Origin of the sequence: Knoellia sinensis KCTC 19936 (genome assembly GCF_000768705.1) — a bacterium.
In the GTDB taxonomy this organism is placed as follows: Bacteria; Actinomycetota; Actinomycetes; order Actinomycetales; family Dermatophilaceae; genus Knoellia; species Knoellia sinensis.
In genome coordinates, this window is the sequence record NZ_AVPJ01000010.1 from 1 (window position 1) to 113251 (window position 113251).

Genomic DNA, 113251 nt, shown 5'->3' on the forward strand with positions numbered 1-113251 from the left:
ATCTGTTGCGTATGTCCTGAGACTCGACACCTCCGCCTCCGCGCATGGAACTGCCCCGGGAGCTTGCGACCGGGGCTTTTTCATGCCCGGAGGCCGGTGGATGCTGGGAGCGATGCGACCAGGGCCTTTCCGTTCGCGAGTCCGTTTCACGGGTCGGGGGTTGTGTGGCGGGTCGGGATCTCTGGCTGCACCTCCCGACCCGTCACACGACCCCCGACTGACGAACCTCGGCACCGGTTCGCCCGCCATGTGCTCACACGTGTCGGCCCCATCGCGTTGAATGGGCATGATGACGACGAACCAGACGAAGCCGTCGACGCCATCGGCGCGCGCACCACGTCGCCACACCACGCTGGCGACCGAGCTGGGCGACCTCATGGCCGTCGCCGAGGGTGAGGCCCTTGCCGGGCTCTATTTCCCGGGCCACTGGCACCCGCCGGCGGTGGGCTCGATCGGTGCACCCGTTGCGGTGAGTGGGGATGGCCTGTTCGAGTCCACACGGCGCGAACTCAGCGAGTACTTCCGTGGCGAGCGGACGGCATTCACCGTCCCGACCGCGACGCATGGCGACGCGTTCTCCGAGAAGGTCTGGGACCTGCTGGCAGCGATCCCCTACGGCACCACGACCACCTACGGCGCGATCGCGCGCGAGCTGGGCAACGTCAACCTCGCCCAGCGCGTCGGGCAGGCAGTTGGCCATAATCCGGTGAGCATCCTCATCCCGTGCCATCGCGTCATCGGTTCCGATGGTTCCTTGACGGGGTATGCCGGTGGGCTCGATCGCAAGGCACGTCTCCTTGGGCTCGAGGAGCCTCCAGAAGTCGCCGAGTCGCGGCTCTTCTGAGCGCGGTCGGCGCCAGCGACACCTGAGCTCAGGAGTTCAGGAGCTCAGGAGCAGAGGTCCTGGTCCGCCTTGCGCGTCTCGATCCCACCGACCGAAGGGGTCGTGGTGACGGTCGGCTTGGGGAGGGGTTCGTCGCCGAGCCTGTTGGGCACCTCGGCCACAGCGGGGGCGCCCTTGCCGAGGATGACGCGGACGCGCTCGCCCATGTCTGACACCGGCTTGAGGGTCGCGCCCGGGAAGGCAGCGGCCACCGTCCTTGCGGAGTCGGCCTTGTCGGGCGAGTGCTCGATCACGACACCGTCGCTGAAGCCAGTGCCGTTGCTCGAGGTCGGGTCGACGAAACCCTGGACCCGCAGCCCCTCGAGGGCCTGCTTGGCCAACCCCACGACACCGGAGTTGTTCACGACCTCGACCCGGATCTCGTCGGGAGACACGGTGAGCGGGGTGGTGTCCGAGTGGCTGGGCTTCGGCGCCGGCTTGGAGATGTCCTGGTCGGTGCGAATTGCCTCCCAGAGCTGGTCGGCGGCAGGGGCCCACTGGACCCGGTTGTCGTCCTCGGGGTACGCCTCGGTCGGGACGGTGACGAACTGGATCTTGTCGACGCCGATGCCCTTGACGCTCTCGGCGATGGTCTTCATCGGCCCCAGGCCGAAGTCCTCGTCCATCTGGAGCGAACTCGTGGCCGCACCGAGGAAGCGGAGGAGCTTGTCCGGTCGCAACAGCAGCTTGGAGTCCGTGGCCTGCTGCGCCACCGAGGAGAGGAAGGCCTGCTGGCGCTTGATGCGCCCGATGTCCGATCCGTCACCCACGGATTTGCGGGTGCGGACGTAGCCGAGCGCCTGCTCACCGTTGAGGGTGTGCCGACCCGCCGCGAGGGTGAACTCCGCCTGGGGATCGTCGATGGCCACGGGCGTGCAGACGGGGACGCCACCCAGCGCGTCGACCATGCCCTTGAAGCCACTGAAGTCCACGACGGCGAAATGGTTGATGAAAATGTCGGTGTTGCCCTCAAGGGTGCGGATGACGCAGCCCGGTCCGCCCAGGTTGAAGTTCTTGTTCCACTGGCGGACCTCCCACTGCTCCTCGGGGATGTCGCCGTTGCAGCCTTCGCCGCCAGATTCCGGCGGGGACGGGACCATCGAGTCGCGCGGAATCGACACCATCGTCACGGACTCCCGGTCACCCGAGATGTGCATGAGGATGTTGGTGTCGGAGTGCTGCCCCGGCTCCCAGTCCCCGCTGCCGTACTCCTCGTTGCCCGCGCCCTGACGGACGTCAGAGCCCATGAGCAGGATGTTGAGGGGTCCGCTGTCGACGTTGCCCGACGGGGTGGGCCGGTCCTTGCCGACCCACGCGGAGATGTCGAGCCGGTCGATGTTGCCGTTGAGCTTGGCGTAGGTCCCAGCCATTCCGAAGACGAGGAGCGCGACCATGAAGCTTGAGACCACGCCCGTACGCCTGCGCTTGCGGCGTCGGGCGGCATCGCGAACTACGCGCTGCTGCGCGCGGGTCGCGGCAGGCCGTCCTGCCTCAGGCTCGTCGTACACACATTCCTCAACGTCCGGGGTTCCGAATCAGTTGCGCGCCACCCCAAATGGGCAACGCGCCCGGACGAGTGTAGGGGTGCCACCTGAGTGAATGCTGGCACCCCTGCGCCCGCCTGAAAAGCGTTTGAAAACGCAATCAAGAAGCGGCCTGAGCATGCGACGAGGCCCCCTCCGCGGTGGTGGAGAGGGCCTCGCTCAAAGACTGTGGTGAGTCCTCGATCAGAGGGGGCGGACCTGCTCGGCCTGCGGACCCTTCGGACCCTGGGTGACCTCGAACTCGACCTGCTGGTTCTCGTCGAGGCTGCGGTAGCCCTGGGTGTCGATGGCGGAGTAGTGAACGAACACATCCGGGCCGCCGCCGTCCTGGGCGATGAAACCAAAGCCCTTTTCAGCGTTGAACCACTTCACGGTGCCCTGTGCCATGTGGGGTAACTCTTTCCTGTGTGTAGCACTAGGACGCAGCAGAATCGCGGCGCCCATCGGCTGCACGCAACCAAACCCCAAACCGAGTCGGATGACCGGCTCTGACACATCAACGCCCGCCTTCTGTGGAAGCCAGACGGGCGCGTACTGCGACCTGCGAGGAACTGCTGTTGTGCAACCGGTCACGAACTTACCAGCAAACTCCCATGGTGTGCCTGCTCTACGAACTCGCGTCGCGAAGTGTTCACGGACTGAGAACGGACCCTGCCACGCCTCGACTGATTGCCCCGCGCTGCACGGCGAGCGCAGCGAGCGCGTGCAGCGCGGGGCAATCAGTCGAGGGGCACTTGGGCGGCGGGTGTGGGATTTGAACCCACGAGAGCTCTCACTCTGGTCGCTTTCAAGGCGACTGCACTAGGCCACTATGCGAACCCGCCCGGCTCACCGACGGCGTCGGTGACCGAACCACAGGGTATGCCGTCCGCTCCCCTGACACAGAACCCGGACTGACGCTTCCCGGCAGGTAGGGTCGGAAGCCAGAACCGAAGGGACCCCTCCCCATGCCCAAGATGAGCTTCATGGTCGGCCTTGCTGCCGGCTACGTCCTCGGCGCCCGCGCCGGCAAGCAGCGCTATGCCCAGATCAAGAAGGTCTCGGGCAAGGTGTGGCAGAGCAAGCCCGTGCAGAAGCAGGTCGCTGCCGCCAAGGAGAGCGCCCGCACCAAGGCCGCGCCCGTCGTGGCCGACTTCGTCGCCGACACCGCCCGTGCGACGGGCGAGCGCCTCCGCGCGTCCCGGACCGTCCCCTCGCAGGTCTCCGACGGCCGCGACCGCACCACCGGTGGTGACCCCTGGGTGGCATCGGGAGTCGCGTCAGCCGCGACCCGCGAAACCGACGACCCCTGGGCTCAGGCCACCCGACGCTGACGGGTCCGTCAGGGAGTCGACCGACGCCGAAGGCCCGGACCGAACGCCTCCCATCCCCAGCAGGACGAGCGACGGCACCATGCCGGGCAGGGCGAGGTCAGCGAGCAGCATCGCCGTCCCGGCGACTCCGTTGAGGAGCGACACGTCACCGTCGGCCCCCTCCAGGCCACACGCCCACTCCTCCGGATCGGCCGAGCCCGAGCGCAGGGTGAGCGCAGCCGCTGCGACGGCCTGATCGCGGTGCTCGGCCACGTCGAACACGTCGGACGCGAGGGCGATCACCCCCGCCGGGCCACCGGCCCCGTGGCACAGGGTCCAGCCTGCGTGCGCAGCCTCGGCCCCCTGTTCGGCCGCCACCTGGGCTGCGACGGTCATCGCATGACCACACCGCTGTACGGCAGCCTCTGCCTCCGCTCGAGTCGTGTCGACCGACCACGGCACCTCGAGTCCGGCATCGGCGAGTTCGAGCAGCCGCAGCCGCACTGCTCCCGCACCGGCCGAGCCGTGGCACCAGAGGTCGGGCCAGGTGATGTCGCCTTCTCGCAGGTCGGGCCAGCCACCGCGCGCCTGATCACTCCAAGAGGCTTCCCAAGCCAAGGCATCCGCCGCCAGGGGCAGTGCCTCCGAGCCCAGCCGGGGCCACACGGCTGCCGCCTCGGCGAGGGCCCACGCCACTCCCGACGCTCCGTGCGAGAGTCCGCACAACGGCCTCCCGCCGTCACCGGAGAGCCGGACATCGGGCCAACTCCGGCCCCACTGCTCGGCGACGGAGCGGTGGCGCAGTTCCGCGACAATCGCCACCGCGTGGTCCTCGTGGCGACGGCTTCGGGCCAGAGTCAGCAAGATCCCGGCGAGGCCGTCGGTCAGGTCGCTCCCCTCGGACCAGCGCCGCTCGACCATGGAGCCCACCCTGCCCAGGAGGTCGAGACCGGCCTCGCCCACGAGAAGGCCTGCAGGCACGTCCGGGCCGGTCGGGCGTGCCTGCAGGAGTGTGGTGGCGCCGGACGCCGCGAGTTCGGCAGCGTCCGGGCGGTTCAGGGCGGTGCCGAGGTGGGTCAGCGCCCACACCACCCCGGCATCGCCGTCATAGAGGGAGCGCCGACCGGCGACAATGCCAACTGGCCGCCCGTCGCTGCCGATCTCCCAGGACGGCCAGGTCGGCCCGGCGCGGTCGAGGACCGCCGTCCGTACGAGCAGGTCGACGCAGGAGTGAGCCGCATCCAGGACGCGCGCGCGGTCGTCGTTGTCGAGCCGGCCCACTGGCATGACGTCCAACTCCTGCTCGTTCGAGACGGCGCTCATGTCGCCACCTCTGCCTCACGAGTGGTTCGGTGCGGGGACCTCGGTTGGATTGCCCTCCGCCGAAATTCTTGCGCGACCTCATCGAGCCACTCGTCCGCGGAAACGGCGTCCGAGGGTGCGCGGGCGGACAGAACTCGCTCATATGCCGCCGCGATCGCCGCGCACCGCACCTCTCCGAAGCTTTCGCCCGTTCCGGGATCCTCGGCCCAGCCGACGCCATCGGCAACGGTCTCGGTGAGGGGTGGCGGCGATCCTTGCGTCAGGCCGGTCACGCGGTCGGCGACCATGGCCCGCACGCGTTCCCGGTCCGCCCCCGCCACATACAGGACGCAGCCATCCGCCCGGGTGAGCTCGTCCGGGATCGCAGCCACCTTGAGCAGCCAAGCACACGACCGCGAATTCGCGTGTCCGAGAGCCGAAGTCACGACGTTGACGAGCGAAGCCGTCTTCCCCGCTCTGACACGCAGATAGACCCTGTCCAACTCGTCAGGGACGTTGCGCCGGTCCCAACCCTCGCCCCACGTCCGCCACCACCCGTCCTGGGCACTGGCACCCAGTCGGCGCAGTGCACGGACACGATCGCCCACGCGCGGCGGGAAGCCGGGCCGACCGCTGGTCGTCACGTACTCGCCACGGCACAGGGCTCGGCGTCCTCCCGGCATGGCGACGACCACGACGCCTGCGACACCGGTTGCGACGACCACCGAGTCGGCGTCCGCCCAGTCGCTCGCGGATCCGTGTGCCGCCCGGGCCACGGCACTGATCGGCGCGTCCCACGGACGGAAGGGGATCGCGGCTGGCGAGCGGACGGCATACCACTGGCGGTAGAGGACCTCCGCGGGCGGCTCGCCGTCCGCGGAACGACGAAGAACGGTGTATGCCGTGAGCAGCTGGGCGGCGTGCTCGGGTCGCCAGGCGCTCATGGCCGGGTCTCCTGCGCAGCGGCTGTGGCGCGCGCGAGGAGGCGGTTGACGTCCGCCGACCCCTCGTCGCCGTGGCTGAGGGCGACCTGCCAGGCAGTGAGAAGCGCACGGACACAGCGCCATTCAGCGGTGAACGATGCCGGGCCGCAGGCGGTCCAATAGGCGTCGAGGCACAGTGCCGCAAGGTCGAGACCGGGACGCGAGAGATCGGTGAGCATCGCTGCGGCAGAGGCGAGATCATGCGCCGGGCCCCCCAGGCCACCGAGCTCGAAGTCGATCAGTCCGACCTTCACGTCTCCAGCCGGGGTGGTGCTGACGAGGACGTTTCCGGCCGCGATGTCGCCGTGGACGAGGTGCGTCGGTCGCCATTGCGCGCGGGCGACGTCGAGGGCTCGGCGGACGTCGGCGTCCTCGAGCCGGTCGAGAATCGCCTTCGTGTCAACGCGTCCGTGACCACCCTCCATGGACGGCGGAAGTCCATCGAGCAAGGGCCACGGGGTCGGCGCCACGGGAAGGTCCGCGCCCGCGACGGGGTGACGGTGCAAGCGGGACAGCGCCCTCCCCAGGTCGACCGCCGCCGGGCGCAGGATCGCGTCGCCACTGACGTGACCCAGTTCCGTGCCGGGCAGTGCTGCGAGCCACACCGACCCCGATCCCCCCTGTCGGATCAGGGTCGGTGTGAGCCCGAGGGGCGCAATGGCGCCCAGGATGCGCGTCTCGGTGTCGACGATGTCGTCACCGTCGAGACGCGCGGCAGCCCCAACCTGCTTGACGTAGGCCACCGCCACGCCGTCGCGTTCGACGACGTGGACGGGGTTGCTGCGCGAGACCGGCCGCACTCGGACCAGTCCGGCACGGACGTCCGCCACGGGAACGAGCCCGTGTCGGACGGCTGCGCCAAGCAGGCTGGGGGACGAAGCCACGGTTCAGGCCCCTCCGCCTGAGCCGGAGCCAGTCGTGCCGGAGGCGTCGGCATCGAGACCGTCGACCTCCTCGAGCGCGGCGAGATAGCCGCTCCAGTAGGCCTCTTTCGGAGCGACCGCGTGATCGGAGATGCCATCACCCCAACCGGACTGGCCGTAGTCGGAGATGCCGTCACCCCAACCGGACTGGCCGTAGTCGGAGATGCCGTCGCCCCAACCGGCCTGGCCGTAGTCGGAGATGCCGTCGCCCCAACCGGAGGGGCCGTAGGGCGACGCACCCCTCGGACCCGGCCGCTTCCCTTCGTCACTGAAGCAGAGCGGGATACGGGTGGGGCGGCAAATCGGGGGACGCGTGACCTGGTCGCAGATGTACTTCCTGGTCACAAGGCAGTCGACGGGGAACCGCGTGCGCGGCGGCGGACACGCGACGTATGGGCGCGTGATGAGGCAACTCGTCAGACGGGTCTTGAAGCAGGTGTTGATGGGTCGGGTGACGAGCGGCTTCGCCACGAGCAGGTCGACCGAGAGCTCGTCAAGCGCTGCCTGGATCGGGTTGGCGAAGGTCATCGAGCCGTCGGTGGCACCGGCGAAGAGCAGCCCGACGACGTTGCGAGACATGTCCTGGACGACCGAACCGGAGTCTCCGGAGTTCGAGAACCGCGGGTTGCGCGAGGTGTCGGTGTCGATGCGGATCTGGTGCCGCAGGGTCCGCGGGCCGACGTCGCTGCCGTAGTCGACCGAGACGGTGAAGTCGGTGGACTGCACCGTGCCGAACGTGTGCTCCGTGGTGCGCCCGCGCTTCTGAACGGCCATGCCGACCGTGGCCATCGCGCTCCCCGCCACGGCCCCAATGCCCGTGACCGAGGCGGTCCATGGCTCCGACGCATCGACGGTGATGACCGCGCCGTCGATGTTCTCCGAGATTGCGGCACGCGTGAGCGAGCCGAACTCGCCGGTCGGCGCGCCGCCATCGACGAGGGACGGCTGGACCATGCGGTCACCGACGCTCCACGTGTTGTTGACGCACGCGACATGGAAGTTCGTCAGCGCCATCGTCGCTCCGGTCGCCCGGTCTCGGACCATGGCGCCGAGGGTGCCGACGAAGACATAGTTCCCGGGAGCGTCCACGTCGGGAGGCGAGAGGAAGACACTCCGGCGCGGGCCGATGCTGATGCCGCCTGCGAGCGTCGGGTAGTCGGCCGGATCGACGAACAGTTCCGTGCCGTCGACCAACTTGTAGGCCGGCTGGAGTTCGATGACGAGTTCTTGGACGTCGGTCTTGATGCCGTTGATCTCCGCCGGGATGGCTGCCCCCTTGCCCAGCTTGGACTTCGGCTTCTTCTTCTCGACGAAGACGACGATGCTTTGCTCCCCGGTCTTCTTGCCGTCGGTCTCCTTCTCCGCGATGTCCACGGCGACGACTCCGGCCTTGGCGAGGAGCTCGTCCTCGACCGATTCCTTCACGGGTCTGATGGCGGCGCGCTGTGCGGCCTGTTCGGGCTGAGTTGCCATGACCTGCTCCTTGAGTGAGCGGGGCCGCCCCTGCACAGCCCCGACATCACCACAGGAGTAGCGAACTCCCCGTCAGATACATCCGCACCAAAGGTCGCCCCTGCCGCCCCGGAACCAGGGCCCCACGCGAATGTGCAGAAAAAGTTGTGCGAGAACGTATCTGGGCGCGGTCTGCGAACTCCTTCCCTGTGACACAGCCAATGCCTAGGCTGAACTCGGGGCACTTGCCACCGGGTTCGGTCGAATGTGCACGGAAGGCAGACATGAGCAACGACAAAGACGCCGCACGTCCCGGTCGTATCCCTCCCACACGGATACCGGGGACAGGCGCCCGCCGACTGGGCGCTCGAGTCGTCGACCCGGGCGGCGCCCACCGCGGTCAAGGACGCCGCGCCCCGGAGCCAACGGCGTACGTCGGTGACGTCCTCCTGATCCCGGGGCTACGGGGACTCTCGGCGGATCCCGCCATCGAGGAACTGCGCTCCATGGCAGAGGCCAAGGGCTACACCTTGGACTTCGTGCCGGAGGACAACTCGATCGCCTTCGCACGGAAGAAGGGCCTCGCGAAGGAGGTCGACGCCATCGCGCACACTGCGGTTCACCTTGTTCCGATGGATGAGGACGGAGACGCGGCTGATGCCTGGCCCATGGTCGAGCAGGTTCGCGCTCGCAGGGACCGACGACGCGAAGAGACCCGCAACAAGCGCGCAGCCGAGAAGCAGGGGAGCAAGCCCACCTCCGACGAGTCGAGCGGCAGACAGGAGCCCGCGCTCCCGAAGGATGTTCTCGATGGCGTGGGCCTCGCGCATGTGATGACCGCCAGTGGCTGGGGTGACGGCATCGGTTGGGGTGACGGCATCGGCTGGGGCGATGGCATCGGCTGGGGTGACGGCATCGGCTGGGGCGATGGCATCGGCTGGGGTGACGGCATCAGCGGACCGCGGGGCCGTGTCCCCGTCGTGTGGTCCGCTGACCCGCCCGAACCCACCTCCGAAGACGGACCCGTCGTGGCAACCCTCGACACCGGCCTCGGAACACACAAGTGGTTCCCCGAAGGCCCTCGGGCGGAACGACACCCGAAGAAGTCGACGGGCCTGCCTCTCGGGGTGACCTTCCCGCCTGGGAGTGACCCTGAGGGAACGGGCGTCACCCTCGACAAGGTCAACGGACGACTGGACCCCCTCGCCGGACACGGCACTTTCATCGCCGGCATCGTGCGCCAGCACTGCCCGAACGCCCGCATCCTGTCCGTACCCGTCATGTGGGGAGACGGAGTCGCGGACGAGCTGGACGTCGTGCGCGCCTTGACTGGGCTGTATGTCCGGCAGCTCAGTGCGACCCAACCCAGTGGCGACCCCACGCAGGTCATCGACGTGCTCACGCTGTCTCTCGGGTACCGCCACGAGACGCCTGGCCAGTTCGACGACGAAGAGGCCCTGTTCCGGGTCCTGCGCGGACTCGCCCGCCTGGGCGTGACGATCGTCGCAGCAGTCGGCAACAACGCGAGCGACGTCGAGTTCTTCCCCGCCGCCTATGCGTCGAAGGTCGCAGCAGATTCCTCGAACGCCACCGATGTTGCTCCCATGATGAGCGTCGGCGCCCTGAACCCCGACCGTCGCACCGTGTCGATCTACTCCAATACCGGTGGGTGGGTCCAGTACTACCGGGCCGCCACTTCGGTGGTGAGCACCATGCCCACGAGCTTCAATGCCTCCTCCCGGGGAGCGCTCCTCCAGCAGTCGGCGCCGGGCGTCGTGGCACCTGCCATCCCCACCCGCGGTGCCGTCGATTCGGATGACTTCAGCGGCGGTTTCGGGCTCTGGAGTGGGACGTCGTTCGCAGCCCCCGCGTTGGCCGGTGACATCGCCGCCGGCCTCCACAAGGCGGACCCGGCCCCCAAGGACGTCAGCGCGCGCAGCGCGCGGGCCCACGCGGCCCTCGCCGAGGCACTGAAGCCAGCCAAGGTGGGCTCATGAACTCCGGGCTCGCCGCGGCAGCGGCGAACGCATTCAGCCTGCACCGCTCTGGGGACTCCAGCGCCATGGGTGCCCTCGTCGACCAGGTGACGCCCCTTCTCTGGCACACGGCCAGAGCCCAAGGCGCAGATCCCGCCACTGCGGAGGACGTCGTCCAGACCACCTGGCTCCGCTTGGTCGAGCATGCCGCTGAGATCAGCGATCCGCAGGCTGTCCTCCAATGGCTTCTCATGACGACGAAGCGTGAGTCCTGGAATGCCGTGCGGCGAGGGCGGCGCACCATACCGCGTGAGTCATGGGATGAGCCGACAACATCGGACACCCCTCCCCCCACTTCGGGCGTTGACCCGGCCCTCGCTTCCGAAGAGCGAGAACTCGCAAGGGCCATCTGGCAGCACGTGGAGCGGCTCCCCGAGCGATGTCAGCAGTTGCTCCGGCTCGTGGCATTCGTCGACCGTCCGGACTACTCGGCAGTCAGTGAGGCCCTCGGCATTCCGGTCGGCAGCATCGGACCGACCAGAGGTCGCTGCCTCGCGAAGCTCCGGCTGGCGCTCACCGCCGACCCGGCGTGGGAGGTGACGGCATGAACACCCCCAATCACAGCGAGGACCTCCTTGCCGGGCAGCCGATCGACGCAGCCGACGAGCGCGCCCTGGCGCTGGTTCGCACACACCTGAGCACCACCGACCCCGTGCCGAGTGGACTCACCGAACGCGTGAAGTTCGCCATGACCGTGGCCAGTCTCGAGGCAGAGGTCGCTCACCTCATCAGCGAGGGATCCCTGGCCACCAACGTCCGGACGACCGAATACGACCGAGCGACGACCGTGACCTTCGAGAGCGATGGCCTGAGCATCATGGTCTCCCTCGAGGAGGCAGATCGCGGCGTCACGACCTTGCGCGGTTGGGTCACGGCTCCCGCTGCTGAGATCGAGTTGCGCGAGCGGACCCGCACGAGCACCACGACGGCTGACGACGACGGCCGGTTCGTTTTCGAGGGTGTGGAACGCGGGACCGTGCACCTCGTCATCCGCCAGTCCGATCAACCTCACACCCGACCCGTCATCACTCCTGGAATCGAGATCTGAGAGGCCGAGGCCTGACCTTAGAGACGGCGCGCACCCTCCACGCGAAGGGGCAGAGCGAGAACTCGGCGGGACACTACCGCCGGGGCGATGCTGCGCTGTCCCGTGCACTCATGGAGCTCGAGGCCCACGCGCCCGAGCACGACGGCGCGGCGGAGGTCGCCAGGCTCCGCGGCCGGATCCTCATCACTCGAGCAATCTCGCGGCTGGCGATCGACGGCCCAGAAGCGGCCCTCGCACTCCTTGAGGATGTGCGAGCGCTCGCCCGGGAGCAGTCCGCCCCGTTGCTCGAGGTCCAGGCACACCTGCAGGCGGGGGCGATTCACGTGATGTGCTCGAACTGGCGGGACGCCCTCGACGAGCTGGGGCTCGTGGAGCCGCATCTCGACGAACTCGTCCCTCGCGAACGCTGTGCCGCCCTCCTCAACCGCGGTCTGGCCGAGGTCTCCCTGTTGGACCACGATGCCGGACGGCGAGACCTGATGCGAGCGCTGGACGTCGCGGTCGAGCACGGCTTCGCTGCACAGGAGTACAAGGCGCGGCACAACCTCGGCTGCCTCGCCTATCTCTCCGGAGACATCCCGACCGCGCTGCGCCTGATGCGCGAGGCCATGGACGTCGACGTCGACATCACGAATGCCCGTGGCCTCCTCGACCACGGCAAGGTGCTCTTGGACGCGGGGCTCATCGACGAGGCCGAGGATGTGCTCGAACGCGCACTCGATGCGGCGCGCCACGACCGCCAGCCCGTGGAACGTGGCGACATCGAACTCGACCTGGCACGGGCTGCCCTGTTGCGGGGCGATCTGGCCAGGGCACGCTCGTGGGCGGGTCGCGCCGCGCGCACGTTCGAGGCGCTGCACGCGACCGAACGCGTGGACGAGGTCGAGTTGCTCGGCGCAGCCGTCGACCTCGGCGTCGGGCGAGGACTGGCGCGCGCAGAGAAGGTCGCGGCGCGTTGGGACACCACCGAACCCGTGCTTCCGGCCGAACGGTTGGCCACTCGCATCAAGGCGGAGGTGGCCCTGGCCCGACGTGACCTCGACACCGCACGCGACGAACTTGCGCGCCTCGACAACGGCCATCCCGTCGCGCTCGGGGTCCTCCTGCACGAGCACCTTCTCCTGTCTCGGCTCGCGGCTGCTGAAGGCGACCTCCCCCGCGCCACTGCCGTCATGCGGGTCGCGGCAGAACGCCTTGCTCGAGACCAGGGCAGCGTGCACAGCCTTGAGGTCCGGGCCGGACTGGCATTCCACGCGGCTCGAATCCGTGACGCAGACGTGGGTGCAGCATCCGATTCGGGCTCTCCTGATGAGCTCTTCGACAGTGTTGAGCGGTGGCGCGCGGCATCGCACCGGACCCCACCCCTGCGCCCTTCGGACGATGCACAGACCCTCGAACTCGTCGGCCGGCTGCGCCGACTGCGCCGCGAGTCCGGCGATGCTGCGGGACAGCACAACCACGAAGTGACCGCGCTGCAGGAGGCCATCACGACGCGGCTTCGCACCGTGAAGGGCGACCGCGCCAACGAGGGTCTGAGACCCACCACTGCGTCAGCCGCTAGGCAGCTCTCGACTCATCGCGGGGCGACGGTCGTGACCTTCCACGAAATGCGCGGGGCCATCGTGCGTCTCGTCGTGAACGGGTCCCGCATCCGTCAGAGCGTCGTGGGTGCAGCCAAGGACGTAGCAACTGCCGCCACCCGCGCCACAGCCGACGCGCGCGCCGCCGCACTTGCTCGGCCCTCCATGGCAGCCTTCCTGGACCGGGCACGCATGCGCTCGTTGCGCGACGTCGACGACATGCTGCTCAGCGGAGTCGAGTTCGCCGGAACGGTCGTCATCGTCCCGACCGCTGGTCTCGCCGCACTTCCGTGGCGCACGCTGCCCTCACTGCGCAACCACCCAGTCCTCGCTGCCCCTTCCGTCACGGCATGGGCTCGGCGCGCCGACGCCGCGGCTGCCCCCGTCGCGGTGGCGGCACTCGCGGGCCCCGGACTACCCCGGTCCCGCCAGGAGGTGGGCGCGGTCGCAGAGGTGTGGGGACGGCATACGGAATCGTCTTCGCCCCTCACCCCGAACGCCTATGCCGCGTCCTCGGACGTTCGGGCCGCGCTGTCCTCTGCGTCGGTCGTGCACCTCGCGGCGCACGGGCACCACGTCGACCAGAGCCCGCTGTTCTCCAGCCTCGACATGGTGGACGGCCCGGTGTTCGCCCATGAGCTCACGGCGCCCCTGGCCGCCGAACTCGTCGTGTTGTCGGCGTGCGATGTCGGTCGGAGCCGCGGGCGGCCGGGCGACGAGCCACTCGGACTGGCCGCCGCCCTGCTCAGCCTCGGCGTCCAGTGCGTCGTTGCTGCGACGAACCCCGTGCACGATGACGTGGCAGCGTCGGCGATGGCACGCCTGCACGAACACCTGGTTGCGGGGATCGACGTCGCAACAGCGCTACGGGACACCGCTGTCGAGGTCGAAGGTGCCGAGGCATTCTGCGCCTACGGCAGCACCTGGTCCCGTCCCCAACTCACCCAATAGGACGGTTGAGGACGGAGACGTTTCAACGTTCCCAACCGTCCAATTGGGTGAGCTGGGGACACCTCAGATGAAGAGGGCTGGCTCGCGGAAGAGGGCTTCGTAGGGGTCCTCGCCCGGGTGGTTCGGATAGCGCAAGGTCGCGGGCACTCCAGTGGCGATCGCGCCGGACGGAACGTCCTTCACGACAACCGAATTCGCGCCGATCTGCACGTCGTTGCCGATCCCGATCGGGCCGAGGATGCGCGCACCCGCACCGATGGTGACGCGACTCCCCACCGTGGGGTGACGCTTGACCTTGGCCAGTGAACGCCCACCCAGCGTCACCCCGTGATAGAGCATCACGTCGTCGCCGACCTCCGCGGTCTCACCGATGACGACACCCATGCCGTGGTCGATGAAGAAGCGCTTGCCGATCGTCGCGCCGGGGTGGATCTCGACGCCGGTCACCGCACGGGTCGCCGTGGACAACACTCGAGCAGCCGGCTTGAGGTGCGGTCGGAGCCAGAGTTTGTGCGCAACGCGGTAGGACCAGATCGCGTGCAGCCCAGGCGAGTTCAGCACCAGGTCCGAGCGCGACGCAGCGGCCGGATCACGAGCGATCGCGGCATCGACGTCTTCGCGAACGCTCGCCGCGGCCCGCTGGAGGCGGGACCGCAGGCGAGCGAACGGCATACCCGAAGGTGGTGAGGTGAGCACGGTGTGTGTTCGGCTCGTCAGTCGACGAGACCCTCGAAGAGGATCGTCGAGAGGTAGCGCTCGCCGAAGCTCGGGAGGACCACGACGATCGTCTTGCCGGCGTTCTCGGGACGGGTCGCGACCTGGTTGGCGGCGGCGAGCGCGGCGCCGGAGGAGATGCCGACGAGCAGGCCTTCCTGGGTCGCGGCCTTGCGGGCCCACTCCACGGACGTGCCGGCGTTGATGTCGATGACCTCGTCATAGATCTCGGTGTTGAGGATCTCGGGGACGAAGTTGGCGCCGAGGCCCTGGATCTTGTGCGGGCCGGGAGCGCCGCCGTTGAGGATCGGGGACTCCTCGGGCTCGACGGCGATGATCTGGACCTCGGGCTTGCGCTCCTTGAGGACCTCGCCGACGCCGGTGATGGTGCCGCCGGTGCCGATGCCGGAGATGACGATGTCGACCTTGCCGTCGGTGTCGCGCCAGATCTCCTCGGCGGTGGTCTTGCGGTGGATCTCGGGGTTCGCGGCGTTGGCGAACTGGCGGGCGAGCACGGCGCCCTCGCGCTCGGCGACGATCTCTTCGGACTTCGCGACCGCACCCTTCATGCCCAGGGCAGGGTCGGTGAGGACGAGCTCGGCGCCGTAGCCGCGCAGGAGCGCACGACGCTCCTTGGACATCGACTCGGGCATCGCCAGGACGACCTTGTAGCCGCGGGCGGCACCGACCATCGCGAGCGCGATGCCGGTGTTGCCCGAGGTGGCCTCGACGATCGTGCCGCCCTTGGGGAGCTCACCGGAGGCCTCGGCAGCGTCGATGATGGCGACGCCGATGCGGTCCTTGACCGAACTGGCCGGGCTGTAGAACTCGAGCTTCGCGGCGACCGTCGTGCCCTCGGGGGCGTCAATGATTCGGTTGATGCGAACGAGCGGCGTGTTGCCGACGGCCTGGGTGACGTCGTCGAGGATGGGCACTGGGATCTCCGTTGCTCTCGTGGCGCGCTCGGTGGCGCGCGATGGATCGGATGGCGCCAAGTCTGCCAGAGCGCCAACACGCGTTATGCATATAACAACATTGAGTTATATCGACACAAGGCCGTCTCGTATTCCCGCACAGGCAAGCGGCCTGACGAAGTCTCGGCAACCAGAAACCCTGGCGACGATCGCGCGCGAGCCGCACTACGGCATACGGGAAGGTCGGGACGGGATGGGAGCGGACGGTGACCGGCACAACTCCCGCCTCGTGAGTCCTGACACAACTGCTGTGAGTGCCCTCTCGGAGGGGTATGCGAGCGCTTAGACGTCCGTAGACTCCCCAGCATGTCCGCGCTCCAGATCGTCGCCGCCGCCATCTGCTTCCCGCTGATGCTCGTCGGGTTCGCCCTCCTCTTCCGTCAGATCGGGCGATTCGTCGCCCTCTACAAGATGGGACAGGCCGACCCGCGTCGCACCAACGACCCGGGAGCGCGCACCTGGACGCTGCTCAAGGAGTTCCTCGGCCACACCCGCATGTCGCGGCTTCCGATCGTCGCGATCGCGCACTGGTTCACGGCGCTGTCGTTCCTCCTGCTCATCGGCACCCTCGTCAACGCCTTCGGCCAGCTCATCGAGCCGTCGTGGATCGTGCCGATCATCGGGCACTTCCCGCCCTATGAGTGGATGGTCGAGTTCTTTGCGTGGACCGGCCTCATCGGCATCGTCGTGCTCATCGCGATCCGCCAGCTGAAGCACCCGCGCTCGGCGGCCGGCACTCAAGGGCGCCGCTCGCGCTTCTTCGGGTCGACATGGTGGCAGGCCTACTACGTCGAGTTCACGATCTTCGGCGTGACGACCTGCATCCTGCTGCTGCGCACCCTCGAGGCTGCGCTCACCAAGATCGCCCACCCCGAGGAGAACCTGGCCCTCCACTTCCCCCTGACCAACTGGCTGTCGGGCATCTGGTCGGGCCTCTCGCTGGACGGCATCGAGCAGGCGATCGTCGTCGTCGCGTTCATCAAGATCCTGATCTCGTTCGCCTGGATGATCACCATCTCGCTCACGCCGACGATGGGTGTCGCGTGGCACCGCTTCCTGGCCTTCCCGAACATCTGGTTCAAGCGCGAGTCCTCCGGTGGCACCGCGCTCGGCAACCTCAAGCCGATGACGATGGGCGACGGCACGCCGTTCTCGATGGAGGCCATGGAGGCCCTTGAGGAGGTCGAGGACGCTCCCGAGCCCGTCCTCGGCGTCGGCAAGGTCGAGGACTTCACCTGGAAGGGCCTGCTCGACTTCTCCACCTGCACCGAATGCGGCCGCTGCCAGTCGCAGTGCCCCGCGTGGAACACCGAGAAGCCGCTCTCCCCCAAGCTGCTCATGATGACGCTGCGCGACCACGTCGACGCGAAGTCGCCGTGGATCCAGGCCTCCGAAGAGGCTCGCGCGTCCATGCCCTCGGCGCTGACGCAGTTCGCCGATATGCCGCTCATCGGCGGGACCGGCTACGACATCGACAGCCCGTTCACGGCCTACAACCCGCACGGCCCCGAGGCCGTCATCGACGAGGACGTCCTCTGGTCCTGCACCACCTGCGGCGCCTGCGTCGAGCAGTGCCCCGTCGACATCGAGCACGTCGACCACATCGTCGACATGCGTCGCTACCAGACGCTCATCGAGTCGGCGTTCCCGTCCGAGCTCGGTGGCCTCTTCAAGAACCTCGAGTCCAAGGGCAACCCCTGGGGCATGGGTGCACGCGCCCGCCTCGACTGGGCGAAGGACCTGCCGTTCGAGGTCAAGATCCTCGGCAAGGACCTCGAGTCCGCCGAAGAGGTCGACTACCTCTTCTGGGTCGGCTGCGCCGGCGCCTATGAGGACCGCGCCAAGAAGACGACCCGCGCCGTGGCCGAACTGCTCGACACCGCTGGTGTGTCGTTCGCGGTCCTGGGCGACGGCGAAACCTGCACCGGTGACTCCGCACGCCGCGCAGGCAACGAGATCCTCTTCTCGATGCTCGCCCAGCAGAACATCGAGACGATGGGTGAGCTCGGCGTCCAGAAGATCGTCGTCACCTGCGCCCACTGCTTCAACACGATCAAGAACGAGTACCCCGACCTGGGCGGCAAGTTCGAGGTCGTCCACCACACGCAGCTCCTCAACCGCCTCGTGCGCGACAAGAAGCTCGTGCCGGTGGCGCGTCCCGCGGATGCCCCGGGCATGTCCTCGGCCAAGAACGCCGCGTCGACTGCTGCGACAGTGACCTATCACGACCCGTGCTACCTCGGTCGCCACAACAACGTGTATGCCCCGCCGCGTGAGCTCATCGGCGCCCTCCCGGGTGTCGAGCTGCGCGAGATGGAGCGCTCCAAGGAGAAGTCCTTCTGCTGTGGCGCCGGTGGTGCCCGCATGTGGATGGAGGAGAAGCTCGGTTCGCGCATCAACATGAACCGCACCGAGGAGGCTCTCGCCACCGGTGCCGAGCGCATCGCCATCGGTTGCCCGTTCTGCCGCGTGATGATCTCGGATGGCCTGACGGCCAAGCAGTCCGAAGGTGTCGGCGAGGACGTCGAGGTCGTCGACGTCGCGCAGATGCTGCTGGCTGCGGTGCGTCGCGGTCAGGACTCCGAGGTTGTCGAGGCTGGGTCCGTGGACGAGCCGGCTGCCGCTGCGGTCGCCGCCGAGTCCGCCTCGTATGCCGGTCAGTCCGGTTCCGCTCTGACCGCCGGTGCCGCTGTGGCTGGCGCTACTGCTGGCGCTGCGGGGGCTGGTACGGCAAGCGAGGCCTCAACAGGTAGCGCCCAGGAGAGTGCCTTTGCTCCCGCTGGTGAAGCAAAGGCGCCTGCCCCGGCCGCTGCTGAGGCCGACCCCTGGGACGAGCCGGCCGCTGCCGCCCCGGCCGCTGCCGCTCCGGCTGCTGCTGAGGCAGACCCGTGGGACGAGCCCGCCGCCGCCCCGGCTGCTCCAGCTGCTCCGGCTGCTGCCGAGGCAGACCCGTGGGACGAGCCGGCCGCTGCCGCTCCGGCTGCTGCTGAGGCAGACCCGTGGGACGAGCCCGCCGCCGCCCCGGCTGCTCCAGCTGCTCCGGCTGCTGCCGAGGCAGACCCGTGGGACGAGCCGGCCGCTGCCGCTCCGGCTGCTGCTGAGGCAGACCCGTGGGACGAGCCCGCCGCCGCCCCGGCTGCTCCAGCTGCTCCGGCTGCTGCCGAGGCAGACCCGTGGGACGAGCCGGCCGCTGCCGCTCCGGCTGCTGCTGAGGCAGACCCGTGGGACGAGCCCGCCGCCGCCCCGGCTGCTCCAGCTGCTCCGGCTGCTGCCGAGGCAGACCCGTGGGACGAGCCGGCCGCTGCGGCTCCGGCTGCCACCGAGGCGGACCCGTGGGACGAGCCCGCCGCTGCCGCACCGGCCGCGAAGACCGAGGCGCCCGCTGCTCCGGCTGAGGCCGACCCCTGGGACGAGCCCGCCGACGCTGCTCCGGCTGCTGCTGAACCTGCTGCCGCTGCTCCGGCAGCCAGCGACGACGTCGACCCCTGGGACGAGCCCGCCAACGCTGCTCCGGCCGTATCCGAAGCAAAGACCACGAACGTGGAGACCGAAGCACCTGCCGCTCCTGCGGCCAGCGACGACGTCGACCCCTGGGACGAACCCGCCACGGTGACCGAGAAGGCTGCTGCATCCGAAGGTGCGCCGAGCCCGGAGAAACTCGAGGACGCCGCCGCCGCTTCGACGGATGACGTCGCCACGTCAGCTGAGACCGCCACCCCCTCGGCGACGGCCGTCCAGGACGACCTCTTCTCGGCCCCGGACCCGTGGGACGACGCCAGCGCGCCCACCGAGCCCGCCACGGCGACGACCGACGGGACGCCTGAGGCTGCAACCGACGAGGCTTCAACTGAGGTTTCGGACACCGCGCCCGCGGAGGTGCCCGAGCCCGTCGAGGCGATCGAGACCGAAGCCGCTGCCGAGGTCGAAGCCGACGTCGACGCCGAGTCCACGTCCGTCGCTGACGCTGAGGCCGACGCCCACGATGAGGCGAAGACGAAGGCCAAGGCTGAGGAGCCGGCTGCACCCGTTGCCAACGCGGACGACCTGCTCAACGCGCCCGACCCCTGGGACTGATCGAATCCAGCCGCAGATGGCCCCGCCGACCTCACGTCGGCGGGGCCATCTGCTTTCCTGGCGTGCACCGACTCAAGGCCCGTGCACCGTGAGCGGCAAAGTCGGTGTCTCCCGCCGCGACCCCGCCACCCACGCTCGAACCAGGCGTTTGCCGCACTGTGCCCGCATCCCCGCCAGCCAGCGAATCCCGTCGAGCAAAGATGGGGTCAGGCGCGCAACATACTGCGCGTCTGGCCCCATCTGAGCCCCACGAAATCAGACCGAACCCTGCTCCCCGCGATCCCACTCGGCCAACAGCGACCGTGCCACCAGCTCCGGCTCAGCGGCATCCATCACCTCGCGCACGACCGCGACCCCAGCTACCCCCGTGCCTGCGAGCTCGGCGACATCTGCCCGCCGCACGTCGCCGATCGCCACGACGGGCAGGGACGTGAGAGCTGCAAGAGCGACATATCCATCGAGCCCGACGGGCGGACGACCGACACTCTTGGTCGGCGTCGGGCGGAACGGCCCCGCGCCCAGGTAGTCGGGCCTCGACGGCCCCCGCCGCGACTCAGCCTCGCGCACGAAGTTCGCAGTCCCTGCAGTGAGCCCGACCAGCGCATCAGCACCGAGCATCGCCCGGGCGTCCCGGACCGCCACGTCGCGCTGGCCGAGGTGCACGCCATGAACCCGGGCGCCCATGCGTCGGGCCGCCCAGGCCACGTCGACCCGGTCGTTGACGATGACCCGTGTCGAGGGCGCAGCCGAAGCAACGGAGTCGGCCACACGGCATACGAGATCGAGCAGGTCGGCCGCGAGCAGGTCCTTCGCGCGCACCTGAACGATCCCGGCACCCGCCCGCGCGGCGGCAGCAGCCGCCGCCACGGTGTCAGCACCCGACCCCGACGTCACGAGGTGCAGCCGCCAGTCGATCATTCGCATGTCAACCGCGCCCGGAGGGCGACCTCCCCGGAGCTGACAGCGTTGAGCTCGTCGAGCAACCGGATCCTGAACGACCCCGGCCCGGCCGCATTCGCCGCCGCTCGCTCGGACGCCACCGTGAGCAGAGCCGTGGCGGCAACCACGGCTACGACGCCTGCCACATCGTCCAAGCCGACCATGGCCGCGGAGAGCGCTCCGAGGAGGCATCCGGTTCCGCTGACCTGGGTGAGCAAGGGGTGCCCGTTGGCGACGCGCACCTCCTGCCGCCCATCGGTCACCAGGTCGACGGCACCAGAGACAGCCACGACACAGCCGTGCGCTCTGGAGATGTCCCGTGCCGCCACGACAGCAGCATCGGGCGTGATCGTCGAGTCCGCCCCACGTCCGACATGACCTCCCCCGGCGCCGAGCGCCAGGGTGAGAACTTCCGACGCATTGCCGCGCACCGCGGTGGGAGCCAACGCAACAAGTTCCCGCGCCAACGGAGTGCGCACCGGCGCCAGCCCAATGGCCGTCGGATCGAGAACCCACGGTATGCCGTGTGCCACTGCCGCTTCGACGCTCGGCTTGATCGCCTCCCGCGCGTCGTTGTTGAGCGAACCAAGGTTCACGAGAAGGGCATTCGCGATCGGAACCAGAGTGGGCGCCTCGGCGCGCGTGGACGTGAGCATGGGACGAGCGCCCGCGGCGAGGAGTCCGTCGGCGACGAGACCTTGGGTCGCCGTTCCGGTGATGCCGTGGACGAGGGGCGCGCGGTCGCGGAGACTCGCGACCGCGCGCTCGATCCCGTCCCGAAGGGCTTCAGTCACGGGCCGTTGCGATCACAGGAGTCTCTGCCGCCGGCACGGATGGCTCGGGGTCCTGAGCCACGGCACCGACGCTGCGGTCGAGGTCCGCCGGCGACAATCGCGGCCCCCGAGCGCCCCAAGCAGCAACGAGGAGCCCACCGGTGGCGATGACGAGGACGACGGAGGCGTTGCGCCCCACGAGGGCTTCGAGGTGCGGCAGCCACCACGGCCAGAGGGCAGGACCGACGATCGAGAGTGAGTAGGCCGTGCCGTAGCCCGTTGCGCGCACATGGGCAGGCAGTCGCTCGCACAGATAGGCGCCCACCGGCCCGTATCCGCAGACGGTCACGACCTGGAGCAGGGCAATCCCGACCACGGCGGGAATCACCTGAGCGGACATCGTGCCGATCCAGAGGAGCGGGGCCACGACGGCCGCGAACACACCCCAGCCAACGAAGAACCGGCGCCGCCCCACGAGCGACGAAAGGTGACCCGTCATGGCCATGACGACCGCCTGCGTCACCGACGCCACTCCCACGACGACTGCTACCTCGCTGCCCGAGAGCTCGAGGTCCGTGGCGAGACGGCCGGCCATGACGATGACAACCATGTTGGTCATGAGCCAGAGCCCGGTCATGAGGCCGAACATCTGCCAGAACACACCGGCATACGCGCCTCCGAGGACTGCCCTCAACCCGAGCGACGCGGGAGTCTTCGCGGCATCGGCCGCCTCGCGCTCACGGGTCACGTGGGGAGCGTCGGCCACTCGGGCTGAGTAGTAGGCCAACAACGCCAGACTCGCCAAACCGCCTGCAATGAACGGGAATCGCCACCCCCACTCGGCATAACTTCCCGAGCCGAGGAGTGCGATGAGGCCAGCGGTCGCGAACGCGATCGTCGACTGCGCCGCCGGGGACATCGACATGATCAGACCGGACACCAGGCCACGACGTCGCGGCTTCGACCATTCCATCGCGAGCGGGATCGCGGAGGTGTACTCGCCCGCAAGGAACGCCCCGCCGACGAACCTCAACGCCACCACCAGCGTGATGGCCCAGGCCCCGATCACGGCGTGGCCTGGCACCGCCGCGATCAGCAGGCTCGACACCGCGGTCCCGGCGATGGCGACCTTGGTCGTCGCAGTGCGTCCGATGCGGTCGGCGATCCGCCCGAAGACCATCGACCCGATCGGGCGACCGAGCAGGGTGGCGACGATGACGAGCGCACCCTTGGTGACTCCGGCGTTCGGTCCGGCAAGAGTCGCGAGAGCCGGAGCCAGAGCCACCACCGGCAGGAAGATGTTGATCTGGTCGACATAGTTGCCGATCACTCCGGCGCGAACGGCGGCACGGCCGGCACGCGGCATACCGGATTCTTCGTCGGCTTGGTCGTGACCGGACGCGGCCACCTCCACCACGTCCGTGGCTGCCACGGATTCGGCGCGGCTCATCGGGCCACCTCCGCGATCTCGTCGCTGACGTAGACACTCGAGCCGAGTTCGACGAACTGGCGCGACTTCGCCGCCAGCCCGGCCTCGATCGCATCTCGTTGCTCCTGCGCCGAGCCGAAGGCGTCGCGGATGTCCTGACTGATCCGCATCGAGCAGAACTTCGGGCCACACATCGAGCAGAAGTGGGCGGTCTTCGCCGGTTCGGCGGGCAAGGTCTCGTCGTGGAAGGCCATCGCCGTCTCGGGGTCGAGCGAGAGCGCGAACTGGTCGTGCCACCGGAACTCGAACCGCGCCTTGCTCAATGCGTCATCACGGACGCGCGCCCCTGGGTGACCCTTGGCGAGGTCCGCCGCGTGGGCGGCGATCTTGTAGGTGATGACACCGGTCTTGACGTCGTCGCGGTTCGGCAGGCCGAGGTGCTCCTTGGGCGTGACGTAGCAGAGCATCGCCGTGCCGTGCTGCGCGATCGTCGCCGCACCGATCGCCGACGTGATGTGGTCGTAGCCGGGCGCGATGTCGGTGACGAGCGGCCCGAGCGTGTAGAACGGCGCGCCGTGGCACCAGTCCTGCTCGAGGTCGACGTTCTCCTTCACGAGGTGGAGCGGGACGTGCCCCGGCCCCTCGACCATGACCTGGACGTCGTGCGCCCAGGCCCGTTGGGTCAGCTCCCCGAGCGTCTTCAATTCCGCCAGCTGCGCCTCGTCGTTGGCGTCGGCGATCGACCCGGGCCGCAACCCGTCGCCGAGGCTGAACGCGACGTCGTAGCGCGCGAAGATCTCGCACAGTTCGTCGAAGTGGGTGTAGAGGAAGGACTCCTCGTGGTGGGCCAGGCACCAACCGGCCATGATCGACCCACCGCGCGACACGATCCCGGTCACCCGGTTCGCGGTCATCGGCACGAACGCCAGCCGCACACCTGCGTGGATCGTCATGTAGTCGACGCCTTGCTCGCACTGCTCGATCACGGTGTCGCGGAACACTTCCCACGTCAGGGCAGCTGCATCGCCGTCGACCTTCTCGAGCGCCTGATAGATCGGCACCGTCCCGATGGGTACTGGGCTGTTGCGCAGGATCCACTCGCGAGTCGTGTGGATGTCATCGCCGGTGGAGAGGTCCATGACCGTGTCGGCACCCCAACGAGTGGCCCAGGTGAGCTTCTCGACCTCCTCGGCGATCGACGACGTCACGGCGGAGTTGCCGATGTTCGCGTTGATCTTGGTGAGGAAAGCCCGACCGATGATCATGGGCTCGGACTCGGGGTGGTTGACGTTGGCCGGGATGATCGCGCGCCCCGCCGCCACCTCGTCGCGCACGAGCTCGGGCGAGCACCCCTCGCGCAGCGCGACGAACCGCATCTCGGGCGTGATCTCACCGCGACGGGCGTAGTGCATCTGGGTCACCGTGGCGCCCTCGGCAGAGCGAAGCGGCGGTCGCGACTCGCCGCGCCACGACTGGCTCGCCTTCCCTCGACGGACCGCCGAGCGGCCGTCGTCGGCAAGCTCGGGTGCGCGGCCGGCATACGTCTCGACGTCGCCGCGGCCGGCGATCCACTCGGAACGCAGCGGCGGCAGACCCATCTCGGGATCGCTTCCCGGACCGGCGGTGCGATAGAGGAGGACGTCGTCGTTCGGGCTTCCGTCCAGGCTGTCAGCGAGGCTGATCGCCGTCACGGGCACCGAGATATCGCCGTCGGTGATGGCGTTCAGGCGGTGCTGGGGATGGACTTCTTGCAGGGCATGGGTACGCACGAGTGCGCCTCCTCTTCCTTCGCCGGCATGATCCGGACAGGTTCAGACGGTCCGGACAGCGTCAGTCCGATCTCAGCCCGTGCATCGGGCTCCCGTGGGGTGTGCCCACCGTAGCGGCCCGTTAGGTTGTCGTTCATGCCACCCCCTCCGGTCACCTCCCGGTCACTTCCTTCGTATGCCGTGAGTTCCGTTGCAGGACAAGGGAACCGAGCGCAGGTGGTGGGCTTGTCCATCGCGGGAAGCGACCCTTCGGGGGGTGCCGGGATCCAGGCTGACCTCAAGACGTTTGCCGCCCTTGGGGCCTACGGCACGACGGTCGTCACCGCGCTCACTGCACAGTCGACGACCGGCGTGACGGGGGTCCATCCGGTGCCCGCGCAGTTCGTCCGCGAGCAGCTCGAGACCCTGCTCGACGACGTTCCCGTCGACGCCGTGAAGGTTGGCATGCTCGGTTCGGCCGAGGTCGTCGACGTGGTGGCGTCAGTGTTGGGTGAGCACCCTGCGTTGGTCGCGGTGGTCGACGGGGCGGGCGTGCAGGTGCCGATCGTGCTCGATCCCGTGATGGTCTCCACGTCGGGGTCGCGGCTGCTGGAGCCCGAAGCCGAGGACGCGCTGCGGCGCCTTCTGCGAATCGCCGACGTCGTGACGCCGAATCTGCCCGAGGCTGCGGTGCTCCTGGGGGCCGAGTCGGCCCGGGACCTTGCGGAGATGCGAGCCCAAGCCGCCGCACTCCACGATCTGGGCGCGCGACGGGTGCTCCTCAAGGGCGGCCACCTCGACGGGCCGGAGTCGGTCGACGTGTGGAGCGACGCGGAGAGCGGCGAGGTCGTGGAACTCACGAGCCGCCGCGTCCGCACCGCCAACACCCACGGGACAGGCTGCACGCTCAGCTCGGCGATCGCCGCCCTGCGCCCACGACACGACGAGTGGCTGCCTGCGGTGCGAGCCGCGAAGGACTACCTCACCGGCGCCCTCGAGCACGCCGACGACCTCACCATCGGCGCGGGGCCAGGCCCCGTGAACCACGCCTGGCTCATCGACTGACCCACCGCGCGACTGAACCCCCGACTTTGTGCCCCAATGGGACACGCTTCGTCGGCCGAAGGCCTCCTTCAGCGTGTCCCATTGGGGCACAAAGTCGAACTGTGGGTGAAGTCAGCCGAGGTTGTTGTCCTTGAGGAACTGGGCCGCGACGTCCTTGGCGTCCTTCTTGTCGACGACCGTCTGCTTGAGCAGACCCGAGACGATCTCGGTCGTCAGAGCCTTCGAGACCGGGTCGAGCGCCGGCGCGAACTGCTCGGCGTTGTCCTTGGCGACGAGCGGCACGATGTTCTGCGACCCGAAGAGCTTCTGGGGGTCCTCGAGGGAGACGAACCCGTTCTCGGCGATCGACGGGTCTGTCGTGAAGATGTTGGCCGCGTCGACCTGACCGTTCTTGAGCGCCTGGACGAGCGCCTGGCCCGTGAGCGGGCGGAAGGACCCGAAGGTCACGCCATAGGTCGCCGTGAGACCGGGGATGCCCTGCGGTCGCTTCTCGAACTCCGGCGGAGCCCCGAGGGACAGGTCACCCGCGTGGGCCTTGAGGTCGCCGATGGCCTTGAGCTGGTGCTCATCGGCCGTCGCCTTGGTCACGACGATCGAGTCGTTGTCCTCTGCTGCCGACTTCTCGAGCAGCGCGAACTCAGCGGGGATGAGCCCCTGCACCGCCGTGTAGACCTTCTCGGGGTCGGTCTCCTTGAAGTTCTTGTCATAGAAGAAGCCGAGGGCTCCCGTGTACTCCGGGATGGCCTGGATCGAGCCGTCCTCAAGGGCCTTGAGATAGATCTCGCGGGAGCCGATGCGGGGCTTGGTGGTGGCGTTGATGCCCTTGGCCTTGAGTGCGCCGGCATAGATCTCGGCGAGCAACTCGGACTCGGGGAAGTCTGCGGAACCGATGACGACCTCGGCACCGGTTGCGGCGCCGCTACCCGTGGGCGAAGGCGAGTCGGTCGACAGCGGGTCGCCGCCACCGCCGCACGCCGACAGGCCCAGGATGGCTGCAGTGGAGAGAGCGAGAACGGTGGTCATGCGCTTCATGAGGGGATCCTTCGATTGGTTTCGGGCAGGACAGGCTCAGAGCGGGAAGGCTCGCCATTCGATGCAACCTCAGCATCGACCGCTGACATTCCGCGTCGACGGGACCGAGTTCGGCTGGCGCGAGTGGAGTCCACGGTGAGGCCAGGACTCACGACGGCTCGCTGCACGAGGGCGAGGAGTCCGTCGACGAGGAGTGCGAGCACCGAGACGACGACCGCCCCGCCTGCCGTGGAGACGTAGTCGCCGGTCTTGATCCCGTCGATGAGGTAGCGCCCGAGTCCGCCGAGTCCGATGTAGGCCGCGACCGTCGCCGTGGCGATGACCTGGAGGAAGGCGGAACGGAGCCCCGACAGGATGAGTGGCAGGGCGTTGGGGATCTCGACCTGCCGCACCACCTCGAGGCCTCGCATCCCCATCCCGCGGGCAGCGTCACGGGTGGCGGGATCGACAGCCTCGACGCCGGCATACACGCCGGAAAGGATCGGCGGGATCACGAGGATGACGAGAACGATGATGCTGGGGATGAGGAACGCGAGGTCCGACTGGATCTTCGGCCCGAGCCACAGGGCCATGGCGAAGAGCAGACCCAGCGTCGGGACGGCTCGCAGGGAGTTCGCCACGGAGACGAGCCATCGGGCGCGCCCGGTGTGACCGACCCACAGCCCCAAGGGAATCGCGATGAGGCTGGCGAGAGCGACGGCGAGCAGGGAATACCAGAGGTGCTCGATGATCCGAGCCCCAAGCCCGCTGTCCCCAGACCATGTGTCCGACGACCTGAGCCACTCGAGGATGGCGGCGATCATGACCGCGCCCCCGCCGCTCCGCGCACCCGAAGCCACGGTGTGAGGAGGCGCTGGCCCAGCAGGATCAGCCCGTCGAAGACCAGGGCAAGCACGACGCAGGCCACGATGCCGGCGACGATCTCCGCCGTGATGAACCGGTCGTAGCCGTCGGTGAGCAGGTTGCCGAGCTGCGCGACACCGATGAGCGAGGCCACCGACACGATGCTGACGTTGCTCACGGCGGCGACGCGCAGGCCGGCTGCGATGACCGGCACGGCCAGCGGCAACTCGACCCCGAAGAATCGTCGGAACCCGCGATAACCCATGGCTCGCGCCGCCTGGAGCACGTGGTCGGGCACCGAACTCAACCCATCGGCCACCGTCCGCACGAGCAGAGCCACCGTGTAGACGGTCATCGCGACGACGACGTTGACCGGATCGAGCACCTTCGTGCCGAGGATGATCGGCATCAGCACGAACAGCGCCAGGCTGGGGATCGTGTAGAGCAGGCCCGACGCCGAGATGAGCACGGGATAGAGCCGGGACCAGCGCCGTGCCGCCCAGCCGAGCGGCAGTGCGATGAGCAGCCCCAGGACGAGTGGGATCCCGGCCAACCACACGTGGCTGCGGGCGAGCGTGAAGATGTCGCCCCAGTGGTCGTTGACCCAGGTCACGACGAGTCCTCGCGCCTGCCGTCTGACCCGGCCTCGGCGAAGCTGTCGGCGAGGTCCTCGTCCGGCCGGTCGGCGGATTCGATGAGTTCAAGAACCTGATGCGCCCGGACCGTTCCGACGAGCTCGCCCGAGTCGTCGACGATGACGCCACGCCGCGACGGGGAGGACAGCGCCGCGTCCAAGGCCCCGCGCAGCGAACCCGATGCCCGAGCCACAGTCCCGCCTCGGTGCAGGTCCTCGGGCGCGACCGCGCCAGAGAGTCGCGACGGCTCGACCCAGCCCAGCGGACGGTGCTGGTCATCGACGACGAGAACCCACGGCGCCCCGATCCCGTCGACCGTCTCACCGACGACGACGGTCCGCTCGGATGCCAGTGGCAACCGCGGGGTCGGCTGGAACTGCAACGACCGATAGCCGCGGTCCTTCCCGACGAAGTCCGCGACGAAGTCGTCGACCGGGTGCGCCAGCAGGTAGGCCGGGTCAGAGATCTGGGCGAGAATGCCGCCCACACGCAGCACCGCCACCTGGTCGCCGAGCTTGATCGCCTCGTCGATGTCGTGCGTGACGAAGACGATCGTCTTGCCGAGTTCCCCCTGGAGCTCGAGGAACGCGTCCTGGAGTTGCTCGCGCACCACCGGATCCACCGCACTGAACGGCTCGTCCATGAGCATCACCGGCGGGTCCGCGGCCAGCGCCCGGGCCACCCCGACGCGCTGCTGTTGCCCACCGGACAGCTGCGACGGGTAGCGGTCGGCGAGCTCGGGAGCGAGACCCACCCGCGACAGCAGTTCACGAGAACGCTCGGCGATCTTCTTCTTGTCCCAGCCGAGGAGACGTGGGACCGTGCCGACGTTGTCGAGGACGGTGCGGTGGGGGAACAGACCCGCGTGCTGGATGACGTAGCCGATGCCGCGCCGCAGGTCGGCCTCGTTCATGCGGGAGGTGTCCTGGCCGTCGAGGCTGATCGTGCCCTTCGTCGGCTCGATCATGCGGTTGATCATCCGCAGCGACGTCGTCTTGCCACATCCCGAAGGCCCGACCAGCACCGTGATCTTGCCGGTGGGCGCGGTGAAGGTGAGGTCATCGACGGCGACCGTGCCGCCGGGGTACTGCTTCGTCACGCCGTCGAACCGGATCATCGCCATCCCTCGCGTTCGCGTTGGGTCATGCACCTGCCGTCGCGTATGCCGTGCGGTCCGGCACCGCTGCCCCCAAACTAACCGGCACGAGCGGCAAACATGCAGTTCAGAGCACGCGAAACGCTTGTGTCCACGGATCGGTCCACGCTGCGGGAGGGGCGCGCTCCAGGCGAGCGGACGGCATACCCACGTCCTCTCGATCCTGACGACCCACGGATCGGAGAAAAGACACAAAGGTGACGTCCACTTGGGCAGAAAAGTGAACGGATCCGGCCTAGCATGACGCCGACCACCCACAACGGCGAGGGACGGGGACCACGACGTGACGACGGCGTCCAGTGACACGGTGCTCGACGAGGTCACCGACAGTGCACCGCGTGAGGCTCCGCCCACCACGGCCGCGGGCGGGGAGGCGCGCCGCGAGCGCTGGGTCGCGATCGGCTACCTCCTGCCGGCGCTGGTGGTCTTCGGGCTCTTCGTCTTCTGGCCGCTCGCGAAGTCGATCCTGCTCTCCGTCCAGGGCACCGACATCCTCGGCAACCCGAGCGGCTTCGTCGGAGGTGCCCACTACACGCGGCTGTTCGGCGACCCGGACTTCCTCCAGGTGCTGTGGGTGACGTTCGCGTTCACGATCCTCACCGTCATCCCGAGCATCGCCATCGCTCTCCTCATCGCGTTGCTCCTGCAGTCGCGGATTCGCGGGGTTCGGTTCTTCCGCACCGCCTTTGCGCTGCCGTTCGCGTTCTCGGTCGCGACGGCATCGGTGATCTTCGGTGTCCTCTTCAACCCGGCCTCGGGCGTGCTCAACGGCATCCTCAGCCACCTCGGCGTCGACAAGGTCCAGTGGCTGACCAACCCCGACCTCGCGCTCTGGTCGGTCTCCGGCGCGACCGTGTGGATGCAGATCGGCTACAACCTGCTCGTCCTGTCTGCCGGGCTCGGCGCCCTGCCCGAGGACGTGCTCGAGGCGGCCCGACTCGACGGCGCCAGCGGGTTGCGGCTCCAGCGCAGCATCATCATGCCGCTGCTCACCCCGCAACTGTTCTTCCTCGTCGTCGTCGGCACGATCCACTCGTTGCAGAGCTTCGGCCAGATCAAGATCCTCACGGTCGGTGGGCCCGAGGACCGGACCACCACCCTCGTGTACTCGATCTATGAGCAGGCGTTCGCCAACAACAACAGCAACTACGGCTATGCCTCAGCGCAGGCGATGGTGCTCCTCGTCATCGTCCTCATCATCACGGCGTTGCAGTTCGGGGTGCTCGAGCGGAAGGTGTTCTACCGGTGAAGTCCCGCAAGTTCGGCAATGTCGGGACCTACCTCATCCTCGGCGTGCTCTTCCTCATCGTGCTGTTCCCCGTCTACTACGGCCTCGTGGGCTCGTTCATGGGTGAGCGCGACACCAACAGCTTCCCGCCGGCCCTGTGGCCCAAGAACGGGCTGCACCCCGAGAACTACTCCAACGCGCTGGGCATCATCCCGCTCGGCAACCAGTACCTCACGAGCGTCCTGCAGACCCTCGCCATCACGCTGGGGCAGCTCATCACGAGTGCGCTCGCGGCCTACGCGTTCGTCTTCCTCAACCTGCGCTGGCGGGCGTTCTGGTTCGGCGTCTTCCTCTCGACGATGATGATCCCGTTCGAGTCGATCATCATCCCGAACTACCTGCTGATCTCGCAGTGGGGACTCAAGGACACGATCGCCGGGCTCGCATTGCCCTTCCTCGCAACGGGATTCGGCACGTTCCTGCTGCGGCAGTCCTTCCTGTCGTTCCCCATGGAGCTCCGTGACGCGGCGCGGGTCGACGGGGCCGGGCACTTCCGCTTCCTCTTCTCGATCCTGCTGCCGCTCAGCCGTCCCAGCCTCGCCGCGCTTGGGATCTGGTCGGCACTCTCGGCCTGGAACATGTATTTCTGGCCGCTCCTCGCCACCGAGGACCCGCGGCATCAGACGATCCAGATCGGCATCAGCCAGCTGCAGACCTCGGACTCCGACTCCCCCGGCATGGTGCTGGCCGGCGTGATGCTCGCGCTCTTCCCCACCCTTCTGCTCGTGATCTTCGGGCAGCGCTTCATCGTTCGCGGGCTCACCGCGGGCGCCGTCAAGTAGGTCCAACCAGGTCCAGGTCACCGAACAAAGGAGTTTGCGTGAAAACCACGACTTCCAGCCCATCGAGGCCCAGACGTCTTCGGTATGCCGTGCCGGCCGTTGCGCTGTCGGCGAGCCTCGCGCTCGCCGCCTGTGGCAGCGACTCCGGCTCCGGTGACGGGGGCGGCGGCGACGGGGGCAGCGGAGGAGCTCCCGCAGCCGACGTCCTCGACAAGGCCACCGGCGTCACCACGGTGTCCTTCTGGCACGCGATGGACGGCACCAACGCCGAGGCGCTCGACAAGCTCGTCGCCGACTTCAACGCGGCCAACACCGGCAAGATCGAGGTGAAGTCGACCTATGCGGGCAAGTACGACGACGTCATCACGAAATACAAGGCCGCCATTCAGAGCAAGTCGACGCCCGACGTCATCCAGATCTATGACATCGGCAGCCGCTTCATGATCGACGCGAAGCAGACCATCCCGATGCAGGCGTTCATTGACCGCGACAAGCTCGACGTGTCGGACCTGCAGCCCAACATCGCGGGCTACTACAGCATCGACGACAAGCTGAACTCGATGCCGTTCAACACCTCGATGCCGGTGCTCTACTACAACAAGACGCTCTTCAAGGAGGCCGGCCTCGACCCCGAGAACCCGCCGCAGGACCTCGCGGCCATCCGCGCCGCGGCCGAGAAGCTGTCCAAGAAGGGCGGCGGTCCTGCTGACTACGGCTTCGGCGCGGCGATCTATGGCTGGCTCCTCGAGCAGTTCATCGCCACCGACGGCAAGGAGTACTGCGACCAGGGCAACGGCCGCGACGGCAAGGCGACCAAGGTGCTGTTCGACCAGCCGGAGGCCGTCGAGGTCGTGAAGTGGTGGCAGACGATGGTCAAGGACGGCCTCGCCGCCAACACCGGCCGCGACACCAAGGCTGCCCAGGCAGCCTTCAAGTCCGGCCAGGCCGCGATCACGCTCGAGTCGACCGGCCAGCTCGGCGGCTTCAGCAAGGCCGCCAAGGAGGGTGGTTGGGAGCTCGGCGCCGCGAACTACCCGCACATCAAGGCCGGCACCGAGGGTGGGCCGATCATCGGCGGTGCGTCCCTGTGGATCAACAGCGCGAACCACGAGGACGTCCAGCAGGAAGCCGCGTGGCGCTTCGTGAAGTTCGCCGCTGACAAGAAGAGCCAGGCCGAGTGGCACATCGGCACCGGCTACTTCCCCATCAGCAAGGGCGCGCTGAACGAACCGGCCGACGTGGAGTACCGCAAGGCCAACCCGCTCTTCGACGTCGCCGTCAAGCAGCTCGAGGGCACGAAACTGAGCAAGGCCACGCAGGGCTGCCTCCTCGGGGTCATGCCCCAGGCACGCAAGGCGTCCGAGGACGGGCTCGAGGCCGCACTCAACGGCACCGACGCCCAGGAGGCCATGACCAAGGCGGCCGAGTCCCTGAGCGGCCAGATCAGCCAGTACAACAGCTCCGTCGAGTGACCTGACCTGTTCCGGTGGGTCAGGTCAGTCCTGAGCCGCCAGCGAAGCGAAGGGTGACGCCTCCTCGAGATCGAACGCGATCTCGAGGAGGCGTCGGTCTTCCCCGAGCCGGGCGGACAGCATGACTCCGACGGGTCGCCCGTCGGTCGTCTCGCCGAGCGGCAGCGAGATCGCAGGGGCACCGGTCGCGTTGGCCAGCGGGGTGAAGCCGGCGTAGCGCACGAGCTTCTCGAAGTGCTCCTCGAACGTCTGGTCCGCGTTGAGGTGGCCGATCTTCGGCGGCGTGTGAGTCAGGACCGGCGACAGGACGAGGTCGACGTCGCCGAAGCGCCTCTGCTGCACCGCTCCTGAGGCCGCCAGCCGGGCGATGAAGAGCGGCGCCCGGTGGGCCCGACGGCGGAAGCGCTTGGCCAACCCCAGGGTCAGCGGGTCCAGCTGGGAGGCGTCGAAATCGGAGCCGAACATGCCACCGCGATTGGACGACACGGCATACGCAAGAAGTGACCAGTAGTCCTCGAAGTCGGCCTTGAAGAACTTCGGGATGGGCGCGTCGTACTCAACGACACTGTGCCCCAACGATTCCAGGAGCTTTCCGGTGCGCTCGACGGCCGCACGAGTGTCCGTGTCCGACGGCGGCGTGAAGGGCGAGTCGACCATGACGCCGATCCGCAGCGGGCGCGCCGGGCCGTCCGCGACCTGTCCGATCGGCTGGAGCCGCGGGTTGCGATAGCTGCGCTCGGCCGCCTCGAAGAACCGCGCGGTGTCACGGACGCTGCGAGTCAGCACCCCGTCGACGACGACCTTGACCGGCATGGTCGCGTTCCCCTCGTCCAGACGCAGGCGCCCGCGGGACGGCTTGAGACCGACGAGTCCGCACGCGGCGGCCGGGATGCGGATCGAACCGCCACCGTCGTTGCCGTGGGCGAACGGCAACGCGCCGCTCGCGACGAGGGCGGCCGAGCCGCCCGACGAACCACCGGTGCTGTATGCCGTGTCCCACGGGTTCCGGGTCACGTCACCACCGACGCGTTCCGTCGTCGCGGTCCACCCGAACTCCGGCATCGTCGTCGAGCAGACCGGGATGGCGCCGGTGTCGAGGAACTGCTTGGTGAAGGCCCCGTCGAAGGTGCCCGGCTGGGACGGGATGGCCCGCGAACCCATGCCGGTGGGCATGCCCGCGACGTGGATGTTGTCCTTCGTGGCCGTGGGCACCCCGGCAAAGGCGCCACGCACCCGACCCGTCGACGCGCGGCGGCGGGCGCGGTCGTGGTCGGTGGCGGCCACGGCATTGAGGGCCCCGTTGACCGCCGCGACGCGGGCGATGGCCGCATCAACGGCCTCTGCGGCGGAGATCTCCCCACCGGCGATGCGTTCCGCGACTCCGGTCGCGTCGTCGGTGCCCAGCACGTCGTCGGTGAAGGCGCTGACGCGCCCCGTTGCAACAGTCATGGCCCATTCCTACCCGACGGTAGGGAGTCAGAATGGGTCGTGTGACCGAATTCCTCGCTCGAGAGACCACACGCGGCCGCGTCACGCTCACCGCCGTCACCCTCGGATCGGGCATCGCGATCCTCGACGGGTCGGTCGTCAACGTCGCTCTCCGGACGATCGGCACCGAACTCGATGCCTCACTGGAGCAGCTCCAGTGGGTCATCAACGGCTACATGCTCGCCCTGGCCTCCCTCGTGCTCGTCGGCGGCGCCCTGGGCGATCGGCTCGGTCGGCGTCGGATCTATCTCATCGGCATGACGTGGTTCCTCGTCGCGAGCGCCCTGTGCGCGGTGGCCCAGACGCCCGGGCAGCTCATCGCCATGCGCGTGCTCCAGGGCATCGGGGCTGCCCTGCTCACGCCGGGCGGACTCGCAATCATCCAGAGCGTGTTCCGGCGCGAGGACCGGGCCGCAGCCATCGGCACCTGGGCGGGCATGTCCGGGATCGCCGCGGCGATCGGGCCCTTTGTCGGGGGCTGGCTCGTCGACAGCGGCGGGTGGCGGTGGATCTTCGGGATCAACATCCCTCTGTGTCTGGCCGTCATCGCGATGACCCTGTGGGCGACGCCGGAGACCCGCGACACGGAGGCCACCGGGCGAGGGTTCGACGGGCTCGGGGCCGGGCTCACCGTCATCGCCCTTGGCGGCCTGACCTATGCGCTGACCGCTTCGGCGTCGATGAGCCGGAGCCTGTTCGTCGCGCTGCTCGCGGTGTCCATGGTGGCGATGGTGGGGTTCGTGGTGGCCGAACGCCGCGCGCGCACACCGCTCGTGCAGCTCTCGCTCTTCGGCGATCGGGTCTTCTCGGCCGCGAACGCGATGACCTTCGTCGTCTATGGCGCTTTGGGGGTCGTCTTCTTCATCCTCGTCCTGCACCTCCAGGTGTCAGCGGGTTGGTCGGCGCTGGCAGCTGGCCTCACCGGGCTCCCCACCACGATCGCCCTGATGCTCCTGTCCTCTCGGGCGGCCCAGCTGTCGGACCGCATCGGACCCCGCATCCCCATGGCTCTCGGGCCGGTCATCTGCGCGGTCGGGGTGCTGTTGGTGATGCCGGCAGGACGCGGGGCGACGTGGTGGACGGTGCTGCCGGGGCTCGTGGTCTTCTCGCTGGGGCTGGCGCTCCTCGTCTCGCCGCTCACCGCGACCGTGCTGGCTGCCGCCCCCGACCGGTTTGCCGGGGTCGCCAGTGGCGTCAACAACGCGGTGGCCCGGGCGGGCTCGTTGCTGGCGGTGGCCGCGCTGCCTGCCTTGGTCGGGCTGTCCGGCGACGACTACCAGGACCCGTCCGCGATGACGTCGGGCTTCCGGGCCTCGATGGTCATCTGCGCCGTGCTGCTCACGATCGGCGGAGTGGTCAGCTGGTTCGGCCTCGCCGGGACCTCACCAACCCCCCGTACCGAACCCGCCCAATTGGACGCTTAGCGACCTTCAACGTTCACCCTGCAACGTCCCCAACTCACCGAATTCCTCGGTTCGGGACATCAAGGTTTCAACGTCCCGAACTCACCCGATTGGACGCTTGCGCACATTGATGGTTCACCGTGCAGAACCGTCCTATTGGGTGAGTTCGGGACGTAGGAGTGAGGCGACCACGAAGTCGGCGACGTCGCGGTGCCACATCCGAGCGTGCCGCAGCATCCCGTGGATCTCACCCTCGATGGGCCGCCACGTCACGTCGGCCCCCTGTGCCCGCAACTCTTCCGCCAGGCGCTCAGTGTGCTGCGGATCGGTCGTCCGGTCCTTCACCCCGTGCATGAGCAGCACGTTCAGCCCGGGCCGGCCCCACCGCAGGTCCCCTTCGACGACCCACGGCGCCAGCCCGACGATCGTCGTCACCCCGGGCTCCCCGGCCAGGTGGGTGGCGACACGACCACCCATGGAGTGGCCGATCAGCGCGATGGGCAGGCCGGCATACCGGGCACGGATCTGGTCCAACGCCCACCGGGCATCGACGAGCGGCGTCTGCTCCTCACCGTTCCAGCCGTGATAGCGGTTCTTCAGGCGTACGACCGCGAGCCGGTCGCCGGCAGCGCGCTCGATCGCCGTGGCGAACGGCTTCATCCGCAGCACCGGACCCGCAGACCAAGGCATCGGGCCGTAGCCCTTCGCGCCGCCGCCGTGCAGCACGAGCGCCACCCCTTCCGCACTGGGCGGCATCGACCCACGCAGGTCGTGGGCGACGAGCCTCCCCAGCGGGTCCTTCACGAACCGCCGCCCTGGCTGACCTCGGCGACGAGCCACGCGGCATACGCGGCACTGGCCTCGACGATCGGGACGGCGATGATCTCGGGGGTTTCGTACGGGTGGACCTCCCCGACCCGCTCGAGGATTGCGTCGAACCGTGACCGGTGCGTCTTCGCGAGGACCAGGTCCTCGTCTGCGGTCGTGACCTCACCGTCCCAGCGGAACGTCGAGGTCATGCCCGGCAGCACCTGGGTGCAGGCCGCCAACCGCTCCTCGACGAGGAGGCGGGCGATGCGTGGGGCGTCGGCTGCCGGGGCCGCAATACGGACTTCGAGTAGTCCGTTGCCACTGCCCACGCCCGGCACGCCCGCCATGGTCACACCTGCGTGCGGTGGAAGTTCTTGAACGAGCGGCTCGCGGTCGGGCCGCGCTGGCCCTGGTAGTGCGAGCCGTATTTGGCCGACCCATAGGGGTTCTCGACCGGGCTCGACACCCGGAAGAAGCACAGCTGCCCGACCTTCATGCCGGGCCACAGCTTGATCGGCAGCGTCGCGACATTGCTCAGCTCGAGGGTCACGTGACCACTGAACCCCGGGTCGACGAATCCGGCGGTCGCGTGGGTGAGGAGGCCGAGACGCCCGAGGCTGGACTTGCCCTCGACCCGTGCGGCGACGTCGTCGGGCAGCGTCACGGTCTCGTAGATCGACCCCAGCACGAACTCGCCGGGGTGGAGCACGAACGCTTCGTCCGGCTCCACCTCGACGAGTCGCGTGAGGTCCGGCTGGTCCTCGCGGGGGTCGATGTAGGGGTACTTGTGGTTGTCGAAGAGCCTGAAATACCGATCCAGGCGCACGTCGATGCTGCTCGGTTGGATCATCTCGGGATCCCACGGGTCGAGGACCACGCGGCCCTTGTCGATCTCGGCCTTGATGTCTCTGTCGCTCAGCAGCACCCGGCCAATTTAGCCGTGATCAGCGAACCTGTGGGCGTCGGCCGGAATGAGGCGGGTTGCCAGCGCGACGACACTCAGGAGCGCGATCGACACAAGCAGAACAACGATGTATGCCGGCCGCAACAGTTCCAGGGGCAGCTGCGCCTTCTGCGCTGCGGCCACTTCGAAGAACAGGGTTCCCAGTGCGGCGGCTCCGACGGCGTTGGCGAGCTGGGTCGTCGTGTTCATCAGACCCGAGGCGGAGCCGGCGTGACGCCCCTCGACCTTGCCCAGGCCCAGCGGCATGATCGACGAGACCATGAACCCGAACCCCAAGCCGACGACCGCGAACGCGGGGACGAATGCCCAGAAGCTCGTCGTCGTGGTGGCGTCGCCGACGACGAGGGCGAGGAAGCCGACGCCTGCAGCCATGATCACGGCGCCCATGAGGAGAACCTGACGACCGATCTTCGGCATGAGGACGGCCGCACCGGACCCCGCGCCGATCGTCGCGGTGATGGCGAACGGGATGTTCACGAGCCCTGCCTTGAGGACCGACCAGCCGAGCCCCATCTGGAGGTAGAGCGTCGTCGAGAGGAAGTAGCCGGCGCACAGGACGAAGAGAACGGAACCGACGATCGTGGCGCCCCGGAATCCGCGACCGGAGCGGCCGGCATACAGGGACGTCGTCACGAGAGGGTCGCCACCGCGGTTCTCGTCGTTGCGCTGGGAGCGGAGGAAGGCAACGAGTCCGACGAGACCGACGGCCATGAGCGCGAACGACCACGTCGGCCAGCCCAGCTCGTGGCCCATGGTGAGCGGGTAGAGGATCGCGAGGAGACCGGCGGCGAGGGCGAAGACGGAGCGCGACTTGATCGTGACGGGGTGCTCGGAGCGGGACTCGGGGATGAACTTCAGGGCTGCGACGAGGGCGATGATGCCGACGGGGATGTTGACGAGGAAGACCGCACGCCAGCCGCTGAGGTCGGTGAGAACTGCGCCGAGGATCGGGCCCATGACGCTCGCGAGACCGGCGAGCCCGGAGAAGATGCCCATGGCGGTGCCGCGCTCGTGCGGGGCATACATGACCTGGATGCTCGTGAGGACCTGAGGAACCATCGCGGCTGCTGCGACGCCCTGAAGGGCGCGGAAGGCGACGAGGAACTCGACGCTGGGGGCGTAGCCACACGCGGCCGAGGCGACCGTGAAGCCGACGAGGCCCGCGATGAAGAGCCGCTTGCGTCCGAAGCGGTCACCGAGTCGGGCCCCCGCGATGAGGGCGATGCCGAAGGTGAGCGGGTACGCCGCGACGACCCACTGGAGCATTGACGCGCTGGCGCCGAGTGACCGCTCGATCGTCGGGAGGGCGACGTTGACGATCGTGATGTCGATGAGTTCCATCATCGACGCGAGGAGGAGGCTGACGAGCGCGAGGGTTCTGGTGCGGCCGCTGATCCTGGTCGGGGCGCTCTGGATGAGAGCTTCTGGTGCTGTCGCTTCTGTTGCAGTCGTTGTGGTCATGGTTCGACGCTAGAAGTCATTCCGGTCACTTTCTGACCGCTATGTTTGGCAATCTGGATTCATGGCCAACACGAGTTCACGAACCCTGCGACTGCTGTCGCTGCTCCAGACGCACCGGTTCTGGCCGGGCGGGGAGCTGGCGTCCCGGTTGGAGGTGTCTGAGCGGACCTTGCGGCGTGATGTGGAGCGGTTGCGTGAGTTGGGGTATCCCGTGTCGTCCTCGCGAGGGGTGGAGGGCGGCTATCAGTTGGGAGCCGGCGGGTCGATGCCGCCGCTGGTCGTCGACGAGGACGAGGCCATCGCGATGGTCGTGGCGTTGGGGCAGACGGCGTCGGCGCAGTCAGGGGCATTGGCGGACTCGACGCTGTCGGCGTTGTCCAAGGTCGTGCAGGTGCTGCCGGCGCGGCTGCGGCGTCGGGCGGAGTCGTTGCGGTTGGCGACGGTGGACTCGCCGTTTGCTGCTGCGCCTGAAGTCGAGGCGTCGGTGTTGGGTGCGATTGCCCAGGCGATCCGTGACACGGAGCGAATTCGGTTCTCCTACACCGCTCGTGGTGGGGCTCGTGCTGGGGAGTCGGCTGAGCGGCACGTGGAGCCGCACCAGTTGGTGACGGTGGGGCGGCGCTGGTACCTGCTGGCCTTTGACCTGGAGCGGGCCGACTGGCGCTCGTTCCGCCTGGACCGTCTGGGCGAGCCTCGTGGGACGAAGTCGCTGTTCCGTCGGCGAGAGATCCCGGGTGGTGACGCGGCGGCATACGTGCGTTCTGGTTTGTCGGGTCACGCAGTGGGGCATCGGCTGGTGGCGGTGGTGTCGGCACCTGCGGCCGAGGTGGAGCCGCGGATCGGTCGTTGGACGGCGGTTGACGACCTCGGGGACGGAAGGTGCCGGGTCACGGCGGAGGCACGCGACATCTCATGGATGCTGCTGGCGATGGGCATGGCGGAGGCGCCGTTCGAGGTGGAGTCGGCGAGTGACGAGGTTCGGGCGGTGCTCGCGTCGTGGGCGACGCGGTTCTCGACTGCGGCCGAGGGCTCGGCGTCGGCGGGGCGCGTCGGAACGGGTTCTGAATGAGCGGCGAGAACCCGGCTTCGACGGTGGGTTAAACTCTCGTCCGCGCCCTCTCGTGGGGGCGCTTGCCGGTGTAGCTCAATGGTAGAGCGCCAGCTTCCCAAGCTGGACACGCGGGTTCGATTCCCGTCACCGGCTCCACATTTCCGCAGGTCAGAGACTTGCATCGGTGGTTTCAGGGTGAGCGAAACTCCCTGCGTGCAATAGCGAGCCACAACGAGCCACCAAACTGCGTCCAGTTTGTTCTTTCGCCACGACCACGCCGGCCTGTCGAGTTCTCGCGTCCCCGGCGATTCCGCCACTGTCCGGTCTGCGCAGATCCGGAAGACCAGAAGCCTGTCAGACTCCAGGCGTGGGCTATTGGGACAACCGGAAGTTGCGGGCTCTGCACCGACGGGTGCAGGCCGTTGATCCGCCCATGCCTTCCGACGACGCCTCGGACGGCGAGTGGGATGCGTGGGCGGACCTGCAGGACTTGCAGGCCACCCTGACCGGGTTGGCAAGCAGCCAGGGATCGCACCGCCCTTCAGCGGCAGACCGGTCGGAATGGCGCGAAACCGTCTCCGCTCACTTGGCCAAGCCTTCCGTCGTTGCGCTGCTCGGCGACGCGGCCGACGACGCGCGAAGCCTCGCCGCGGCCTTGGGTGCGTTGGGTACAGGCTGAGCTTCGGACCCTCGTTGATCAGCGGCATTAGAGGGGCGAATCACTTCTGCGAAGGTTGCTCAGGCGTACGCGGCATACCGCCGCTTGAAGGGGCGTGCTCTCCATGGCCTCGGCGGCTGCCTCGTGATCGCGGAGCACGCGATGCCGGTACATCCAACTCCCTTCTCTCGTCTTGCCTCGCTTCGGCCTGATTTTCGGCCCCTTCGGTAGGCCGCTAGGGCAAGAGGTCCAGGTACTTCTTGCGGGCGGGCATGGCGTGGATGACCATCTCCTCGCCACTCTCAAAGAGCAGAACGATGGTCTCCAACAGGCGAACTTGGGTGTCGAACCCCAAGCGCAGTTCCTCTTCGGCCAGTCGTCCTCGTCGAGCGGTTCGACCCAGAGCGACCACTCAGCCGCTTGAATCGCGTCATCGGCGTTGACGCCGTGCTTCAACGCGCCCGGATGGACCTTCACGCAGCGAAGTGGGCCAGCGCGGCCCGGATGGCCTCGGACCGGCTCATGTGGCCCTTGGCTGCCGCCGCGTCGAGAGCGTCGAGTTCCTCGACGGTCAATCGGACCGCGACGACCTGCATCGGCTCTGCCCCGCGTCCAGGTCGCCCACGCCCCCGACGCTTCAGTTCCTCGACGTCGTAGCCGACTTCGGCCTCATCGGCCCACTTCTGGATCTGCTCCTCGCTCACCATGCCCATATCGTATAACGAAAAGGTGTCCTGCTCCGGAGATGGGCGATTGGCGGACCATATGCCGGTACATCCAACTCATCCTTCGGTGCTCATCGTTCAACCGCGCGGCTTTCTGAGCAGCTCGATGGTGCAGGTGGGGCCGGTGGCATGGGCAAGCCGCTTGTCGCCCGTGAGCAGCGTGGTGTCCAGCGCCTCTGCCAGCGCGACGTAGGCGGCGTCGTAGGTGGTCAGGTTGTCCCGCAGCTCCCAGCAGCGCGGCAGCAGCGCAAGGTGCCCGGCGCGGTTCATCGGGAGAGCCCGCAGATCGGTCATGGCCAGCTCCGCCCGCCGGTTGTCGAGCAGGCCCACGCGGTTCTGACGACGCAGCACCGAGGCGACCTCGAGGTCGACCAGTTCTGGCGCGGCCAACGTCTCTCCGCGCAGCCGGGTGCGAGCGGCATCTCCGTCCGAGCCGTCATCGGCCAACGCGACCGCAAGGACGCTGGCGTCAACGACGAGCACGTTCCCCCTGCAGGGTCTTTACCGCGTGCGCGAGCGAGACCGACCCCCCGGATCGCCCGCCCGCCCGATCCAGGACCTCCTCCAACGTGGGCTGGCTGGCCTCGTCGATCAGCCGGGAGCGCAGGTACTCCTGCAGTGATTGGTGCGCGGCTGCTGCCCGTTGCCGCAACACTGCATGCGTGCTCTCCGGGACATCCTTGATCTGAACACTGGGCATAGCGCCATTTTGGCGCCAACGGCGCCGGAGCGCAACCGTACGCACCAGCATGGCTGGTGCGACTCGGGTCTGCGCCGGGCCACGAGCGGGCCATAGGTGGCGGCATGTACGGGTCGGCAGCGGGCATAGAGGGCAGTCGATTGAGCCTGTGAAGCGTGCGTGTGCGGGGGTTGGTGAGATTCCCAAGCTGGACGCAGATTCCCAAGCTGGGACACGCGGCTTCGATTTCCGTCACCGGCTCCGACTTTTACCGTCGGTCCAAGGTGCCTGCCGGCCAAGTTCTGGAGCGTGGAAGAGGTCAGGCTCCTTCAGCCGTGTCGCCGCGCGCCGGCGGGTAGGGCGTGAACATCCCGTCCGGTAGCCCGGCAACCACAGGGCTGACGGCGGACGCGGCCCCATCGACCAGATGTGCGGGGACCGTCCCGGCGGGCAGGCGCAATGCCTCGGCGAAGGCCGCGGCGTCTGCTGGGCGCTGCTCGGGCAGTTTGGCCAGACCGGCCAGCACCGTCGTGCGCAGAGGCTCGGGCACGGTCTCCGGCAACTGCGGCGCAGGCTGCCCCACGTGCGCGAGGGCGGTCGCAACCATCGACTCCCCCACGAAGGGTCGGGCGCCGCTGATCATCTCGAACCCGACGACCGCGAGCGAGTAGATATCGCTGGCGGGAGTGGCGGGGCGGCCCTGGACCTGCTCGGGGGAGAGGTAGTGGGCAGTGCCCAGCATCTCTCCGGTCTGGGTCAGGCCGGAGCCGGCCATCGCCTTGGAGATACCGAAGTCCGTCAGGCGCGCGTAGCCGTCCGCGTCCACCACGATGTTCGCCGGCTTCACGTCGCGGTGGACGACCCCGGCGTCGTGGGCCGCCTGAAGCGCCGACGCCGCTTGGTGGAGGATCTCCGTGACCTCGTCGGCGGGCAGCGGACCCCGCTCGCCGATGACGGCCGACAGCGGCTGGCCTTCGATCAGCTCCATCACGAGGAACGCCGATTCGTCGCCTTCGCCGAAATCGTGCACCGTGACGATGTTTGGGTGCTGGAGCGCGGCGGAGTTCACGGCCTCGACGCGGAACCGCTCGACGAACGACTCGTCGCCGCCGGAGTCGGGCCGGAGGACCTTGACGGCGACGGGTCGCTGCAGCGTCTCGTCCGTGGCGCGCCAGACCTGACCCATTCCGCCCTCGGCGATGAGCTCCTCGAGGCGGTATCGGTCGGTCAGCAGGAGACCGGGTGCAAAGTTCACGGGCGGAGCCCGCAAGCACGTGCGGCCGGGGATGCGCCGTGCGTCGGGAGACATGGTCGAACTGTGGTCACGAGAGTCCTGAGCGGGTGGGGTCCCTCCCATCGGAGGGAAGACAGGACAGCAGTGTCGCAGGTCGCAGACCTTCCATGGACATCGTGAGCGCGAGGCGTGACCGGTACCTGTCCGGGGACCCACCACCCCAGGCTCTGCCGAGTTCCCGGTCTAATGGCCCCCATCACCCCGCTTGGGAGGCCCGTCCAAGGCGCTCGACCCGCTCGCGGGCGACGTCATACGCTTCGTCGAGTCCTTGGTGGAGCAGGGTGATGAGGTCGGGCACTTCGTCGGCTGCGAGCCGGAAGGTGCTGACGCAGACGTTGTTGCGCCAGATCGAGAGGACGACGACCTGCTGCTCTTGGTGCCAGGTCGCGCGAAGCGAGCGGCCATCACCGCGGAGGTCGGTGAAGGCCGTCCCTGTGCGGGAGATGCGCTGCTGGGCCATGTGCCATTGTGACCCCGGCCCGGAAGGATCCACCAGACCCGTTCCTGCCTGCCTGTGCTCGGAGGTTCGCGAAGGGCCGACTCACTCGATTGAGTCGGCCCTTCGCGGCAGGCGCGATCGGTTCACCTGGTGACGGGTCGACGCGCCCCAGTCGCCTCAGTTCAGAGTTCGCGGATGACCTTCGCGGGTGAACCCACGGCCACGACGCCGGACGGCAGGTCTCGAGTCACGACTGACCCCGCACCGACGACCGTGTCGGCGCCGATGGTGACGCCGGGGCACACGATGACGCCTCCACCGAGCCAGACGTTGTCGCCAATCACGATGGGCTCTGCGGCCTCCCACTTGTCCCGCCGGGGATCGGGCTCGAGGGGGTGGGTCGCGGTCAGGAATTGGACGTTCGGGCCGATCTGCACATCGTCACCGATGGTCACCGTGGCGACGTCGAGGAAGATCACGCCCCAGTTGACGAAGGAGCGGGCGCCGATCGTCGTCTGGCAGCCGTAGTCGCACTGGAGCGGTGGTCGGATCTCGCTGCCCTCACCGAACGCTCCCAGCAACTCCACGAGCAGGTCACGGCGCCCGTCATGGTCGTTCGGGTCCATCGTGTTGATCTGATGCGTCAACCGCTGGGCGCGTTGTGACTCCTCGGCCAGCACAGGGTCGTCGGCAATGTACAACTCACCGGCCAGCATCCGTTCGCGCATGGTCTTCTCAGTCACCCTGCCAACGTACCGAAGCCGTCACGTGAGGCAGCCCGCTCAGAAGGCGAGGACGACCCTGCCCACCAGAGCGTCGACGGCGATGGACCCATAAGAGCGTGAGTCGATCGAGTCGGCGCGGTTGTCTCCGAGCACGAACACGGAGTCGGCCGGCACCGTCACGGGCCCGAAGTACGTCGAGTCGATCCGCGAGAGGTCGATCCCTGCTTCGTGCCGGGCAACGCCATCGACCATGAGCACCGCGTCCTCCAGCCCCACGGTCTGCCCACCCAGAGCCACCACCCGCTTAACGACGAGCTCCCCACCGTCCGGCTCACGGAACACGACCAGCTCACCCGCTCGAGGGGAGTCGAAGCGGAGCGTCACCTTGTCCACCACGACCCGGTCCCCGACCTCGAGCGCCGGCGACATGCTTCCGGACGCCACCCTCAACGGCTCGACCGCGGCGAAGAGAGCCACGAGCAAGAGGGCGGCAAGGACCAAGAGCACCACCCGCCCTCGTCGCCTGTGTGGCGACTCGGGACGAGCGGTCGTCACCTCGACGGCCGGATTCGCCTCACTCACGAGAACACGCCGCTGAGCCGAACTCCCCAGAGCAGCAGGGCGACACCGAGGAGGACGTTGACGGCGACCTTGCGCTCGCGACCGGGGAGGAGCGTGGCGAGGAGGCAGACGACGAGGAGTTCGCTCGACGTGGCCGCGAGGTCGGGCAGCCCCACCGCCTCCACCCGTTCACCGTCGCTGATGCGTTGACCCAGCATGGGTCCCTGGCCGTGCCCGCCGCCATGCCCGGAACCTTCAACCCCGGAACCTTCCACCCCGGAGCCTCCTGCCGCGGGACTGCCACGCGATGCTCCGAGCGGGATCCCCACAGTGCGTGTCATCAGATAGATGAGAACGACCATCAGATTGGTCGTGATCCCCACGACCACGAGCGGCACGGAGACCCGTCGCAGGATCACCTCCGCGAACCCCACCTGGAACAACCCCAGGACGATGAAGAAGACACCGAACACCCACCACTCCCGGTAGTAGGCCGGGGCGACCCCGAGGTGGATGGCGCCCGCCAGGGTCGAGGCGAGCGCGATCGACCACCGCGTCCAGGTCCCGGCCCGAGCCGAGCCGACCCGGGCAGCGGCCGGCTCCGACGCCTCCACCCCGGTCACGGACGTCATGGCCATCAGAGGGGCGGCGCGGGCAGGGGCTGCGACGGCGCCGTCGTCATGGGGTTGGCGCCGCCGGTCCCCACCTCGATCTGGCCCATCATGTCGTGGTCCTCGTGCACCAGGTTGTGGCAGTGGACCATGTAGCGGCCGACCTGGGGGCCGAACTTGGTGATGACCCGGACGCGCTCGTTCTCACCGATGTGAATGACGTCCTTGGGGCCCTCCTCGTAGTGCTCTGCCGGCACCAGGACCCCGTCGATGTCGATCTCGCGACTGAGGACCTTGACGTCGACGAGGTGGATGTGGAGCGGGTGGTGCCAGCCGCCGGAGTCGTTCTGGATCTCCCAGACCTCCACGTCATTGAGTCCGGGGTTGGCCAGCACCTGGGTGAACTGAGTGTCGACCACGTCCTGCCAGGTCAACTCGTTGATGGTCCATTCGCCGCCCTGTCGATCCAGGGAGATCGTCCGTCTGGTCATTTCGGGAGTCGGTTCCAGCGCCATAACCGCACAGTCGGGGTTGAGGACGTCGGGGATCGAGTTGTTGGTGTTCGCCCGCTTGACACTTCGCGCCACTTCGAACGCCATGATCTTGTCAGTGTGGGTGTAGCGGACGTTGTTCCTCGGGTTGACGTTCTCGAGGACGATCCGCTCGCCGCGCCGATACTTGGCGAAGTCGATGATGACCTCGTAGCGCTCCCCGCCGCTGAGGATCAGGCTGTCGACGGACTTCGGATGATCCGTGAATCCCCCATCGGTGGCAATCACGACCAGCGGCTCGCCACTGTCCAGTCGGAGGCGATACGACCGTGAGACCGACGCATTGAGCAGCCGGAAGCGGTACTTGCGAGGCTGCACCTTCATCAGCGGCCAGGGTCGCCCGTTGACGAGGATGACGTCGCCGAACAGACCCGACTGGTCGCCATCGTCGAAGAGCAGCTGGCCCTCGGTGTCGAACAGGGCGTCGCTGATGATGAGCGGCACGTCGTAGATCCCCTGCGGCAGCGGCAGCGACCTGCCGAGCGGGTCGAACACGCGATACATCCCCGCGAGACCCATGTAGACGTTCGGCGCCGTGTGGTGCACGCCGTGGTCGTGGTACCAGAGCGTCCGCCCGTCCTGGATGTTCGGGTAGCGGTAGTCCTTCCACGCACCGGGACGCGTGATGTCGTTCGCATAACCGTCGAACTGCGGCAGAGACGCCGAGCCGTGCAGATGCACGGACGTGGTGGGTGTGTAGCCCAGGTGCGCATGCGTCGCCGGGAGCTGGTTGATGTGTCGTGCATAGACCTCGCGGCCCTGCTGGACGTCGATCGTGGGACCGGGGAAGGAGCCGTTGTAGCCCCAGATCCGCGTCCGGAAGCCAGGGATGATCTGGGTGCTCTGTTCCCGCATCGTCATCGAATAGAAGTCGGTGTTCCCCGCGATCCTCACCGGCTTGGCCGTGGGCGGCACCGCGAACGGCGCCGTGAACGGTGCGGGGAGTGCGCTCTCCGCGAGGCGACTCTGTGCCGCAGCCTGCACACTCCGCTCGAGCGGGAGCAGCAGTGCACCCCCTGTCAAGGCGCCGAATGCCAGCGCCTCTCGTCGCGACAACTGCATGACTCCACCTTCCACCGCTTCCAGGTGGGGCTGGGGCCGGCTCTCGCCCAGTGCATCCGGAGGACGGGACACTCACGGCGGACGTCAGGCGGCGACCGCCAACTTGCACGATGGACGACAGGTGCCGCCATCCACTGCAGCGGGGGCCGGTGTCGTCGACGGCAGGTTCGAGGGCGCGCTTGCGCACCCACCCCTGCAGCCCTCGTCTTCACCCCTGCGTGCAGCCTGCCGCAACTCTTTCGTAGCGACCGGTGCAAGTCCATAGGCTTCTGGATGTGCCCCCCTCGGCGCAGTCCAACGCCCCAAGATGACCCGTTCCGACTACTCGACGACCACCCGACCGGCATCCAGGCCGCTCAGCGGACCCTCTCGGCGACGACACCGTGCTTGCGCACGCGCCCGCTCCGCAGCCAGTCTCCCCACAGGCGATGGCTGACCACCAGATCTTCTGCCTCGGCGTCCCCCACGGCCTCGGCGAGTTCCCCGACGTTTCGTTCGTACGCCACGGCCAGGCGATCGACAACGGCCAAGTGCGCAGGAGTGGTTTCCTCGCGCCACGTCACCTCCAGGCCCGCTTCGCTCAGGTCGCGTTCCAGATCCGGAAGCGGCTGGAGCCACACCGTTCCCCCACCTGGCATCGCGCCGCGTTCGCCTTCGGTGAGCGGGTCGCCAGCCTCGACCGTGAGCGCGAGACGGCCCCCGACCGGCAGGGCCCGCGCAATCGCACCGAGCAGCGCCCCCTTGTCCGGGAAAGCCAGCAGCGTCTCGATCAGCAGGACGACGTCGAAGGAGCCGGGCGGCAGGGGCGGCACCGCCGCCACCAAGAACTCGACCGCGCCCCCGACCGCGTCCCCCAACTCCGCAGCGCGGGCACGCGCCACCTCGATCGATCGCGGATTCTCGTCCACCCCGAGGTAGTCGCAGCCCGATTCGCGTGCGACCAGCAACCCCGGCCCCGCGATGCCGCAGCACAGGTCGAGGACGGAGCTGCCTGCCACGACCCCCGCACCAGCGGCCAGTTCGAGAACCTCGCTGGCGGTCACGAAACTCTCCTGACCCACGAAATCGCCTGTCGGGAAACCGGATTCGCGTGCCTCCCAGAGGATCCGCTCATTCCCCTCGAGACCCCCGGCAATCATCCGGCCCCCCGGGCGCCGGAGCGCGTGCTGAAGGCCGCGATGAACCGGTCGCGGAAGTCCGCCATGGGCCACACCGGGGCTGCTGCCTCGGGCCGCAAGCCGTCCGTCCATGCCCACTCCGACACAGCGTCCAGGACCGCCGGGTCCTTGGCGATGACACTCACGGGCACGTCTCGGTTGCCACCGAAGCCGGTGATGATCGTCGCGGGCTGGTGGTCGCCGAGCATGACCACGACCAGATCGTCATCGTGCCGACTCGCGACGAAGTCGAGCGCGCTCGTCAACGAATACGCGATGGAAGCCCGGTATGCCGGCGGCACGTCTTCGCGGTCACGCCACAGTTCCGCTGCAGTCACCGCTCGGTCGTGAACCTCGCGAAAGCCGGAGCCGTCACCGAGCTCTGCGGGATCGACGAACGTCGGGACCGGCGCCCAGGGGCCATGGCTCGAGGTGAGCTGGATCTGGGCCATCACCGGATCCCGCTGCGACACACCGATTTCCAGACGCTCGAACGCAGCGAGTGCAAACTGGTCCGGCACGTCTGAGAAGCCGAACTTCGGCCCGGCATACCCGAGACCGGCCGAGCCATGGATCGCGTCGAATCCATAGAAGTCCTCACCTTCGGGCCACTGGTCGCGGATCGAGGGCAACACGCCCACGGTCCGCCACCCAGCGTCGGAAAAGGCCGACGCGAGTGTCGTCCGGTCGCTGGCAAGGAGACGGTCGTAGCGATCCTGGTTGCTCACCTCGAGTCCGGACTGGAGTGTGGCGTGCGCGAGCCAACTGCTGCCACCGAACGTCGGCGATGTGAGATAGCCGCTCGCGGCCCGGAAGCCCAGGCCCCCCAGTCGATCGGCCCCCGAGTCGAGCACCTCCCGCACCTTCTCGGGTTCGGACCCCTCGAGTGACACCCGGCCATAGCTCTCGATGAAGATGAACAGCACATCCTTGCCCGCGAGCGCACTGAGGTCCCGCGAACCCTGCTGGGAGAAGTCGTCTGCGCCCAAAGCCCCCCGGAACTCCTCGCGGTCGGCCAGTGCTTCCGTCGACGCGCGCGCCTTGCCCACCAGATAGGGGCCCGTTCCGGCCACGGTCACCGGCACCCCCGCCGCCACCTGCGCCCCGGTCGCCGCTCCGACCAACCAGGCCGCAGTCAACACGGCAACGACCCGTATGCCGTGGCGCCGGTTCCGCGCCACCGTCTCCGTCACCCGCCCCACGGCCCAGGGCATCCCGACCACGGCGACACCGACGATGACGACCAACGCCACGGCGGACAGCCACGCGGCCCAGGTCCCGAACGAGTCGCGGACGAAGGCCAGACTCGACCCGATCAGGCTGGTGTCTGTCACGACGGTGAAGGGGCGGTTCAGGACGACGAAGGCGGCGATGTCCAGGAGCTTGAGGAGGGCCACGCCCGCCAGGACCAGTCCTCCACCGGTGACGACGACGCGGCGCGCCGCCGCAGGCAGCAGGAGCGCCAGAGCGGCCAGGATCACGATCTCGACCGGCAGTCGCAGCAGGGAGCCGGCGGTCACCCGGTCGGGTTGGTTCGGCAGCACGAGGGCGAACCACAGGAGCGCGACGGCCGCGACCCCAACCACGACCCGGCGACCGAGCGCCCGAGCCGGCGGAACCCGCCCACTCTCCTCGCCCACCCCGCCCACCCCGCCCACCTCAGCGGCCCGCACCTGAGATCGGTTGCGCCACAACGACCACACGTCGCGACCGAACGACTCCGCCAGGAGCGCGACCGCCACCACGACGACACCGATCGTGGCGACCCTCGGGAGCACGTCGGCCACCGCCACGACCAGCGCCACACCGACCACGGCCGTCACGACCTTGCGCCAGTAGCGATACGCGAGGTCGCCCCGCATCCACGGCAGCACAAGGCCCGCGGCTCCGAACACGTACCGCGCCAGCCCGGCCGCCACCACCCACCAGCCGACGACCGGTGCCGCCGCGACGCTCAGCACGAGGATGAGGAAGGCATCGACCTCGCCGTCGAAGCGCCCCCCGAATGCCGACGCAGTCCCGGTGTGCCGGGCGACGTAGCCGTCCACGGCATCGCCGGCGAGCGCCGGAATCGCAAGTCCGAGAACGGCATACGGCAAGGATTCGTCACCGACGGAGGACGCGACGAGCCCCGCGACGACGCACGCCATCAGCCCACGCCCGTACGTGATGTAGTCCGCCGGGCCCATGCGACCGGTGTCCGCACTCCGCACGCCACGGACGAGGAACGCCGTCAGGAGCAGGCCACATCCAAGTGTGACGCCCCACCCCAGCAGGCCGTCCACGGCGTCACAGGCCGAAGACCGAGGCCGGCTCGAAGGTGTGAGCGCCGCGGGTCGCCTTCGTCGCGAGGTAGCGCGCGTTCGTCGGACTCCAGTGGACCTCGGTCGGAACCCGTGAGCTGACCGTCACCCCGAGACGGCCCAGTTGTTCGGCCTTGTCGGGGTTGTTGCTCAGCAGCGCCACACGCGGCAGCTCGAGGGCGTGGATCATCTGGGCAGCCGCCGTGTAGTCGCGCTCGTCGGCGTCGTACCCCAGGGCGACGTTGGCCTCGTAGGTGTCGAGTCCGGCGTCCTGGAGCGCATAGGCGTCGACCTTCGCGTAGAGCCCGATGCCCCGGCCCTCCTGCCTCAGGTAGAGCAGGTAGCCACCCACCTCCGCGATCCGCTCGACCGCCTCACGCATCTGCGGGCCGCAGTCGCAGCGCTGGCTCCCGAACACGTCCCCGGTGAGGCATTCGCTGTGGAGCCGCACGAGGGGTTCAGCCGCGGAGCGGGCCTCACCGAGCCCCACGGCGATGTGCTCGAGTCCGTCCACGAGACCCTTGAAGGTGATGACTCGCGCCGGAGTGGTGAACCCGTCGGGGAAGCGCATCGGCACCATGACCTCGGTGCGGATGGCCGCAGTGGGTGGGCGCTTCACGACACCACCTCCGCCAGGACGTCGCGTGCTTCTCGGGCGAACCTGGTCGTGAGCGCGTAGCGCAGCAGGACGACGTCGCCGATCCGGCGCACGTCCGCGAGCTCGGCCCGGTGATCGCGATTCCAGGGCAGGGGGCCGTCGCCGACGACGCGATGCGCCCGCGAGTCGCCGACGAAGAGGGGCGCCACGACGACGTGCAGTTCGTCGGCCAGCCCCGCGCGGAGGAACTGGGTGTGCACCGTCTGGCCGCCCTCGACGAGGAGCCGCCCCACTCCCCTGCCGGCGAGGTCCTCACTCACCGCGCGCATGCCCGGCTCAGCCCCGGCGTCCACGACGACAGCCGCGGAACCGAGCCGGGCCCGGGTCGCCTTGGTGGTGGCGCTGGAGCAGTAGACGAGTTTGTCCGTGCCGTCGTCGGCGAAGAACGCGGCCTCCGCATCCAGACGATTCGTATGCCGTGTCAGCGTCACCTTCGTGGGTGACGCCGGCTTCCCCTCCGCGACCCGGCACAGACGGCGGCGCTCCGACCGCACGAGGAGCCGCGGGTTGTCGGCGCGGACGGTCCCGGCGCCGACGAGGATGGCGTCGCTGTCAGCCCGCACGGCGTCGACCCGGTCGAGGTCGGCCTCGTTGGACAGGATGAGCCGCCGACCCGAGGCGTCGTCGAGGTAGCCGTCGAGGGAGATGGCGCAGCTGAGCACGGTGTAGGGCCGATCAGCCATGGGCCGACACCTCCACGGTCGCCGGGGACGGCAGTCCCGCGATGCGTGATCGCCGGGCCTGAAGGAGCAGGACGACGGCCCCGGGAAGGTTGGCGACCGTCACGATGACGCCGTAGGCGACGGCCACCGCCAGGCCTTGGCTCGCCGTGGCCCCTGTCGCCGCGAAGGCCCATGCTGCCGCGCCTTCACGCGGACCCCATCCCGCGAGGCTCAGGGGCAGGCCCGCCAGGAGGAGCACCACCAGCGCCAGAGGGACCAGCCGGCCCGGCTCGACGCTGACGCCCACGGTTCGGGCGGCGATCAGGAACGTCGCGACGTGGCCGACGACGACCACGACCGAGGCGACGAGCACCCGCGCCAGCGGGGCCGAAAGGTCGTGGCGCACGGCCCAGGCACCACCGATCAGCAGCAGCACGATGCCAACTGCCACCAGCCCGACCTTCGCCGCAGGCCCGGTCACGTCGAAGGGGTCGGCGACGACGAGTGCCGCGACGGCGAAGGCGGCCAGGACAACCTGGTTGGAGACGCGCTCCCACACGACAGCCCGCACGGCCCGACCCATGGCGTCGACCCGGCGACCGTGGCGCAGCCCGCGCTCGACGTCGCCGACGACACCTCCGGGCAGGGTGAGGTTGAGGAACTGCGAGCGGTAGCAGGCGGCCGTGGCCGACGACAACGGCAGACCCACGCGCAGGTGCTCGGCAACGACCTTCCATCGCCAGGCCGCACCCACCGTCGTGACCGCAGCGAGAGCGGTCCCCAGCACGAGTGCCCCGGGCTCGATGGCGTGCAGGGCCTCGATGACCGCTGCCCCTCCCAACTGGGCGACGAGGGCAGCGAGGATCGCGGCGCCGCCCAGCGGTCGCACCCATCGAGTCCAGGTCCTGTCGATCCTCGCCTCCCATCCAGGACGGCGCCCGCCCGGCTCCGGGCGCCACAGCCTGCCAACCCAACTCACGGACGACGAGCCGCTCTGGTTCACCCGGAGGGTGCGCCGTGGGTCCAGCCTGCCCGCTCACCACCCGGCAGCGCCAGCACATCGACGTGGTCGACGCGGACCCGGAGCCGACCCTCGGCGAGTTCGACGCGGCGCATGGCGAGGTAGGCATCGGCCTCCCGGCGAAGCTCCGGTCGCTGCTCCACGGCGGCCCCCACCCATCCCGTGAGCCACTGGCCGATCAGGGGTCCGTGGTGGGCGTCGAGCTCCCACGGGCTGCGTTCGACCAGGACCCGGCTCCCGAATCCTGCGAACAACCCGCTGGCGGCGGCACCCGCGTCCGGCCCCAGCAGCGTGCGACCCCCCACGGTGCGGCGTTGGTGGTCGTTGAACGCGTCACCCAGTTCGTCATCCAACGGGTGGGGCGGCGAGAGTTCCACGTGTCCCAGGACCGTGAGGCTGAAGAGGGTCGGGCAGTCGGCCGACACGCAGGTGCGGACGACTCGCTCCAGTTCATCGGCGGTGAGCATGTCGAGCAACGCGGACGCGGTGATGAGGGAGGCTCCTGCCACGTCGTCCGGCGAGAGGCGCGTGAGGTCGTCCCGCCTCGCTTCCACCGTCACCGGAAGCTCGTCGCGGGAGTCCGGAGGCACGTCATGGCGAGCAACCCACAGCAGGTCCTCGTCCCGGTCGTGGAGGACCCAGTGCTGCGGCCCCGGCAGCCTCGGTGCGATCCAGCGCCCCAACGAACCACTACCGGCGCCGAGGTCGTGGATGACCTGAGTTCGGTTGTGGGACAAGGCTTCTGCCACCTCACGCACGAGCACACGAGATCTCGCCGCGGCATCGGCCTCCTCCCGCAGCCGCAGCCACGAGACACTCACGCGCACCTCGACGTCGCTGACGTCGCTCATGCGGCCACCTCCGCCACGTGCGTCAGAACGTGTGACATCGCATCCGCCGTCTCCGACCAGTCGTGCAGGTCGGCCCGACGCTCCCGGGCCGCTCTCCGGAGGTCACTCCGCAGGGCGCCGTCCGTGAGCCACCGCCGCAGTGCCGCTGCGAGCGACTCGGCATCCTCGGGCGGCACGAGAATCCCGGGCCGATGCCCGCTCGGCGCGCGCCCCAGTGCCTCCGGCAGTCCCCCCACGTCGGAGCCGATGACCGGCACACCCCGCGCAAGGGCCTCGGTGACGACGAGGCCGTAGGTCTCGGTCCGAGAAGGGGCGACCACGAGATCAGCCGTCGCGTACACGGCATACAGATCAGCACCGACCCTCGCGCCGGGGAAGGTGACGCGGTCCCCGAGGTCCGTCGAGCTGACACTCGCTCGCAGCCGATCGGCGAACTCCGGCTCCACGGTCAGGGAACCGACGCAACGACACCCCCACTCCAGGTCGACGATCTCGCGCAGTGCGTCGACGAGGACGTCCTGCCCCTTGATCGGCGTGACCGCACCCACGCAGAGAAGCCTGCTGCCGTCCGCACTCGCGGCGGTCACGGCGGCGGCGGCGACGCCGGGGAGCACCACCTGGACCCGGCTCGCGTCGAGGTCGTAGTTCGTGAGCAGCCACTCCCTCGTCCACCGGCTCGTCACCACGACGGCCCGCGCGGCATCGAGGGCTGCCTGCTCGCGCGCTCGGACGGCTCCGGCCGCGGCGACTCCGAGTGGAAGGTGGACCAGGATCACGATCCGGAGCCGGTGCGCCTCGGGTGCGAGCACGTCCGGCGCGGACGAGGCGATGAGTCCGTCGACGACGACAAGACCCTTGTCCGGTATGCCGGCCAGCTCCGCTCCCAGCGCGGCTCTCGCCACGCTGTCCGCATCTGGCCACGTGCCCGCCATGGCGTACTGGTGGACGACCCAGCCGTGGCGGCGCAGGCCCGTGCCCACCTGCACGTCATAGGTGTTGCCGCCACTGGGAGAGCGCGGGTCGTCCACCGTGTCGGGGACGATGACATGGACGGCGCTCATGGCGCGCGCTCGTACGACGCCCACGCGATGTGGGACTCGTGGAGGGTCACGGCGATGGTCGAGATCTGCTCCGCGCTGGCGCCGAGCTCCCCTGCGCGGAGGCGAGCGGCCAGTCGGTCGGCAACGACCTCGGCCAGCCGTTCCGTTGTCGTGGTGACGCCCTCGAGGGTGGGGTCATCGTCGAGGTTGCGATAGGTCAGCTCGCCGAGGACCCCGCCGAGCGCCTCGGACGCCCGGCCGATGTCGACGACCAGTCCGTCATCGTCCAAGGCCTGCGCGCGGAAGGTCGCGTCCACGAGGTAGGTCGCGCCATGGAGCTTCTGGGCCGGTCCGAAAACCTCACCCGGCAGGCTGTGGGCGATCATCATGTGGTCGCGGACGGTGACGCTGTACATACGCCTAGTCCTCGTCGTAGCTGATGGTGTGGCACAGGGCGTGGAGCTCGCCGGACGCCAGGTCGCGCATGACGCGCGGCAGATCCGCGAAGGGCGACGTCCCGGTGATGAGGACGTCGAACGCCGGGTCGCGCAGGAGGTCGAGCGCCAGTCGCAACCGGTCCCGCGTGGTGCGCCGGCTCCGCCGAGACCGTGACACCACACCCACCTGGCTGGCCCGGATCGCCAGTCGACCGGAGTGGAAGGCGCCGCCGAGCCGCAGCCCGACTTCCAGGTCGCCGTACCAACTGAGGTCGATCACCTCGCCCTCCGGGCCGAGCAGGTCGAGTGAGAGCTGGAGTCCGGATCCCGTGGCGCTCGTATGGACGACGAGGTCGCGACCGGAGGGCGCGTCGGCGGGGAGGGCGAAATCCGCACCCAGTGCCAGCGCTGCAGGCGCGTGCCGCTCGTCGACGTCGACCACCGTCACCTCGGTGCCCTCGATGCCGACGAGCAGGCGGGCGACGCACAGGCCCACCATCCCCCCGCCCACGACCGCGATCCGGTCGCCGATGAGTGGCTTGGCGTCCCACACGGCGTTGATCGCGGTCTCGACCGTCCCCGCGAGCACCGCCCGCTCGGCCGGAACCCTGTCGGGCACGAGGATGACCGCGTCAGCCGGGACGACGTATGCCGTCTGGTGCGGGTGCAGACAGAAGACCGTCTGCCCCAACAGGTCACGCGATCCGTCGTCGCCGACCTGGTCCACGACGCCGACGTTGAGGTAGCCGTATTTCACCGGACCGGGGAAGTCGCCCTCTTGGAACGGCGCTCGCATCGCGGCGTACTGGTCCTCTGGGACACCGCCACGGAAGACCAACGTCTCGGTGCCCCTGCTCACCCCCGAGTGCACCGTCCGCACCCGCACCTCACCGACGTCGGGGTCGCGGATCTCGACGGGTCTGATCTCTCCAGCGCCGGGTGCGCGCACCCAGAAGGCGCGAGCCACCGCCGTCACCGGGCCACCTCGCGCGTTCGTCGCACGATGGACACACGGACGCGACGCGCAGCCGGTTCAACTGAACCGCGCGGGATCGGCAGCCGTGAGCAAGGACGACGGGTGATGCAGCGCTTCGGCGCCACGACGGCATACCTCTGTCGTCAGGTTCGCATCCACTCGGATCGGATCCGACGGGCTCGGATCGGATGGGAGACACACCATGTGGATTCGGCTCGTGACGGCGCTGGCGGCCCTCGTGTCCGCGGCGGTGCACTTCATTCTGTGGTGGTTCCAGGACTACAAGGACATCGACGTCATCGGCCCGGCGTTCCTGCTCAACGCGGTCGCGGGCGTGGTGATCGCGGTCCTGCTGCTGCGCTGGCACCACTGGATCCCCGCGTTCCTCGTCGTCGGGTTCGGCGCGAGCACATTGGGCGCGTTCATCCTCTCGACGACCGTCGGGCTCTTCGGGGTGAACGAGGAGTGGAGCGGCGGGTGGCAGTTGACGGCGGCCGCGTCCGAGGTCATCTGCATCCTGGGCGGGCTGTTCCTGCTCCGGGAGGGTTTTGCCCTGGGGCGCAAGGACCACGTCTCGAAAGAGCACGCCCACCTGCCCTGAGCCGACCCCTCTCGTACCGAACTCACCCAATTGGACGGATGCGTACCGAACCCACCCAATTGGACGGATGCGTACCGAACCCACCCAATTGGACGGATGCGTACCGAACCCACCCAATTGGACGGATGCGTACCGAACCCACCCAATTGGACGGATGCGTACCGAACCCACCCAATTGGACGGATGCGTACCGAACCCACCCAATTGGACGGATGCGTACCGAACCCACCCAATTGGACGGATGCGTACCGAACCCACCCAATTGGACGGATGCGTACCGAACCCACCCAATTGGACGGATGCGTACCGAACCCACCCAATTGGACGGATGCGTACCGAACCCACCCAATTGGACGGATGCGTACCGAACCCACCCAATTGGACGGATGCGTACCGAACCCACCCAATTGGACGGATGCGTACCGAACCCACCCAATTGGACGGATGCGTACCGAACCCACCCAATTGGACGGATGCGTACCGAACTCACCCAATTGGACGCATGCGTACCGAAGTCACCTCGGAATCAGACGCCGACGCGCAGGACCACAGCTCCGTCCGACGAGCGCATCTCCACCTCGGCGATATCACTGCGTTCCGTCGCCGTCGCCGCGGACACACGCATCGTGCGCCCGGGAAGGCCGCGCCACGTGGCGACTTCCTCCGTTTCGCCGGACTTGGTGCGGATGACGAGTGCGTACTCACCGGCGGGTGAGGCTGTGCCGTACTCCTCGTGGGCCCCGGAAGTCTCGTCACCCGAGTCGTAGGAGCACGTGAGCTCGAGCCGGGTACCCCACGAAACCCCGGCAACGCGGACATCGGCCCGGACGGGGGTCGGCCCCACCGCGACCATGGCCTGGGTGGGGACGGTGCTGGAGGGGCTGGGTGAGGAGGTGGCGCTGGGCGCGGCAGCCGGCGCGGCGCCTCCAGACTCGCGACCGCCGGAGAGAACTCCGGAGACGGCGAGCGCACCCACCGCGATCGCTGCCACCGACGCGGCGACCGCGGCCGTGAGGGCCGTCCGGCGACGCTCGGCGCGCCGAGTCTGAGCGAGCACCCTCGGCAGGAGTGACGGCGGGACCGGCGGCAGCTCCGGGTCCTCGAGGTCGGCGAGGTTCACCTGAGCCAGGAGCCCCGGCAGGCCGGCGAGTTCGCGGACCCTGCGGCTGCAGTCCTCGCATCCCGCGAGGTGGTGTTCGAACTCGAGGCGCTCGCTGGGGGACAACGACCCGAGCACGTAGGCGCCGTCGTCACGGACGAAGTCGCACGTCATGCCCCCACCCCCATCTCTTGGAGGGTGAGACGCAGGGCCCGGAGCGCATAGTGCGTCCGCGACTTCACCGTGCCGTCGGGGATCCCGAGCCGGCGAGCGGCTTCGGCGACCGATGACCCACGGAAGTAGCACTCCACGAGCACGGCCCGGTGATCGGGCGAGAGCCGGAGCAGTGCGTCGGCGACCACCCAGCGCAGCAACATCTGGTCCGTGTGGTCGCTGCCCTCGCGCGCCTCGGGCACGTCCGCGACGGGCAGTTCATGGCGGGCCCGCGACGTGCGCCACTCGTCGATGACGATGTTGCGGGCGACGGTGAACAGCCAGGCGCGCACGGATCCGTGGCTCTCGTCGAGCCGTTCGCCGTTGCGCCAGGCGCGCATGAGCGTCTCCTGGACGACATCCTCCGCACGCGCGTGGTCGCGTCCGGTGAGGGTCAGGCAATAGCCCCAGAGGGCAGCGGCGTGCTCGTCGTGCAGCTGCTGCATGAGCACTGCGCCACTGTCAGCCATGGGACCTCCCACAGAGGCCATACGCAGCCCGTGCGGCCACGGTTCAGCAGCAGCACGGGACGACGTGCCTGTGACTGGAACGTTCCTCCCGCACTCGCTCTCCTGTCAACGACCTTGGCGACTGCACGGACCTTGGGCGATTGCGCCGACCCTGATCGCTTCAGCAGGCGACGCTGCTCGGTGAGATCGCGGTTGCTCCCCGGTTGCGGCACACCGACAGGCCACGGTTGGCCAGCCCGGACTTCATCTGCGACAGGGCCGTGCTGTTGAAACCTCGCCACTGCATGTGCATGAGCACCGTGCTGCCGGCGCGCGAGTTGTTCACGACGTAGGACACGACGGACGCCTGGGACTTGCCCCTGTAGTCGGTCGTGTCGACGGTCCACATCCAGACCCGCATGCTCTTGGACGCGTAGGCGTTGAGCACCGTGTTGTTGTAGGCGCCGTAGGGCGGCCGGCCATACGACGTCACCACGCCCGGAGCGCTGAGCTGCGCTCGGACGTTGGTGTAGCTGAGGTTCCTCAGGTCGGGGTGCGAGACGGAGTGGTTGAAGACGTAGTGGCCGTGCGCCCTCGCGTACGACGGACTGAACCGTCCTGCGGTGATGCAGTTGCCCGTCGGGAAGAGGGCGAGGGCGATGCCCAGCCGTTCGGCGCCGAGCACGGCGCTCTGGAAGGAGGAGTAGCTCGACGGGCAGTCGTCGAAGCTGAGGACGACCCGGCTCGTGCTGTTGGGCCCCCTCGTGCGGGAGTACAGCGTGGCGCCATTGACCAGCGCACCCCACGTCGCCGGCCCCACCACGGCATCGATGCGCAGCCCGACGCGGTCGGACTGGAACCGGCGCACGGCCAGTGCCGTCGCCGAACCGAAGGAACCAGTGGCACCCGAACTCCCGACCGAGTAGCCCTTGGCGATGAGGGCGCGCTGGAGGACGGTGACACAACTTCCCGTGTCCCCTTGGCGGAGTTCGGGCCGGGAGGCCACGGCAGTGCTCGACGAGCACGATCGGACCGCGGCCTGGGCCGACGAGGCCAGACTGGTCGAGGCCACGGCCGGCACGGTGACGAGTCCGAGCGACAGCGCGAGAACGGAGGCGAGCTTCGAGAGGCGCGAGCGGCGCCCCGCTGGTGACGTGGTCATGGGATGCTCCGGGTGCGCCGGCGATCCCCTGGTGGGCACGGGCCCCGGAGCGTCAGCCGAGCGTCCACAGTCACCCACCCCCACGGTGGAGACCTGACCAGTCTCGGGGTGGCACTCAGGGCGCAACAGGGACAAATCCGGCCATCAGCGGGTGATCAGCTCATCATGACCGGCTAGTGCAAACGGGTCAGATCGCGCCCTGACGGGACGGCTCGCGATCAGGTGCCGGGGACCATCCAGCGCAGGATCTGCACCAGTCCCACCACCGCGCACACCACGACGAACGCCGCGATGATCCACGCGATGATCTGGGCCGCGTCGAGGCCGCCCGACGAGCCATTCGCACTCGCCGGGCGAGACGACTTCACGCCAGCCCCGGGGCCTGCGACCGACGCGGCGGCATCCGTGGCGTCCCGCGCCTCGAGCGCCTTGGCCCGCAGGGCCTCGACCTTCTTCGAGCGGGGCTCCTGGCGCACCGACCTGGGCAGCGAGCGCCACATCGCACCGAAGTCGTCGCCGTGCGCATCACGCCAGGCCTCGACCGCCGCCTCGACCTCGGGACCCTTGACCCCGGCGCCGAACCACACCGCGCCCGCAGCGGGGAGATCGCCCATGCCGTGGTGGACCTCGCCGAGCAACCGGAGGGCCTCGACGTCACGTTCCTCGCGCAGGTGCGCCGCCAACACGTCACGCGCCACCCAGAGCCGCCCGGCGTCGATGGCCTCGTGGGCTTCCCGCACGACAGCGACGGACTCCTCGGGCTCCTCCACCCCGTCGACCTCGACCGCCTCACCCGTCTCGACCGTCTCGACCGTCGGGTCCTTCGTGTCGGACGTGGTCGTGGGCTCGCTCGTGGAGGGCTTGCGGGGCGCGTCGGGCATGAAATCCAGCGAACCACACCGCCGCGCCCGAGAACGGGATCGGCACACACGGCATACCCATGCCTTTGGGAAAAACGCACGACTCCGTATGCCGTCCGTCCGGTAGCGTGACCCACACCACTAAGCGTGCGCTTAGTCACAAACTCAACCTTCACCTTGCTCGGCCCTACTCGCCGGTAGCACCATGGGCGAAGGACTTCTGGGCCCACGCTGCCCAGCCACATGCACCCCGCGAAAGGCACACACCCTCATGGGCCACTACAAGAGCAATCTGCGCGACATCGAGTTCAACCTCTTCGAGGTGCTCGGTCGCGGCGACGTCCTGGGCTCTGGCCCCTACGAGGACATGGACGCCGACACCGCCCGCGAGATGCTCAAGGAGATGACGCGTCTCGCCGAGAACGAGATCGCCGAGTCGTTCCAGGACGCGGACCGCAACCCGCCCGTCTACGACCCGGAGACCCAGGTCGTCACGATGCCGGAGTCGTTCAAGAAGTCCTACAACGCCTACCGCGAGAGCGGCTTCTGGGGCATCGACCTCCCGGCCGAGCTCGATGGCACCGTCGCCCCGCCGAGCCTGCGCTGGGCCATGAACGAGCTCGTCCTCGGCGCGAACCCGGCCATCTCGATGTTCAACGCCTCCTACGGCTTCGCCAAGCTCCTCCACATCCTCGGCACCGAGGACCAGAAGAAGCTCGCGCGCTGGATCGTCGAGAAGGACTGGCACTGCACGATGGTCCTCACCGAGCCCGACGCGGGTTCGGACGTCGGCGCCGGCCGCACCAAGGCGACGCAGAACGAGGACGGCACCTGGGACATCACCGGTGTCAAGCGCTTCATCACGAGCGCCGAGTCCGACATGGTCGACAACGTCGTCCACTTCGTCCTCGCCCGCCCCGAGGGCGCTGGCCCCGGCACCAAGGGCCTCTCGCTCTTCATCCTCACGAAGTACGACGTCGACCTCGAGACCGGTGAGCTCGGCGAGCGCAACGGCGTCTACGTCACCAACGTCGAGAAGAAGATGGGCCTCAAGGTCTCCACGACCTGCGAGCTCACGTTCGGTGGCGAGCAGCCCGCGACGGGAACGCTGTTCGGCGACGTGCACGACGGCATCGCCCAGATGTTCCGCGTCATCGAGAACGCCCGCATGCTCGTCGGCACCAAGGCCATCGCGACCCTGTCGACCGGCTACCTCAACGCGCTCGAGTACGCCAAGGAGCGCGTCCAGGGCGCCGACCTCACGCAGCAGACCGACAAGTCCGCGCCGCGCGTGACGATCACGAACCACCCCGACGTGCGTCGCAGCCTCATGCTGCAGAAGTCCTACGCCGAGGGCCTGCGCGCACTCGTCCTCTACACCGCTGCGCAGCAGGACATCGTCGACGCCGCCCAGCTCGAGACCGGCGCCGAGGAGCTCGAGAAGGGCACGCCCGCCGAGCTGGCCAACCGCGTCAACGACCTCCTCCTCCCGATCGTCAAGGGCCTCGGCTCCGAGCGCGCCTGGGTGCTGCTGGGCACCGAGTCGCTCCAGACGTTCGGTGGCTCGGGCTTCCTCCAGGAGTACCCGATCGAGCAGTACGTCCGTGACGCCAAGATCGACACCCTCTATGAGGGCACGACCGCGATCCAGGGCCTCGACTTCTTCTTCCGCAAGATCATCAAGGACCAGGCCCAGGCCCTGACGACGATCGCCAGCCAGATCCAGGAGTTCGCCAAGGACCTCGGCGGCCACGACGCCAAGCTCGACCGCGAGCGCGAGCTCCTCGGCGAGGGCCTCGAGAACGTCCAGGGCATCCTCGGCTTCATGGTCGGCGAGCTCATGAAGTCCGACGTCCGCAACGGTGGCGACATCACCAACCTCTACAAGGTCGGCCAGAACACCACGCGCCTCCTCCTCGGCGCCGGTGACCTCGTCGTCGGTTGGCTGCTCCTGCGCCAGGCCGACGTCGCCCTCACCGCTCTGGCTGGTGAGGTCTCGGAGAAGGACAAGGACTTCTACACCGGCAAGGTTGCGGCCGCGCAGTTCTTCGCCCGCCAGGTCCTCCCGCGTCTCGCTGCCGAGCGTGCGATGGCCGAGGCCACGGACAACGAGCTCATGGACGTCCCGGAGTCCGCTTTCTGAGCCACTCCGTGACGGGCTGAGTCCCGACCACGAACGATCCGGTATGCCGGCCGCGCACCTTGCGCGGCCGGCATACCGGCTTCTTGGGTCGGGAACTCGGCCCTCGCCTGCCGGCTGGACGCAGTTTGCGGTTGCCGCGCAGCGATGTCACATTGCATGCGGAACGACGGCAACCGCAGCACACAGGAGCACCGATGACCGACACACTGCCCGAGATTCGCCTGGAAGACAGTGGCTCAAAGGGGCGCTACGTCCTGCGGTCGGCCGCCGGAGACGAAGCCGAGATGACCTTCAGCCGGGCCGGCGAACACACGATCATCATCGACCACACCGAGGTTCCCGATGCGTTCCGCGGGCAGGGCGCAGGGCTCCGGCTCGTCACCCGCGCCGTCGAGGAAATGCGCGCCGCGGGCAAGAAGATCATCCCGCTCTGCCCCTTCGCCGCGGCGCAGTTCCGCAAGCACCCAGAATGGGCGGACGTCCTGAAGTCCTAGCGCGACACCGGCGTTCGGGACAGGTCCAGGACGCGGAAATCGTGAGCTGTCGCGGCTATTTCCGCGTCATCCCACGATTGCCGCGTCATCGAGGTGATCAGTTCTGCCAGACGGGGGCGACCTCTCGGTGGTAGCTGCGACCGAACCCCTTGCTGAGGATGAACCTCACCGGCGCCGGCACGGTGTCCGCGAGCGCGTCGAGAACCACCGGATCTCCACCGTCCTGGAGCCAGGCGAAGAGCTCACCGGCGAAGAATGGGCTGCCCTTGCGGAGCTGGCGTTCGACGGCCTTCCACTCCGGCGTCTCCATGCGTTCGGTGATGACGGGCATGACGTCGTTTTCCTCGTGGTCGAGGTGGCTGACCGTCACTCGCGTCGTCTCAGCGACGGCATCGGCGCCGGCCAGCGCCACCGCTGACGTGGGATCGGCCACGAGTGCGTCCAGGGCAGACGTCGCGGCGTCGAGGCCCGCGGCCATCGCCTGATGCTCACTCTCCATGGCGTCGAGCAGCGCCGGGTCGGCGACCCCGAGGCTGCGCACGTAGGGCCAGACGTAGGCGTCCTCGGTCCGGTGATGGTGATGCAGTTGCCGGTCGATCGTGGCCCAGGCTCGCCGCAACTGACGAGCGCGGGCCCCGTCACCGTCCGGGAACGAGCGGAGGGCGGACTCGAAGCGTCCGAAGTCGCGACGAACCGCGGCATGGATGATCTCATTCATGTTCATCTGAGCCACGCTCCGACCGTAGACCTCTGCTCCGCCCCCGCGCTCGGGGTTTGCAGATCGCTCACTCAGGCGCGGCCGACGTGCAGGGCGCCCAACAGCTTCGGCAGGCTGTCGCGCAGCTCCCGCTCCCAATAGCCCCAGCCGTGGCCCCCTGCCCCGTAGAAGTCGGTGGTCACGTCTCCGCCGACGGCCTCGATGGCCGCAGCCACCTGCAGGTTCTGGTGGAGGAAGTCGCGTTCCAAGGCGCTGAAGGGGGCACCGGCCGGATCGAGGGGTCCCGCGTTGCCGTCGCCACTGGAGAGGTGGACGGGGATGTTCCGCAACTCCTTCGCCAGGTGGAACGGGTCATGCTGCTCCCAGATCTCACGCTGCCCCACCGGGTCGCCCCACAGCCGATCCGGGTCGTGGCCATAGGTCGTCATGAAGTGCCGAGACCACCGGATGCCGCTCTCGGAGAGGGGATGCACCATCCCGGAGTACGACGCCGCCGCGCGGAACATCCCAGGGTTGCGGCCGGCATACAGAAGGGCTCCGAGACCACCCATCGAGAGGCCCGCGACGACGCGCTGCGTGCCGGCGCCGTAGCTCTGCTCCAGCAGCGGACGCAGCTCCTGCAGGTGGAAGGTCTCCCAAGCGGGAGAGCCGCCCTGACCGCTGTTCCACCAGTCGCTGTACCACCCACTGTCACCACCTTCGGGCATGACGACGAGCACGTCGCGCAGGGCCGGAATCTCGGCGACGTCGGTCATCGCCGTCCAACTCGTGTAGTCGCCGCAGCAGCCGTGCAGGAGATAGAGCACGGGCCACCGATCCCGTCGGTCCCGGACCTCCCAGCCGTCCGGGGTGAGGAGCCGGACGTTGACCGTCCCACCGCCCAGCGAGGCAGAGCGGACCGCGAGATCAACCTGTCGATCGGCCACGTGTGATTCGCTGACCACCACCGCCTTCATGTCCGGTGCAGCCTGGACCGTGACGGCTCCCGGGCTCCCGGCAGCCAGCGTCATGAGGAGCGCCAGCACCAGCAGTGCGGTGCGTCGAACAGAGGTGAACATCGTCGATCCCGTGGTCGTCCAGGTGGGTCCGTGCGTTCAACGTAGGACCGTCCACCGGCACCGGCAACCACTTTCGGACGATGGGTCCGGGCACGACAGGTGAATTGCGCAAGGCCCCGGTGACCGTGTGGTCACCGGGGCCTTCGACGTATGCCGTGTAGTCGCCTCAGTAGCGCGAGTCCGGGTCGATCCGGGTCTCGTCCACCCGCGAGCCGCTGGCGGGGTCCACCTGCGAGGAGCGCGTCGCCGTGTAGCCGGCCGGGCGGGAGCGGCCGCGCATGGCGAAGGACAGGATGATCGCGAGCAGACCGGCGCCGATGAGGATCCAGCCGAGCATGTCGTCGTCGATGAAGGGAAGGTCCACCTGCAGGACGAATGCGAGGATCGCCCCGAGGACGATGAGGACGATTCCGAGTCCGATGTACATGGTCACTCCTTGTGGCCGTTGTCCGGGTCAAGGGACGCCCGGTTGCATCCTCAACGTTATCTCCGCATCGGGCCTGACCTGCGGATGCGCGCAGGGTCAATGGGCCGAGTCGTCATGAACGCGCAGCGAGCACGGCTCCGGGGTTGAGGATCCCCTGCGGGTCGAGCGCATCCTTGACGCGCTGGTTGAGCTCCATGACGTCCGGCCCGAGCATCGCTGGCAGCGCGTCACGCTTGAGCCGGCCCACCCCGTGCTCGCCGGTGATCGTGCCGCCCAGCTCGATGGCCGCGGTGAGGATGTCCTCGAAGGCGGCCCGTGCCCGCGCCGTCGAGTCCGCGTTGGCGGCGTCGTACATGACGATCGGGTGGGTGTTGCCGTCTCCCGCGTGGGCGACGCAGACGACGTCGACACCGCGGTCCGCCCCGACCTGCTCAATCCGCGCCACGAGTTCGGGCAACAGCGGCACCTCCACTCCGACGTCCTCGAGGAGCAACGCCCCGGCAGCTTCGGCAGCCGGGAAGGCCAGGCGGCGCGCCTGCACGAACGACGCCCCCTCGGCCGGATCGTGCGTCACGAAGACATCGGCGGCCCCGGCATCGCGGCACGCCTTCTCGATGACGGCCATCTCGCCCTCGCGAGCACCTTCGGGCGCATCCGACTGCACGAGGAGGAGTGCCCGATCGCGATCGAGCCCCATCGGTTGGAAGTCCTCGACCTGGTTCACTGTCGGCTTGTCCATGAGCTCGACCATCGACGCGCGGACGAGACGTCCCATGGCCACGACCGCGTCGGCGGCGGCACGCACCGAGTCGAACGTCGCGACGAGTGTCGACGGGGCCAGCTGAGCAGGCACGAGACGCAGCGTCGCCCGCGTGACGATGCCGAGCGTCCCCTCGCTCCCGACGAAGAGCTTGAGCAGCGAGAGCCCCGCGACGTCCTTGATCTGCTTGCCGCCCAACGTGATCAGGCGCCCGTCCGCGAGGACGACGTCGAGACCGAGGACGTAGTCGGTCGTCACGCCATATTTCACGCAGCACAGCCCACCGGCATTGGTGGCGACGTTGCCACCGATCGAGCAGATCTCGAACGAGGACGGGTCCGGCGGATACCAGAGGCCGTGCTCGGCGGCAGCCTTCTTGACATCGGCGTTGAAGGCACCCGGCTCAACGATGGCGCAGCGCGCGGCCGGGTCGATCTCGATCGTGGTCATCCGCTCGAGGCTGATGACGAGTCCCGCGTCGATCGCCGACGCTCCTCCACTCAGTCCCGTTCCCGCTCCGCGGGGAACGACAGGTATGCCGTGACTCGCCGCCCAGCGGACGGCGACCTGGACGTGTTCGGGACTTTGGGCGCGGACTGCAGCACACGGCATACCGGCGTCTGGGTCTTTCGCCCAGTCCATCCGGTACTTCTCCAGTGACTCCGGGGAGGTCGCCACAACCCCCTCGGGGAGGGAGGCGACGAGTTCTGCGACGGCGGCGCTGCGATCGGTCACCCCAGCATCCTAGGAAACGGCTCGCCCGCTCAGCCGGCCCCGAAGGGGGGTGGTCAGGCCGAGACTCCTGCGGGACAGTGGAACGGTCCGACGCCCAGGATCCCTGTCGAAGGAGCACTCCCGTGAAGCGCACCATCTGCCTCGTGGCGGCCGGCCTCGCCGTCGCCCCGCTCGTCGTGACCACCCCGGCCCACGCGGGCGGCGGTCCGCGACCCTCCATCTACCAACTGACCGGTGACCCCGTGGTGGGAGCGACCGGAGGCTCGAAGTTCGAGGGCATCGGCGCAGACGGGCGACGCGGCACGTTCTATGTCAGCGAGGTGACCGGCGGCGAGATCCATCGCGGCATGGTGCGCAAGGCCCAGACGCAGGAGTGGCTCGGCGGGGACGGCACGGACGGTCGGTTCACGGCACGTGGCATCACCGTCGACAAGGCGGGCCGGGTCTATATCGCGGGTGGCCCCAACGGCATCGCGGCCGACGGGACCGACAACGGGCGTCCGGACCTGTGGGTCTACTCCCCTGACGGCGAGCTGCTGGCGGCCCTGCGTGCACCGGGTGAGAACGCCTTCCTCAATGACGTGTGGATCGGTCCCGATGGGGCGGCCTACTTCACGAACTCCAATGCGCCCCAGATCTTCCGGGTCGCCCGCGAACAGGGTGAGTGGAACGTCGAGTTGTGGGCCGACGCGAGCGGCACCATCGACCAGCTGGCGGGCTTCAACCTCGGCGGGATCGTCCTGTCGCCCGACCGGAGCGCGTTCGTCGTCGCCCAGGGCAACGTGGGGCGCCTGTGGCGTTTCGACGTCGAGGACGGGAGCGTCACCGAGGTGGACACCGGTGGCGCGGACCTCGTCGGGGCCGACGGCCTGGTCCGGCAGGGCTCTCGCCTCACGGTCGTGCGCAACTTCCAGCGCATGGTCGCCACCCTGCGTCTGTCCGCTGATGGCTCCTCGGCGCGGCTCGTCGAGCAGCGGGCGACGGACCCGAGCCGTGTCCTCACGACGGCCAAGGTGCTGCGTGGTCGGATGTTCTTCGTCGACAGCAAGTTCGAGGAGAACCCGGTCGGGCTGCCGCCCTATGAGGTGGTGACGGACCCGTTCACGTTCTGAAGCGACCGGGGCGGGTCGTGGCGGTGATCGTCGCCGTTGCCTGCCTGGTTGCGGCCTGCACATCGGCCGACCCCGAACCTGACCCGGGTCCGGCGCCGAACCAGTCCGAGCTCGACGAGGCGTTGCGCCAGGCCGCATGGGACAACGACGTGGCTGAGGCCGCAGGGCTCATCGACCGGGGCGCCGACGTCAACGCGAAGGACTCGACGCAGCAGTCGGCCTACCTCATCGCCACGAGCGAGGGCTACCTCGAATTGCTCCGACTCACCCTCGCGAACGGCGCCGAGGTCAATGACAAGGACAGCTGGAACGGCACCGGACTCATCCGCGCCGCCGAGCGCGGCCATGGGCTGGTCGTCGGGGAACTGCTTCAGGCCGACATCGACAAGGACCACGTCAATCGCATTGGATACCAAGCGGTTCACGAGGCGGTGTGGCTGGGAGAGGACACCACGGCATACGAGGACACGATGCGGATCCTCGTGGCCGGTGGTGTGCAGCTCGACAAACCGTCGGGGACAGAACGACTCACACCTTTGCAGATGGCGCGCGAGCGCGGATATGGCAGGTTGGTGCCCGTGCTCGAGAAGGCGAACGACGGTGCGGCGGTTCAGGATCCGGTGGCCGAGCTGCTCGCGGCCGCCGAGGCCGGGGACGCCGATCGCCTGGCGCTGGCGCTGCGCGCGGGCGCCGACATCGAGGCGCGTGACGACAAGAAGCGGACGGCACTACTCCTCGCCGTGACCGGCGACCACGTGGCCGCGGCCCGGTTGCTCATCGCTCTCGGCGCGTCCCCCGACGCCCTCGATGATCGGCACGACACCCCGTGGCTCGTCACGGGGGTGACGGGCAGCGTGGCGATGCTCGAGGCGCTGCTGCCCGGCGAGCCCGACCTGACGATCCGCAACCGCTTCGGTGGCCTCTCGGTCATCCCCGCGAGCGAGCGCGGTCACGTGGACTACGTCCGTCGGGTCGTGGAGACCGACATCGACGTCAACCACGTCAACGACCTCGGCTGGACTGCCCTGCTGGAGGCGGTGATCCTCGGCGACGGCGGCTCGCGGCACCAGGAGATCGTGAAGATCCTCCTCGGCGCCGGAGCCGACCGCTCCATCGCCGACAAGGACGGGGTCACGGCGTTGGAGCACGCCCGCACCCGCGGCTACGGCGAGATCGTCCAGCTGCTCGAGGACTGAGCGCGGGGCCGCAGGCGAAATGCGGTTGATCCGGTGTCGGCACCTCGGGGGAGGATGGGGCATATGGCCACGATCGTGTTCCTCCACGCCCACCCCGACGACGAAGCCTCCGGCACCTCGGGCACCATGACCCGCCTCTCCCGGGAGGGCCATCGCGTGGTCGTGGTCTATGGCACGGGCGGAGAGCACGGCACCCCGCCCGAGGACCTCCCGGTGGGCGCGACGGTTGCCGACTTCCGGCGCGGGGAGGCCGAAGCGTCGGCGCGGGTGACGGGCACGGAGCGCGTGGAGTGGCTCGGCTACACCGACTCCGGGATGCACGGCTGGGAGCAGAACGGCCACGACGGCTCGTTCCACGGCGCTGACCTCGATGAGGCTGCCGGGCGCCTGGTCGAGATCCTCGACGAGGAGGACGCCGACGTCCTGGTGACCTATGACTGGCACGGCGGCTACGGCCATCCCGACCACGTCAAGGTGCACCACGTCGCCTACCGCGCCGCCGACCTCGCGGCGCAACGTCCACGCCTGCTCGAGCAGACGATGAACCGCGACGCGATGCGGCGGGCCTATGAGGAGGCGCTGGCGGCCGGGGACAGTGACAAGGCCTGGGACCCGGACCAGCCGATGGAGGACGGCGAGCCGCTGGGGACGCCCGAGGCTGACCTCCACTGGAAGGTCGACGTGTCCGGCGACATCGAGTCCAAGCGCGCGTCGCTCGCCTGTCACGCGAGCCAGACGAGCGACGTGGGGATGATGCTCCAGATGCCCGAGGACCTGTTCGTCGCGTGGTTCGGCACGGAGTACTACAGCGAGCCGGGCCGCGCGGCGGGCATGGTGGAGGGCTGGCCCTTCGCCGACCTCGACGCCGGCTGAGGGACCGGGGCGCCCGGCCCAGAGCCCGAACGGTCGGGATCTGGGGCCCATGCGCCGGGACACTGCGAGCGGCCAGCCTTGGGCCATGAACCAGAACCCCCTTCCGCGGAACGCCCTCGTCCCGGCCGCCCTTCTCGCCGGTCTGTGCCCCCTGGTCGCCAACACGATCCATGAGGAGCCGACCAGCAGCGGCGCAGACATCATCGCGGCGGCTTCCGCTGCTCAGTCCAGCAAAGAACTCCTCTCGACGGGCATCTTCCTCGTCGGCTTCATCGCGCTGATCGCCGTGTTGGGCATGTTGGCTGCTGCCATCGCCCCACGAACTCCGGCGCTGTCGGGCATCGCCGCCATCGGAGGCGCGGCTGCGGTCGCGGTCAAGGTGGCCGAGGCCCAGACCGGAATCGCGTTGCGCCAGACCGCTGCCGGGCTTGATCCCACCACGGCCGAAGCTCTGGTCGCCATGGATGAGGCGGGTTTTGCCGTCCACGGGCTGCTGCTCTCGGTGGCCTTCGGAGCCGTGGGCATGGGGCTCCTCGCGGCCGGTCTGGTGCCCCGATGGCTCGCGTGGTGGGCGACCGTGATGGGCGGCCTCGGCGTCGTCACGGCCCTGGTCGGTGTCATGGCCCCTGCCGCCTACGTACCGATCCCCTTCCTGTTCCTGTTGGTCTGGCTCACCGTGCTGGGGATCGTCGGCGCCCGACGCCCCTTCGCCCATTCCGCCGTGCCGGCGCATGTTGCCGCCGCACAATGAAGGTGTGACCGAGACCAGTCGCGGCGTCACGGCCGCTGCTTGGTGGCCGTGGCTCCTCCTGCCCGCCATCGCGAGCGCGTTGGTCGCGAGCGGGCTGGTCCTGGGCGCGGCCACCGACCTGCGGTTCGGTGAGGACGTCGAGTCCTTCGTGAACGTGCCGCTCGCGCTGGGTTTCAGCACGGTGGCAGCAGGTATCTGGGCGACCCGCCCCGACACACGTGGGCTGAAGAGGCTGGGTTTGCTCTACACAGTCGTCGGACTTGCATCGGCAGTGGTGTTCCCTGCCCATGCGTGGGCCAACGCTGGGAGGGACCTCCTCGGCGCCGACTTCGCCGGCTGGCTTGGCGAGTGGGTGTGGGCGCTGGGCGCCGCCCCCCTGATGGGTATTGGCCTCGTGCTGTACCCGGATGGGGAAGTCCCGGGTCGGCGCTGGTGGCCAGTCCCGGTGGGTGGAGTGCTGGCAGTGGTCCTGCTCGCTGGCACCAACGCCCTCATGGCCTTCGAGCCGACGCGAGCCCCCGCTTGGGAGCCGATCGCGTTCGCCGCGTTCGTCCTCCTACTCGCCTGCGCTGGTGCCGGATTGGTGGCACTGTGCCTCCGCTTCGTCCGGGCTGCACCGGGCAGCGATCTCCGGGGGCAGGTTGGCGCCTTCCTCATTGCAGGGTTCCTCGTGGTCGGATTCGCCGCCTTGCCGGACGGCAACACGCCCGCCCACCTCGTCATCGCGCTGATGATGGGCGCGGCTCTCCCCGCCACCGTCGCCAGTGCGGTGGTGCGACATCGCCTCCTGGATCAACAGGCACTAGCCGCCCGCTTGGAGACGGTCAGCGCGTCCCGGCAAGCGTTGGTGACCGAGCGAGAGGACGAGCGCCTGCGTCTGCGCCGCGATCTGCACGACGGTCTCGGGCCCTCACTCGCCGCCATCGGTCTCGGGTTGCGGCAACTGCAACGCGACGTGCCCGACACACAGCACGTCGTCGTCACCGCTCTCGCTGATGAGGTGCAACGAGCCGTCGTGGAAGTGCGGCGCCTGTGTGACGGGCTGAGCCCCGATGCCCTTCAGGACCTGGGACTCAGCACTGCCCTCGCGGAAGTCGCCGATCGTCTCGGCGCCTTGGGCGGCCCCGAGGTCGTGGTCACGGCCGGGCCCCTCCCTCCGCTACCCGCAGCCCACGAGGTGGTCGCCTATCGGGTTCTGATGGAGGCGACGACGAACGCCGTTCGGCATTCGGGGGCCAGTCGGGTCACCGTCGGGCTGCACTGGGCGGACGGGCTCCACGGCTGCGTCGAGGACGACGGTGCCGGGATCCCTGCGGGGGCTCGGGCTGGTGTGGGTCTGAGGGCGATGACCGAACGCGCAGACGAACTCGGTGGTCGCACCACTGTCGGCCCCAGTGACACCGGTGGCACGCGCGTGAGCCTCTGGCTTCCTGGAGTTCACCCATGACGCGGGTCACCGTGGTGGAGGATCACCCCCTGTATCGCGCCGCCGTCGTCTCCCTCATCGACGAGATGGTGGACTGCCAGGTTGTCGGGTGTCATTCGGATGCCGAGTCGGCACTCGCCGCTGCGACGGACGAGCAGCCCGATGTCGTGGTGCTCGACCTGGGGCTCCCGGGAACGGACGGCATCACCGCGCTCAGCCGTTTCCGCGCGATGGACTCGCCGCCGGCGGTTCTTGTCCTGACGATGAGCGAGGATCCCTCAGTCCTCGCCGCCACTCTGCGCGCGGGCGCCCATGGCTATGTGGTCAAGGGGTCGGAGCCGGAGGACATCGCGCGGGCGGTCGAAGCCGTGGCTCACGGGCAGGTCGTGTTTGGCGCACAGGTCGCCTCGGCCGTCCTTGCGCAGGCCTCGGGACGCGCGGCGAGCGGACCGGCCGCCGCTTTTCCCGGCCTCACGCACCGCGAGCACGAGGTTCTGGAGTTGCTGGCCCGGGGTCGGAGCAACGACGACATCGCGGCCCTGCTCTTCCTCAGCCCCAAGACAGCGCGCAATCACGTGTCGAGCATCGTCGGGAAGCTGGCCGCGGGCTCCCGCGCCGAACTGGTGGCCAAGGCCCGGGACGCGGGTTTCGGCTCCAGCTGACGACGGGTCGCGTGCGACCGGAGGGGAACTGGTGGGAGCGGAGGGCAATGTTCCGTCCGCTCGCCTCAGGTTCCCTCATGGGGAGCAAAAGTTGGGGCGGGGTCAGAGGCGGCGGTCGGCGAGGACGGGGAAGTTCGCCCGAGTGCTCTTCACCAGCGCCGGGTCGAAGTCGACGACGAGCACCTCTTCGTCGGTCCCTGCCTCGGCGAGCACCTCCCCTGTCGGGGCGATGACCTGGCTGTGCCCACCCATCTCGGTGCGCGCGTGCGTGCCGGCGGTGTTGCACTGCACGACGAACGCCTGGTCCTCGACGGCCCGAGCGCGGCCGAGCAGGGTCCAGTGCGCGACGCGAGCAGCCGGCCAGGCCGCCGGGACGACGAAGACCTCGGCGCCGGCATCGACCTGCTGGCGATAGAGCTCGGGGAAGCGCAGGTCGTAGCACGTCGACAGCCCGACGGCCACGGATTCGCCCGCGCGAGAACGCACTTCGGCAGTGACGACGTCGGTCCCCGCTTCGAGGAGCTTCGGCTCACCCGACCCGAAGCCGAACCGATGAATCTTCCGGTATGCCGTCCGCCCACCCTCCGCAGTCACGACCAGCGACGTGTTGGCGAGCGTGCGACCGTCGGGGCCGGGGGCAGCCAGGCGTTCGATGAAGGAGCCGGCGTGCAGGGTCGCGCCCAGCTCGGTGGCGAGCGCCGTCATCGCCGCGGCCCAAGGGCCGTCGAGCGGTTCGGCGGCCTCCTCCCAGCGGTGGTAGTCGAACCCGGTCGGTGCCCACAGTTCCGGCAGGACCACGAGGTCGGGACGGCTCTCGTCAACAACATCCCGAACGAACGCCGAGACGCGCTCCACCCTGTCGGTGACGGTCTCGTCGTCGCCGTAGGCCACTTGGATCACCGCAAGTCGCATCAGGCCTCCTTCTCCCTGCCTTCGTCGCCGAGCCGCTTGAGTCGGTCGTTGTAGGCGCGCAGTGCGGCATCGTCGTCGCGATCGGCCTGTCGGTCGAGGCGCACCGTCTCCTGCCGGTCTCGCTTGAACCACTGCAGCGCGACGAGGATGGCCAGGATGAGCGTCGGCGCCTCGCCGAACCCCCAGGCGATCTCGCCGGCCTTCTCCTGGTCGTCCAAGAGCTGCGGACCCCACGGCAGGTTGATCTGCTCGAAGAAGCCCGGCGCGAGGACGAACTGCGCCCCGGTGAGGGCGACACCGAAGAACGCGTGGAACGAGATCGTGGCGAAGAGGATGAGCAGGAGCATGGGCGGCGACCACTTCACCGGCCCGGGATCGATGCCGATGAGCACCCACGTGAACATGTAGCCCGTGAGGAAGAAGTGGGCGATCATCAGCAGGTGGCCCGTGTGGGTCGACAGGGAGAGCTCGAACAGGGGCGACCAATAGAACGCGGCCAGGCTGCCGAAGAAGAGGACGGCCGCGACGACCGGGTTGGCCAGCACCTTCATCGCGCGTGACTGCACGACCTGCAGGATGAGTTCGCGCGGCCCCCACGTGCGGTCGGGACGAGCCGTCAGGGCCCGCAGCGCGAGCGTGATGGGCGCGGCCGGCACGAGCAGCAGCGGCACGACCATGGCGACGATCATGTGCATGACCATGTGCACCGAGAAGAGCACGCGCCCCCAGATGTCCGGGGCCCCACTGGTCGCCCAGATGAACGCCAGCCAGCCGAGCGTCCACAGCACGGTGCGATGGACTGGCCACGAGTCCCCGCGCCGACCCAGGCGGATGACGCCGGCGGCATAGAGGCCGATGGCCACGACGGCGATGCTGAGCATGAGCCAGTTGGGTCGCCAGGCAGTGAGCCAGTCCGCGGCCGCCATAGGGCCGGGGTCCGGGAAGCCGGTGATCTCGAGGACGGTGCTCCCCTCGAGCTCGCCCTCCGGTTCCGGCGGCGGCGTCCGCCCAAGGACCGCACCGAGCCCGAACGCGGCGCCCATGAGGCCGAGCTCGAGGAGGACGAGGCGGGCAAACCCGTTGCCACCCTTCCCGATCGACGCGATGACCTTGCGTCGTTGCTGCCAGCCGATCACACCGAGCGCGACGAGGATGACGGCCTTGGCGACGAGCATGGCGCCATAGGCCGTGTCGAGGTTCGCGAACGAACCCAGCCGAATCCAGGCCTGCTGGAGCCCGGTGACGGCCACGGCGGCATACGCCCAACCGGCCAGGACCGAATAGCGCCCGACCGTCGCGGAGAGGTCCTGCCGGATGCGGGGCGCCATGAGCGCGATCGCGATCAACCCACCGGCCCAGGCACTGACGCCGATGAGGTGCACTCCGAGGGAGTTCACGGCGTCCTCGTGGCTGGCGCTTCCGGCCGCGTGCCCCGTGAGGGCGACGATGGCGATCCCGGCGAGGGTGATCGCGGCCAACCAAGCGAAGGCGGCACGGGTCCGCGCGAGCATCGCGCCGAGAGTGACGACGAAGGCGACTGCCGTCGAGATCGACAGCACGCGGGTCGTTTCGAGCGACCAGACGAAGGTGAGGAACTGGCGTCCGAGTTCGGGGTCGCCGAGGCGCAACCCGGCCAGCGAGGCGAAGGTGAAGAGGACGCCCAGCGCTGCTGAGACGAACCAGATGACTCCGGTCACCGCGGCGAGGCGGGACGCCTGGATGCGGCGCTCGGTCGTCCGTCGCTCCGGCACGAGGAAGGCCGCGAGGACGAGCAGGCCCAGTGTTGCCGCGGACGAGAGGTCGCTCACGACACGCACGAGCGGCAGCGACCACCGCACGATCGGGCCGGGATCCTCAAGCACGAGGGGGGCGAACACCCCGGCCAGCGCGGCGGCGACGAGAGTGACGGCGAGGCCACTCAGCGCGACCACAGCGACGGGCCCGAGAGGGGTGCGATCGACGTCGGCCCGGGCGTCGGCCGTGGTCGGAGGCGCGGTGCTCATGCCTCCCAGCGTAGGTACCCGCTCGTTAGGCTGCCGCCATGCCCCTCCACCCCGCTGCGCCTCTCGACCTCCCTGCGCTCACGGCGGCCTACACGCACACCGCTCAGGCCCTCGTCGACCTCGGCCGGTCCCTGCGCGAAGGCGACGAGGAACGGGCCACCGACTGCCCCGGGTGGTCGGTGCACGACCAGTTCGCCCACGTGGTGAGTCTCGAGGCGTGGGTGCAGGGCGAGGGCGTCCCGGACGTCGATGTCAGCGGCCGCGAACACGTCCGCTCCGACCTCGGCGAGATGGTGGAGAAGTACCTCGAGTCCCGCCGTGGCCGTCCCCTTGAGGAACTGCTCGAGGAGTTCGAGGACCTCGTCGCAGCCCGGACACAGCACCTCGAGGCCCCGACGACCTCGCCGGACGACCCCGCCATCGGCCCGTTCGGTCCGACCACCCTGCTCGGGCTCATGCGGAGCCGAGTCTTCGACCTGTGGGTGCACGAGCAGGACGTCCGCGCCGCGATCGGCCGGCCCGGCAACCTCGACAGCCCGAGCGCGGCTCTCGTCGTGCACTCGCTCTTCGCCGCTCTGCCCCGGGCCGTGGCCCGCACTGCCGAGATCCCTCCGGGTCAGGCGGTCATCCTCGACCTCACGGGTCCCGTCGTGGGGCGAGCCGGCGTCCGGGTGGAGGAACACGACGGCAGGGCACACGGCATACCCCTGTTCTCCGGGGACGCGGAGCCGCACGCGGACACCGTGACGACCACGGTGACCCTGTCGACCGAGGCTGCGACGCGGCGCGCCGCTGGTCGCATCGCAACCGAGGACACGCACTACTCGGTCGTGGGCGACGCCGACGTCGCGCGCCGCGTTCTCGACGCCCTCGTCATCGCCCCCTGAGCTGCCCGAGAACGTTGTGTCGCGCAACCATCGCAACGCACACTTGCTCGTATGCCGCAGGCAACAGATCCCGAGGACCCGCGCCTTGCGTTCGGTGACGACCTCTTTCGCGCCATGAAGCTCATGGGTGCGGTGAGGCAGCGCGCGCCACGCGCCCACCCCGACGTGGACCCGCTCGGCTACCCCCTGATGTTCAACCTGCGCGACGAACCGCGGCGCGTCTCCGAGATCGCCGCGGCGATCCACCTCGACGTCTCGACGGTGAGCCGACAGGTGAGCCAGGTCGTGGCCAAGGGATTCGTCGAGCGGCTCCCCGACGAATCCGACGGTCGCGCCCACGTCCTCGCCCTGACCAGGGCCGGGCGGGAGCTCCTCGTGGACATCCGCGCTCGCCGCAACCTGTGGCTCGCCGAGGTCACGGCCGACTGGACCGATCGTGACCTCGCGACCTTCGACCGCCTGCTTCGCCGCTTCGCCGACAACGTCGAGACCCACCCGCTGCTCTCCCCGAGGGATGCCCAGGACCTCGCCTGACCACCACCTCGGACCGGCCCCCTGCGCCGTTCCTAGCTCACCGAATTCCTCCGTTGGGGACGTTGAACCTTCACTGTCCCCAACGGAGGAATTCGGTGAGCTCGGGACAAAGGGTGGGTGGGCGGCATGGCGGCAGGCCTGTCCCTAACCGTCCAATTGGGTGAGTTCGGTACGCGGGGTGTGGTTGATGCGGGTGGCTCGGGCAATCTGGCGGCCCGACGCGGCCGCGATGAGCGCGGCGAGGAGCGCTGCGGTGACGGGAAGTGCGTACGTCTGGTGCGCTCCCCACGCGTCGACGAGGATGCCGCTGAGCGCAGTTCCCGACGCCAGTCCGACGAGCAGGCCGGTGATCACCACGGCCATGCCCTCGGTGATGAAGGCCAGGGGCACGAGGTGCTGGACGAGCGTCATGCCGGTGATGAGCGTGGGAGCGGTGGCCGACCCGGCAATGAACATCATCGCGGTCAGCCCCCACAGGTTGTCGATGAGGAGCACTGGAGCCTCGAGCACGAACATGGCCAGGGCGCACCACACGAACCGCCGGGCGATCGACCCGGTGAACTTGCGTGTGCCGAAGATGACGGCCGACAGGGCCGACCCCAGGGCGAAGGCACCGAGGATGACCGAACTCATCTCGGTGCGACCGGCCTCGTCGGCGACGGCCACTGCCACGACCTCGTTGCCGCCGAAGACCGCGCCCACCATGAAGCCCGCCGCGGCCACCGCCGCAACACCGGGTCGGGTGATCGCGAGCCCGTGCGGCCGCTCGTCATGGGGCACGATCGGCGGTTCCGATCGCCGCTGCATCAGGAACAGCACCGACCCGGCCGTGAAGATCACGTAGGCGAACAGCAGGCCCGCCTCGGGGAAGAGCACGGTCGCAGCCAGGACACCCAGCACTGGGCCGAGGACGAACGTCGCCTCCTCGACGACCTGCTCGAGCGACATCGCCGCATGCAGGGCGTCGGGGTCGTCCCGCAACAGGTGGGCCCACCGGGCACGGGACATCGGCCCCATTTCGGGAAGGAAGGACGACGCGGCATACCCGACGAAGAGGGTCCACGCGGGTGCCCCGACCACTGACAGCACCACGGTCACGAGTCCCGCGACGAACGTCATGAGGACGAACGGCAACGACGCCCGGCGCTGGCCACGCTTGTCGACGAGACGCCCGATGATGGGGCCGGCGAAGGCCAGGACGACGATGCCACCGGCCGACACCGCGCCGGCCAGACCGTAGGAGTCGCGACGGGTCGCGATCATCACGATGATCGAGACGCCGAACATTGCTCCGCCGACGCGCGACAGGGCGCTCGCCGCGAGGAACCGCACGGCTCCGGGGATGGCGAAGAGCGGGCGGTAGGTCGAGAGCACGCGCCAACTCTGTCACGACGGGTCGAACGCCCTCACGTCCATTCCGGGTCCGCGACTCGAATGGGCCGAGGGGCCGCGGGCCTACGGCTCCCGCGGCCAAGCGACCTGCCGGGCAGGAAGGGCTGTGATCACAGCACTTCCTGCCCGGTAGGTCGGTGGTGAGTCGGTCAGCCCCAGACGAGGGCCCGCGCCGGGTCCTCGAGGACCGCGGCGACGTCGGCGAGGTAGCGCGACCCGAGCTCGCCGTCGACCAGGCGGTGGTCGAAGCTCAGCGCCAGCGTCGTCACCGACCGCGGGACGATCTCCTCGTTCCCGGCGTCGTCCGTCACGACCCACGGGCGTCGGTTGATCGTGCCGAACGCGAGGATCGCCGACTCACCGGGGTTGAGGATCGGCGTGCCCGCATCGATGCCGAAGACACCGATGTTGGTGATGGTGATCGTGCCGCCCGACATCTCGGCCGGTTGTGTGCGGCCCTCGCGAGCAGTCGCCGTGAGCGAGCCGATCGCCTCGGCCAGGCCACGCAGGTCGAGCCGGTCCGCATCCTTGATGTTGGGCACGACGAGCCCACGCGGGGTGGCCGCGGCGATGCCGAGGTTGACGTAGTTCTTGAGAACGATCTCCTGTGTCGCCTCGTCCCACGCCGCGTTGATCTCGGGGTTGCGCCGCGCGGCAAGAATCATCGCCTTGGCGAGGATGAGCAGCGGCGTGACCTTGACGTCCTTGAACTCGCGGTCCTTCTTGAGCTTGGCGACAAGGTCCATGGTCGCCGTGACGTCCACCGTGACCCACTCGGTGACGTGCGGCGCCGTGAACGCGCTGCCGACCATCGCCTGCGCGACCATCTTGCGCACGCCCTTGATCGGGACGCGCACCTCACGCTCGCCGTGACCCAGACCGCTTCCGTATGCCGTTGCGCCAGCACCGCTTCCGGCCGCCGGCGTCGCGGTGGCCGCGTTCGACGCCGCCGCATGGGCAGGTGCGCCGACAGCGGACGGTGCGCCCGCGGCATACCCCTCGACGTCGGCGCGGGTGACGACGCCGCCGTCGCCGGTCGCCACGACCGAGGCGAGGTCCACTCCGAGGTCCTTGGCGAGCTTGCGCACCGGTGGCTTGGCCAGCACCTTCGCACCCGAGTCCGCGGACGCGGCTGAGGCGACGGGGACCATGGGCTCCGGCTCCGGCTCCGGCGCAGGCGCAGGAGCAGGAGCGGGCGCAGTGGCAGGGGTGTGCGCGGGGGCTGCGGCTGCGGACGGAGCAGCGGCCTTGCGCGGACGGCGCGAGCTCCCACCCGCCTTGGGGCCGTAGCCGACGAGTGTCTTGACCGGCTCCTCCTCGACGTCCGCGTCAGCGGCCGCGGCGGCGTCTTCCGGTCCGACCTCAACGGCGCTCTGCACGCCGGCGGAGGCCTCGCTGTCGCCGGCCCCACCGGGGGCAGCGTCGCCACCCTGGCCGTCGTCGATCGAGATGATCGGGGTGCCGACCTGGACCTCGTCGCCGACGTTGACGAGCAGCCCTGCCACCGTGCCGGCCCACGGGATGGGCAGCTCGACGAGCGACTTGGCGGTCTCGATCTCGACGACGATGTCGTTGACCTTGACGGTGTCGCCGACGGCGACCTTCCACTCGACGATCTCGGCCTCGAGCAGACCCTCACCGGGGTCGGGGAGGTTGAAGTGCTTCACAGCCATGCTGTTGTTCTCCTCAGTCCGTGATCGTCAGTGGGCGAGCGCGCGGTCGACGCCGTCGAGCACGCGGTCGAGGTCGGGCAGGTAGTGCTCCTCGAGCTTGCTCGCCGGGTAGGGCGTGTTCCAGCCCGCGACCCGGATGACCGGCGACTCGAGCGAATAGAAGCAGCGCTCCGTCACCATGGCCGCGATCTCGGAGCCGACCGACACGAACGACGGCGCTTCCTGCGCGACGACGAGCCGGCCGGTCTTCTCGACCGACTGGGTGATGGCGTCGATGTCGATCGGGCTCACCGAACGCAGGTCGATGACCTCGAGCGAGCGGCCCTCCTCGGCCGCCACGGCAGCGGCGTCGAGGCAGACCTTGACCATCGGGCCCCAGGCCACGAGCGTCAGGTCGGTCCCCTCCCGCACCGTGTGCGCCGAGAACAGGTCGCGCGGCGCCTCGGGTGCGTCGAAGTCGACCTCACCCTTCTCGTGGTAGCGCCGCTTGGGCTCATAGAAGATCACCGGGTCGTCGCACTCGATGGCCTGCTGGATCATCCAGTAGGCGTCCTCGGGGTTCGAGCAGAACACGACCTTGAGGCCGAGCGTGTGCGCGAAGTAGGCCTCGTTGGACTCACTGTGGTGCTCGACCGCGCCGATGCCGCCACCCATGGGAATGCGCACGACGACGGGCACCTTGATGGCACCCCGCGAGCGCGAGTGCAGCTTGGACAGCTGCGAGACGATCTGGTCGAACGCGGGATAGACGAACCCGTCGAACTGGATCTCGACGACCGGGCGGTAGCCGCGCAGCGCGAGCCCGATGCCGGTGCCCATGATCCCGGACTCGGCGAGCGGGGTGTCGATGACCCGGTCCTCGCCGAAGTCCTTCTGGAGGTGCTCGGTGATGCGGAAGACGCCGCCGAGCTTGCCGATGTCCTCGCCCTGGAGGATGACCTTGGGGTTGTCCTCCATGGCCTTGCGCAGCCCGGCGTTGAGGGCCTTGGCGATGGTGGTTTTTGTCGCGCTCACGCCTGAGCCCCTTCCGTCTCGAACGAGTCGTTGTATGCCGTGAACGTCGCCTTGTCGTCCTCGACCTGGCGGTGCGGCTCGACATAGACCTGGTCGAAGATGTCGCCCACGTCCGGGTCGGCCATGTCGAGGGTCGCTTGGCGCACGTGCGCCCCGAGTTCCTCGGCCTCGGCCTCGACGGCGTCGAAGAACTCGGCGTCACCGATCCCCTCGGAGGCGAGCCAGCGCTTGTAGCGGGCGATGGGGTCGCGCAGCTTCCAGACCTCGACCTCGGCGGAGACGCGGTACTTCGTCGGGTCGTCCGACGTGGTGTGGGCGGCCATCCGGTAGGTGTAGGCCTCGATGAGGGACGGGCCCTCACCGGAACGGGCACGGTCGAGCATCGCGGTCGTCACGGCATACACCGCAAGAACGTCGTTGCCGTCGACGCGAATGCCCGGGAAGCCGAAGCCGTCGGCGCGCTTGTAGATCGGGGCGCGGGTCTGGCGGGCGTTGGGCTCGGAGATGGCCCACTGGTTGTTCTGGCAGAAGAAGACGACGGGGCTGTTGTAGACGCCGGCGAAGACGAACGCCTCGTTGTTGTCGCCCTGCGCCGTCGCACCGTCGCCCATGCAGGCGATGACGGCGGCGTCGCGTTCGTCGTCGCCCGTGCCGACCGCACCGTCACGCTGGATGCCCATGGCGTAGCCGGTGCCGAGGAGGCTCTGGTTGCCGATGACGATCGTGTAGGGGTGGAAGCCGAACTCGGCCGGGTCCCAGGCGCCCTTGTCGACGCCGCGATACATCGCGATGAGGCGCATCGGGTCGACGCCGCGGGTCCAGGCGATGCCGTGCTCGCGGTAGCCGGGGAAGGCGTGGTCCTGCGTGCGCATCGCGCGACCGCAGCCGATCTGGGCGGCCTCCTGGCCGAGGAGCGAGGCCCACAGGCCCAGCTCGCCCTGACGCTGGAGCGCCGTGGCCTCCTGGTCGACGCGACGGATGAGCACGAGGTCGCGGTAGAGGCCGCGCAGGTCGTCGTGGCTCAGCGAGCCGATGATCTCGTCGTACTCGGCGTGGGGGACGCGCTGTCCCTCGGGGGTGATGAGTTGCACCATGTCGGGGCCGCCATCGGCAGCCGCGCGGGGCTCGGTTCCAGCTGCCGGATCCACCGAGATGTGGTGGTCCATTCCGCCGATGGGCGGGGTTGCAGCGACATCGGTGTCGCTCACGGGCACTCCTGTTCCCTGGGACATCCGTTCGTGGCGGACGCCCGGCTCGGGCCGCCGGCTCCACACGCTCGTGCGCGCGCGGCCCGGACGGCGGTGTCTGGGGGCCGCACCCGGGGTGTGAGTGCGGTCACCAAGCCTGCTCGCCCAAACGTACCGCGAGGGTGCCGCTCCCTCCCAAACGCACCCGTCACGGAACCGTGGAGGCCGTGGTGGCGTCGTAGGTTCATGACCATGCGACGGCTCCAGAGACGAAACCGACCGATCCCGTATGCCGTGAGCGCCCTTGCCGCTGTCGCCGTCCTGTCATCGTGTGGCTCCGGCGCCGGACAGCCTGCCGAAGCGACCCACACCTGGTCCCAGTCCGCCGCACCCTCGGCCACGTCGACCGAGTCGCCGTCGTCACCGGCCGGGGGCACGATGCCCTCCGACGGGCGCGCCCGGCCCACGACGATGACGGGTCGGGTGACCTCCTCGGACGGCGGCTGCACGGTCTTCAAGGACAGCGAGGCCCATCAGTGGGTCCTCGTCGGCGAGACGAAGGGCATCGCCAGCGGGACGGCATACACGATCGAAGGTGTCGCGATGGACGCGATGGATCCGGCCTGCCCGCAGGGGCTGCCCTTCGTGGTGTCGGCGGCGACAGCGACGATCGCGACGCCGACCACGACCTCGGACGCCGACGAGGTCTCGCTCACCGGCACGCTGGCCGATGGCGTCGAGGCCAACTGCCGAATCCTCACGACGGATGCCGGCACCTTCGTCCTCATGGGCACCGTCTCGGCGGCGAACGGCACCCGGGTCACGGTGCGCGGCTCGAAGGCCCAGAACGTCATGTCTCACTGCATGCAGGGGCCGATCATCGACGTCCAGAGCGTCTCCCCGGCGTCATGAACCAGGGAGAGACTCAACTGACCGGTCACCTCGTCGAGGGGGTCGAGGGCGGCTGCCTCGTCGTGGTCACGGATGCCGGCGCGACGTTCACGCTCGCAGGACGGGCCAGCGCCGATCTCGCCGGGCGGTCCGGTCGGATCATGGTCCGCGGTCGGCTCGACCCCGAGATGCTCAGTCACTGCATGCAGGGCCCGGTCTTCGTCGTGACCGAGGTCCTCGAACTCGACTGAGCGCGCCCTGGCCGCTGCAGACGTCGAGTCGCGGGCAAGGGAGAGGCCCCCACCGCGCGTGCGATGGGAGCCTCTCTCGTCGTGCTGGAACCCGGCGTCAGCTGGTGACCTCCACCGCGGTCGAAGCGACACGGGTGCCGCCGATCGCGTGGGAGACCGTGCCGAGGTAGGTGTCGCCGGCCGCGAGGCCGGACCAGCCCAGGCCGACGTCGACCTTGGTGCCCGGCGTCGCCGTGGTCGGGCTGCCCGAGGTGACCGACAGGCTGCCGCCCGTCGTGGTCGGGACGAGCCACGACTGCAGGTCGACGTCCATCGGCGTGGAGCCGACCGCCCACCCGTGGACGACCATCGTGTAGTTGCCGTTCGCGGGACGGTCGAGGTCGATCTGCTCGTCGGTCGCACCGTTGGTCGACGCCGCGATGATCTGCCCGTGCGGACCGCGGAGGTAGAGGTCGAGGTCGACGTCTCCGGGGACCTGGAGCTTCCATCGCGCGTGGTCGACACCGCTCAGGCTGAACGGCACCTGCACGACGCCCGCACCGTCATCGGGGCTGGGGTACGTCTGGTCGGGGTCCTGCGCGATGGTCACGTTGTTGTGGGTGGTGCCCACGAGACCGTGCGCCGTCGCGGTGTACTGACCGGGCTGACCGACCGTCACGGGGACGGTCGCCGTGCCGGACGTGCCCGTGCCGGTGACCGACGCCGGGGCCGCGATGGCGGCGCCCTTGACGGCGATCGGGCTGCGCACCTCGTAGCCAGAGCCGATCCACGTGAGCGAGCCGAACTTCCACTCGCCGACCGCGGCACCGGTGTTGCGGACCGTGACCTCGAAGGACGCGGTCCCCCCACGTGGCGGGACCGCGAGCGTGGACGGGCTGACCGACACCGAGTAGCCGCTCGGAGCCTGGACGTTCGCCGTGACCCTGATCGTGCTGTCGCTGACGTTGGTCACCTTGCGCTTGACCGTCTGGACACCGGGGACGGCCTCCATGCCGATCGACGCGTAGTTGAGGTTCGCCGCAGTCGTCGGGTAGCCCGCCGCCTCGAGGTCGGCACACATGGTGTCCGGGTCGCTGTAGGCCTCAGGGGCCTCGGCGCAGAGGAAGCCGCGGTAGTCGTCGAAGCGCGCGTCATAGACCAGCCCCGGCTGGAACGCCGTGCCCCTGTTGGCTGGCCGACCGAGGTCGGCGAAGCCCGAGCCCGTGTCGAACGGCGTGGCGGGGGAGACGCGGTCGTTGCTGCGAGCGACCTGGGACGCGCTCGTCATGAGGGCCGACTTCGCCGCAGCCGCGGACCAGTCGGGGTTGGCCTGCTTGAGCAGTGCGTACATTCCGGCGACGACCGGGCTCGACATCGACGTTCCCGCGATGGCCTGCCACAGCTGCCCGGCCGGCTGGCTGCCGGGGACGGGGGAAGGCGTGTTGCCGGCCATGATCTGGGCGCCGGGGGCGCTGATGTCGGGCTTGATGATGTCGCCGTTGGGGACGGTCTCACCGCGGCTCGAGAAGTAGGTCACGGTGGGGCTGTAGTGCCCCAGGGTGTTGATCCCGTCGTTCTTGAGCTGGGCGGTGGGGGACGCCTGCGAGTTCACCCAGGCGCGGATCTCCTCGCCGGGCGTCTTGTCCATCATCACGGTGGGGACGAAGAAGGTGTCCGAGAACATCGTGTCCACGTCGACCGCGTTGAAGAGGACCATGCCGGCGCCGCCGGCACGCAGGACCTCACTGCTCTTGGCGACACGGCCGTTGAAGCCGCGCTCACAGAGGACGATCTTGCCCTTGACCTTGGCCGGGTCGAGGGATCCCTCGACGCAGAAGCCGGGGTTGGCCTTGCCGGCCAGGCCCGCGCGCGCTCCGTCGATGACGGGAACGACGCCCGTGCCCTTGGTGACCGACGTGCCCTTGAACACCTTGCCGTTGGCCAGGCGGATCGAGCCTGCGTAGTTGCGGGGGAACGTCGTCGCTCCGACCGAGGTCACCCACGGAACGTTGGAGGGGCCGCCGACCGTCTTCGGACCGGGGCCGCTGTTGCCCGCCGACACCGCGGAGAACACGCCGACGTTCGCCGCGATGAGGAAGGCGATGGTGTCGGCCGACACGACGCGGGCGCCGCCGCCGATCGAGTAGTTGATGACGTCGACGCCATCGGCGACGGCCTGGTCGATCGCCGCCGAGAGGTCGGAGGTGTAGCCGCCCTGGTCTCCGAGCGCCTTGTAGGCGATGACCTGCGCCCGCGGTGCGATGCCCGAGACGACGTCCTTCTTGACCCCGAAGATCTCGGACTGCACGTTCGCGTTGCCGGCCGCCGTCGTGGCCGTGTGCGTGCCGTGGCCACTCTCGTCGCGGGCGGAGTCGAACTCGTCGGCAGTGAGCCCCGTGTTCGCCTTGTAGGTGTCGAGGAACTGGCGCGCACCGACGAGCTTGTTGTTGCACGTGAACGGTGCATCATCGGCCTTGTGCGCCGTGTTGCCGAAGTCGCACGAGGAGCGCTCGGTCTCGTCGAAGGTCGGCTTCGCGGGGAAGGTCCCGTCGTCGGCGAGCATGGGCTGCTCGGGCCAGATGCCGGTGTCGATGACGCCGACGAGAACGCCGTCGCCCTTGAGTCCGGAGGCGTAGGCCTTCCGCTTGCCGGAGAGGCCGAGGTAGTCATTGAGGGCGTTGAGGGCCCTGGGGTTCGCCTTTCCCCTCGCGACGTCGGCGGCGATGGCCTGCGGCTGACGCATCTCGTCGGGCATGACGGCGGCGACTCCGGCCTGCTTGGCAAGACGCTCGGCGCCCTTGAGGTCGGTCCGCACGGCGAAGCCGTTGAGGGTGTTGCTGAAGTCGGTGGTGCGCGCCTTCGTGGAGATGCGGGCACCCTTGAGGGCCCGGTCGTGCGTGGCCTTCAGCGCCTTGCGCTTCGTGTTCGCGGGCGCCTTGTTGAGGTCCTGCTGCTTGACCGACCGCGCCAGCGGGTCAGCCTCCATGAGCACGATGTAGCTGCCCGTCTTCGACTTCTCGATGGGCTTGGCGGCCGGCTGCGCCACCTTGTCGCCGGCGGCACGGGCACCTGCTGCGGCTTGGGCCGTGGGCGCCAGACTTGCCAGGGGAAGGATCGCTGCGGCGACGGCTCCGGTGGCCGCCACGGCGATTTTCCTTCCCCGGGACTGGAGTTGCGACATGCATTTCCCCTCTCGGGTTCCACCGCGCGCACGTCGACGTGCGCGCGCGTCACCCCATAGCGGGCGCGCACGGGTGACGACAGTCTGGCGTCCCGAGGGGCAACCCGCCAGAGGTTCGGCAAAGAAAAGCAAAGAATTCTGTGCGTTAGGGCGCGGGCTCTAGGCGTAGGCCGCGCGACCGACTGCCTCGAGTGCAGCAATCGTGCGCTGCACGACGGCTCGTTCGGCCCGATCGCGCCGCGACATCGCCACGATCCACCGGCGCACGTTGACCCCCGTCAGCGGACGGAGAACCACTCCGTCCCCGGGCCGAGTCGTGAACCGCGGCAGGAGTGCCAAACCCACCCCTGCAGCCACGAGCGCCTCGACGACCCGGTTGTCGCGGACGCGTTGCGTGACCCGGACGGGCCGACCCGTCACCCGCTCGACCTCGTCGAGGACGGTGGCGAACGGGTAGCCCACGGGAACTCCGATCCAGACCTCGTCAGCAATGTCGGCCGGAGCGAGTTCGCCCTTGGCCGCGAGGACGTGCCCGACTGGAAGGCACACGTCGACCGGCTCGCGGGCGAGCACGGTGCGAGCCAGGCCTTCCGCGCCATGGGGGACGCTGCTGAGCAGGCTGTGGCCGATGACGATGTCGTGGTCGGCCGCCAGTGCGGCATAGTCCGCCTCCGAGACGTCGGTGTCCGCGAGCTCGAGCACGATGCCCTCCGCGTTGAGGGTCATCAGGGCATCGGGGACGAGGAACTCGGCGGCACTGGTGAGCGCGGCGATCCGCACGTGGCCGCTGGGACGTCCGCGGAACTCGTCCAGTCGGGCCTCGACCCGCGCGATCGCCGTCTCGACGTCCGCGGCAGCGCCGGCAAGGAGGCGTCCCGCGTCGGTGAGTCGCAGTCCGCGGCCGACCGGCTCGACGAGAGCGACCCCCATCTCTCGCTCAGCCGTGCGCAGTTGTTGTGAGACAGCCGAGCCGGTCCGGTGCGTCGCGGCTGCCACGGCGGTGACGCTGCCGCGGTCGGCGAGCTCCCTCAGCAGCGTCAGGTGTCGCACGTCCATGCAGGCATCCTAAGGAGTTTGTCCACAAACATTCAGTAGACCGAATGAATGTATGCCGTCAGGCTGGCGGGGTGCCCACTCGTCACCGCCTGCTCGCCATCCTCGTCGCCGTGCTCTGGGGCGCGAACTTCATCGCCATCCACGCCACGCTCGAGCACTTCCCACCCTTCTTCTCCGTGGCCCTACGCTGGATCCCGCTGGCCCTCGTGGCCATCCTCTTCGTGCCGAGACCCGACGTGCCGTGGCGCTGGATCGTGGGCTACGGGCTGGGGTTCGGCACCCTCCAGTTCGTCTTCCTCTACTGGGGCATGGCGACCGGCATGCCAGTGGGCCTCGCCTCGCTCGTCCTCCAGAGTTCCGCGCCGTTCACCGTGGTGCTCGGAGCCCTCCTCGGGGAGCACCTGTCAGGACGACGTGGCCTCGGCGTCCTCGTCGCCATGCTCGGCCTCGCCATCGTCGGCTCCCAGCGCGGCGACGTGTCGGCAGCCTGGCCGTTCGTCCTCACCGTCCTCGGCGGCCTCGGCTGGGCGTTCGGCAACCTCGCCGCACGGCGGGCGCAGACCACCCAGCCGCTCCGCCTCACGATGTGGATGAGCGTCGTCCCTCCGGTGCCGATGCTCGCCCTGAGCCTCCTCGTCGAAGGGCCGAGCCGGATCGCCGACTCCTGGGCGACGGTGGGCACCGGCACCGGCGTGCTGGCCCTGGCCGGTCTCGCCTACACCGCCCTCATCGCGACGGTCATCGGCAGCGGCATCTGGTCCTGGCTCATGGCCCGCCACCCCGCGGGGACGGTTGCGCCCTTCTCGATGCTCGTCCCCGTCACCGGCTTGACCGCAGCCTGGCTGGCGCTCGGCGAGCGGCCCACGCTCGTGGAATGGCTCGGGTGCGCCGTCGTCGTGGTGGGCGTTCTGCTCACGGCGAGCGGACGGCATACACCGTCGTCCGCGGGAAGGGTCGCGATGGCGACCACATCCGCGGACGTCACGGATCAGGAGCGCGTGAACGCCTCGGCGACCTCGAGCAGCCGGTCGTTGGCTTCGCGCTCGGCGATGGTCGCGCGCGCGCCGTCGGTGCCATAGGGACGGACCGTCAGGCCGGCTGCCTGGCAGGCCGCCGCGAACTCCGCCGTCCGCTCACCGACGCCGAACCACACGAAGTTGGCGTCGGTGTCGGGGATCTCCCAGCCCTGCTTCTCGAGCGCCGCCACGACCCGCGACCGCTCGGCGACGAGTTCCTTGACTCGGATGTCGAGTTCGTCGAAGGCCTCGAGCGACGCGATGGCCGCCGCCTGGGCCAGCGAGTTCACGCCGAACGGGATGGCCGTCTTGCGCAGGGCCTCGGCGACGGGTTCGTGCGCCACGGCGTAGCCGACCCGGAGCCCGGCCAACCCGTAGGCCTTGGAGAAGGTGCGCAGGACGGCGACGTTGGGGCGGTCACGGTGGATCGCGAGGGCGTCGGGCGCCTCCTCGCTCGTGACGAACTCGAGGTAGGCCTCGTCGAGGACGACCATCACGTCGTCGGGCACGCGATCGAGGAACGCCTCGAGCTCCTCGGCGCGCACGCTCGGGCCGGTGGGGTTGTTGGGGGTGCAGACGAGGATGACCTTGGTGCGCTCGGTGATGGCCTCGGCCATGGCGTCGAGGTCGTGCCGCGCCTCACTCGTCAGCGGCACCTGGACGGCGGTCGCGCCCGCGAGGGCCACGAGGATCGGGTAGGCCTCGAAGCTGCGCCACGCGAAGATCACCTCGTCGCCGGGGTCGCAGAACGCCGTGATGATCTGGCCGAGGACGCCGACACTGCCCGGGCCGGTCGCGATGCGGGCGGCCGGGACGCCGAGCCGCTCCGCAAGCTTGGCCGTGAGGGCCGCGACACCCATGTCGGGGTAGCGGTTCATCTGCCCGGCCTGCTCGCGCACGACGTCCAGCACCGACGGGAGCGGCGGATACGGGTTCTCGTTGGAAGAGATCTTGTATGCCGTCACGCCCGCCTGCGCGGCCGCGGGCTTCCCTGCCACGTAGGCAGGAACGGCGTCGAGGGCACCCCTGAGTCGGACGCGGGACGAGGGGGTCGAGGGCGTGACGTCGGTCATGGCGGCCACTGTAGAGGCACGTCCGACAAGGGAGACCGACACCACATCACAGGGTCTCGCGTCCCAACCGTCCCTGTGGTCATGGGACCATGGGCGCATGCAGAACTTCCTGATCCGCGTCCTCATCAACGCCGTCGCCCTCTGGGCGGCGGCTGGCTTGATCGACGGAATCAGCTTCGGCGACGACGACGCGTGGACGAGCAAGGTCGTGACGATCGTGCTCGTGGCGCTGGTCTTCGGCCTGGTCAACGCAGTCATCCGGCCGATCGCCAAGGTGCTGTCCTTCCCGGCCGTCGTGCTCACGCTCGGACTGTTCACTTTCGTCGTGAACGCCTTCATGCTCCAGATCACGGAGTGGATCGCCGACCCCCTGGGTCTGGCGTTCACGATCGACGAGTTCTGGTGGGACGCCATCTTCGGTGCGGTGATCATCACGCTCGTCTCGTGGCTGTTGAGCGTCGTCCTGCCCGACGGCGACGACTGATTCGTCACCGCCTCCCTGCCCCTGCCTTTCCCCTGAACAAGAACAGCAGCGTTTAAATCCATGGGTCGTCACCAAGCAGAAAACAGCTCGCCGAGCCAGAAGGCGATCATCGCCGCGCTCGTCACGGGCGCCATCGTCGTCGCCGGCGGTGCCTACGCCATTGGCAAGGGCACCGGCTCCGGTGAGGAAGGACCGTTCGCGGGCGGCTCCGGGGAGGGCTGCAGCGCAGCACCCCTGCGTGTCGAGGCGTCGCCCGAGATCGCCGACCTCGTCAAGACGCAGCTCGCGACGGCGACCAAGGAGAACGGCTGCCACCGCTACGAGGTGACCGGCACCCGGTCCTCGAGCGTGGCGAGCCGGATCCGCCAGGGCAAGGCGCCCGACGTGTGGATCGCCGACTCGACCGTGTGGCTCGACCAGACGACCGCCGGCAGTGCCGGCTCCGCGGTCAAGGCCGACTGGGTGTCGTCCGGGTCGCTGGCCCACTCCCCGGTGGTGTTGGCGAACCCACTCCAGAGCCCCGACAAGTTCTCGGGCGAGTTCACCTCGTGGAACGAGCTCATCAACAAGAGCGGCGCCATCCACCTCGCCAACCCGCACCTCGACTCCGCGAGCCGCCTCGCATTCCTCGCCTCCCGCGAGGGCACACGCACCAAGGACGTCGCCAGTGGCCAGCGGATCATCCTGCTCTCCCGGTTCGCCGCGACGAGCACTGCCGACCTGCTCCTGGGGGCCTCCGACCCGGCGAAGTCCAACACGACTCGCAGCGAGCCGTTCCCGATCAGCGAGCAGGCCCTCGCGAACTACGCGAAGACCTCCCCGGGCGTCCTGAGCCCCATGCTGCCCAAGGACGGGACGCACTCGCTGGACTACCCCTGGGTGCCGGCGCCCGACCTCTCCGCCGCCCACAAGGACGCGGCGAATGCCGGGTTCCGTGCCCTGACCTCCCCCGCCGCCGTCGAAGCCTTCACCAAGGCCGGCTTCCGGGACGGGGAGAACACCGGTGGGCCGACCATCGGAGACGTCGAGGCTGCCAGCTTCACCGCTCTCAAGCCCAAGCCCGCGGCCGAACGGCTCGAGTCGCTGCGCGAGTGGGACGTCCTCAAGGCCGACGCGAGGATGCTCGCGATCCTCGACGTCTCCGGCTCGATGACCAACATCGCGCCTGACACCGGCGGCAAGACCCGCGCCAAGGTGGCCGAGGAGTCGATGATCACCGCGGTGCAGCGCCTCCCCGACGGCAGCCAGGTCGGTGGCTGGATCTTCTCCACCGACAAGGGCGGCAAGGGCAAGGACCACGCCCCGCTCACCCCCATCGCCCGTCTCGACGAACCCTCGGGTGCCGGCACCCACCGCGACAGCATCGTGGCGGCGCTGAAGAAGTTCCAGACCTACCTCGGCGGCGACACCGGCCTCTACGACACCACCGCAGATGCCTACGCGGAGATGACGCGGACCTACGACCCCGAGTACTTCAACTCGGTCGTCATCATCACCGACGGCAAGAACGACGACCCGGGTGGCGGTCTCAACCTCGAGCAGCTGCTCGCGCAGCTCAAGAAGGGTCACGACCCCACCAAGCCGGTGCGGATCGTCACCATCGGCATGGGCGAGGCCGACACGAAGGCCCTGAGCCAGATCTCCCAGGCCACGGGCGGGTCGAGCTACACGGCGAACACGTCGGACGACCTGTTGACGGTGTTCGTCCAGGCGCTCCTCGCCCGGGAGCCCGCTCAGGCTCCCTAAGGGACGAGAGAAACCGGCGGTGGGGACGAGGTCTCCACCGCCGGTTTCTTGTCTCCGGACCCGGGAGGGCGCCAGCTGCGCGCAGGGCTACTTGGGCGACTTCGTGGGGCGGTTCTTCCCCGGCGGGACAGACGGCTTTCCCTTCGTCTGTGACCGTGGGGTCGCCGTGGGCGATTCGCTCGGTGTCGCCGTCGTGGCGATGGGGCTGGCCGTGGCCGTGGTCGTCGGCGTCGTGGTTGCCGGGGCCGACGCCACCGTCTGCTTCGTCCCGCCGGTCGTCGCGTTCGTGCGTTCTCCGGTGGACGTGGCACTCACCGATGGTGACGTGCCGATCGTGCTCGACGGGGACGGCGACTCAGCCTCCTCGACCGATGACAGGTCAGGGATCACCGCACTGGGAGAACCGGCTCCCCCGCCTCCGCGCGTCGCGCCCTGGGCGTCGTCGCTCGCACTCCCCAGCGCGAGAGCACCCGCCAGGACAAGGCACAGCCCCGACGCGGCCAGCAGCATCCACGTGCGCGTGGGGCTGATGCCGGTCGAGTGGCGCGGTGCATCGCGCTGCGGTGGTGCCTCGTCGTGGGTCATAGGGGCGCCACGCTACGGCCCCGAGCGGTGTCCCGACACGTCGGCACCCCGCGACCGTCGTTCCCGGGGCGACGTTCGACTACTACACATCGTCGTACTACTATCGAGAGTAGTAGAACGACGGCAGCGCGGGAGCGAGGTCGGCAGCAGTCCCAGCAGCGCTGGGGCCCGAAATCAGGGAACGACCCCAGGAGCGCCATGGAGCCCGTCGACCTCGCCAGGTGGCAGTTCGCCATCACCACCGTCTACCACTTCCTCTTCGTGCCGATCACGATCGGCCTGTCGCTCGTCGTGGCGGCGATGCACACGGCTTGGGTGCGGACGAGGCGCCCGGAGTGGCTGCGCCTGGCCAAGTTCTTCGGCAAGCTCTTCACGATCAACTTCGCCCTCGGGCTCGTGACCGGCATCGTCCAGGAGTTCCAGTTCGGGATGAACTGGTCGGACTACTCGCGATTCGTCGGCGACATCTTCGGGGCGCCACTGGCACTGGAGGCGCTCCTCGCGTTCTTCGTCGAGTCGACGTTCCTCGGGCTGTGGATCTTCGGCTGGGGCCGGATCCCGGAGAAGCTGCACGCGGCAACGATGTGGGTGGTCCACGTCGGCACCCTGCTCTCGGCCTACTTCATCCTCGCGGCGAACTCGTTCATGCAGAACCCGGTCGGCTTCCGCTACAACCCCGACAGCGGTCGCGCCGAGATGGCCGACTTCGGCGCCATCCTCACCAACAAGGTGCAGCTCGTCGCCTTCCCCCACGTCATCACCTCGGCCTACATGGTCGGCGGCGCCGTCGTCATGGGCGTCGGTCTGTGGCTGTGGCGACGCGCAGCAGCCCCGGGCGCACCCGACGCCGACGACGTGCCGCTCTATCGCAAGGCGACGCGCATCGGCGCCGTGCTCACCCTCGTGTCCAGCCTCGGCGTCGTCGCCAGCGGTGACATCCAGGGCAAGATCATGACCGAGGTCCAGCCGATGAAGATGGCGGCGGCCGAGGCGCTCTACGAGAACGAAGCCGGGGCCGCCTTCTCGATCCTGACGATCGGCTCCCTCGACGGCACCGAAGAGGTCTTCGCCATCAAGGTGCCCAAGGTGCTGGCCTTCATGGCTACGGGCGACCCGAACGGCGTGGTCGAGGGGATCAATCCGATCAAGGCCCGGAACGCCGAGATGATCGCCGAGATCGAGCGCACCTACGGAGCCGACGTCGCCCGGATCAGCGCCGACGCCGACTACACCCCCAACGTCCCCCTCGCCTACTGGACCTTCCGGCTCATGATGGGCGTCGGGTTCGCCTCCATGGCCCTGTCGGCGTTCCTGCTCTGGGTGACCCGGGGGTCGACCCGGCCCCCAGTCTCGCGCTGGTGGCTCTGGGCAGCGATCGCGGCGCCACTCCTCCCCCTGGCGGGCAACAGCTTCGGCTGGATCTTCACCGAGACCGGTCGCCAGCCGTGGGTCGTCAACGGACTCATGACGACGGCCTTCGGCGTCTCACCCTCCGTGTCGGCGACCGAAGTCCTCATCTCGATGTCCGTCTTCACCCTTCTGTATGCCGTGCTCGCCGTTGTCGAGGTACGTCTCTTCCTCCGCTACGTCGCCCAGGGCGCCGAGCCCTTCCACGAACCGGAGCAGGTGTCGGAGGCCGCCGACACCCCGCTCCAGTTCTCCTACTGATTCCTGACTTCCACCTGACCTTCGAAACCGCTGCAAGAGAGGCGCGTTCGTCATGGACTACCCATTCATCTGGTTCATCCTCATCGGGGTGCTGTGGACCGGCTACCTGGTCCTCGAGGGGTTCGACTTCGGCGTCGGCGCCCTGTTGCCCGTGCTCGGAGGCCGGGGTGCCCGCGTTGGCGCTGCGGTCGATGAGGCCGACAAGCGGCGACGGGTCATGCTCACAGCCATCGGCCCTCACTGGGACGGCAATGAGGTGTGGCTGCTCACGGTCGGCGGCGCGATGTTCGCGGCCTTCCCCCACTGGTACGCCTCGATGTTCTCGGCCTTCTACCTGCCATTGCTGCTGCTCCTCGTCGCACTCATCGTGCGCAACATGGGCCTCGAATACCGCCACAAGCGGGATGACGACACGTGGCGTCAGCGGTGGGACCTGGCCATCGTCGGCGGGTCGGTCCTCGCGCCGTTCCTCGTCGGTGTGGCCCTGACGAATCTCGTGCGCGGCGTCCCCCTGGACGCTGACTTCGAGTACGTCGGATCACTGTGGACCCTCCTCAACCTCCCGAGCCTGCTGGGCGGCCTGACCTTCGTCGCCCTGTCGGTGACGCATGGCGCCCTCTTCCTCACCCTCAAGACCGACGGTCCGATCCGAGAGGATGCGCGGCGGGTGGCTGAAAGGGCGGGGATCGTGGCCGCCGTTCTCGCCGTGGCACTCATGGCCTGGGTCGTGACCACTCGTGGCAGCGCGCCCGTGGTCGCCCTCGCCGCGATCGCGGCGGTCGCGCTGGTCGGCGCCCTCGCTGCCAATCGCAGCGGGCGAGAAGGCCTGGCCTTCGCCGGCACGGCCCTCACCTGGGCCGCGGTAGCAGCGTCCTACTTCGTCGCACTCCACCCGGCGGTGATGCCGACGACGCTTGCCGACGGCGCCTCCCTCACCATCGAGAACGCGGCCAGCACACCGATGACGCTCGAGATCATGAGCATCGCCGCCCTCATCTTCGTCCCGATCGTCCTCCTCTACACCGCCTGGACCTACTGGATCTTCCGGCGTCGCCTGACGACCGACCACCTGGCCGCACCGATCCTCGTGAAGTGAGCGGACGGCATACGAGATGAAGCCTTTTGACCCAGGACTGCTCCGGGAGGTGCCCGCCATCCGGCGGCCGATCGCACTGCTCGCGGTGGTTGCCGCCGCACAGGGCGCGGCGGCGATCGGGTTGGCGTTCGCTCTCGCGGGTCTGGTGACCGATGTTGTCGCGCAGCGGGATTGGCAGACGTCAGCAGCATGGGCCGCGGCGGCGTTCCTCGTCCGGGCCGGGCTCGGGATGCTCGTCGACCGCGTGGGTGCGACCGCCGGGACGTCGGTGAGCTCGGCGCTCCGACGGCGTGTGCTGGCGCGCTGGGTCGCCGCCCCGTCCGAGGCACGACCGGCTCCGGAGCGGGCGAGAACCCTGGCGGTTCAGGGAGCCGAAGCGGTGGAGCCGTATGCCGCCCGCTTCCTCCCAGCGCTCGTCGCCGGAGCCGTCGTGCCGGTATTGGCGGTGGGCGCACTGTTCGTCGTCGACCCGCTCAGCGCGCTCATCGTCGTCGTGACCCTGCCGCTGCTCCCGCTCTTCGCCGCCCTCATCGGGCGGACGACGGAGGACGACACGATGAGCCGTTGGCGCGCCCTCGAACAGCTCGCCGGGCACTTCGGTGACGTCATGCGCGGGCTGCCGACCCTCGTGGCCTTCGGGCGGGCACGACGCCAGGTCGACGTCGTGCGCGCGGTGTCGGAGCAGCACCGGGCGGCGACGATGCGGACGCTGCGCCTCGCGTTCCTGTCATCGGCGGCGCTCGAGCTGCTCGCGACGATCTCGGTCGCCATCGTCGCTGTCACCGTGGGGCTGCGGCTGACCCACGGCTCGGTGACGCTGCACGTCGGGCTGCTCGCCATTCTCCTTTCGCCAGAGGCCTACTGGCCGATCCGGCGGGTCGGGGCCGAGTTCCACGCTGCCGCTGACGGCGTCACCGCCATCGACTCCATCCTCGCCGAACTGAACCCCCCGACTGATTGCCCGGCGCTGCACGCCGAACGCAGCGAGGATGTGCAGCGCCGGGCAATCAGTCGGGTTGTCGTGGAGGGAGTCACGTACTCGTATCCGGGGGCGAGGGTCCGGGTGCTCGACGGCGTGACCCTGACCGCGGGGCGCGGGCTCACCGTCATCACCGGACCGTCGGGGGCCGGCAAGTCGACCCTGCTCGACCTCGTCGCCGGCCTGCGGACCCCCACGAACGGCACCGTCGAGACGGAGCGGACGCACTACGTGACACAGCGACCGTTCCTCCCCGATGGGACGATCGCCGACGCCGTCCTGCTCGGTTCCCCGGCTGGCACCACGCCCGCTGACGCGTGGGTGGCCCTGCGGCGAGTGGGGTTGGCCGGATTCGTCGCCGGACTCCCCGAAGGACTCGACACCCGCATCGGCGACGACGGGTTCGGGCTGTCCGCGGGGCAGCGGACCCGTCTCGCCCTCGCCCGCGCCCTCCTCAGCGATGCACCCGTCCTGCTGCTCGACGAGCCGACTGCCCACCTCGACACCGACGCCACCGCCACCGTGCTGGGCATCATCCGCGAGCTCGCCCTCGTCCGTGGCGTCGTCGCCGTCACCCACTCGGCGGAACTCGTCGCGCTGGCCGACGAGCACGTGCACCTCGATTCGCGCCGACGCCTCCCGGAGGTGGCACCCGCATGAGCACGAGCACGACCACGAGCCGCCGGGCACCGCTCGACCTGCTCTCCGGAGTCTGGGGCGGCCTCGCCCTCACCTCCGGCGTGGCCCTCACCGCGACCTCGGGCTGGCTCATCGTCCGCGCCTCGGAGCGGCCGGTGATCCTCACCCTCCTCACCGCAATCGTCTCGGTCCGCGCCTTCGGGATGGCCCGGCCGTTCTTCCGGTACCTGGAGCGGGTCCGTTCGCACGACTCGGCGCTCGCCGGGCTCGCCGGGGCTCGAACCGACGTGTATGCCGCCCTCATCCCCCTCACGCCGGCTCGCCTGGGCCGTCGGTCACGCAGTGCGGTGTTGTCCGGGGTCGTGGACGACCTCACCGATGTCGTCGAGGCCCACGTCCGCGTGCGGGTGCCGTTGTGGTCCGCGGCCCTCGCGGCGACGTTCACCACCATCCTCACTGCGGCCCTCGTTCCCACCGCCGGGGTCGTCGTCCTCAGCTGGGTCGCGGCCGTTGGTGCGGTCACCGCCCTGGGCCTGCACCTCGAGCGCGCCTCTCAGCCGGTCCTGGGCGCGGCCCGCGCCGAGGTGAGCCGGGTCGCGGAGCTGGTCGGACGGCATACGGGCGAACTGCAGGCGATCGGCGCGGAAGGCGAGGTTCTCGACCAGCTCGACCGGGCACAGGTCAGCCTCGACCGGGCACTGCGCCGACAATGTCGGGGGCGAGCACTGGTCACCGGCGGTGTCCTCACCCTCACGGGGCTCGCGACGCTCGCCATGGCCCGGGTTGCCGTCGAAGCGGACATCTCTGCGGGGGTCGCCGCCCTGCTCGTCGTCGTGCCCGCTGCCCTGGCCGATGCCCTGCTGCCGCTGGCCGATGCGGTCCGCGCCCGCGCTCGGGCGGAGCAGAGCGGAGATCGGGTCACGGCCCTCCTCGACCAGGCTCCGGCTGTCGCCGGCGCGGGGACGATTCCCCCCACGTCCACGGCGCCGCACCTGCGACTCGACGCAGTCGGTGCCGGTTGGGTCGACGGCCGCCTCGACGTCGGACCGGTGACCCTCGACCTGCCGCCGGGGCAGCGCACGGCCATCGTCGGGGCCAACGGTTCCGGCAAGTCGACCCTCCTCGCGGTGCTCGCCCGGGCTCTCGATCCGCGGTCGGGCCGATATCTCGTGGACGGTCATGACGTGCTCGACCTCGCCCTCGACGACGTCCGCGACCTCATCGCCGTCGTGGACGACGAGCCACACATCTTTGCGGCTGACCTGCGCGCCAATCTCGTTCTCGCACACCCGAAGGCGAGCGACGAGGACATCGTGGACGCGCTCCGGGTGGCAGGGCTCACCGAGTGGTTCGCTGCGCTGCCGGACGGTCTGGGCACGCGGCTCGGCACGGGCGGACGCGGAGTCTCCGGCGGCGAGCGGGCACGGCTCGCCCTGGCCCGTGCGGTGCTGTCGCGCCGGCCGGTCGTCCTCCTCGACGAGCCGGTGGCGCACCTCGACCACCCCACGGCCGCGGGCGTGATGCGTGACGTCTGGGCGGCCACTTCGGGGCGTACCGTGGTCCTCGTCAGCCACCGTCACGAAGGCCTCGACGACGTCGACGTCGTCGTCGACCTGAGTCCCGGAACCAAGGAATGAACGTGCCCCCACCCCCCTCCGCTCCACGACTCGGCGACCTCGAGCGCGCCGTGATGGAGCTGCTGTGGAGCGGAGCGGCCGACCGGCCGCAGGGCGCGAGCGTCCGTGAGGTCCTCGAAGGGCTGCCAGCCGACCGCGACCTGGCCTACACGACCGTCATGACCGTCCTCGACCGCCTCGCCAAGAAGGGTCTCGTGACGCGCGAGCGCGACGGCAGGGCCTGGCGCTACACCCCCGCGGGCACACGCGAGTCGCTCACGGCCGAGACGATGCGGGCCTCGCTCGGTGACGCCACGGATCGTCGCACCGCTCTGCTGCACTTCCTCGACGGCGCCACCCCCGAGGAGCTCGACGACCTGCGCGCGGCGCTGTCCGAGGTCGAGCAGCGCCGCGGCTGACGACGCGCATGTTTGCCGTCCTGCTGGCTCTCCTTGCCCTCCTCCTCGCGGGGGTCGCACCACGGTTGATGGCGCGACTGGTGTGGTTCCGCAGGGCACCCCGGCCCGCCCTCGTCGCGTGGCAGGCCGTGTCCCTCGCGGCGGTCATCGCCGCCCTCGCTGCGGCACCCGCAGCCGTCCCGTACCTGCGTGAGCGGGGGTGGCTCGTGTTCGGGATGGCGGCAGCCGTCACCCTCCTCGTGCTCGGCCGACTCCTCCTCTCCGGCCACCGGGTCGGCACCGGCCTGCGTGCAGCCAGGGCCCGCCACCGCGAACTCGTGGACATCCTGGCCGCGCCCGACGACGGTGGGCGGGCGGACGGCATACGGGTGCTTGCTCACGCGACGCCGACGGCCTACTGCCTGCCCGGGCGCCGATCGCGCGTCGTGCTCACCCAGGGCGCCCTCGCGGCGCTGCCGGCCGACGAGCTCGACGCGGTCATCGCTCACGAACGCGCCCACCTGCGTGGTCGGCACGACCTGCTGCTCGAGTACTTCACCGTCCTGCACCACTCCGTGCCTGACCCGGTGCGCTCGCCCGAGGCGCTGCGCGAGGTTCGCCTGCTCATCGAGGCCCTCGCCGACCGTGCCGCGATCCGCACCTCCGGACCGGTGACGACGGCACGGGCGCTCATGACCCTGGCGCGCGGACAGGCACCGGAGGCGAGCCTCGCCGCCGCAGGCGACGGAACCACGGCCGCCCGGATGCGCCTGCTCGCCTCCGAGCCGGTCTCACCTCTCGTGTCTGCGGTGATGTACCTGTATGCCGGCGCCGTCGTCGCCCTGCCACTCACCTTGCTGTGGCTTTCCTGGCGCTGAGCCGCCCCGTCCGCGACACTTGAACGTGTTCAACTTCGATGCTACTGTCACGCTCATCATCAAGTTGAACGTGTTCAAAGGAGCCTTCTCATGGACCTCGTCGTCGCCACCTACCTCGCCTACATCGCGCTCGCCGTCCCACTGACGGTGTGGGTCGCGCACACCCTCTCGACCAACGGCCGCCACTTCCTCGTCGACGTCTTCAGCGGCGACAGCGAGCTGGCCCAAGCGGTCAACCGCCTGCTGGTGGTCGGCTTCTATCTCCTCAACCTCGGCTTCGTCGCGCTCTATCTCCGGGTCAGCGGTCCGGTCGAGTCGGCGCGAGCCGTCGTCGAGACCCTGAGCGTCAAGCTCGGCGTGGTGCTGCTGGTCCTGGGCGTCGTCCACCTCACCAACGTCTGGGTCTTCAACAGGCTCCGCCACCGCACCAAGGTGGACGCCTATCGCACGCCGCCCGTCGGGCCCCAGTCCCACACGCCGCCGGCGTTCGCCCCGGTCAGCTGAGGCTGCATCATGCACCGGCTCTACGTCCTCCACGACCCCACCTGCCCGATCTGTCGCCGGTTCGGCGCATGGCTCGTCGCGCAGCCGGCGCACGTCCCGATCACCCTCATGCCGGCTGGAGGGCCGGACGCGAGGGCGCACTTCCCGGCGCTCGACCACGCGGCGACGATGCGCGACATCACGGTCGTGAGCGACGTCGGTGACGTCTGGACCAAGGAGCACGCTTGGGTGGTCGCCCTGTGGGCGACCCGCACCCATCGCGCGACCGCCGAGCGGCTCGCGACCCGCAGTGGTCTCGCGGCCGCCAAGCGCATGGCGTATGCCGCGGCTGGGCTCCGCGCGGCCCTCGCCTCACCCTCGCCTCCGCCCGCACCGCTGCCCACGCCCGTGGTGTTAGCGTCGGCGCCATGAAGGCGGCCGCGTTCGACCTCGTCTCCCACCAGATCCAGGTGCCGTGAGCGAAGCGGCCAAGTCCGAGCGCGGGGAGCAGAGCCGGCTGGCGATCGCCGCCGCCGCGCAGGAGCTGTTCCTCGAGCGCGGCTACGACAAGACGACGATGCGGGCAGTCGCCGAGCGTGCGGGGGTATCGCTGGGCAATGCCTACTACTACTTCTCGTCCAAGGAGCACCTGGTCCAAGCGTTCTATGACGGGATCCAGGCGAGCCACGCCGAGGTGGCCGTGCGACGGCTGGACGGCAGGGTCGCCCTCGGCGATCGTCTCGGCGCGGCCCTGATCGCGTGGATCGACGTGGCCGAGCCGTTCCATGAGTTCGCGGCGCAGTTCTTCAAGGTCGCGGCCGACCCCGGCAGCCCCCTGTCACCATTCAGTCCGGAGTCCGCACCCGCGCGAGATGCCGCCGTCGGGATTCACCGACTCGTTGTCGAGGGGTCGGACGCCAAGGTCACCAAGGACGTGCGCGCCGCCCTGCCCGAACTGCTGTGGATGCTGCAGATGGGCATCGTGCTGTTTTGGGTCCACGACCAGAGCGAGGGTCAGGCCAGGACTCGCGAGCTCGTGCAGCGCCTCGTGCCCGTCGTCGACAAGGTCGTCAAGGTCTCCCGCCTCCCCGGCGTCAAGGGAGTCATCACCGACCTCATCGACCTCCTTGACGCCATGCGTCCGTGACCACGGATCGGTGAGCGAGCCAGAAGGTGCCGCACCGACGTCCCGCGGGTGCCCCGGCCCGCGGCGGCACCTGACCGTGGTCGCCACCACGACCACATCCACGGACGCATTCCGGTGGATACGCTGGGGACTCCGAAGGCCGTCCTACAGAGGAATTGCGATGGGCGAACCAGGTGACCGCGATGCCGCGCGGGTGCGCTTCCCCCCGCCCCTGCTTCCCCTCGCCGCCGTCCTGATCGGCGTCGCGCTCCAGCGCTGGGCGCCGATCGATCTGGGGTTCGACGTGGCGCCCGTTGCGCGCTACATCGTCGGCGGAGGGCTGGTGGTGCTGGCGTTCCTGACGCTCGCGATTCCGGCCTCTCGCGCGTTCCACCGCACCGGGCAGAGCGACATCCCGTGGACCCCGACCCCCGAGATCGTTGAGGGTGGGCCGTTCCGCTTCACCCGCAACCCGATGTATCTGACGATGCTGCTGGCCTGTGTGGGGTTCGCGATCCTGCTCTTCAATCCGTGGATCCTGCTGCTCACACCGCTGGTGGCGCTGGGCCTGTATGTCGCCGCGATCCGTCCGGAGGAGGAGTACCTCGAGGCGAAGTTCGGCGATGCGTACCTCGCGTACAAGGGACGGGTGCGTCGCTGGCTCTGACGGTGATTGCGTCCGCAACTTTGGTCGCCACCGCGACCACATCCGCGGACGCAGGAGTGGGGGTGATTGGATCGCTGGATGAGCGACGGCGCGCGAGGCGAGCGGACGGCATACCGGATCGCAGTGGTCTGCACCGGAAACATCTGCCGGTCACCGATGGGTGAGTGGCTGCTGCGCGAGGCCCTCGAGGACGCCGGCCTGGAGACGGTCGAGGTGAGCTCCGCAGGCACGTCGTCCGAGGAGAGCGGCAATCCGATGGACCCACGGACGGTTGCGGTCCTGCGCCGGAACGGACACGGCGACCGTGGTTGGTCCGGTCATCAGGCGCGCCGGTTCCGAGAGGAGGACTTCGCCGCCGTCGACCTCGTCCTGGCCGCCGACAGGGGACACGAGCGCGCGCTGCTCCGGCTCGCCCCGACCGAGGAGGACCGGGCAAAGGTGCGCCTGTTCCGCTCGTTCGATCCTGCCTCCGTGGCCGCCGACGAACTCGACATGGACGACCCGTGGTGGGGCGACGACGAAGGCTTCGACCAGACGTACGCCGAGGTCCGAGCAGCCGTCCCCGGCGTCGTCGACCATGTGCGGACCGAGGTGGGCCCAGCGCCTCGCTGAGGCCGAACGCTCTATCTGTGGCGAGGTGGTGCCCCATCTGATAGACCCCAGTCATGGAGTCGACGGGGGTTCCGTGGCCACTGGACTCGCTTGCGCGCCGGACGTACGAACACTGTCTCCGACACGGCAGGCGCTCGATCGAGCAGTTGGAGCGAGCCCTCGAGGCCGACCGACACGCACTCATGCAGGCCGTCGGTCAACTCACGGCGGTGGGACTCGTCCAGCATCCGCCACCCGGACCACCCGAGGGAAGCACCGCAGCCCACGCCGACGTCGAGGTCGTGCCGCCGCGGACAGCGCTCTACGGAGCCGCTCTGTCCCTCGAGGACGCAGCCGAGGGGCTGCGTCATCAGGCCCAGGAATGGGATCAGTTGTGGCGTCGCCACCGCGACCGGGCCGACTACGTGGAGATCCTCACCGAGGTCGAGAGCATCGACGCGGTGCGCCAGGTGAGCCTCCAGCAGGTGAGGCATTCCGTGTGCGGACTCCAGGTCGGGGCGGTGGGTTCGGTGGGCCCGGCAGGTCTGGGCACCGCCGTCGACTCGACGGCGCTGCGACCGGGCACGCTCCTTTCTCCGGGATTCCTCTCCGCGATCGACCGAGGAGTCGGATTCCAGGTCGTCTACGGCGTCAGTGTCCTGCGTGACCCGGGCCAGCTCGCCGCCGTGCAGGCCTGCGTGGCGCTGGGGCAACTGGCCCGAGTCTTCGCCGACGTCCCCCTGAGCATCGCGATCTATGACCAGACCCTCGCCATGATCGCGGTGCCCGGTCTGGCCGAGACGCGCCGCCACGTCATCGTCGTGCACGCGTCAGGCTTCCTCGACTCCCTCATCGAACAGTTCGACAGCTATTGGCGGATGGGTATCCCGCTGGCGGACGCGGGTGACTCCGTGGGCGGCGACGGGCCCGACGACCAGAGTCGCGCCCTGCTCGCTCACCTGAACGCCGGGATGACGGACGACGCCATCGCGCGCGAACTCGGGGTCAGCGAGCGCACGGTGGGCCGACGCGTTGCCCGCCTCGAGGAACGGCTCGGTGCGCGCAGCCGGTTCCAACTGGCAGCCCAGGCGTACCGTCGCGGCTGGCTCTGAGGCGTCCACGGACCCCGCTGACGCCCATCGGAACAACGGCTTGTCAACTCGACACGTCAATTGACCGACTTCGGACAGCGTCAGGAGCCGCCAGCAAAAACTGTGGTGCTGGCACCGACCATGGGGGCAGGTTGGAGCGCAGTCGGGCTCGAGTGCCGGGTTCGACCAGCACCCGGGGGAATCGTGCCGCACCAGGTCCATCCCCCGTTCTCGCCTACTGCACAACGGAGGGATCGACGAGATGAACATTGCGCCTCGACGCCTGCGCACCACGCTGGCGGTCACCTCGACACTCGGCTTGGCCCTGATGGCCGCGGCACCGAGCACCGCCTCACCCGGCGATCCGGGTCCGGCCTGGCACGAAGCCACCATCCAGTCCGCACCCAAGGACTCTGTGCGCACCGGACCCAACCCCTACCTGTCGTTCCTGCCCGACGAGAGCACGGCGGACTATGCCGCGTGGGACGACGTCATGGGCGCCGGCGCCAGCCAGCGCTCATCGTCGGCAGCGACGATGAACTCCAAGGCGCGCGTTGCCGGGCGCGCACTACCCGCAGCCCTCACCCATGCGGAGCGCGAACCCGCCGGCGTCGTGGGTGAGAACGACACGCAGGCAACGGCGGAGCAGATCGCCGGCTTGGGAACGGGCAGGAAGGCGAACCCGCGGGTCACGGTGACGGGCAGCCTCGCTGCCATCGCGCCGCCGACGCCCACCGCGATCCCCCCGGCACCCGAGGACAACGGGTCGATACCCCTGGCACACGCCACCGGCCTCACGGGCAGGGCAGCCGTCACGACGACCGGTGTCCTGGGCGATGGGCCGCACGGTCCGGCGCCCGCGGGCGACGGTTCGAACGACTTCAACTTCTATTCGCTCACCGGCACCGCCGGGTTCGCGCTCACGGTCAGCACCGAGGGCACACCCGCGGGGACGGACACCGTCGTCGGTCTGTACGACGCCGAGGGCACGCTCCTCGCCGTCGATGACGACGGCGGCGCCACCGGCCTGTCGAGCCTGCTCACGCATCAGATCGCGACGACCGGGACGTACTACGTGGTGGTCGCTGGGTTCCGTGCCGGAGGGCCGCTCCCCCGCGACCCGTTCGACTCCGGAAGTGGGTCGCAGGGCGGGCGCGGCGGCGGTGACCTGGGCAACTACACCCTGCTCCTGCGAGCCGCCCAGGTGGACGCCGACTTCTATGCGGTCAACCTCGCCAAGGGTGACGTCCTCGGTGCCACCGTCGACGGATCAGCCGACAGCCTGACGGTGTTCCGACCCGACGGCACCCAGATGGTGGGTGGCGACCAGACCGATGCGTCGTTCCTGTTCCCGCCGGAGTCACCCCTGCCCGGTGGTGGCAACACCACCATCTCCTATGTCACCGAGGAGTCCGGTTGGTACGCCATCGCGGTCGAAGAGGGGGCCGGCCCCTACACCGCGGGGTTCGAGCTCTATCGGCCCGGCTCGGAGACCGAGTCCTCTCGCGAGGGTGTGCAGACCGTGTTCCTCGACTTCGACGGGGAGCGGGTCAACACCGGGACCTGGGGCGGCGCGGGCGTGCGTGACCTCTCACCGCTCCGGTCATTCCTCACCCGCTGGGGTCTGACCGCCGCCGATGAGGCCGACGTCATCAGGATGATCACCGAGGAGACGCGCGAGAACATCCAGCGTGACCTTGTCGAGAAGGGACTCAACGACCACGTCGAGGTGAACGTCGTCAGCAGCAGCGAGGCCGCCGACCCGTTCGGTCGACCGAACGTCTCGCGGGTCATCGTCGGCGGCACCATCGCCGAGTCCGGCATCTCGACCATCGGCATCGCCCAGTTCATCGACCCGGGCAACTACGCCCATGAGGACGGCGCCCTGGTGTTGCTCGATGTGATGAGCAACCCCTCGGGGTCAGCGTCGCTGAACACCTATCTGCGAGCGCAGAGTGACCGCAAGGCGTTCGTGGCACAGGCGGTCGGCAACGTCGTCGCCCACGAGGTCGGCCACCTCGTGGGGAACTACCACACGTGGAATGCCAACGACGTCACCCAGCTCATGGACGCCGGCGGTGCCAGCTTTGACGAGCTCTTCGGCGTCGGGCCTGACGGTGTGGGCGGCACGGCCGACGACACGGACGTGGACTTCGAGGAGGACGTCTACAGCCCACCGGAGGGATTCACCGGCCTGGAGGACACCCTCAACGTGGCGTCCTGGGCCTACGTCAAGGCAGCCAAGTGACGGCCTGACGAGGTCCTGAGGAGTCCAGCCACTACGACGGTTGGTGAGGGAGTGTCTTTGCTTCGACACACGAAGCAAGGGCACTCCCTCTCGTGGCTTCCTCACCGCTGGTGCTGTTTTGCGGGGAGCCGTCGCCTGGGGATCAGGGCCGCGCACCGAGTGGTCAGTGGCGCGGGCCGCCCATCGATCGGCTGAGGACCGCCTGCAGCACGACGAAGTCGTCGATCGTGCCGTCCCGACGGTCGTCGGGGATGACGTCGTCGACGTCATACAGGTAGTTGAGCGCGGCGATCGCCATCCGCCGGCGAGCTGTCACGGACGGAGACTGGTCGCCCGCGACCTCCGGGGTCGCGAGCCACGTGAGGGTCTCCTCGACCAGCCCGGCGATCGGCGCGAGATGGACGTCTTCCTCGACATGCCGCAGTCGCACGAGGTCGACGAGCTCGCTCATCGCGTCGTGATCCCCGTCGATCAGTTCGGCCCGGCGACGGCTGCGCGCGAACGGCTCGGACTGCAGCAGGCGGCGCACGACCTCGGGTCGTGCAGTGAGATGGCCCGAGGGGCCCTCTGGCGTCACGGACACCTCCGAAGTGTAGAGGCGGACGTGGGCACGAGCGTCCGCGCGGCCAATGGGAGAATGCGGCCCATGGCTTCCCTCGCTGACGTCACCCCTCCCATCGCGCTCGGCGCCCTCGACGGGCGCTACCGCGGAGCCGTGGCACCCCTCGTCGACCACCTCTCCGAGCCGGCGCTGAACCGTCAGCGCATCCACGTGGAGATCGAGTGGCTCATCCACCTCACCGACCGTGAGGTCGTGCCGGGCGTCCGCCAGTTCACCGATGACGAGAAGGTCGCGCTCCGCCGCATCGTCGAGGACTTCGGGCCGGCCGAGATCGACGAGATGGGTGAGACCGAGAAGGTCACGCAGCACGACGTCAAGGCCGTCGAGTACTTCCTCAAGAAGCGCCTCTCCCAGATCGCTCCCGCCGACGAGGACAAGGGCCTCGCCGAGCTCATCCACTTCTGCTGCACGAGCGAGGACATCAACAACCTGTCCTACGCCCTCATGGTGCAGGGTGCCATCGAGGACGTGTGGCTGCCGCGGGCCTCGGCCCTCGTGGAGGCCCTGTCGACGATGGCCTCCGACCTGCGCGACGTGCCGCTGCTGTCGCACACGCACGGTCAGCCGGCCACTCCGTCGACCCTGGGCAAGGAGCTCGCCGTGCTCGCGTGGCGCCTCCAGCGCCAGCTTCGTCGGATCGAGGACGCCGAGTTCCTCGGCAAGATCAACGGCGCGACCGGCACCTACGGCGCCCACCTCGCCGCGGTGCCCGAGGCCGACTGGGAGGACATCAGCGAGTCCTTCGTCGAGGGCCTCGGCCTCACCTGGAACCCGCTCACCACGCAGATCGAGAGCCACGACTGGCAGGCCGAGCTCTATGCCGACGTCGCGCGGTTCAACCGGGTCCTGCACAACATGTGCACCGACGTGTGGACCTACATCTCGATGGGCTACTTCGCCCAGGTCCGCGGCCAGGGCACCGTCGGCAGCAGCACGATGCCGCACAAGGTCAACCCGATCCGCTTCGAGAACGCCGAGGCCAACCTCGAGGTGAGCAACGCGCTCCTCGACGTCCTCGCCTCGACCCTCGTCCAGTCCCGCCTCCAGCGCGACCTCACCGACTCGAGCATGCAGCGCAACATCGGTGTGGCACTGGGCCATTCGCTCCTCGCCCTCGACAACGCGACCCGCGGGCTCGCCGGCCTCGACGCCGTGCCCGAGGCCATGGCGCGCGACCTCGACGCCAACTGGGAGGTCCTGGGTGAGCCGATCCAGTCGGCGATGCGCGCCCTTGGTGCGCAGGGCGTCCCCGGCATGGAGGAGCCCTACGAACGCCTCAAGGAGCTCACCCGCGGCCGCCGCATCGGCCAGCCGGAACTCGTCGAGTTCGTCAAGGGCCTCGGCCTTCCGGCTGAGGTGGAGGAGCGACTGGCTGCGATGACGCCCGCGACCTACGTCGGCCTCGCGCCCGCCCTCGTCGACCACCTGGCCTGAAACAAGCCAGTCGAGAGTAGACAAAGTCCCGCCTCCCATGACTGGGGGCGGGACTTTGTCTACTCTCGACGGTTGGGGGTCAGAGGGTGACGGGACCGTTGGGGGTCTCGAACGTCACGGACATGAGGCCCGGCGTGCCCTTGGGGGCGATGAAGTTGAACCCGATGCCCTCGGGGACGAAGTCGTGGTCGACGCCCACCCACTCGCGCACCCGCATGGGGTCGCCGGCGATCTCGAGGGACTTCAGCGCGACCTGGGTCGCCCCGACGGACGACGGGTGCGGCACGTCGGCGTCCCACTCGACGAAGAAGGGGAGCTGCGGGTCGGACTGCAGACCCTTGATGCCGAGCTGCTTCCAGCGGAGCTCGACGCCGTCGGGGCGGTGGCGGTTGCCGGCCACGGCCTCGCGTCCGAGTCGCTGCTCCTGCTCGGAGATGTCCTCCACGGCCACGACCCAGCCGAGCCAGCCACCGCCGGCCTCGGAGCGTGCGCGCACGACCTGGCCGAAGGGCGCCTTGTCGGACGCGGGGTGGTCGAGGACCTCGACAACCTCGAGATAACGATCACCGAGAAGCGGAAGGATGACGTTGCGCGTCCCGAAGCGCGGGTGCACACCCCCGTCGACGGCCTCAACCCCGAGCTGCTCCGCCAGACGTTCGGCAGTGGCTCGGGCGCCGTCGTTCTCTGCGGCATAGACGACATGGTCAATTCGCATGCTGATAATCGTGACACACCCGGAGTGATGCTCTTGACACGGGTCTCGTCACCGCTCAGCCGGCCCGCTGACGCACGGCTTCGTAGACGACGATGGCGGCCGCCACCGACGCGTTGAGAGAGTTGACCTGTCCGCTCATGGGGATGCGCACCCGCACCTCGGCGGCGCGCAGCGCCTCGTCGGTGAGACCGAACTTCTCGGTGCCGACGGCGATCGCGACTCCGCCCGTGAGGTCCGCTTCCGTGTGCAGCGTCTCGGTGTCGGGGGTCGTCGCGATGAGTCGTATGCCGTTCGCTCCCAACCATTCCAACGTCTCGTCGAGCGTGGCGCTGGCCACCGCGACGGAGAAGACGGTGCCCTTGGAGCCGCGCACGACGTTGGGGTTGCCCCAATCGGTGACGGGGTCGACGGCGATGACGGCATCGACGCCTGCGGCATCGGCCGTCCGAAGCATCGCGCCGAGGTTCCCCGGCTTTTCAAGCCCTTCGCACACGAGCAGAAGTGGCGCCGCAGGGAGTTCGAGGTCGGCAAGCCCCGCACGAACGGCCGGCACGAGGGCGAGGAAGCCGTCAGGACCCTCCCTGTAGGCGACCTTCTCGAAGGCGGAGCGGGACACCCTGATGGTCTCCACTCCGGACGCGCGCACGTCATCGACGACACCCAACTGGGTGTCTGCGTCGAGCATGAGCTCGGGCGCATAGAACAGCGTCCGCGGCCGCACGCCGGCATCGAGCGCCAAACCCAGCTCCTCGAAGCCCTCGACCACCGTGACCCCCGCGTCGTCCCGCGCCCGACGACGCCGCAACCCCACGACCTGCTTGAGGCGCGGGTTGGCAGGTGAGGTGATCTCGAGATCGGGACGGGACGGCATACGCGGCATTCTTCCGGTCAGAGCTTCGCGTGCCGCGCCTTGGCGAACGAATAGAGCCCGTAGGCCGCGATGCCGAACGCGACCACCGTCAACAGGTAGGGCCCGAACGGCTGATCGCGCAACTCCTTGAGGGCCGCGTCGAGACCGCCGGCCTCAGAGGCTCGGGACGAGAGGGCGGCGCCGACGAAGAGCAGGCCGGCAACCGCGAGCGCCACGCCCTTGGCGATGTAGCCCACCCGACCCGATTGGACGGCCCACGCGCCCGGGTGGCCCTCGAGCTCGTCGAGGAAGCCCTTGGTCCAGCCCTTCCAGACGTGGTAGCCCGCTGCCGCCAGGACGCCGGCTCCGACCAGACCGACGAGGATCCGCCCACCGGGGTTCGACATCAGCGTCGCCGTGAACGAGTCGGTCTTCTGCTCGTCGCTGCCGCCCGCACCGCGAATGAACCCGAGGGCCGACCAGGCGAAGAAGGCATACATCACGGCCTTGCCCGCCGCTTTGGCGCGGTCGACCACTTCACTCCCGTGCCGGCCGACGACGGCCTCAGTCAGTTCCCACAGGGCGAGGAGTGCGAACCCGAGGACTGCGAGCCAGAGGAGGAACGGGCCCGTGGTGCCACCCGCGGCCGTCGCCAGGGCGCCCGACTTGTCGGCCGCACCCGAGCCACCGCCGAACCCCCACGCGATCTTGAGCGCAATCCAGCCGATGAGGAGGTGGATGAGCCCGCTCATGGCGAAGCCGAGCCGGGCACCCTTCTCGACGATGCCGTGGTCGCCGACCTCGCGGGCGGCCTCGCGGGCAGAATTCTTCGCGTCCGTCACAGAAGTGATTGGAGCACGGGGACGAGCCCGTCGTCATCGACATCGAGAGTTGTCTCGTCGGCGACGTCCTTGACCTCATCGGGGGCATTGCCCATGGCGACGCCGCGAGCGGCCCAGGTCAGCATCTCGAGGTCGTTGCGCTGGTCTCCGACCGCGACGGTGTGGATCGGCTCGATGCCGAGCCGGCGCCGCACCAGCTCGAGGGCCGAGCCCTTGCTCACGCCCTCGGGGTTGATGTCGAGCCACGCCGTGAAGCCAACGGCGTAGTTCACGCCGTGCAGGCCGATGCGCTCGGACAGCTCCATGAAGTCCTCGGCCGTCCCTGCCGGGTCGCGGAACGTCACACGCGTCACCGGGTCCGCGATCAGCTCCTCCCACGGCACGACGGTCAGCTCGCCCTGGAGCTCACCGTCCGGGAAGGGCGCGCTCAGCTTGAACCCGACGCCGATCTCCTCGACCGCGACGACGGCATCGGGCCACTCTGCTCGCAGGAGGTTGAGGGCGGGCGCCGGGTCGAACGTCACCGCCTCGACGACCTCATAGCCGTCGTCGAGCCCGGGATCGAGACGCAGGGTGACGGCGCCGTTGGAGCACACGGCATACCCGTGCTCGAGTGCCAGCTCCGCGAGGATCGGCAGGGTCGCGACGATGGACCGGCCCGTCGCGATGGTCACGTGGTGCCCGGCGTCCGCGACCGCGCGCACGGCGTCACGCACGTCCGGCGACATCTCACCGGCGTGGTTGATCGTCGTGCCGTCGACGTCGAGCGCGACGAGGTGCGGGGTGGCTGCCGTCATGGCGCCAACCTATCGACGGATACCGTCAGCCGCGCTCCTGCCCCAGCTTCCAGTAGCCGGAGAAGAGCACGTTCCGCCGATCCAGGCCGACCGACTTCACGAGGTGGCGCCGCACCTCGGTCACCATGCCGGCCTCGCCGCAGACCCACGCATACGCCAGGTCGCCGAGCTGCGCATCGCGCAGGGCGGGCAGCACCGAGGTTCCCGGGGCCACGTCGCCCCTCACGTGGACGTGCACCGCGGCACGGCCGAAGTCGTATGCCGTGAGCGCGGCTCGGTCGGTCACCTCGACGTGGATCGTGGACCGGTCCACGAAGTCGGGGTGCTGCTCGATGATCGCGGCGACGGCGGGGAGCGCGGTCTCGTCGGCGACGATGAGCATCGGTCCGTCACACTCGTGACCGCGATAGAGCGCGCCGCCTGAGCGGTAGCCGGCCCGGTCGCCGGCCTTGGCGTTCATGGCCCACGCCGAGCCGGGGCCAGAGTCGCCGTGGGTGACGATGTCGACGTCGATGGTCGAGCTCTCCGGGTGGTGGGCGCGGACCGTGTACCAGCGCAGGTTGGGGCGATCTCCCTCCGGCATGTCGGCGATGGCGGCGCGCAGGTTCTCGCGGGAGGGGTCCGGCATGACGAGGGTGGCACCGGGGCGGGCCATGAGGAGGCCGAAGTACTCGTCGGCCCCGCACAGCTTGTAGGTCGCAAGTTCCGGTGCAGTGAAGGTGATCCGGCGCAGCCCACCACCGAGGTCACTCACCGCGACGACGGTCAGCTCGAACTGCGAGTCGGTGTCGCGATGGATGGGCGAGGCCATCGTGAGTCGGGCATAGACGGTGGCAGCCTTCATGGCGACTCGATCCAGGACGGTCATGTGCGGTCTCGCTTTCGGCGGTGGGGGATGACGACGGGGTCGCCGGTCGTGGGGTCGGCAACGACGGACGCCGCGATCCCGAAGACCGACTCGATGACGGTTGGCGTGACGATCTGGTCCGGACTGCCCTGGGCGACGATCGCGCCGTCGCACATGGCGACGAGGTGGTCGGCGTAGCGCGCGGCCATGGCGAGGTCGTGGAGCACCATGACGACCGTGGTGCCCTCGCGAGCGTTGAGGTCGCGGACGAGTTCGAGGACGTCGATCTGGTGAGCGATGTCGAGGAACGACGTCGGCTCGTCGAGGAGCAGGGCCGGGGTGCGCTGGGCGAGGGCCATCGCGACCCAGGCCCGCTGACGCTGTCCGCCGGACAGGCTGTCGACGGGGGTGCCGGCGAGGTCGACGAGCTCGGTCATCTCGAGGGCGGCAGCGACGACGGACTCGTCGTCGCGGGACCACTGCTTGAAGAGCCCGTGGTGCGGGTGGCGTCCGCGCTCGACGAGCTCGAGGACGGTGATGCCCTCGGGGACGATCG

Annotated in this window: 109 protein-coding genes, 2 tRNA genes and 1 riboswitch (1 of these 112 cut by a window edge); of the genes, 45 read left to right on the forward strand and 66 right to left on the reverse strand. The window is 69.1% G+C overall.

Translation table 11 applies throughout. The features are described from left to right. Window positions 1-289 precede the first annotated feature (289 nt). Window positions 290-844: a methylated-DNA--[protein]-cysteine S-methyltransferase gene (locus tag N802_RS12895; RefSeq protein WP_211254411.1), complete on the forward strand. Its 555-nt coding sequence runs from the start codon at window positions 290-292 to the stop codon at window positions 842-844. Window positions 845-888: 44 nt separating this feature from the next. On the opposite strand, the gene N802_RS12900 is transcribed toward N802_RS12895, so the two are convergent. The 3 genes from N802_RS12900 to N802_RS12910 form a co-directional block, all read right to left on the reverse strand. Beyond that, the gene (locus tag N802_RS12900; RefSeq protein WP_245613934.1) at window positions 889-2292 is read right to left on the reverse strand and encodes an LCP family protein; all 1404 of its coding nucleotides are present in this window, start codon (window positions 2290-2292) and stop codon (window positions 889-891) included. Between the two features lie 318 nt (window positions 2293-2610). Further along, window positions 2611-2814, reverse strand: coding sequence for a cold-shock protein (locus N802_RS12905; protein WP_009776543.1), 204 nt, complete (start codon window positions 2812-2814; stop codon window positions 2611-2613). A gap of 352 nt (window positions 2815-3166) precedes the next feature. Then, a tRNA-Ser gene (locus N802_RS12910) sits at window positions 3167-3251 on the reverse strand. A gap of 123 nt (window positions 3252-3374) precedes the next feature. Between N802_RS12910 and N802_RS12915 the strand changes: the two genes are divergently transcribed. Beyond that, window positions 3375-3740 (forward strand): hypothetical protein, encoded by a 366-nt coding sequence (locus N802_RS12915; RefSeq protein ID WP_035916948.1) that lies wholly within the window; start codon window positions 3375-3377, stop codon window positions 3738-3740. On the opposite strand, the gene N802_RS12920 is transcribed toward N802_RS12915, so the two are convergent. The 4 genes from N802_RS12920 to N802_RS20625 are packed head-to-tail and all read right to left on the reverse strand — an operon-like array spanning window position 3687 to window position 8400. Next, window positions 3687-5042, reverse strand: coding sequence for a lanthionine synthetase LanC family protein (locus tag N802_RS12920; protein ID WP_035916949.1), 1356 nt, complete (start codon window positions 5040-5042; stop codon window positions 3687-3689). The two genes, N802_RS12915 and N802_RS12920, sit on opposite strands and share 54 nt — an antisense overlap. Next, window positions 5039-5965 carry a T3SS effector HopA1 family protein gene (locus tag N802_RS12925; protein WP_035916950.1) on the reverse strand — a complete coding sequence of 309 codons (927 nt, stop codon included), beginning with the start codon at window positions 5963-5965 and terminating at the stop codon, window positions 5039-5041. The genes N802_RS12920 and N802_RS12925 overlap by 4 nt, the downstream gene beginning before the upstream one ends. Further along, on the reverse strand, window positions 5962-6888 hold the full coding sequence (locus N802_RS12930) for a phosphotransferase family protein (protein ID WP_035916951.1): 927 nt from the start codon (window positions 6886-6888) through the stop codon (window positions 5962-5964). Before N802_RS12930 ends, N802_RS12925 begins: the two co-directional genes overlap by 4 nt. A 3-nt stretch (window positions 6889-6891) precedes the next feature. Next, window positions 6892-8400: a chymotrypsin family serine protease gene (locus N802_RS20625; protein WP_052109923.1), complete on the reverse strand. Its 1509-nt coding sequence runs from the start codon at window positions 8398-8400 to the stop codon at window positions 6892-6894. Between the two features lie 263 nt (window positions 8401-8663). Between N802_RS20625 and N802_RS20630 the strand changes: the two genes are divergently transcribed. The 4 genes from N802_RS20630 to N802_RS12955 all read left to right on the forward strand — a co-directional run bounded on the left by N802_RS20630 (window position 8664) and on the right by N802_RS12955 (window position 13994). Next, a complete protein-coding gene (locus N802_RS20630) occupies window positions 8664-10376 on the forward strand; it encodes a S8/S53 family peptidase (RefSeq protein ID WP_211254412.1) in 1713 nt (570 codons plus the stop codon). Next, the gene (locus tag N802_RS12945; RefSeq protein WP_035916952.1) at window positions 10373-10963 is read left to right on the forward strand and encodes an RNA polymerase sigma factor; all 591 of its coding nucleotides are present in this window, start codon (window positions 10373-10375) and stop codon (window positions 10961-10963) included. The genes N802_RS20630 and N802_RS12945 overlap by 4 nt, the downstream gene beginning before the upstream one ends. Next, the gene (locus N802_RS12950; protein WP_035916954.1) at window positions 10960-11463 is read left to right on the forward strand and encodes a hypothetical protein; all 504 of its coding nucleotides are present in this window, start codon (window positions 10960-10962) and stop codon (window positions 11461-11463) included. Before N802_RS12945 ends, N802_RS12950 begins: the two co-directional genes overlap by 4 nt. A gap of 110 nt (window positions 11464-11573) precedes the next feature. Continuing rightward, window positions 11574-13994 carry a CHAT domain-containing protein gene (locus tag N802_RS12955; protein WP_035916955.1) on the forward strand — a complete coding sequence of 807 codons (2421 nt, stop codon included), beginning with the start codon at window positions 11574-11576 and terminating at the stop codon, window positions 13992-13994. 63 nt (window positions 13995-14057) lie between these two features. Here N802_RS12955 and cysE read toward each other — a convergent pair whose 3' ends face one another. Continuing rightward, window positions 14058-14666 (reverse strand): serine O-acetyltransferase, encoded by a 609-nt coding sequence (cysE, locus tag N802_RS12960; protein ID WP_035916958.1) that lies wholly within the window; start codon window positions 14664-14666, stop codon window positions 14058-14060. 41 nt (window positions 14667-14707) lie between these two features. After that, the gene (gene cysK, locus N802_RS12965) at window positions 14708-15643 is read right to left on the reverse strand and encodes a cysteine synthase A (RefSeq protein ID WP_035916959.1); all 936 of its coding nucleotides are present in this window, start codon (window positions 15641-15643) and stop codon (window positions 14708-14710) included. Between the two features lie 345 nt (window positions 15644-15988). Between cysK and N802_RS19530 the strand changes: the two genes are divergently transcribed. Further along, entirely contained in the window at window positions 15989-19756 is a 3768-nt protein-coding gene (locus tag N802_RS19530; RefSeq protein WP_052109925.1) for a heterodisulfide reductase-related iron-sulfur binding cluster, read from the forward strand. Between the two features lie 255 nt (window positions 19757-20011). Here the strand turns inward: N802_RS19530 and N802_RS12980 are convergent, their stop codons facing one another. The 4 genes from N802_RS12980 to thiC are packed head-to-tail and all read right to left on the reverse strand — an operon-like array spanning window position 20012 to window position 24651. Next, complete coding sequence (locus tag N802_RS12980; protein WP_035916961.1) at window positions 20012-20680, reverse strand: thiamine phosphate synthase; 669 nt, start codon at window positions 20678-20680, stop codon at window positions 20012-20014. Next, window positions 20671-21489 (reverse strand): hydroxyethylthiazole kinase, encoded by an 819-nt coding sequence (thiM, locus tag N802_RS12985; protein ID WP_084072197.1) that lies wholly within the window; start codon window positions 21487-21489, stop codon window positions 20671-20673. Before thiM ends, N802_RS12980 begins: the two co-directional genes overlap by 10 nt. Beyond that, complete coding sequence (locus tag N802_RS12990) at window positions 21482-22918, reverse strand: MFS transporter (protein WP_245613935.1); 1437 nt, start codon at window positions 22916-22918, stop codon at window positions 21482-21484. The genes thiM and N802_RS12990 overlap by 8 nt, the downstream gene beginning before the upstream one ends. Beyond that, window positions 22915-24651: a phosphomethylpyrimidine synthase ThiC gene (gene thiC / locus N802_RS12995; protein WP_281175145.1), complete on the reverse strand. Its 1737-nt coding sequence runs from the start codon at window positions 24649-24651 to the stop codon at window positions 22915-22917. Before thiC ends, N802_RS12990 begins: the two co-directional genes overlap by 4 nt. Before the next feature lie 12 nt (window positions 24652-24663). Next, window positions 24664-24772: riboswitch (TPP riboswitch) on the reverse strand. A 29-nt stretch (window positions 24773-24801) separates the two neighbouring features. Between thiC and thiD the strand changes: the two genes are divergently transcribed. After that, window positions 24802-25710 carry a bifunctional hydroxymethylpyrimidine kinase/phosphomethylpyrimidine kinase gene (gene thiD / locus N802_RS13000; protein ID WP_084072198.1) on the forward strand — a complete coding sequence of 303 codons (909 nt, stop codon included), beginning with the start codon at window positions 24802-24804 and terminating at the stop codon, window positions 25708-25710. Window positions 25711-25821: 111 nt separating this feature from the next. Here thiD and N802_RS13005 read toward each other — a convergent pair whose 3' ends face one another. Genes N802_RS13005 through N802_RS13020 form a run of 4 tightly spaced genes read right to left on the reverse strand, consistent with a single transcriptional unit; the run spans window position 25822 to window position 29337 of the window. Continuing rightward, on the reverse strand, window positions 25822-26742 hold the full coding sequence (locus N802_RS13005) for an ABC transporter substrate-binding protein (protein WP_035916966.1): 921 nt from the start codon (window positions 26740-26742) through the stop codon (window positions 25822-25824). Next, complete coding sequence (locus N802_RS13010) at window positions 26739-27545, reverse strand: ABC transporter permease (protein WP_084072210.1); 807 nt, start codon at window positions 27543-27545, stop codon at window positions 26739-26741. Before N802_RS13010 ends, N802_RS13005 begins: the two co-directional genes overlap by 4 nt. Then, on the reverse strand, window positions 27542-28198 hold the full coding sequence (locus N802_RS13015) for an ABC transporter permease (RefSeq protein ID WP_035916970.1): 657 nt from the start codon (window positions 28196-28198) through the stop codon (window positions 27542-27544). Before N802_RS13015 ends, N802_RS13010 begins: the two co-directional genes overlap by 4 nt. Beyond that, entirely contained in the window at window positions 28195-29337 is a 1143-nt protein-coding gene (locus N802_RS13020) for an ABC transporter ATP-binding protein (protein WP_035917170.1), read from the reverse strand. The genes N802_RS13015 and N802_RS13020 overlap by 4 nt, the downstream gene beginning before the upstream one ends. Before the next feature lie 322 nt (window positions 29338-29659). Here N802_RS13020 and N802_RS13025 point away from each other — a divergent pair, with 322 nt between their 5' ends. The 3 genes from N802_RS13025 to N802_RS13035 are packed head-to-tail and all read left to right on the forward strand — an operon-like array spanning window position 29660 to window position 32918. Further along, window positions 29660-30625: a carbohydrate ABC transporter permease gene (locus N802_RS13025; protein ID WP_245613936.1), complete on the forward strand. Its 966-nt coding sequence runs from the start codon at window positions 29660-29662 to the stop codon at window positions 30623-30625. Further along, window positions 30622-31446, forward strand: a complete 825-nt coding sequence (locus tag N802_RS13030) for a carbohydrate ABC transporter permease (protein WP_035916971.1) — start codon at window positions 30622-30624, stop codon at window positions 31444-31446. Before N802_RS13025 ends, N802_RS13030 begins: the two co-directional genes overlap by 4 nt. A gap of 38 nt (window positions 31447-31484) precedes the next feature. Further along, a complete protein-coding gene (locus tag N802_RS13035) occupies window positions 31485-32918 on the forward strand; it encodes an ABC transporter substrate-binding protein (protein WP_245613937.1) in 1434 nt (477 codons plus the stop codon). Between the two features lie 24 nt (window positions 32919-32942). Here the strand turns inward: N802_RS13035 and N802_RS13040 are convergent, their stop codons facing one another. Then, window positions 32943-34367, reverse strand: coding sequence for an amidase (locus N802_RS13040; protein ID WP_035916975.1), 1425 nt, complete (start codon window positions 34365-34367; stop codon window positions 32943-32945). A gap of 32 nt (window positions 34368-34399) precedes the next feature. On the opposite strand from N802_RS13040, the gene N802_RS13045 reads away from it, so the two are divergent. Continuing rightward, window positions 34400-35830, forward strand: a complete 1431-nt coding sequence (locus N802_RS13045; protein ID WP_052109927.1) for an MFS transporter — start codon at window positions 34400-34402, stop codon at window positions 35828-35830. Window positions 35831-35962: 132 nt separating this feature from the next. On the opposite strand, the gene N802_RS13050 is transcribed toward N802_RS13045, so the two are convergent. From N802_RS13050 to N802_RS13065, 4 genes are read right to left on the reverse strand one after another with little or no spacing between them, the layout of a single operon-like run. Beyond that, window positions 35963-36613 carry an alpha/beta hydrolase gene (locus tag N802_RS13050; protein WP_052109928.1) on the reverse strand — a complete coding sequence of 217 codons (651 nt, stop codon included), beginning with the start codon at window positions 36611-36613 and terminating at the stop codon, window positions 35963-35965. Next, the gene (gene cutA, locus N802_RS13055) at window positions 36610-36966 is read right to left on the reverse strand and encodes a divalent-cation tolerance protein CutA (protein WP_052109929.1); all 357 of its coding nucleotides are present in this window, start codon (window positions 36964-36966) and stop codon (window positions 36610-36612) included. The genes N802_RS13050 and cutA overlap by 4 nt, the downstream gene beginning before the upstream one ends. A 2-nt stretch (window positions 36967-36968) precedes the next feature. After that, window positions 36969-37544, reverse strand: a complete 576-nt coding sequence (gene dcd, locus N802_RS13060; protein WP_035916976.1) for a dCTP deaminase — start codon at window positions 37542-37544, stop codon at window positions 36969-36971. 9 nt (window positions 37545-37553) lie between these two features. Next, complete coding sequence (locus N802_RS13065; protein ID WP_156971398.1) at window positions 37554-39044, reverse strand: MFS transporter; 1491 nt, start codon at window positions 39042-39044, stop codon at window positions 37554-37556. A 61-nt stretch (window positions 39045-39105) separates the two neighbouring features. Between N802_RS13065 and N802_RS21015 the strand changes: the two genes are divergently transcribed. The 3 genes from N802_RS21015 to N802_RS13080 all read left to right on the forward strand — a co-directional run bounded on the left by N802_RS21015 (window position 39106) and on the right by N802_RS13080 (window position 40774). Then, on the forward strand, window positions 39106-40113 hold the full coding sequence (locus tag N802_RS21015) for a helix-turn-helix transcriptional regulator (RefSeq protein WP_035916977.1): 1008 nt from the start codon (window positions 39106-39108) through the stop codon (window positions 40111-40113). A 64-nt stretch (window positions 40114-40177) separates the two neighbouring features. After that, window positions 40178-40251, forward strand: a tRNA-Gly gene (locus N802_RS13075). A 277-nt stretch (window positions 40252-40528) separates the two neighbouring features. Next, window positions 40529-40774, forward strand: a complete 246-nt coding sequence (locus N802_RS13080; protein WP_035916978.1) for a hypothetical protein — start codon at window positions 40529-40531, stop codon at window positions 40772-40774. A gap of 214 nt (window positions 40775-40988) precedes the next feature. Here N802_RS13080 and N802_RS21065 read toward each other — a convergent pair whose 3' ends face one another. From N802_RS21065 to N802_RS13175, 19 genes are all read right to left on the reverse strand, one after another. Beyond that, window positions 40989-41108 (reverse strand): toxin-antitoxin system toxin subunit, encoded by a 120-nt coding sequence (locus tag N802_RS21065; protein WP_342666765.1) that lies wholly within the window; start codon window positions 41106-41108, stop codon window positions 40989-40991. A gap of 118 nt (window positions 41109-41226) precedes the next feature. Continuing rightward, a complete protein-coding gene (locus N802_RS13090; protein WP_035916981.1) occupies window positions 41227-41466 on the reverse strand; it encodes a ribbon-helix-helix protein, CopG family in 240 nt (79 codons plus the stop codon). A gap of 90 nt (window positions 41467-41556) precedes the next feature. After that, window positions 41557-41961, reverse strand: a complete 405-nt coding sequence (locus tag N802_RS13095; RefSeq protein WP_035916982.1) for a type II toxin-antitoxin system VapC family toxin — start codon at window positions 41959-41961, stop codon at window positions 41557-41559. After that, a complete protein-coding gene (locus N802_RS13100) occupies window positions 41948-42178 on the reverse strand; it encodes a FitA-like ribbon-helix-helix domain-containing protein (protein WP_035916984.1) in 231 nt (76 codons plus the stop codon). Before N802_RS13100 ends, N802_RS13095 begins: the two co-directional genes overlap by 14 nt. 298 nt (window positions 42179-42476) lie before the next feature. After that, the gene (locus tag N802_RS13105) at window positions 42477-43466 is read right to left on the reverse strand and encodes a serine/threonine-protein kinase (protein ID WP_084072199.1); all 990 of its coding nucleotides are present in this window, start codon (window positions 43464-43466) and stop codon (window positions 42477-42479) included. Between the two features lie 181 nt (window positions 43467-43647). Further along, window positions 43648-43911 (reverse strand): hypothetical protein, encoded by a 264-nt coding sequence (locus N802_RS13110; RefSeq protein WP_035916991.1) that lies wholly within the window; start codon window positions 43909-43911, stop codon window positions 43648-43650. A 161-nt stretch (window positions 43912-44072) separates the two neighbouring features. Continuing rightward, the gene (locus N802_RS13115; protein WP_342666766.1) at window positions 44073-44633 is read right to left on the reverse strand and encodes a sugar O-acetyltransferase; all 561 of its coding nucleotides are present in this window, start codon (window positions 44631-44633) and stop codon (window positions 44073-44075) included. A gap of 39 nt (window positions 44634-44672) precedes the next feature. Further along, window positions 44673-45197 carry a signal peptidase I gene (gene lepB, locus N802_RS13120; protein WP_245613938.1) on the reverse strand — a complete coding sequence of 175 codons (525 nt, stop codon included), beginning with the start codon at window positions 45195-45197 and terminating at the stop codon, window positions 44673-44675. Continuing rightward, the gene (locus N802_RS13125) at window positions 45194-45808 is read right to left on the reverse strand and encodes a hypothetical protein (RefSeq protein WP_156971400.1); all 615 of its coding nucleotides are present in this window, start codon (window positions 45806-45808) and stop codon (window positions 45194-45196) included. Before N802_RS13125 ends, lepB begins: the two co-directional genes overlap by 4 nt. 5 nt (window positions 45809-45813) lie before the next feature. Then, window positions 45814-47400, reverse strand: coding sequence for a multicopper oxidase family protein (locus N802_RS13130; RefSeq protein WP_035916996.1), 1587 nt, complete (start codon window positions 47398-47400; stop codon window positions 45814-45816). Between the two features lie 356 nt (window positions 47401-47756). Next, window positions 47757-48443: an SAM-dependent methyltransferase gene (locus tag N802_RS13135; RefSeq protein ID WP_035917000.1), complete on the reverse strand. Its 687-nt coding sequence runs from the start codon at window positions 48441-48443 to the stop codon at window positions 47757-47759. A 92-nt stretch (window positions 48444-48535) separates the two neighbouring features. After that, a complete protein-coding gene (locus N802_RS13140; protein ID WP_052109930.1) occupies window positions 48536-50842 on the reverse strand; it encodes a CDP-alcohol phosphatidyltransferase family protein in 2307 nt (768 codons plus the stop codon). 4 nt (window positions 50843-50846) lie between these two features. Then, window positions 50847-51440 carry a GTP cyclohydrolase II gene (locus N802_RS13145; RefSeq protein ID WP_035917209.1) on the reverse strand — a complete coding sequence of 198 codons (594 nt, stop codon included), beginning with the start codon at window positions 51438-51440 and terminating at the stop codon, window positions 50847-50849. 35 nt (window positions 51441-51475) lie between these two features. Further along, window positions 51476-52201 carry a RibD family protein gene (locus N802_RS13150; protein WP_035917003.1) on the reverse strand — a complete coding sequence of 242 codons (726 nt, stop codon included), beginning with the start codon at window positions 52199-52201 and terminating at the stop codon, window positions 51476-51478. Continuing rightward, entirely contained in the window at window positions 52194-53069 is an 876-nt protein-coding gene (locus N802_RS13155; protein WP_035917006.1) for a lysylphosphatidylglycerol synthase domain-containing protein, read from the reverse strand. Before N802_RS13155 ends, N802_RS13150 begins: the two co-directional genes overlap by 8 nt. A 110-nt stretch (window positions 53070-53179) precedes the next feature. Further along, entirely contained in the window at window positions 53180-54052 is an 873-nt protein-coding gene (locus N802_RS13160) for a class I SAM-dependent methyltransferase (protein WP_052109931.1), read from the reverse strand. Beyond that, window positions 54049-55113, reverse strand: a complete 1065-nt coding sequence (locus N802_RS13165; RefSeq protein WP_035917008.1) for a glycosyltransferase family 4 protein — start codon at window positions 55111-55113, stop codon at window positions 54049-54051. Before N802_RS13165 ends, N802_RS13160 begins: the two co-directional genes overlap by 4 nt. After that, complete coding sequence (locus N802_RS13170; RefSeq protein WP_035917011.1) at window positions 55110-55508, reverse strand: 6-pyruvoyl trahydropterin synthase family protein; 399 nt, start codon at window positions 55506-55508, stop codon at window positions 55110-55112. The genes N802_RS13165 and N802_RS13170 overlap by 4 nt, the downstream gene beginning before the upstream one ends. Before the next feature lie 4 nt (window positions 55509-55512). After that, complete coding sequence (locus N802_RS13175; RefSeq protein WP_035917013.1) at window positions 55513-56505, reverse strand: zinc-dependent alcohol dehydrogenase; 993 nt, start codon at window positions 56503-56505, stop codon at window positions 55513-55515. A gap of 202 nt (window positions 56506-56707) precedes the next feature. Between N802_RS13175 and N802_RS13180 the strand changes: the two genes are divergently transcribed. After that, complete coding sequence (locus N802_RS13180) at window positions 56708-57106, forward strand: hypothetical protein (protein ID WP_035917016.1); 399 nt, start codon at window positions 56708-56710, stop codon at window positions 57104-57106. Between the two features lie 526 nt (window positions 57107-57632). Here N802_RS13180 and N802_RS13185 read toward each other — a convergent pair. From N802_RS13185 to N802_RS13200, 4 genes are all read right to left on the reverse strand, one after another. Further along, entirely contained in the window at window positions 57633-58379 is a 747-nt protein-coding gene (locus N802_RS13185; RefSeq protein ID WP_035917018.1) for an anti-sigma factor family protein, read from the reverse strand. Next, entirely contained in the window at window positions 58376-58888 is a 513-nt protein-coding gene (locus N802_RS13190) for a sigma-70 family RNA polymerase sigma factor (protein WP_052109932.1), read from the reverse strand. Before N802_RS13190 ends, N802_RS13185 begins: the two co-directional genes overlap by 4 nt. Before the next feature lie 160 nt (window positions 58889-59048). Further along, on the reverse strand, window positions 59049-60029 hold the full coding sequence (locus N802_RS13195) for a peptidoglycan-binding protein (RefSeq protein WP_035917022.1): 981 nt from the start codon (window positions 60027-60029) through the stop codon (window positions 59049-59051). Window positions 60030-60247: 218 nt separating this feature from the next. Beyond that, the gene (locus N802_RS13200; RefSeq protein ID WP_035917024.1) at window positions 60248-60910 is read right to left on the reverse strand and encodes a hypothetical protein; all 663 of its coding nucleotides are present in this window, start codon (window positions 60908-60910) and stop codon (window positions 60248-60250) included. Window positions 60911-61160: 250 nt separating this feature from the next. Between N802_RS13200 and N802_RS13205 the strand changes: the two genes are divergently transcribed. Both N802_RS13205 and N802_RS13210 read left to right on the forward strand, forming a co-directional pair. Further along, entirely contained in the window at window positions 61161-63032 is a 1872-nt protein-coding gene (locus N802_RS13205; RefSeq protein ID WP_035917025.1) for an acyl-CoA dehydrogenase, read from the forward strand. Between the two features lie 194 nt (window positions 63033-63226). After that, on the forward strand, window positions 63227-63526 hold the full coding sequence (locus tag N802_RS13210) for a GNAT family N-acetyltransferase (protein ID WP_035917026.1): 300 nt from the start codon (window positions 63227-63229) through the stop codon (window positions 63524-63526). A 97-nt stretch (window positions 63527-63623) separates the two neighbouring features. Here the strand turns inward: N802_RS13210 and N802_RS13215 are convergent, their stop codons facing one another. The 4 genes from N802_RS13215 to N802_RS13230 all read right to left on the reverse strand — a co-directional run bounded on the left by N802_RS13215 (window position 63624) and on the right by N802_RS13230 (window position 67224). Further along, on the reverse strand, window positions 63624-64250 hold the full coding sequence (locus tag N802_RS13215) for a hemerythrin domain-containing protein (RefSeq protein ID WP_035917028.1): 627 nt from the start codon (window positions 64248-64250) through the stop codon (window positions 63624-63626). A gap of 65 nt (window positions 64251-64315) precedes the next feature. Further along, window positions 64316-65302: an alpha/beta hydrolase gene (locus N802_RS13220; RefSeq protein ID WP_035917031.1), complete on the reverse strand. Its 987-nt coding sequence runs from the start codon at window positions 65300-65302 to the stop codon at window positions 64316-64318. Between the two features lie 166 nt (window positions 65303-65468). Further along, complete coding sequence (locus N802_RS13225) at window positions 65469-65729, reverse strand: DUF6458 family protein (protein ID WP_035917034.1); 261 nt, start codon at window positions 65727-65729, stop codon at window positions 65469-65471. Window positions 65730-65841: 112 nt separating this feature from the next. Next, on the reverse strand, window positions 65842-67224 hold the full coding sequence (locus N802_RS13230) for an FAD-binding oxidoreductase (RefSeq protein WP_035917035.1): 1383 nt from the start codon (window positions 67222-67224) through the stop codon (window positions 65842-65844). 122 nt (window positions 67225-67346) lie between these two features. Here N802_RS13230 and N802_RS13235 point away from each other — a divergent pair, with 122 nt between their 5' ends. The 6 genes from N802_RS13235 (at window position 67347) to N802_RS13260 (ending at window position 73244) form a co-directional block, all read left to right on the forward strand. Further along, the gene (locus tag N802_RS13235) at window positions 67347-68336 is read left to right on the forward strand and encodes an SMP-30/gluconolactonase/LRE family protein (RefSeq protein WP_035917038.1); all 990 of its coding nucleotides are present in this window, start codon (window positions 67347-67349) and stop codon (window positions 68334-68336) included. Window positions 68337-68353: 17 nt separating this feature from the next. Then, a complete protein-coding gene (locus tag N802_RS20880) occupies window positions 68354-69532 on the forward strand; it encodes an ankyrin repeat domain-containing protein (RefSeq protein WP_245613939.1) in 1179 nt (392 codons plus the stop codon). 63 nt (window positions 69533-69595) lie between these two features. Then, on the forward strand, window positions 69596-70405 hold the full coding sequence (locus N802_RS13245) for a PIG-L deacetylase family protein (RefSeq protein WP_035917041.1): 810 nt from the start codon (window positions 69596-69598) through the stop codon (window positions 70403-70405). A gap of 85 nt (window positions 70406-70490) precedes the next feature. Continuing rightward, complete coding sequence (locus N802_RS13250) at window positions 70491-71156, forward strand: hypothetical protein (RefSeq protein WP_035917044.1); 666 nt, start codon at window positions 70491-70493, stop codon at window positions 71154-71156. Between the two features lie 4 nt (window positions 71157-71160). Beyond that, window positions 71161-72603, forward strand: a complete 1443-nt coding sequence (locus N802_RS19535; RefSeq protein ID WP_052109933.1) for a sensor histidine kinase — start codon at window positions 71161-71163, stop codon at window positions 72601-72603. Next, window positions 72600-73244, forward strand: coding sequence for a response regulator (locus N802_RS13260; RefSeq protein ID WP_035917046.1), 645 nt, complete (start codon window positions 72600-72602; stop codon window positions 73242-73244). Before N802_RS19535 ends, N802_RS13260 begins: the two co-directional genes overlap by 4 nt. Window positions 73245-73346: 102 nt before the next feature. Here N802_RS13260 and N802_RS13265 read toward each other — a convergent pair whose 3' ends face one another. Together N802_RS13265 and N802_RS13270 are read right to left on the reverse strand one after the other, a co-directional pair. Beyond that, on the reverse strand, window positions 73347-74156 hold the full coding sequence (locus N802_RS13265; protein WP_035917049.1) for a carbon-nitrogen family hydrolase: 810 nt from the start codon (window positions 74154-74156) through the stop codon (window positions 73347-73349). Then, window positions 74156-76159 carry a bifunctional copper resistance protein CopD/cytochrome c oxidase assembly protein gene (locus tag N802_RS13270; RefSeq protein WP_084072202.1) on the reverse strand — a complete coding sequence of 668 codons (2004 nt, stop codon included), beginning with the start codon at window positions 76157-76159 and terminating at the stop codon, window positions 74156-74158. The genes N802_RS13265 and N802_RS13270 overlap by 1 nt, the downstream gene beginning before the upstream one ends. A 38-nt stretch (window positions 76160-76197) precedes the next feature. On the opposite strand from N802_RS13270, the gene N802_RS13275 reads away from it, so the two are divergent. Next, window positions 76198-77046 carry a maleylpyruvate isomerase family mycothiol-dependent enzyme gene (locus tag N802_RS13275; protein WP_035917051.1) on the forward strand — a complete coding sequence of 283 codons (849 nt, stop codon included), beginning with the start codon at window positions 76198-76200 and terminating at the stop codon, window positions 77044-77046. A gap of 51 nt (window positions 77047-77097) precedes the next feature. Continuing rightward, the gene (locus tag N802_RS13280; protein WP_052109934.1) at window positions 77098-77580 is read left to right on the forward strand and encodes a MarR family winged helix-turn-helix transcriptional regulator; all 483 of its coding nucleotides are present in this window, start codon (window positions 77098-77100) and stop codon (window positions 77578-77580) included. Window positions 77581-77724: 144 nt separating this feature from the next. On the opposite strand, the gene N802_RS13285 is transcribed toward N802_RS13280, so the two are convergent. The 4 genes from N802_RS13285 to pdhA form a co-directional block, all read right to left on the reverse strand. Further along, window positions 77725-78954 carry an MFS transporter gene (locus tag N802_RS13285; RefSeq protein ID WP_052109935.1) on the reverse strand — a complete coding sequence of 410 codons (1230 nt, stop codon included), beginning with the start codon at window positions 78952-78954 and terminating at the stop codon, window positions 77725-77727. A gap of 167 nt (window positions 78955-79121) precedes the next feature. Continuing rightward, the gene (locus N802_RS13290) at window positions 79122-80645 is read right to left on the reverse strand and encodes a dihydrolipoamide acetyltransferase family protein (RefSeq protein WP_035917054.1); all 1524 of its coding nucleotides are present in this window, start codon (window positions 80643-80645) and stop codon (window positions 79122-79124) included. A gap of 27 nt (window positions 80646-80672) precedes the next feature. Then, window positions 80673-81659 (reverse strand): alpha-ketoacid dehydrogenase subunit beta, encoded by a 987-nt coding sequence (locus N802_RS13295; protein WP_035917056.1) that lies wholly within the window; start codon window positions 81657-81659, stop codon window positions 80673-80675. Further along, the gene (gene pdhA, locus N802_RS13300) at window positions 81656-82867 is read right to left on the reverse strand and encodes a pyruvate dehydrogenase (acetyl-transferring) E1 component subunit alpha (protein WP_425402484.1); all 1212 of its coding nucleotides are present in this window, start codon (window positions 82865-82867) and stop codon (window positions 81656-81658) included. Before pdhA ends, N802_RS13295 begins: the two co-directional genes overlap by 4 nt. Window positions 82868-83098: 231 nt before the next feature. Here pdhA and N802_RS13305 point away from each other — a divergent pair, with 231 nt between their 5' ends. Both N802_RS13305 and N802_RS13310 read left to right on the forward strand, forming a co-directional pair. After that, window positions 83099-83758 (forward strand): hypothetical protein, encoded by a 660-nt coding sequence (locus N802_RS13305; RefSeq protein WP_156971403.1) that lies wholly within the window; start codon window positions 83099-83101, stop codon window positions 83756-83758. Then, a complete protein-coding gene (locus N802_RS13310) occupies window positions 83755-83988 on the forward strand; it encodes a hypothetical protein (RefSeq protein ID WP_035917058.1) in 234 nt (77 codons plus the stop codon). The genes N802_RS13305 and N802_RS13310 overlap by 4 nt, the downstream gene beginning before the upstream one ends. 97 nt (window positions 83989-84085) lie before the next feature. Here N802_RS13310 and N802_RS13315 read toward each other — a convergent pair whose 3' ends face one another. Both N802_RS13315 and N802_RS13320 read right to left on the reverse strand, forming a co-directional pair. After that, entirely contained in the window at window positions 84086-87112 is a 3027-nt protein-coding gene (locus tag N802_RS13315; RefSeq protein ID WP_052109936.1) for a S8 family serine peptidase, read from the reverse strand. A 195-nt stretch (window positions 87113-87307) separates the two neighbouring features. Further along, window positions 87308-88204, reverse strand: coding sequence for a LysR family transcriptional regulator (locus N802_RS13320; RefSeq protein ID WP_035917061.1), 897 nt, complete (start codon window positions 88202-88204; stop codon window positions 87308-87310). A 71-nt stretch (window positions 88205-88275) separates the two neighbouring features. Here N802_RS13320 and N802_RS13325 point away from each other — a divergent pair, with 71 nt between their 5' ends. Continuing rightward, on the forward strand, window positions 88276-89283 hold the full coding sequence (locus N802_RS13325) for an EamA family transporter (protein ID WP_035917062.1): 1008 nt from the start codon (window positions 88276-88278) through the stop codon (window positions 89281-89283). Here N802_RS13325 and hisC read toward each other — a convergent pair. After that, a complete protein-coding gene (gene hisC / locus N802_RS13330; protein WP_035917231.1) occupies window positions 89193-90293 on the reverse strand; it encodes a histidinol-phosphate transaminase in 1101 nt (366 codons plus the stop codon). The two genes, N802_RS13325 and hisC, sit on opposite strands and share 91 nt — an antisense overlap. 97 nt (window positions 90294-90390) lie before the next feature. On the opposite strand from hisC, the gene N802_RS13335 reads away from it, so the two are divergent. After that, window positions 90391-90777 (forward strand): phage holin family protein, encoded by a 387-nt coding sequence (locus tag N802_RS13335; protein ID WP_035917063.1) that lies wholly within the window; start codon window positions 90391-90393, stop codon window positions 90775-90777. Window positions 90778-90837: 60 nt separating this feature from the next. After that, entirely contained in the window at window positions 90838-92523 is a 1686-nt protein-coding gene (locus tag N802_RS19540; protein ID WP_052109937.1) for a substrate-binding and VWA domain-containing protein, read from the forward strand. Between the two features lie 87 nt (window positions 92524-92610). On the opposite strand, the gene N802_RS13345 is transcribed toward N802_RS19540, so the two are convergent. Then, window positions 92611-93108 carry a hypothetical protein gene (locus tag N802_RS13345; RefSeq protein ID WP_035917066.1) on the reverse strand — a complete coding sequence of 166 codons (498 nt, stop codon included), beginning with the start codon at window positions 93106-93108 and terminating at the stop codon, window positions 92611-92613. 198 nt (window positions 93109-93306) lie between these two features. Between N802_RS13345 and N802_RS13350 the strand changes: the two genes are divergently transcribed. The 13 genes from N802_RS13350 (at window position 93307) to N802_RS13410 (ending at window position 106588) form a co-directional block, all read left to right on the forward strand. Further along, entirely contained in the window at window positions 93307-94776 is a 1470-nt protein-coding gene (locus tag N802_RS13350) for a cytochrome ubiquinol oxidase subunit I (RefSeq protein ID WP_035917069.1), read from the forward strand. Between the two features lie 52 nt (window positions 94777-94828). Beyond that, entirely contained in the window at window positions 94829-95872 is a 1044-nt protein-coding gene (cydB, locus tag N802_RS13355) for a cytochrome d ubiquinol oxidase subunit II (RefSeq protein WP_035917072.1), read from the forward strand. 16 nt (window positions 95873-95888) lie between these two features. Continuing rightward, complete coding sequence (gene cydD, locus N802_RS13360) at window positions 95889-97511, forward strand: thiol reductant ABC exporter subunit CydD (RefSeq protein ID WP_035917077.1); 1623 nt, start codon at window positions 95889-95891, stop codon at window positions 97509-97511. Continuing rightward, window positions 97508-99127, forward strand: coding sequence for a thiol reductant ABC exporter subunit CydC (gene cydC / locus N802_RS13365; protein WP_035917081.1), 1620 nt, complete (start codon window positions 97508-97510; stop codon window positions 99125-99127). Before cydD ends, cydC begins: the two co-directional genes overlap by 4 nt. Next, window positions 99124-99525, forward strand: coding sequence for a BlaI/MecI/CopY family transcriptional regulator (locus N802_RS13370; protein WP_035917083.1), 402 nt, complete (start codon window positions 99124-99126; stop codon window positions 99523-99525). Before cydC ends, N802_RS13370 begins: the two co-directional genes overlap by 4 nt. A gap of 8 nt (window positions 99526-99533) precedes the next feature. Continuing rightward, the gene (locus N802_RS13375) at window positions 99534-100382 is read left to right on the forward strand and encodes a M56 family metallopeptidase (RefSeq protein WP_035917087.1); all 849 of its coding nucleotides are present in this window, start codon (window positions 99534-99536) and stop codon (window positions 100380-100382) included. A gap of 90 nt (window positions 100383-100472) precedes the next feature. Further along, window positions 100473-100886 carry a hypothetical protein gene (locus tag N802_RS13380; RefSeq protein WP_035917091.1) on the forward strand — a complete coding sequence of 138 codons (414 nt, stop codon included), beginning with the start codon at window positions 100473-100475 and terminating at the stop codon, window positions 100884-100886. 9 nt (window positions 100887-100895) lie between these two features. Continuing rightward, the gene (locus N802_RS13385) at window positions 100896-101297 is read left to right on the forward strand and encodes a thiol-disulfide oxidoreductase DCC family protein (RefSeq protein WP_052109938.1); all 402 of its coding nucleotides are present in this window, start codon (window positions 100896-100898) and stop codon (window positions 101295-101297) included. A 43-nt stretch (window positions 101298-101340) separates the two neighbouring features. Beyond that, window positions 101341-102012, forward strand: a complete 672-nt coding sequence (locus N802_RS13390; RefSeq protein WP_035917093.1) for a TetR/AcrR family transcriptional regulator — start codon at window positions 101341-101343, stop codon at window positions 102010-102012. Window positions 102013-102172: 160 nt separating this feature from the next. After that, the gene (locus tag N802_RS13395) at window positions 102173-102658 is read left to right on the forward strand and encodes a methyltransferase family protein (protein ID WP_035917095.1); all 486 of its coding nucleotides are present in this window, start codon (window positions 102173-102175) and stop codon (window positions 102656-102658) included. Between the two features lie 78 nt (window positions 102659-102736). Then, window positions 102737-103270: a low molecular weight protein-tyrosine-phosphatase gene (locus N802_RS13400; protein WP_035917096.1), complete on the forward strand. Its 534-nt coding sequence runs from the start codon at window positions 102737-102739 to the stop codon at window positions 103268-103270. Between the two features lie 53 nt (window positions 103271-103323). After that, window positions 103324-104361 carry a helix-turn-helix transcriptional regulator gene (locus tag N802_RS20250; protein WP_052109939.1) on the forward strand — a complete coding sequence of 346 codons (1038 nt, stop codon included), beginning with the start codon at window positions 103324-103326 and terminating at the stop codon, window positions 104359-104361. Between the two features lie 241 nt (window positions 104362-104602). Further along, on the forward strand, window positions 104603-106588 hold the full coding sequence (locus N802_RS13410; protein WP_035917097.1) for a PPC domain-containing protein: 1986 nt from the start codon (window positions 104603-104605) through the stop codon (window positions 106586-106588). A gap of 163 nt (window positions 106589-106751) precedes the next feature. On the opposite strand, the gene N802_RS19550 is transcribed toward N802_RS13410, so the two are convergent. Next, window positions 106752-107171: a hypothetical protein gene (locus tag N802_RS19550; RefSeq protein ID WP_156971404.1), complete on the reverse strand. Its 420-nt coding sequence runs from the start codon at window positions 107169-107171 to the stop codon at window positions 106752-106754. Between the two features lie 63 nt (window positions 107172-107234). Here N802_RS19550 and purB point away from each other — a divergent pair, with 63 nt between their 5' ends. Next, window positions 107235-108644 carry an adenylosuccinate lyase gene (gene purB, locus N802_RS13415; RefSeq protein WP_035917242.1) on the forward strand — a complete coding sequence of 470 codons (1410 nt, stop codon included), beginning with the start codon at window positions 107235-107237 and terminating at the stop codon, window positions 108642-108644. Window positions 108645-108723: 79 nt separating this feature from the next. Here purB and N802_RS13420 read toward each other — a convergent pair whose 3' ends face one another. The 6 genes in view from N802_RS13420 to N802_RS13445 are tightly spaced (at most 55 nt apart) and all read right to left on the reverse strand, a layout consistent with a single transcriptional unit that may run on beyond the window. After that, entirely contained in the window at window positions 108724-109359 is a 636-nt protein-coding gene (locus tag N802_RS13420; RefSeq protein ID WP_035917100.1) for a VOC family protein, read from the reverse strand. Window positions 109360-109414: 55 nt separating this feature from the next. After that, complete coding sequence (locus tag N802_RS13425; RefSeq protein WP_035917104.1) at window positions 109415-110230, reverse strand: RNA methyltransferase; 816 nt, start codon at window positions 110228-110230, stop codon at window positions 109415-109417. Window positions 110231-110247: 17 nt separating this feature from the next. Next, complete coding sequence (locus tag N802_RS13430) at window positions 110248-111051, reverse strand: DUF1206 domain-containing protein (RefSeq protein ID WP_035917107.1); 804 nt, start codon at window positions 111049-111051, stop codon at window positions 110248-110250. Continuing rightward, window positions 111048-111848: an HAD family hydrolase gene (locus N802_RS13435; protein ID WP_035917110.1), complete on the reverse strand. Its 801-nt coding sequence runs from the start codon at window positions 111846-111848 to the stop codon at window positions 111048-111050. Before N802_RS13435 ends, N802_RS13430 begins: the two co-directional genes overlap by 4 nt. Before the next feature lie 25 nt (window positions 111849-111873). After that, window positions 111874-112716: a siderophore-interacting protein gene (locus N802_RS13440; protein ID WP_035917112.1), complete on the reverse strand. Its 843-nt coding sequence runs from the start codon at window positions 112714-112716 to the stop codon at window positions 111874-111876. Continuing rightward, window positions 112713-113251, reverse strand: partial view of an ABC transporter ATP-binding protein gene (locus N802_RS13445; RefSeq protein ID WP_035917114.1) — the 3' portion only. It continues 259 nt past the right edge of the window; only the last 539 of its 798 coding nucleotides appear in the window; the start codon falls outside the window, past its right edge — the gene reads right to left on this strand; it ends in the stop codon at window positions 112713-112715. The genes N802_RS13440 and N802_RS13445 overlap by 4 nt, the downstream gene beginning before the upstream one ends.

Bases quoted from the DNA above. Each gene is read 5' to 3' on its own strand.
- N802_RS12895 (WP_211254411.1), top strand. From the start codon at position 290: ATGACGACGAACCAGACGAAGCCGTCGACGCCATCGGCGCGCGCACCA.
- N802_RS12905 (WP_009776543.1), bottom strand. From the start codon at position 2,814: ATGGCACAGGGCACCGTGAAGTGGTTCAACGCTGAAAAGGGCTTTGGT.
- N802_RS12915 (WP_035916948.1), top strand. From the start codon at position 3,375: ATGCCCAAGATGAGCTTCATGGTCGGCCTTGCTGCCGGCTACGTCCTC.
- N802_RS12920 (WP_035916949.1), bottom strand. From the start codon at position 5,042: ATGAGCGCCGTCTCGAACGAGCAGGAGTTGGACGTCATGCCAGTGGGC.
- N802_RS12925 (WP_035916950.1), bottom strand. From the start codon at position 5,965: ATGAGCGCCTGGCGACCCGAGCACGCCGCCCAGCTGCTCACGGCATAC.
- N802_RS20625 (WP_052109923.1), bottom strand. From the start codon at position 8,400: ATGGCAACTCAGCCCGAACAGGCCGCACAGCGCGCCGCCATCAGACCC.
- N802_RS20630 (WP_211254412.1), top strand. From the start codon at position 8,664: ATGAGCAACGACAAAGACGCCGCACGTCCCGGTCGTATCCCTCCCACA.
- N802_RS12945 (WP_035916952.1), top strand. From the start codon at position 10,373: ATGAACTCCGGGCTCGCCGCGGCAGCGGCGAACGCATTCAGCCTGCAC.
- N802_RS12950 (WP_035916954.1), top strand. From the start codon at position 10,960: ATGAACACCCCCAATCACAGCGAGGACCTCCTTGCCGGGCAGCCGATC.
- N802_RS12955 (WP_035916955.1), top strand. From the start codon at position 11,574: ATGGAGCTCGAGGCCCACGCGCCCGAGCACGACGGCGCGGCGGAGGTC.
- cysE (WP_035916958.1), bottom strand. From the start codon at position 14,666: ATGCCGTTCGCTCGCCTGCGGTCCCGCCTCCAGCGGGCCGCGGCGAGC.
- N802_RS19530 (WP_052109925.1), top strand. From the start codon at position 15,989: ATGTCCGCGCTCCAGATCGTCGCCGCCGCCATCTGCTTCCCGCTGATG.
- N802_RS12980 (WP_035916961.1), bottom strand. From the start codon at position 20,680: ATGCGAATGATCGACTGGCGGCTGCACCTCGTGACGTCGGGGTCGGGT.
- N802_RS12990 (WP_245613935.1), bottom strand. From the start codon at position 22,918: ATGAGCCGCGCCGAATCCGTGGCAGCCACGGACGTGGTGGAGGTGGCC.
- thiD (WP_084072198.1), top strand. From the start codon at position 24,802: ATGCCACCCCCTCCGGTCACCTCCCGGTCACTTCCTTCGTATGCCGTG.
- N802_RS13005 (WP_035916966.1), bottom strand. From the start codon at position 26,742: ATGAAGCGCATGACCACCGTTCTCGCTCTCTCCACTGCAGCCATCCTG.
- N802_RS13010 (WP_084072210.1), bottom strand. From the start codon at position 27,545: ATGATCGCCGCCATCCTCGAGTGGCTCAGGTCGTCGGACACATGGTCT.
- N802_RS13020 (WP_035917170.1), bottom strand. From the start codon at position 29,337: ATGATCCGGTTCGACGGCGTGACGAAGCAGTACCCCGGCGGCACGGTC.
- N802_RS13040 (WP_035916975.1), bottom strand. From the start codon at position 34,367: ATGACTGTTGCAACGGGGCGCGTCAGCGCCTTCACCGACGACGTGCTG.
- N802_RS13045 (WP_052109927.1), top strand. From the start codon at position 34,400: ATGGGTCGTGTGACCGAATTCCTCGCTCGAGAGACCACACGCGGCCGC.
- cutA (WP_052109929.1), bottom strand. From the start codon at position 36,966: ATGGCGGGCGTGCCGGGCGTGGGCAGTGGCAACGGACTACTCGAAGTC.
- N802_RS13065 (WP_156971398.1), bottom strand. From the start codon at position 39,044: ATGACCACAACGACTGCAACAGAAGCGACAGCACCAGAAGCTCTCATC.
- N802_RS21015 (WP_035916977.1), top strand. From the start codon at position 39,106: ATGGCCAACACGAGTTCACGAACCCTGCGACTGCTGTCGCTGCTCCAG.
- N802_RS13080 (WP_035916978.1), top strand. From the start codon at position 40,529: ATGCCTTCCGACGACGCCTCGGACGGCGAGTGGGATGCGTGGGCGGAC.
- N802_RS13090 (WP_035916981.1), bottom strand. From the start codon at position 41,466: ATGGGCATGGTGAGCGAGGAGCAGATCCAGAAGTGGGCCGATGAGGCC.
- N802_RS13100 (WP_035916984.1), bottom strand. From the start codon at position 42,178: ATGCCCAGTGTTCAGATCAAGGATGTCCCGGAGAGCACGCATGCAGTG.
- N802_RS13105 (WP_084072199.1), bottom strand. From the start codon at position 43,466: ATGTCTCCCGACGCACGGCGCATCCCCGGCCGCACGTGCTTGCGGGCT.
- N802_RS13110 (WP_035916991.1), bottom strand. From the start codon at position 43,911: ATGGCCCAGCAGCGCATCTCCCGCACAGGGACGGCCTTCACCGACCTC.
- N802_RS13125 (WP_156971400.1), bottom strand. From the start codon at position 45,808: ATGACGTCCGTGACCGGGGTGGAGGCGTCGGAGCCGGCCGCTGCCCGG.
- N802_RS13130 (WP_035916996.1), bottom strand. From the start codon at position 47,400: ATGCAGTTGTCGCGACGAGAGGCGCTGGCATTCGGCGCCTTGACAGGG.
- N802_RS13145 (WP_035917209.1), bottom strand. From the start codon at position 51,440: ATGGTGCCGATGCGCTTCCCCGACGGGTTCACCACTCCGGCGCGAGTC.
- N802_RS13150 (WP_035917003.1), bottom strand. From the start codon at position 52,201: ATGGCTGATCGGCCCTACACCGTGCTCAGCTGCGCCATCTCCCTCGAC.
- N802_RS13160 (WP_052109931.1), bottom strand. From the start codon at position 54,052: ATGAGCGACGTCAGCGACGTCGAGGTGCGCGTGAGTGTCTCGTGGCTG.
- N802_RS13165 (WP_035917008.1), bottom strand. From the start codon at position 55,113: ATGAGCGCCGTCCATGTCATCGTCCCCGACACGGTGGACGACCCGCGC.
- N802_RS13170 (WP_035917011.1), bottom strand. From the start codon at position 55,508: ATGTACAGCGTCACCGTCCGCGACCACATGATGATCGCCCACAGCCTG.
- N802_RS13180 (WP_035917016.1), top strand. From the start codon at position 56,708: ATGTGGATTCGGCTCGTGACGGCGCTGGCGGCCCTCGTGTCCGCGGCG.
- N802_RS13185 (WP_035917018.1), bottom strand. From the start codon at position 58,379: ATGACGTGCGACTTCGTCCGTGACGACGGCGCCTACGTGCTCGGGTCG.
- N802_RS13190 (WP_052109932.1), bottom strand. From the start codon at position 58,888: ATGGCTGACAGTGGCGCAGTGCTCATGCAGCAGCTGCACGACGAGCAC.
- N802_RS13195 (WP_035917022.1), bottom strand. From the start codon at position 60,029: ATGACCACGTCACCAGCGGGGCGCCGCTCGCGCCTCTCGAAGCTCGCC.
- N802_RS13200 (WP_035917024.1), bottom strand. From the start codon at position 60,910: ATGCCCGACGCGCCCCGCAAGCCCTCCACGAGCGAGCCCACGACCACG.
- N802_RS13205 (WP_035917025.1), top strand. From the start codon at position 61,161: ATGGGCCACTACAAGAGCAATCTGCGCGACATCGAGTTCAACCTCTTC.
- N802_RS13210 (WP_035917026.1), top strand. From the start codon at position 63,227: ATGACCGACACACTGCCCGAGATTCGCCTGGAAGACAGTGGCTCAAAG.
- N802_RS13215 (WP_035917028.1), bottom strand. From the start codon at position 64,250: ATGAACATGAATGAGATCATCCATGCCGCGGTTCGTCGCGACTTCGGA.
- N802_RS13220 (WP_035917031.1), bottom strand. From the start codon at position 65,302: ATGTTCACCTCTGTTCGACGCACCGCACTGCTGGTGCTGGCGCTCCTC.
- N802_RS13225 (WP_035917034.1), bottom strand. From the start codon at position 65,729: ATGTACATCGGACTCGGAATCGTCCTCATCGTCCTCGGGGCGATCCTC.
- N802_RS13245 (WP_035917041.1), top strand. From the start codon at position 69,596: ATGGCCACGATCGTGTTCCTCCACGCCCACCCCGACGACGAAGCCTCC.
- N802_RS13250 (WP_035917044.1), top strand. From the start codon at position 70,491: ATGAACCAGAACCCCCTTCCGCGGAACGCCCTCGTCCCGGCCGCCCTT.
- N802_RS13260 (WP_035917046.1), top strand. From the start codon at position 72,600: ATGACGCGGGTCACCGTGGTGGAGGATCACCCCCTGTATCGCGCCGCC.
- N802_RS13265 (WP_035917049.1), bottom strand. From the start codon at position 74,156: ATGCGACTTGCGGTGATCCAAGTGGCCTACGGCGACGACGAGACCGTC.
- N802_RS13270 (WP_084072202.1), bottom strand. From the start codon at position 76,159: ATGAGCACCGCGCCTCCGACCACGGCCGACGCCCGGGCCGACGTCGAT.
- N802_RS13275 (WP_035917051.1), top strand. From the start codon at position 76,198: ATGCCCCTCCACCCCGCTGCGCCTCTCGACCTCCCTGCGCTCACGGCG.
- N802_RS13280 (WP_052109934.1), top strand. From the start codon at position 77,098: ATGCCGCAGGCAACAGATCCCGAGGACCCGCGCCTTGCGTTCGGTGAC.
- N802_RS13290 (WP_035917054.1), bottom strand. From the start codon at position 80,645: ATGGCTGTGAAGCACTTCAACCTCCCCGACCCCGGTGAGGGTCTGCTC.
- N802_RS13305 (WP_156971403.1), top strand. From the start codon at position 83,099: ATGCGACGGCTCCAGAGACGAAACCGACCGATCCCGTATGCCGTGAGC.
- N802_RS13310 (WP_035917058.1), top strand. From the start codon at position 83,755: ATGAACCAGGGAGAGACTCAACTGACCGGTCACCTCGTCGAGGGGGTC.
- N802_RS13320 (WP_035917061.1), bottom strand. From the start codon at position 88,204: ATGGACGTGCGACACCTGACGCTGCTGAGGGAGCTCGCCGACCGCGGC.
- hisC (WP_035917231.1), bottom strand. From the start codon at position 90,293: ATGACCGACGTCACGCCCTCGACCCCCTCGTCCCGCGTCCGACTCAGG.
- N802_RS13335 (WP_035917063.1), top strand. From the start codon at position 90,391: ATGCAGAACTTCCTGATCCGCGTCCTCATCAACGCCGTCGCCCTCTGG.
- N802_RS19540 (WP_052109937.1), top strand. From the start codon at position 90,838: ATGGGTCGTCACCAAGCAGAAAACAGCTCGCCGAGCCAGAAGGCGATC.
- N802_RS13345 (WP_035917066.1), bottom strand. From the start codon at position 93,108: ATGACCCACGACGAGGCACCACCGCAGCGCGATGCACCGCGCCACTCG.
- N802_RS13350 (WP_035917069.1), top strand. From the start codon at position 93,307: ATGGAGCCCGTCGACCTCGCCAGGTGGCAGTTCGCCATCACCACCGTC.
- cydB (WP_035917072.1), top strand. From the start codon at position 94,829: ATGGACTACCCATTCATCTGGTTCATCCTCATCGGGGTGCTGTGGACC.
- cydD (WP_035917077.1), top strand. From the start codon at position 95,889: ATGAAGCCTTTTGACCCAGGACTGCTCCGGGAGGTGCCCGCCATCCGG.
- cydC (WP_035917081.1), top strand. From the start codon at position 97,508: ATGAGCACGAGCACGACCACGAGCCGCCGGGCACCGCTCGACCTGCTC.
- N802_RS13370 (WP_035917083.1), top strand. From the start codon at position 99,124: ATGAACGTGCCCCCACCCCCCTCCGCTCCACGACTCGGCGACCTCGAG.
- N802_RS13375 (WP_035917087.1), top strand. From the start codon at position 99,534: ATGTTTGCCGTCCTGCTGGCTCTCCTTGCCCTCCTCCTCGCGGGGGTC.
- N802_RS13380 (WP_035917091.1), top strand. From the start codon at position 100,473: ATGGACCTCGTCGTCGCCACCTACCTCGCCTACATCGCGCTCGCCGTC.
- N802_RS13385 (WP_052109938.1), top strand. From the start codon at position 100,896: ATGCACCGGCTCTACGTCCTCCACGACCCCACCTGCCCGATCTGTCGC.
- N802_RS13395 (WP_035917095.1), top strand. From the start codon at position 102,173: ATGGGCGAACCAGGTGACCGCGATGCCGCGCGGGTGCGCTTCCCCCCG.
- N802_RS13400 (WP_035917096.1), top strand. From the start codon at position 102,737: ATGAGCGACGGCGCGCGAGGCGAGCGGACGGCATACCGGATCGCAGTG.
- N802_RS20250 (WP_052109939.1), top strand. From the start codon at position 103,324: ATGGAGTCGACGGGGGTTCCGTGGCCACTGGACTCGCTTGCGCGCCGG.
- N802_RS13410 (WP_035917097.1), top strand. From the start codon at position 104,603: ATGAACATTGCGCCTCGACGCCTGCGCACCACGCTGGCGGTCACCTCG.
- purB (WP_035917242.1), top strand. From the start codon at position 107,235: ATGGCTTCCCTCGCTGACGTCACCCCTCCCATCGCGCTCGGCGCCCTC.
- N802_RS13420 (WP_035917100.1), bottom strand. From the start codon at position 109,359: ATGCGAATTGACCATGTCGTCTATGCCGCAGAGAACGACGGCGCCCGA.
- N802_RS13425 (WP_035917104.1), bottom strand. From the start codon at position 110,230: ATGCCGTCCCGTCCCGATCTCGAGATCACCTCACCTGCCAACCCGCGC.
- N802_RS13435 (WP_035917110.1), bottom strand. From the start codon at position 111,848: ATGACGGCAGCCACCCCGCACCTCGTCGCGCTCGACGTCGACGGCACG.
- N802_RS13440 (WP_035917112.1), bottom strand. From the start codon at position 112,716: ATGACCGTCCTGGATCGAGTCGCCATGAAGGCTGCCACCGTCTATGCC.